The 109,133-nt window shown below is 70.9% G+C and carries 86 protein-coding genes, 1 tRNA gene and 12 pseudogenes (1 of these 99 only partly in view); 61 read left to right on the forward strand and 38 right to left on the reverse strand.

The window, feature by feature from the left end:
* From R2S09_RS18470 to R2S09_RS18510, 9 genes are all read left to right on the forward strand, one after another.
* Positions 1-659: the 3' portion of an ABC transporter permease gene (locus R2S09_RS18470; protein ID WP_306190910.1), read on the forward strand. It extends 385 nt beyond the left edge of the window; the window shows 659 of its 1,044 coding nt (coding positions 386-1,044); its start codon lies off the left edge, out of view; the stop codon is at positions 657-659.
* A gap of 85 nt (positions 660-744) precedes the next feature.
* A complete protein-coding gene (locus R2S09_RS18475) occupies positions 745-2,079 on the forward strand; it encodes an L-fuconate dehydratase (RefSeq protein WP_306190911.1) in 1,335 nt (444 codons plus the stop codon).
* A complete protein-coding gene (locus R2S09_RS18480; RefSeq protein ID WP_306190912.1) occupies positions 2,072-2,974 on the forward strand; it encodes an amidohydrolase in 903 nt (300 codons plus the stop codon). The genes R2S09_RS18475 and R2S09_RS18480 overlap by 8 nt, the downstream gene beginning before the upstream one ends.
* Positions 2,965-3,402, forward strand: coding sequence for an RbsD/FucU domain-containing protein (locus R2S09_RS18485; RefSeq protein WP_316742120.1), 438 nt, complete (start codon positions 2,965-2,967; stop codon positions 3,400-3,402). The genes R2S09_RS18480 and R2S09_RS18485 overlap by 10 nt, the downstream gene beginning before the upstream one ends.
* Positions 3,399-4,436 (forward strand): alcohol dehydrogenase catalytic domain-containing protein, encoded by a 1,038-nt coding sequence (locus R2S09_RS18490; RefSeq protein WP_316742121.1) that lies wholly within the window; start codon positions 3,399-3,401, stop codon positions 4,434-4,436. Before R2S09_RS18485 ends, R2S09_RS18490 begins: the two co-directional genes overlap by 4 nt.
* Position 4,437: 1 nt before the next feature.
* Positions 4,438-5,199 (forward strand): SDR family oxidoreductase, encoded by a 762-nt coding sequence (locus R2S09_RS18495; RefSeq protein WP_316742123.1) that lies wholly within the window; start codon positions 4,438-4,440, stop codon positions 5,197-5,199.
* A complete protein-coding gene (locus tag R2S09_RS18500) occupies positions 5,196-5,357 on the forward strand; it encodes a hypothetical protein (RefSeq protein ID WP_316742125.1) in 162 nt (53 codons plus the stop codon). The genes R2S09_RS18495 and R2S09_RS18500 overlap by 4 nt, the downstream gene beginning before the upstream one ends.
* A 41-nt stretch (positions 5,358-5,398) precedes the next feature.
* The gene (locus R2S09_RS18505; protein WP_316742127.1) at positions 5,399-6,445 is read left to right on the forward strand and encodes an aldo/keto reductase; all 1,047 of its coding nucleotides are present in this window, start codon (positions 5,399-5,401) and stop codon (positions 6,443-6,445) included.
* Positions 6,420-7,121: a FadR/GntR family transcriptional regulator gene (locus R2S09_RS18510; protein ID WP_316742129.1), complete on the forward strand. Its 702-nt coding sequence runs from the start codon at positions 6,420-6,422 to the stop codon at positions 7,119-7,121. Before R2S09_RS18505 ends, R2S09_RS18510 begins: the two co-directional genes overlap by 26 nt.
* Positions 7,122-7,140: 19 nt before the next feature.
* Here the strand turns inward: R2S09_RS18510 and R2S09_RS18515 are convergent, their stop codons facing one another.
* Together R2S09_RS18515 and R2S09_RS18520 are read right to left on the reverse strand one after the other, a co-directional pair.
* The gene (locus R2S09_RS18515; protein ID WP_306190920.1) at positions 7,141-7,416 is read right to left on the reverse strand and encodes a hypothetical protein; all 276 of its coding nucleotides are present in this window, start codon (positions 7,414-7,416) and stop codon (positions 7,141-7,143) included.
* A complete protein-coding gene (locus tag R2S09_RS18520) occupies positions 7,413-8,231 on the reverse strand; it encodes a phytanoyl-CoA dioxygenase family protein (protein WP_316742131.1) in 819 nt (272 codons plus the stop codon). The genes R2S09_RS18515 and R2S09_RS18520 overlap by 4 nt, the downstream gene beginning before the upstream one ends.
* Positions 8,232-8,304: 73 nt before the next feature.
* On the opposite strand from R2S09_RS18520, the gene R2S09_RS18525 reads away from it, so the two are divergent.
* Positions 8,305-9,099: an AraC family transcriptional regulator gene (locus R2S09_RS18525; protein ID WP_316742133.1), complete on the forward strand. Its 795-nt coding sequence runs from the start codon at positions 8,305-8,307 to the stop codon at positions 9,097-9,099.
* Positions 9,100-9,120: 21 nt separating this feature from the next.
* On the opposite strand, the gene R2S09_RS18530 is transcribed toward R2S09_RS18525, so the two are convergent.
* From R2S09_RS18530 to R2S09_RS18545, 4 genes are all read right to left on the reverse strand, one after another.
* Positions 9,121-9,879 carry a hypothetical protein gene (locus tag R2S09_RS18530; protein ID WP_316742135.1) on the reverse strand — a complete coding sequence of 253 codons (759 nt, stop codon included), beginning with the start codon at positions 9,877-9,879 and terminating at the stop codon, positions 9,121-9,123.
* A gap of 7 nt (positions 9,880-9,886) precedes the next feature.
* The gene (locus R2S09_RS18535; protein WP_316742137.1) at positions 9,887-10,504 is read right to left on the reverse strand and encodes a hypothetical protein; all 618 of its coding nucleotides are present in this window, start codon (positions 10,502-10,504) and stop codon (positions 9,887-9,889) included.
* A gap of 272 nt (positions 10,505-10,776) precedes the next feature.
* Positions 10,777-11,502 carry a fibronectin type III-like domain-contianing protein gene (locus R2S09_RS18540; protein ID WP_316742140.1) on the reverse strand — a complete coding sequence of 242 codons (726 nt, stop codon included), beginning with the start codon at positions 11,500-11,502 and terminating at the stop codon, positions 10,777-10,779.
* 2 nt (positions 11,503-11,504) lie between these two features.
* Positions 11,505-12,134 carry a glycoside hydrolase family 3 N-terminal domain-containing protein gene (locus R2S09_RS18545; RefSeq protein ID WP_316742141.1) on the reverse strand — a complete coding sequence of 210 codons (630 nt, stop codon included), beginning with the start codon at positions 12,132-12,134 and terminating at the stop codon, positions 11,505-11,507.
* Between the two features lie 623 nt (positions 12,135-12,757).
* Here R2S09_RS18545 and R2S09_RS18550 point away from each other — a divergent pair.
* The 4 genes and pseudogenes from R2S09_RS18550 to R2S09_RS40595 all read left to right on the forward strand — a co-directional run.
* A pseudogene (locus R2S09_RS18550) lies at positions 12,758-13,539 on the forward strand (WD40/YVTN/BNR-like repeat-containing protein); the annotation flags it as partial.
* A gap of 156 nt (positions 13,540-13,695) precedes the next feature.
* Positions 13,696-15,681 (forward strand): beta-galactosidase, encoded by a 1,986-nt coding sequence (locus R2S09_RS18555; RefSeq protein ID WP_316742142.1) that lies wholly within the window; start codon positions 13,696-13,698, stop codon positions 15,679-15,681.
* Positions 15,682-15,696: 15 nt separating this feature from the next.
* Positions 15,697-16,994, forward strand: a pseudogene (locus R2S09_RS18560) (alpha-galactosidase); the annotation flags it as partial.
* A gap of 33 nt (positions 16,995-17,027) precedes the next feature.
* Positions 17,028-17,129 (forward strand): hypothetical protein, encoded by a 102-nt coding sequence (locus R2S09_RS40595; RefSeq protein WP_399144145.1) that lies wholly within the window; start codon positions 17,028-17,030, stop codon positions 17,127-17,129.
* A gap of 10 nt (positions 17,130-17,139) precedes the next feature.
* Here the strand turns inward: R2S09_RS40595 and R2S09_RS18565 are convergent.
* A pseudogene (locus R2S09_RS18565) lies at positions 17,140-17,475 on the reverse strand (serine/threonine protein kinase); the annotation flags it as partial.
* Between the two features lie 378 nt (positions 17,476-17,853).
* On the opposite strand from R2S09_RS18565, the gene R2S09_RS18570 reads away from it, so the two are divergent.
* The 11 genes and pseudogenes from R2S09_RS18570 to R2S09_RS18620 all read left to right on the forward strand — a co-directional run bounded on the left by R2S09_RS18570 (position 17,854) and on the right by R2S09_RS18620 (position 28,943).
* Complete coding sequence (locus R2S09_RS18570; RefSeq protein ID WP_306190928.1) at positions 17,854-18,957, forward strand: mandelate racemase/muconate lactonizing enzyme family protein; 1,104 nt, start codon at positions 17,854-17,856, stop codon at positions 18,955-18,957.
* Between the two features lie 10 nt (positions 18,958-18,967).
* Positions 18,968-20,545, forward strand: a complete 1,578-nt coding sequence (locus R2S09_RS18575) for an ABC transporter substrate-binding protein (protein WP_316742146.1) — start codon at positions 18,968-18,970, stop codon at positions 20,543-20,545.
* Positions 20,546-20,665: 120 nt separating this feature from the next.
* Positions 20,666-20,797, forward strand: a pseudogene (locus R2S09_RS18580) (ABC transporter permease); the annotation flags it as partial.
* Positions 20,798-20,905: 108 nt separating this feature from the next.
* On the forward strand, positions 20,906-21,502 hold the full coding sequence (locus R2S09_RS18585; protein WP_316742147.1) for an ABC transporter permease: 597 nt from the start codon (positions 20,906-20,908) through the stop codon (positions 21,500-21,502).
* A complete protein-coding gene (locus R2S09_RS18590) occupies positions 21,502-22,368 on the forward strand; it encodes an ABC transporter permease (RefSeq protein WP_316742148.1) in 867 nt (288 codons plus the stop codon). The genes R2S09_RS18585 and R2S09_RS18590 overlap by 1 nt, the downstream gene beginning before the upstream one ends.
* Entirely contained in the window at positions 22,365-23,279 is a 915-nt protein-coding gene (locus R2S09_RS18595; RefSeq protein WP_316742149.1) for an SMP-30/gluconolactonase/LRE family protein, read from the forward strand. The genes R2S09_RS18590 and R2S09_RS18595 overlap by 4 nt, the downstream gene beginning before the upstream one ends.
* A gap of 2 nt (positions 23,280-23,281) precedes the next feature.
* Positions 23,282-24,025 carry an SDR family NAD(P)-dependent oxidoreductase gene (locus tag R2S09_RS18600; RefSeq protein ID WP_306190933.1) on the forward strand — a complete coding sequence of 248 codons (744 nt, stop codon included), beginning with the start codon at positions 23,282-23,284 and terminating at the stop codon, positions 24,023-24,025.
* Positions 24,022-26,121 carry an ABC transporter ATP-binding protein gene (locus tag R2S09_RS18605; RefSeq protein WP_316742150.1) on the forward strand — a complete coding sequence of 700 codons (2,100 nt, stop codon included), beginning with the start codon at positions 24,022-24,024 and terminating at the stop codon, positions 26,119-26,121. Before R2S09_RS18600 ends, R2S09_RS18605 begins: the two co-directional genes overlap by 4 nt.
* Positions 26,118-26,747, forward strand: coding sequence for a bifunctional 4-hydroxy-2-oxoglutarate aldolase/2-dehydro-3-deoxy-phosphogluconate aldolase (locus tag R2S09_RS18610; protein WP_316742152.1), 630 nt, complete (start codon positions 26,118-26,120; stop codon positions 26,745-26,747). Before R2S09_RS18605 ends, R2S09_RS18610 begins: the two co-directional genes overlap by 4 nt.
* Complete coding sequence (locus R2S09_RS18615) at positions 26,744-27,694, forward strand: sugar kinase (protein ID WP_306190935.1); 951 nt, start codon at positions 26,744-26,746, stop codon at positions 27,692-27,694. The genes R2S09_RS18610 and R2S09_RS18615 overlap by 4 nt, the downstream gene beginning before the upstream one ends.
* Positions 27,681-28,943, forward strand: a complete 1,263-nt coding sequence (locus tag R2S09_RS18620) for an ROK family protein (protein ID WP_306190936.1) — start codon at positions 27,681-27,683, stop codon at positions 28,941-28,943. The genes R2S09_RS18615 and R2S09_RS18620 overlap by 14 nt, the downstream gene beginning before the upstream one ends.
* 58 nt (positions 28,944-29,001) lie before the next feature.
* Here R2S09_RS18620 and bla read toward each other — a convergent pair whose 3' ends face one another.
* Both bla and R2S09_RS18630 read right to left on the reverse strand, forming a co-directional pair.
* Positions 29,002-29,811, reverse strand: a complete 810-nt coding sequence (gene bla, locus R2S09_RS18625) for a class A beta-lactamase (protein ID WP_316742155.1) — start codon at positions 29,809-29,811, stop codon at positions 29,002-29,004.
* Positions 29,812-29,965: 154 nt separating this feature from the next.
* Entirely contained in the window at positions 29,966-30,901 is a 936-nt protein-coding gene (locus tag R2S09_RS18630) for a helix-turn-helix transcriptional regulator (protein ID WP_316742157.1), read from the reverse strand.
* A 145-nt stretch (positions 30,902-31,046) separates the two neighbouring features.
* On the opposite strand from R2S09_RS18630, the gene R2S09_RS18635 reads away from it, so the two are divergent.
* From R2S09_RS18635 to R2S09_RS18640, 3 genes are all read left to right on the forward strand, one after another.
* Positions 31,047-31,958, forward strand: coding sequence for an alpha/beta hydrolase (locus R2S09_RS18635; RefSeq protein WP_316742240.1), 912 nt, complete (start codon positions 31,047-31,049; stop codon positions 31,956-31,958).
* Between the two features lie 440 nt (positions 31,959-32,398).
* Positions 32,399-33,052 carry an ROK family protein gene (locus tag R2S09_RS40600; RefSeq protein ID WP_399144147.1) on the forward strand — a complete coding sequence of 218 codons (654 nt, stop codon included), beginning with the start codon at positions 32,399-32,401 and terminating at the stop codon, positions 33,050-33,052.
* A 145-nt stretch (positions 33,053-33,197) separates the two neighbouring features.
* On the forward strand, positions 33,198-34,910 hold the full coding sequence (locus tag R2S09_RS18640) for an MFS transporter (protein WP_306191277.1): 1,713 nt from the start codon (positions 33,198-33,200) through the stop codon (positions 34,908-34,910).
* Between the two features lie 520 nt (positions 34,911-35,430).
* On the opposite strand, the gene R2S09_RS18645 is transcribed toward R2S09_RS18640, so the two are convergent.
* The 4 genes from R2S09_RS18645 to R2S09_RS18660 are packed head-to-tail and all read right to left on the reverse strand — an operon-like array spanning position 35,431 to position 39,938.
* Positions 35,431-36,447, reverse strand: a complete 1,017-nt coding sequence (locus tag R2S09_RS18645) for a ketoacyl-ACP synthase III family protein (protein ID WP_316742159.1) — start codon at positions 36,445-36,447, stop codon at positions 35,431-35,433.
* Positions 36,444-37,094, reverse strand: a complete 651-nt coding sequence (locus R2S09_RS18650; RefSeq protein WP_316742161.1) for an SRPBCC family protein — start codon at positions 37,092-37,094, stop codon at positions 36,444-36,446. Before R2S09_RS18650 ends, R2S09_RS18645 begins: the two co-directional genes overlap by 4 nt.
* Positions 37,069-38,925 carry a thiamine pyrophosphate-binding protein gene (locus R2S09_RS18655; protein ID WP_316742163.1) on the reverse strand — a complete coding sequence of 619 codons (1,857 nt, stop codon included), beginning with the start codon at positions 38,923-38,925 and terminating at the stop codon, positions 37,069-37,071. The genes R2S09_RS18650 and R2S09_RS18655 overlap by 26 nt, the downstream gene beginning before the upstream one ends.
* The gene (locus tag R2S09_RS18660) at positions 38,922-39,938 is read right to left on the reverse strand and encodes a GlxA family transcriptional regulator (RefSeq protein ID WP_316742164.1); all 1,017 of its coding nucleotides are present in this window, start codon (positions 39,936-39,938) and stop codon (positions 38,922-38,924) included. Before R2S09_RS18660 ends, R2S09_RS18655 begins: the two co-directional genes overlap by 4 nt.
* A 334-nt stretch (positions 39,939-40,272) precedes the next feature.
* Between R2S09_RS18660 and R2S09_RS18665 the strand changes: the two genes are divergently transcribed.
* The 3 genes from R2S09_RS18665 (at position 40,273) to R2S09_RS18675 (ending at position 42,310) form a co-directional block, all read left to right on the forward strand.
* A complete protein-coding gene (locus R2S09_RS18665) occupies positions 40,273-41,187 on the forward strand; it encodes an RNA repair domain-containing protein (RefSeq protein WP_316742166.1) in 915 nt (304 codons plus the stop codon).
* A gap of 232 nt (positions 41,188-41,419) precedes the next feature.
* Positions 41,420-41,695, forward strand: coding sequence for a hypothetical protein (locus R2S09_RS18670; protein ID WP_316742167.1), 276 nt, complete (start codon positions 41,420-41,422; stop codon positions 41,693-41,695).
* 93 nt (positions 41,696-41,788) lie between these two features.
* Positions 41,789-42,310, forward strand: coding sequence for a hypothetical protein (locus tag R2S09_RS18675; RefSeq protein ID WP_316742168.1), 522 nt, complete (start codon positions 41,789-41,791; stop codon positions 42,308-42,310).
* Between the two features lie 254 nt (positions 42,311-42,564).
* Here the strand turns inward: R2S09_RS18675 and R2S09_RS18680 are convergent, their stop codons facing one another.
* Positions 42,565-43,587, reverse strand: a complete 1,023-nt coding sequence (locus R2S09_RS18680) for an RNase H family protein (protein ID WP_316742170.1) — start codon at positions 43,585-43,587, stop codon at positions 42,565-42,567.
* Between the two features lie 663 nt (positions 43,588-44,250).
* Between R2S09_RS18680 and R2S09_RS18685 the strand changes: the two genes are divergently transcribed.
* From R2S09_RS18685 to R2S09_RS18715, 7 genes and pseudogenes are all read left to right on the forward strand, one after another.
* Positions 44,251-45,921, forward strand: coding sequence for a hypothetical protein (locus tag R2S09_RS18685; RefSeq protein WP_316742172.1), 1,671 nt, complete (start codon positions 44,251-44,253; stop codon positions 45,919-45,921).
* 472 nt (positions 45,922-46,393) lie between these two features.
* A complete protein-coding gene (locus R2S09_RS18690; protein WP_316742174.1) occupies positions 46,394-46,621 on the forward strand; it encodes a hypothetical protein in 228 nt (75 codons plus the stop codon).
* A gap of 309 nt (positions 46,622-46,930) precedes the next feature.
* Positions 46,931-48,448 (forward strand): annotated as a pseudogene (locus R2S09_RS18695) (N-6 DNA methylase); the annotation flags it as partial.
* A gap of 250 nt (positions 48,449-48,698) precedes the next feature.
* Positions 48,699-49,091 (forward strand): annotated as a pseudogene (locus R2S09_RS18700) (protein kinase); the annotation flags it as partial.
* A gap of 337 nt (positions 49,092-49,428) precedes the next feature.
* Positions 49,429-50,259, forward strand: a complete 831-nt coding sequence (locus R2S09_RS18705) for a tetratricopeptide repeat protein (RefSeq protein WP_316742176.1) — start codon at positions 49,429-49,431, stop codon at positions 50,257-50,259.
* A 331-nt stretch (positions 50,260-50,590) separates the two neighbouring features.
* Positions 50,591-51,745, forward strand: a complete 1,155-nt coding sequence (locus R2S09_RS18710; protein ID WP_316742177.1) for a hypothetical protein — start codon at positions 50,591-50,593, stop codon at positions 51,743-51,745.
* A gap of 122 nt (positions 51,746-51,867) precedes the next feature.
* Positions 51,868-52,338, forward strand: a complete 471-nt coding sequence (locus R2S09_RS18715) for an ATP-binding protein (protein ID WP_316742179.1) — start codon at positions 51,868-51,870, stop codon at positions 52,336-52,338.
* On the opposite strand, the gene R2S09_RS18720 is transcribed toward R2S09_RS18715, so the two are convergent.
* Positions 52,314-52,808, reverse strand: a complete 495-nt coding sequence (locus R2S09_RS18720) for a hypothetical protein (RefSeq protein WP_316742181.1) — start codon at positions 52,806-52,808, stop codon at positions 52,314-52,316. The two genes, R2S09_RS18715 and R2S09_RS18720, sit on opposite strands and share 25 nt — an antisense overlap.
* A gap of 29 nt (positions 52,809-52,837) precedes the next feature.
* On the reverse strand, positions 52,838-57,523 hold the full coding sequence (locus R2S09_RS18725; RefSeq protein WP_316742183.1) for a DUF6531 domain-containing protein: 4,686 nt from the start codon (positions 57,521-57,523) through the stop codon (positions 52,838-52,840).
* 105 nt (positions 57,524-57,628) lie between these two features.
* Here R2S09_RS18725 and R2S09_RS40605 point away from each other — a divergent pair.
* Both R2S09_RS40605 and R2S09_RS18735 read left to right on the forward strand, forming a co-directional pair.
* Positions 57,629-58,272 (forward strand): annotated as a pseudogene (locus R2S09_RS40605) (AAA family ATPase); the annotation flags it as partial.
* 130 nt (positions 58,273-58,402) lie between these two features.
* Positions 58,403-58,648: pseudogene (locus R2S09_RS18735) on the forward strand (hypothetical protein); the annotation flags it as partial.
* A gap of 300 nt (positions 58,649-58,948) precedes the next feature.
* Here R2S09_RS18735 and R2S09_RS18740 read toward each other — a convergent pair.
* From R2S09_RS18740 to R2S09_RS18750, 3 genes and pseudogenes are all read right to left on the reverse strand, one after another.
* The gene (locus tag R2S09_RS18740; protein ID WP_316742187.1) at positions 58,949-59,554 is read right to left on the reverse strand and encodes a methyltransferase domain-containing protein; all 606 of its coding nucleotides are present in this window, start codon (positions 59,552-59,554) and stop codon (positions 58,949-58,951) included.
* A gap of 274 nt (positions 59,555-59,828) precedes the next feature.
* Positions 59,829-60,112, reverse strand: a pseudogene (locus R2S09_RS18745) (metallophosphoesterase); the annotation flags it as partial.
* Positions 60,113-60,308: 196 nt separating this feature from the next.
* The gene (locus R2S09_RS18750; RefSeq protein ID WP_306191256.1) at positions 60,309-61,031 is read right to left on the reverse strand and encodes a hypothetical protein; all 723 of its coding nucleotides are present in this window, start codon (positions 61,029-61,031) and stop codon (positions 60,309-60,311) included.
* A 481-nt stretch (positions 61,032-61,512) separates the two neighbouring features.
* Here R2S09_RS18750 and R2S09_RS18755 point away from each other — a divergent pair, with 481 nt between their 5' ends.
* From R2S09_RS18755 to msrB, 3 genes are all read left to right on the forward strand, one after another.
* The gene (locus R2S09_RS18755; protein ID WP_316742191.1) at positions 61,513-61,875 is read left to right on the forward strand and encodes a hypothetical protein; all 363 of its coding nucleotides are present in this window, start codon (positions 61,513-61,515) and stop codon (positions 61,873-61,875) included.
* A 326-nt stretch (positions 61,876-62,201) separates the two neighbouring features.
* The gene (locus tag R2S09_RS18760) at positions 62,202-64,646 is read left to right on the forward strand and encodes a SpoIIE family protein phosphatase (protein ID WP_316742192.1); all 2,445 of its coding nucleotides are present in this window, start codon (positions 62,202-62,204) and stop codon (positions 64,644-64,646) included.
* Positions 64,647-64,779: 133 nt separating this feature from the next.
* On the forward strand, positions 64,780-65,181 hold the full coding sequence (gene msrB / locus R2S09_RS18765) for a peptide-methionine (R)-S-oxide reductase MsrB (protein WP_316742195.1): 402 nt from the start codon (positions 64,780-64,782) through the stop codon (positions 65,179-65,181).
* A 43-nt stretch (positions 65,182-65,224) separates the two neighbouring features.
* Here the strand turns inward: msrB and R2S09_RS18770 are convergent, their stop codons facing one another.
* From R2S09_RS18770 to R2S09_RS18795, 6 genes and pseudogenes are all read right to left on the reverse strand, one after another.
* On the reverse strand, positions 65,225-65,494 hold the full coding sequence (locus R2S09_RS18770; protein WP_316742196.1) for a hypothetical protein: 270 nt from the start codon (positions 65,492-65,494) through the stop codon (positions 65,225-65,227).
* A gap of 66 nt (positions 65,495-65,560) precedes the next feature.
* Positions 65,561-67,108 carry a PLP-dependent aminotransferase family protein gene (locus R2S09_RS18775; RefSeq protein WP_316742197.1) on the reverse strand — a complete coding sequence of 516 codons (1,548 nt, stop codon included), beginning with the start codon at positions 67,106-67,108 and terminating at the stop codon, positions 65,561-65,563.
* Between the two features lie 321 nt (positions 67,109-67,429).
* Positions 67,430-67,751: pseudogene (locus R2S09_RS18780) on the reverse strand (SAM-dependent methyltransferase); the annotation flags it as partial.
* Positions 67,752-67,844: 93 nt separating this feature from the next.
* Entirely contained in the window at positions 67,845-68,909 is a 1,065-nt protein-coding gene (locus R2S09_RS18785) for a cobalamin-dependent protein (protein ID WP_316742199.1), read from the reverse strand.
* A complete protein-coding gene (locus tag R2S09_RS18790) occupies positions 68,906-70,561 on the reverse strand; it encodes a PP2C family protein-serine/threonine phosphatase (protein WP_316742201.1) in 1,656 nt (551 codons plus the stop codon). Before R2S09_RS18790 ends, R2S09_RS18785 begins: the two co-directional genes overlap by 4 nt.
* Positions 70,562-71,388: 827 nt before the next feature.
* Positions 71,389-71,625, reverse strand: a pseudogene (locus R2S09_RS18795) (hypothetical protein); the annotation flags it as partial.
* Between the two features lie 298 nt (positions 71,626-71,923).
* Between R2S09_RS18795 and R2S09_RS18800 the strand changes: the two are divergent.
* Positions 71,924-73,180: an MFS transporter gene (locus R2S09_RS18800; RefSeq protein WP_306191247.1), complete on the forward strand. Its 1,257-nt coding sequence runs from the start codon at positions 71,924-71,926 to the stop codon at positions 73,178-73,180.
* Positions 73,181-73,264: 84 nt separating this feature from the next.
* Here the strand turns inward: R2S09_RS18800 and R2S09_RS18805 are convergent, their stop codons facing one another.
* A complete protein-coding gene (locus R2S09_RS18805; protein ID WP_316742204.1) occupies positions 73,265-74,098 on the reverse strand; it encodes an IS110 family transposase in 834 nt (277 codons plus the stop codon).
* Positions 74,099-74,336: 238 nt separating this feature from the next.
* On the opposite strand from R2S09_RS18805, the gene R2S09_RS18810 reads away from it, so the two are divergent.
* Positions 74,337-75,188 (forward strand): zinc ribbon domain-containing protein, encoded by an 852-nt coding sequence (locus R2S09_RS18810; protein WP_316742205.1) that lies wholly within the window; start codon positions 74,337-74,339, stop codon positions 75,186-75,188.
* Here R2S09_RS18810 and R2S09_RS18815 read toward each other — a convergent pair.
* The 4 genes from R2S09_RS18815 to sucC form a co-directional block, all read right to left on the reverse strand.
* A tRNA-Leu gene (locus R2S09_RS18815) sits at positions 75,153-75,237 on the reverse strand. The two genes, R2S09_RS18810 and R2S09_RS18815, sit on opposite strands and share 36 nt — an antisense overlap.
* A gap of 148 nt (positions 75,238-75,385) precedes the next feature.
* A complete protein-coding gene (locus R2S09_RS18820; protein ID WP_306191244.1) occupies positions 75,386-76,927 on the reverse strand; it encodes an aldehyde dehydrogenase family protein in 1,542 nt (513 codons plus the stop codon).
* Positions 76,928-76,959: 32 nt separating this feature from the next.
* Positions 76,960-77,877, reverse strand: coding sequence for a succinate--CoA ligase subunit alpha (sucD, locus tag R2S09_RS18825; RefSeq protein ID WP_316742207.1), 918 nt, complete (start codon positions 77,875-77,877; stop codon positions 76,960-76,962).
* A gap of 14 nt (positions 77,878-77,891) precedes the next feature.
* On the reverse strand, positions 77,892-79,022 hold the full coding sequence (gene sucC, locus R2S09_RS18830) for an ADP-forming succinate--CoA ligase subunit beta (RefSeq protein ID WP_316742209.1): 1,131 nt from the start codon (positions 79,020-79,022) through the stop codon (positions 77,892-77,894).
* A gap of 177 nt (positions 79,023-79,199) precedes the next feature.
* Here sucC and R2S09_RS18835 point away from each other — a divergent pair, with 177 nt between their 5' ends.
* The 5 genes from R2S09_RS18835 to R2S09_RS18855 all read left to right on the forward strand — a co-directional run bounded on the left by R2S09_RS18835 (position 79,200) and on the right by R2S09_RS18855 (position 87,397).
* A complete protein-coding gene (locus R2S09_RS18835; RefSeq protein WP_316742211.1) occupies positions 79,200-80,909 on the forward strand; it encodes a thiamine pyrophosphate-binding protein in 1,710 nt (569 codons plus the stop codon).
* An 11-nt stretch (positions 80,910-80,920) separates the two neighbouring features.
* Positions 80,921-82,153 (forward strand): formyl-CoA transferase, encoded by a 1,233-nt coding sequence (gene frc, locus R2S09_RS18840; RefSeq protein WP_306191238.1) that lies wholly within the window; start codon positions 80,921-80,923, stop codon positions 82,151-82,153.
* 3 nt (positions 82,154-82,156) lie between these two features.
* Positions 82,157-84,292 (forward strand): acetate--CoA ligase family protein, encoded by a 2,136-nt coding sequence (locus tag R2S09_RS18845; RefSeq protein WP_306191237.1) that lies wholly within the window; start codon positions 82,157-82,159, stop codon positions 84,290-84,292.
* Positions 84,293-84,618: 326 nt separating this feature from the next.
* A complete protein-coding gene (locus tag R2S09_RS18850; RefSeq protein WP_316742212.1) occupies positions 84,619-85,974 on the forward strand; it encodes an MFS transporter in 1,356 nt (451 codons plus the stop codon).
* 1 nt (position 85,975) lies between these two features.
* Complete coding sequence (locus R2S09_RS18855; protein ID WP_306191235.1) at positions 85,976-87,397, forward strand: OFA family MFS transporter; 1,422 nt, start codon at positions 85,976-85,978, stop codon at positions 87,395-87,397.
* A 76-nt stretch (positions 87,398-87,473) separates the two neighbouring features.
* Here the strand turns inward: R2S09_RS18855 and R2S09_RS18860 are convergent, their stop codons facing one another.
* The 3 genes from R2S09_RS18860 to R2S09_RS18870 form a co-directional block, all read right to left on the reverse strand.
* Positions 87,474-88,655 (reverse strand): ROK family transcriptional regulator, encoded by a 1,182-nt coding sequence (locus R2S09_RS18860; RefSeq protein WP_316742245.1) that lies wholly within the window; start codon positions 88,653-88,655, stop codon positions 87,474-87,476.
* 195 nt (positions 88,656-88,850) lie between these two features.
* Positions 88,851-89,528, reverse strand: a complete 678-nt coding sequence (locus tag R2S09_RS18865; RefSeq protein WP_306191234.1) for a GntR family transcriptional regulator — start codon at positions 89,526-89,528, stop codon at positions 88,851-88,853.
* 138 nt (positions 89,529-89,666) lie between these two features.
* Positions 89,667-90,614: a beta-ketoacyl-ACP synthase III gene (locus tag R2S09_RS18870; RefSeq protein ID WP_306191233.1), complete on the reverse strand. Its 948-nt coding sequence runs from the start codon at positions 90,612-90,614 to the stop codon at positions 89,667-89,669.
* Positions 90,615-90,915: 301 nt separating this feature from the next.
* Here R2S09_RS18870 and R2S09_RS18875 point away from each other — a divergent pair, with 301 nt between their 5' ends.
* Genes R2S09_RS18875 through fdhD form a run of 5 tightly spaced genes read left to right on the forward strand, consistent with a single transcriptional unit; the run spans position 90,916 to position 97,489 of the window.
* Entirely contained in the window at positions 90,916-91,887 is a 972-nt protein-coding gene (locus R2S09_RS18875) for a 2-dehydropantoate 2-reductase (RefSeq protein ID WP_316742215.1), read from the forward strand.
* Entirely contained in the window at positions 91,884-93,821 is a 1,938-nt protein-coding gene (locus R2S09_RS18880) for a molybdopterin-dependent oxidoreductase (RefSeq protein ID WP_316742217.1), read from the forward strand. Before R2S09_RS18875 ends, R2S09_RS18880 begins: the two co-directional genes overlap by 4 nt.
* A gap of 5 nt (positions 93,822-93,826) precedes the next feature.
* Complete coding sequence (locus R2S09_RS18885) at positions 93,827-95,800, forward strand: NAD(P)H-dependent oxidoreductase subunit E (RefSeq protein ID WP_316742246.1); 1,974 nt, start codon at positions 93,827-93,829, stop codon at positions 95,798-95,800.
* Positions 95,797-96,657, forward strand: coding sequence for a 2Fe-2S iron-sulfur cluster-binding protein (locus R2S09_RS18890; protein ID WP_316742219.1), 861 nt, complete (start codon positions 95,797-95,799; stop codon positions 96,655-96,657). Before R2S09_RS18885 ends, R2S09_RS18890 begins: the two co-directional genes overlap by 4 nt.
* A gap of 7 nt (positions 96,658-96,664) precedes the next feature.
* A complete protein-coding gene (fdhD, locus tag R2S09_RS18895; protein ID WP_306191229.1) occupies positions 96,665-97,489 on the forward strand; it encodes a formate dehydrogenase accessory sulfurtransferase FdhD in 825 nt (274 codons plus the stop codon).
* Positions 97,490-97,509: 20 nt separating this feature from the next.
* Here the strand turns inward: fdhD and R2S09_RS18900 are convergent, their stop codons facing one another.
* Positions 97,510-97,953 (reverse strand): MarR family transcriptional regulator, encoded by a 444-nt coding sequence (locus R2S09_RS18900; protein WP_316742220.1) that lies wholly within the window; start codon positions 97,951-97,953, stop codon positions 97,510-97,512.
* A 118-nt stretch (positions 97,954-98,071) separates the two neighbouring features.
* On the opposite strand from R2S09_RS18900, the gene R2S09_RS18905 reads away from it, so the two are divergent.
* Entirely contained in the window at positions 98,072-98,989 is a 918-nt protein-coding gene (locus R2S09_RS18905; protein ID WP_316742221.1) for a zinc-binding dehydrogenase, read from the forward strand.
* A 105-nt stretch (positions 98,990-99,094) separates the two neighbouring features.
* Here the strand turns inward: R2S09_RS18905 and R2S09_RS18910 are convergent, their stop codons facing one another.
* Complete coding sequence (locus R2S09_RS18910; protein WP_316742223.1) at positions 99,095-100,132, reverse strand: bile acid:sodium symporter family protein; 1,038 nt, start codon at positions 100,130-100,132, stop codon at positions 99,095-99,097.
* Between the two features lie 136 nt (positions 100,133-100,268).
* Here R2S09_RS18910 and R2S09_RS18915 point away from each other — a divergent pair, with 136 nt between their 5' ends.
* Positions 100,269-101,132, forward strand: a complete 864-nt coding sequence (locus R2S09_RS18915; RefSeq protein ID WP_316742225.1) for a LysR substrate-binding domain-containing protein — start codon at positions 100,269-100,271, stop codon at positions 101,130-101,132.
* A gap of 26 nt (positions 101,133-101,158) precedes the next feature.
* On the opposite strand, the pseudogene R2S09_RS18920 reads toward R2S09_RS18915, so the two are convergent.
* Positions 101,159-102,130 (reverse strand): annotated as a pseudogene (locus tag R2S09_RS18920) (Lrp/AsnC family transcriptional regulator); the annotation flags it as partial.
* Between the two features lie 491 nt (positions 102,131-102,621).
* On the opposite strand from R2S09_RS18920, the gene R2S09_RS18925 reads away from it, so the two are divergent.
* The 3 genes from R2S09_RS18925 (at position 102,622) to R2S09_RS18935 (ending at position 106,247) form a co-directional block, all read left to right on the forward strand.
* On the forward strand, positions 102,622-104,448 hold the full coding sequence (locus tag R2S09_RS18925; protein ID WP_306191223.1) for a long-chain fatty acid--CoA ligase: 1,827 nt from the start codon (positions 102,622-102,624) through the stop codon (positions 104,446-104,448).
* 100 nt (positions 104,449-104,548) lie between these two features.
* Positions 104,549-105,385, forward strand: a complete 837-nt coding sequence (locus R2S09_RS18930; RefSeq protein ID WP_306191222.1) for an aldo/keto reductase — start codon at positions 104,549-104,551, stop codon at positions 105,383-105,385.
* Between the two features lie 163 nt (positions 105,386-105,548).
* Positions 105,549-106,247 (forward strand): glycoside hydrolase family 75 protein, encoded by a 699-nt coding sequence (locus tag R2S09_RS18935; protein WP_306191221.1) that lies wholly within the window; start codon positions 105,549-105,551, stop codon positions 106,245-106,247.
* A gap of 68 nt (positions 106,248-106,315) precedes the next feature.
* Here the strand turns inward: R2S09_RS18935 and R2S09_RS18940 are convergent, their stop codons facing one another.
* Positions 106,316-107,017, reverse strand: a complete 702-nt coding sequence (locus tag R2S09_RS18940; RefSeq protein WP_316742227.1) for an SDR family NAD(P)-dependent oxidoreductase — start codon at positions 107,015-107,017, stop codon at positions 106,316-106,318.
* 119 nt (positions 107,018-107,136) lie between these two features.
* Positions 107,137-108,165, reverse strand: a complete 1,029-nt coding sequence (locus R2S09_RS18945) for a methyltransferase (protein ID WP_316742229.1) — start codon at positions 108,163-108,165, stop codon at positions 107,137-107,139.
* Positions 108,166-108,288: 123 nt separating this feature from the next.
* Here R2S09_RS18945 and R2S09_RS18950 point away from each other — a divergent pair, with 123 nt between their 5' ends.
* The gene (locus tag R2S09_RS18950) at positions 108,289-109,059 is read left to right on the forward strand and encodes a phytanoyl-CoA dioxygenase family protein (RefSeq protein WP_316742231.1); all 771 of its coding nucleotides are present in this window, start codon (positions 108,289-108,291) and stop codon (positions 109,057-109,059) included.
* Positions 109,060-109,133: the final 74 nt, after the last annotated feature.

Consider the following 109,133-nt stretch of genomic DNA (forward strand, 5'->3'; position numbering starts at 1 on the left):
CGCTCGCCGTGGGCCTGCTCGTCGGAGTGATCAACGCCCTGCTGATCATCCGTTTCGGCCTCAACGGCTTCATCGTCACCCTCGGCATGCTCATCGTGCTGCGCGGCGTCCTCACCGGCATCTCCGGTGGCCAGACGTTCTTCCAGCTGCCGAAGTCGATGCTCTACCCGGGCACCGCGGAATGGTTCGGGATGCCGGCCTCCATCTGGATATGCCTGGCGCTGTTCGCCGTCGCCATCGTCGTCCTGGGCTGGACCAGCTTCGGGCGCTCGCTGTACGCCATCGGCGGCAACGTCGACGCGGCGAAGGCGGCCGGCATCCGCACCGACCGGGTGCTGTGGATCGTCATCGTCACCGGCAGCGTGCTCGCCGCCCTCGCCGGACTGCTGCTGTCAGGTCGGCTGGCCTCCGTCGCCTCGGCGCAGGGCAACGGCTACATCTTCACCGTCTTCGCCGCCGCCGTCATCGGCGGGATCAGCCTGAACGGTGGCAGGGGCACCATGTTCGGCGCGTTCTGCGGCATCCTGCTGCTCTTCATGATCCAGAACGTGCTCACGCTGGCGGGCGTCCCCGCTCAGTGGATCGGCGCTCTCAACGGCCTGATCATCCTGGTCGCCCTCGCCATCTCCCGTATCACCGGCGGCAAGGTCCAGGAGTGAACCAGGCGGCCGTCGCCGCCGCACATCGCTCACCCTTCCGTCGCAGGGGCCCGTGTCCCCACCTGCTCTCACAGGAGTGTCCGTCATGTCCTCTGCCGTGTCCGCTCCATCGGCATCTGCCCGTATCACCGCCCTCGACGTCCTGGACGTGCGGTTCCCCACTTCCGAACATCTCGACGGCTCGGACGCAATGAACCCCGAGCCCGACTACTCCGCCGCCTATGTCGTCCTGCGCACCGACGCCGGCGACGGACTGGAGGGACACGCCCTGGCCTTCACCACCGGACGCGGCAATGACGTACAGGCCGCCGCCATCGCGGCCCTCGCACCCCATGTGGTCGGCCTCCGCGTCGACAAGATCTGCGACGACCTCGGCGGGTTCTCCCGCTCCCTCGTGCACGACCCCCAACTACGGTGGCTGGGCCCGGAGAAAGGCGCCATCCACATGGCCACCGGCGCGGTGGTCAACGCCGCCTGGGACCTGGCCGCCAAGCGCGCGGGCAAGCCCGTGTGGCGCCTTCTCAGCGAGATGCCGCCCGAGGAACTGGTCGCCCAGGTCGACTTCCGCTGGCTGAGCGACGCACTCACTCCCGAGGAGGCCCTGGACATCCTGCGCCGTGCCGAACCGGGCCGCCAGGAACGCGTCGCCCGCCTGCTGGAGCACGGCTACCCCGCCTACACCACCACCCCCGGCTGGCTCGGCTACTCCGACGAGAAGCTGGCCCGACTGGCCCGGGAGGCCGTCGCCGACGGCTTCACCCAGATCAAGCTGAAGGTCGGCGCGTCGCTGGAGGACGACGTACGGCGCATGCGCACCGCCCGCGAGACCGTCGGCGACGGCATCCGCATCGCCGTGGACGCCAACCAGAGATGGGACGTCGGACAGGCCGTCGACTGGATGCGCGCCCTGGCGCCCTACCAGCCGTACTGGATCGAGGAACCCACCTCCCCGGACGACATCCTCGGCCACGCCGCCGTCCGCGAGGCCGTCGGCCCCATCAAGGTCGCCACCGGCGAGCACGTCGCCAACCGGGTCGTCTTCAAGCAGCTTCTCCAGGCCGGCGCGGTGGACATCGTGCAGATCGACTCGGCACGGGTCGGCGGCGTCAACGAGAACGTCGCGATCCTGCTGCTCGCCGCGAAGTTCGGTGTGCCGGTCTGCCCGCACGCCGGCGGCGTCGGTCTGTGCGAGATGGTGCAGCACCTGTCGATGTTCGACTACGTCGCCGTCTCCGGCACCATGGAGGACCGGGTCATCGAGTACGTCGACCACCTCCACGAGCACTTCGTCGACCCGGTGCGCATCGCCGACGGCCACTACCTGGCGCCGACGCTGCCAGGACTGAGCGCACAGATGCACCCGGAGTCCCTCAAGGAGTTCGCCTACCCCGACGGCCCCGTCTGGACCGCCCGTGTCTGACGCCCAGCCCCTCGTCGACGCCCACCACCACGTCTGGGACCTTGACGTCCGGCCGCAGCCCTGGCTGGACGAACCCGGGCACGAGCCGCTCCGCCGCAACTTCGGTTCGCACGCCCTGCGCTCGGCCGCGACCCGGCCGATCGCCGGACGGCGACTGACGAGCACGGTGGTCGTCCAGTGCGTCACATCCGTCCCCGAGACACGTGACCTCCTCGCCCTGGCCGGCAGCGATCCGCTGATCGGCGCCGTCGTCGGCTGGGCGGACCTGACGTCCCCCGCGATCGGCGACGTACTCGACGACCTGCGGACAGGGCCCGCAGGCCGGTACCTGCGGGCCGTACGGCACATCGTGCAGGGCGAGTCCGACCCGCACTGGCTCGGGCGGCCGGATGCCGAGCGGGGCCTGCGGGCGGTCGCGGAGCGCGGACTCGGATACGACGTGCTGATCCGCAGCCACCAGTTCCCGCAGGCGATCCGTCTCGCGGAAAGGCTCCCGGAGCTGTCCCTCGTCCTGGACCATGCGGGCAAACCACCGCTCGCACGGCGGGAGCTGACCGACTGGGCACAGCAGGTGCGGACCCTGGCCGGGCACCCCCAGGTCCGCTGCAAGGTGTCCGGCCTCGTCACGGAGGCCGACCACGAAAGGTGGACGATCGACGACATCCGCCCGGCGTGGGACGTCCTGCTCTCCGCCTTCGGCCCCGACCGGCTGATGTTCGGCTCCGACTGGCCGGTCTGCGTCCTCGCCGGCGGCTGGAACCGCTGGGCCGCCACCGTCGAGGAACTCCTGGACGGCTGCTCGGGCGCCGAGATCCACGCGATCCTCGCCGGCACCGCGACGGACTTCTATCACCTGACCCCGGCCCCGAGGGAGGAGGGGACGACGTGCTCCTGACGGAACTGCTGCACCCCGGCATCCTCGAAGCCCTGGCCGGAGCCGGGCACGGCGCCCGCGTCCTGCTCGCGGACGGCCACTACCCCGCCAGTACGGCCACCGGCGAGCGGGCCAGAACCGTCCACCTCAATCTGAGGCCGGGCCTGCTGGACGTCACCACTGTGCTCGACGTCCTCCTCGGGGCGATCCCCGTGGAGTCGGCCCGGGTGATGGTGCCGCCCGAGGGCGAACCGGAGCCGCCGGCCATCGCCGGGTACCGCGCCCGGCTGGCGCCCGCCCCGGTGCAGACGCTGGACCGGTTCGCGTTCTACGACGCCGCACGCTCCCCCGACCTGGCGCTGGCGATCGTCACCGCCGACATCCGTACCTACGCCAACCTGCTGCTGACCATCGGCGTCCGCGCTGAAGGGACCCTGACCCCACGATGACACTCGCAGTCCGCTACAAGGCCGCTCGTACCCTGGACATGGCTCCCGCCCAGACGCGCTCCCCCGGCCCGGGCGAGGTGGAACTGGCGCCCGCCTACGTCGGCATCTGCGGCACCGACCTGCACATCTTCCACGGCGACATGGACGCCCGGGTCACCACGCCGGCCGTCCTCGGGCACGAGATGTCCGGCCGCGTCGTACGCGTCGGGCCGGACGTGGAGGGCTGGCAGTCCGGTGACCCGGTGACCGTGATGCCGCTGCGCTGGGACGGCACCTGCCCGGCGTGCGCCTCCGGGCACCGTCACGTCTGCCGACACCTCGACTTCATCGGCATCGACTCGCCGGGCGCGATGCAGCAACGCTGGACCGTCCCCGCCCACACCCTCGTCCGGCTGCCCGGCTCCCTCGCCCTGGACCGGGCCGCCCTCGTCGAGCCCACCGCAGTAGCCGTGCACGACGTCGGCCGGGCTCAGGTGCGGGAGGGCGAGCGGGTCGTCGTGGTCGGCGGCGGACCGGTCGGGGTGCTCATCGCGCTGGTGGCGCGGGCCACCGGTGCCGAAGTCCGCGTCGTGGAGCCGAGCACCCACCGGCGCCTGCTGGCCGAGAAGTTGGGCCTGACCGCCTGGGACCCGGCCGCCGACGACGTACCCGGGCTCGTCGGGCGGTGGACCGGGGACGCGGGCGCCGACGTCGCCTTCGAGGTCTCCGGCGCGGCGGGCGGAGTCGCCACCGCCGTAGACGTGCTGGGCGTGCGCGGCCGGCTGTGCCTGGTGGCCATCCACCCCCGGCCCCGCGAGGTGAACCTGCACCGCTTCTTCTGGCGGGAACTCACCCTCGTCGGTGCGCGGTTGTACGACCGCTCGGACTTCGAGCGGGCGGTGAAGCTGGTGGCGGACGGCACGATTCCCGCCGAACGGCTGATCAGCGAGGTCGTACCGCTCACCGAGGCACCCGCCGCCTTCGAGGCGCTGGAGGCGGGCGGGAACGTGATGAAGATCCTCGTGGACTGCGGCAACGACACGACGGGAGCCTGAGATGCCCCTTTTCGACCTGACCGGCCGGCTCGCCGTCGTCACCGGCGCCCGGCGCGGCATCGGGCGGGCCATGGCCCGTGCCCTCGCCGAAGCCGGCGCGGACGTCATCGGCGTCAGCGCCTCACTGGAGGAGTCCGGCAGCGCGGTGGAGAAGGACGTCGCCGCCGCGGGGCGCACCTTCGAGGCGATCCGGTGCGACTTCGCCGACCCGGACGCCGTACGGACCCTGGGCGCCGGCCTCGCGGACCGCCGGCGGCCGGTGGACATCCTGGTCAACAACGCGGGCACGATCCGCCGGACTCCTGCGGCCGAACACTCGGACGCCGACTGGGAGTTGGTCCTCCAGGTCAACCTCAGCGCCCAGTTCGCGCTCACTCGGGCCGTCGGGGCGGCGATGGTGGCCCGCGGCCAGGGGAGAATCATCTTCACGGCGTCGCTGCTCAGCTTCCAGGGCGGCATCACCGTGCCCGGCTACACCGCCGCCAAGCACGGCCTCGCCGGACTGACCAAGGCGCTGGCCAACGAGTGGGCCTCGCAGGGTGTCAATGTCAACGCCATCGCGCCGGGCTACATCGCCACCGACAACACCCAGGCGCTACGGGACGATCCGGTGCGCGGCAAGGCGATCCTGGACCGCATCCCGGCGGGGCGCTGGGGCACCGCCGACGACCTCGCGGGCGCCACCGTGTTCCTGGCCTCCGACGCCGCCGCCTACGTCCACGGCACCGTCCTGCCCGTCGACGGCGGATGGCTGGGCCGATGACCGCCGACGTCGCCTCCGTGCCGGCCGGCGCCCGGATCCTGCCGGCGCTCACGGCCGCGTCCGTCGCGAACGCCGGCCCGCTCGGCGACGTCGCCATGGCCTCGCCCGCCGAGGCCGAAGCGCTCGTGGCGGGCTGCTCGGCCGCCGTCAGGCGTTGACCGGCACCCCTGTCCCACTCGCAGGACCCGAGGAGCGTGTTGTGCGAACCCGGAAGATCACGAACACCACCGTCGAAGTCACCGAACTGGGCTTCGGGACCTCCGTCATCGGCAACCTCTACCGGGTCACACCGGTAAAGGACGCGGCAGCCGCGATCGAGGCGGCCTGGGGCAGCGGCATCCGCTACTTCGACACCGCGCCGCACTACGGGCTCGGCCTGTCCGAACAGCGGCTGGGGGCCGCCCTGCGCGACCGCCCCCGCGAGCAGTACGTCGTCTCCTCCAAGGTGGGCCGGCTGCTCGTGCCCAACGAGCGGCCGCGGGGCGTCGACAGCGAGGGTTTCGTCGTCCGCGACGACCTGCGTCGCCAGTGGGACTTCAGCCGGGACGGCGTGCTCCGCTCCATCGATGCCACTCTGGAGCGTACGGGTCTCGGCCGTCTCGACATCGTCTACGTGCACGACCCCGACGACCACTGGCGGCAGGCCGCCGAGGAGGCTCTGCCCACCCTCGCGGACCTGCGTGACCAGGGAGTGATCGGCGCGATCGGCGCCGGCATGAACCAGTCGGCCATGCTCGCCCGCTTCCTGCGCGAGACCGCGGCCGACGTGGTGATGCTGGCCGGACGCTACACGCTCCTGGACCAGTCGGCGCTGGACGACGTGCTGCCCGCCGCGCGGGAGCACGGCAAGAGCGTGGTCGCCGTCGGCGTGTTCAACTCGGGCCTGCTCTCCAGGGACCGCCCCGCGCCGGGCATGAAGTACGACTACAAGGACGCTCCTCCCGAGTTCGTGGCCCGTGCCCTGGCCATCGCCGAGGTCTGCGAACGTCACGGCACGACCCTGCCCGCCGCCGCGATCGCCTTCCCCTTCAGCCATCCCAGTATCATCAACGTCACCCTGGGAATGAGGGATCAGGAGCAGGTCAGGCGCAACGTGGAACTCCACCGTCGGCATGTGCCGGAAGCTCTCTGGTCCGACCTTCGCGCCCAGGGCCTGGTCAGGCCGGACGTACCCACGCGCAGCGGCGCGGAGAACACTCCGGAGTCGGAAGGGGTGCGCGTTGTCTCTGACGGACAAGGCCATTGAGCGGATCCGTGAACTCATCCGCACCGGGGCGCTGCCACCGGGCTCGAAGCTGCCGCCGGAGCCGGAGCTGGCGGCCCAGCTGGGCCTGTCCCGCAACCTGGCCCGCGAGGCGGTCAAAGCACTCGCGGTCGCCCGCGTGCTCGAGGTCCGCCGGGGCGACGGCACCTATGTGACCAGTCTGCAGCCCGGCCTGCTGCTCGAGGGCCTGGGCGGCGCGGTCGAGCTGCTGCAGAGCGACTCGGCGGCGCTGCTGGACCTGATGGAGGTTCGCCGGCTCCTCGAACCGGTGGCCACTGCCCTCGCCGCCACCCGGATCTCCGACGACCAGCTGGCAGAGGTCAAGCGGCACCTGGACGCCATGCGAGCCGCACGCGACGACGTCGAACAGCTCAACGCGCACGACGCGGCGTTCCACCGCGCCGTGGTCTCGGCCACGGGCAACGAAACGCTGCTCACCCTGCTGCAGGGCATCTCGGGCCGCACCTTGCGCGCCCGCATCTGGCGCGGCCTGGTCGACGACCAGGCCGCGGGCAGGACCCTCTCGGAACACGAGGCGATCTTCGATGCCCTGGCCGCCCGTGACGCCGTCCTCAGCCAGGCCGCCGCACTGATGCACGTGAGTCACACCGAGCAGTGGCTGCGGGAACATCTGAGGAGCACGGCCCCTGCGGGATGATCCCGCCCGCGCAACCGGGTCAAGGGCGGGAGCCGTCCTCCACCTTCTCGAAGAAGAACTCGTGTTTCGGGAAGGAGACGTCGTACTCGTGACCGGACTGAGGCGGCAGCAGTTGGGAGGCCTGGAACAGCCGCCACCCGTCGTGCAGCGCGGCGAGCCCTGTTGGGTAAGGCGGTTCGTCGCTGTCGCCGGTCGTCGGACGGGTCCGGCCGGTCCCGTCGTAGCGGGACCAGCCGACGACGTCGGAGTCCAGCGCCGACGTCGCGAGATAGAGGACCAGAACCTGCTGCCTCATGCGTGACTCCTCAGGGCCGGCCGGTTGCTGACGCGCGTGACCCAGTAGTCGACGTCGAACGAGTCGTCGCCGGTCAGGGCCCGCCAGAGCAGGACCCGGTTGTAGATCTCCAGTCGGCCCGTGGCCCACTCGTACCAGGGGAAGCGCGTGTTGAGCTCCGCGGTCACCGCGGGGTCGTGCAGGTCGGAGACGTCCCACAGACGCACCTGCGGCACGGTCGGGTTGAGGCGGAGTTTGTACATGTACCGACGGTCCGCGGTGTCGTTGCGGCGGCCACTGTGCCAGATGCCGTGGTGGACGAGCACGACCGTGCCCGCCGGGCAGGTCAGACGGGTCTGCCCCCTGAGGTTCTGGACGCGGCCGATGTCCGTCTCGTTGATCCTGCGCAGATGGCTTCCGGGCACGCTGAGGGTGCCGCCCATCTCGGCGGTCACCTCGTGCGGGTAGTACATGAGCTGGATGTCGAACGCGTCCGGCCGCACATCGATGATCGCATCTCCATGGAGCGGCTGTGCCTGTCCCCCGTGCGGCTCGCGCACATGAACCGCATGGTGGTCGACGGTCGGCTCGGGGCCGACCAGGCTCTCGACAGCGCCTGCGACGACCGGCAGGGTGAGCAGTTCGTGGACGAAGGTGTCCTGCGCGAACGCCCCGACCAGCGGGGTGCCGTAGGACACGTCGGGCAGGCCCTCGGCCAAAGCCGCGATGGCCCGTTCATTGATCTCCTGGGGCACCACACCGTCCAGGCGCAAAAATCCCTGCGCGACGAAGCGCGCCACCTGAATTGATGTCAGGAGTTGCTTGCTGGTTGACATGCGACGAACGTACGCGCCCTGTCCGGATCGGTCGTGGGCTGAAATCGTCCACTGCTGGTAATTTTCCATCCTCGTGAAACACGTAACGCTGCGGCTCGACGAGGCGCCCACCGTGGTCGATGCCGGCATCGCGGTGCACGGCGTCTCCACCGCCCACGACGTCTTCCGGCTGCCCGACCTGTGGCAGCTGCATCTCTACCACTACGAGGGTGCTCTCTCCCTCGGGCAGTCGGTCCACCCCATACGCCCCGGCCACGTCAGCCTGGTACCGCCGAACACGGAGGTGCACTTTCACTACCGGGGCAGGTCGGAGCACTTCTACGTCCATCTGCGGCTGCCCGACGGCGGAACCGCGCGGGTGGTGCCGGTGATGCAGGACGCCGCGGCCGAGAGCACACGCCTGGCCGATCTGCTCCGAAACGCAGTGACCGCGATGCCGACTTCTCCCCTGCGAGCCTCGGCCGAGGTCTGGACCGCGCTGTGGCGCATCGCCGAGTTGCCCAGGGGCGATGGAGCCGGGCGCCGCCACCCCCTCGTGGCAGCCGCCCAGGCCTATGTCGAGGAACACCTGGCCGGCCCGTTGTCCGTCCCGGACGTCGCTCGCGCCGTCGGAGTCTCCCACACACACCTGACGCGCGTGTTCCGCGCCGAAACCGGCCTCACTGTCGTTTCGTACATCCGGCGTCGCCGCCTTCAACGCGCCCGCCACCTCCTGTTGTCCTCCACGCTGTCCATCACCGCCATCGCCGCGTCCGTGGGCATCGACGATCTCCAGGCCTTCAACAAGGCCTGCCGCCGTGAACTCGGCGCGAGCCCGCGTGACGTACGTGCGGCGGCCCCTGCGAAGCTGGACAGCCCAGGAGCGTAAGGATGTCGGCAGGCAGACTGTCTACGCGCCGGCGAAGGAGCGGCTCCGTGCGGCATGACCGCCGATCGCGGCCCCGACGAGCCGCCTCTCGAAGGACCGCAGTATCTGTTCGAGATCCGTCGCGTCGAACGACGTCGCATCCGTCCCGAGACTGATCCCGGCCGTCTCGGACATACCCCACACATCGAAGGAGAGCCTTCCGGAGTACGCGTCGACGGGTTTGGGGAATCGTCTGTAACGGCTGGATGCCATGGCCCGCTCGAGGTCCTGCTGCGCCCTGTCCGCGCGCGCCCGGATCAGCGTGCGGGGCGCTATGGGGCGGACGTTGACCACGTACGGGTTGTGTGCGGAGCGGCCCAGTCCGGCGGAGACCTCGTCCAGGGATCTGGCGTAGCGGTCGGGCTCTCGCAGGCTGACGGAGGAGGATCTGACGAGTGCCGCGTCGACGGCCCGGCACAGCGCCGGGAACCGGTCGCCGCCCAGGGACGTGTCGACCGGAACGAGGGCCCGGCCGGCGACATGGGCCACCGCCTCACGGGCGACCGTGGTCTGCCGGTTGGCCATCACGGTATTGAACACGCAGTTGCCGATGCCGAGGTGCTCGGCGAGCGCGCACGCGTATGCGGCTTGCAGGACGGCGGCCACGGAGGTCCGGTACTGCTTCGCCAGACCGGCCGCCGCGAGTGCGACCGCCGCCGAGTCGAGGCATACGAAGTTGTAGACCGCGTCCCTGCGGCCGGCGGGCACCTGGAGTTCGGGCATGACGGACTGACGGAGCATCGCCCGGTCATAGGTGTCGACACGATGGGCGTGCCGCAGCCCCGAGGGACTGGCCTCGAAGCCGGCGATCTGCCGCGGCTGCCACCCCGAAACCCAGGTCAGCGCCCGGATCGGCGGCCAGTCGGGCTATGTGTCCGGCCACGATCCGGGCGGCCGTCGTGTCCGCCGAGAAGTGGTGCAACGACAGCACGACGTGGACGGGTCTGCCGTCCACAGTGACGACGGCGGCCCGCAACGGCAGGTCGTCCGGGCCGAATCCGGGCTCGGCCAGCCGGACGGTGAAGGCGCTCAGCTCGTCGTAGGTCGGCGGGGCGTCGGAGGCGTACTCGTCGACCTGGAGCACCCCGGAGGCCACGACGACCGCGCGCGGGTGTCCGTCCGCGTCACGTGGATACAGCGTGCGCAGCGCCTCGAAGTGGGCCGTGACCGCGGCGACGGCATGCAGCACCGCGGCCATGTCGGGTCGGCCGTCCAGTGCCCGCCCCATCCGCACGTTCCTGTTGCGGGGTCCGTGGAGACGGGGGTGGCATCCTTCGCGTTCATGGGCCTTCTGCGACCAGGTCAGTTCATGCTCTCCGGCGCTGCCGGAGACGAAGACGACGTCATGGCGTGCGATCTGTCGCATACCCGCCTCGGCTCTCTTCCGGTACGTCGGCGGTGCGCCACGTCTCGCGGATGGGGCGCGGCGAGTTCGCCGACCGGACGGCGTGCAGGCCCGCGATCCCCCACGCCGTACGGCGGTACGACAACGCGGCCGGAGCGCGGGCGCCCTGGTCTTCAGGCAGAGGATAGGTCCGCGCGGACCATGTGCGTCAATGCTCGGAAGGGGTGGGACGCGGCAGCGGCGGACCGTTTTCCCACCGCGTCCCGCCGGTGCTCACCGCCTCCCACCGGTGCTCACCGCGTCCCGCCGGCGATCGCCGCCAGGTGGACGCCGCCCCCAAGAACGAGATGCAGATCGTGTACGCCGGTCACCTCCGCGGGCATCGGTGCGCTGACCGTGCGCCAGTCGTACCGGCCGTCGGTGCCGGCGGGGACGTGGAGGCCGGCGAGCAGGGTGCCGGTACCGGGACCGCCGTCGGCGTAGATCTCGACGGTCGCGTCCTCCTCCGTCGCGCGGGACACCTCGGCCGTGATGACGCGCGGTCCGTCCGCCGGGCCGCCCAGGTCGACCGAGCGGTAGCGCAGTCGGCAGTGGATGTCACCGGTCGCCGGTGTGACCGCCTCCCCCTTCTCCCGGGTGGCGTCGACGAGCGTGCCGCCCACGCACTCGTCGAAGTCGGCGGCCTCCAGTCGTCCACCGATGAGACCGCGCGCGGGCAGGGCCGGCCCCGTCACGGCGAGGGGCGCCGTCAGGGCGACGGCTTCGGCCGAGTGCCCGATCAGGATCTCGTACTGTCCCGGCTCCACGGTGAAGGCGCCCGCTGAGACGGACCAATGGGCCAAGGCCGCGACGGGCACGCCGAGCTCCAGCCGCCGCCGTTCACCGGGGGCGAGGGAGACCTTGCGGAAGTCCGTCAGTCTGCGCCTGGGCGCGCGGTGGCGGGCGGCGAGCGCGCGGGTGTAGAGCTGCACGGTCTCGGTGCCCGGGCGCGTTCCGGTGCTGGTGAGCTCGACGCTCACGGTCAGGGTGTCGTCCTGCGCTGCTTCCCGGGCGGACAGCCGCAGGTCGGAGTAGGCGAAGCTGGTGTAGGACAGGCCGTGCCCGAAGGGGTACAGCGGTGCGGCGTCGTGGTACTGGTACGTCCAGCCGGCGCTGATGATGTCGTAGTCGAGGCGGCCGGGCAGCGGGTCGGCGCCGCGGTACCAGGTCTGCGGGAGCCCTCCGCGTACCCCTCCTCGTTGCGGCCCCAGCGGGGGTCGCGCAGCAGGTTCACCACGGGGGCCCAGATCTGGAGGCTGTGCCGGTGGCCGTCGACGGCGGGGCACTGGTGGAAGGCGTGGGCCTCGGTGCCGACGGCCGTGGCGACCTCGTGGAGCAGCTCCTCGTCCCAGGTGGCTCCCAGGCCTATCGCCTGCGGGAACACGGTGGCCGGCCCCAGCCAGGCCACACCGTGCAGTCCTTCGGTGCCGGTCTTGTAGGGGGCCAGTCCGAGGCGGGGGACTCCGGGTGAGTACTGGCAGAGCAGTTCGATGCGCTCGTCGAGTGTCAGCCGGGAGATCAGGTCGTCGACCCGCTGTGCGAGGGGTAGCGCGGGGTCACGGAACGGCAGGTCGGTGGTGGGCGGCTCGGGGGGTGTTGCGACGGTACTCACCTGAGATGTCCCTTGCAGGAGGTCGAAGGAGAAGGTGTGGGAAGCATGGGAAGCGTGGGCGACCGCGGGCTGCCCGGACGGCGTACGGCTTTCCTCGATCGCAGGGCCGCGTAGTCGAAGCGCTTCGACGTTCGCATGACGCTGTGTCGTGTAACAATCACAGGTCGCCCAGCCGTCGCAAGCCGTTTGGCCGGCGTCGGCGTTCCTCCGACGCTACGTCCGAATCCGCAGCTCATCTGGGGAGTGACCGCATGGAGGGCAGGTCGCACCGCCCTCCTCGGAGCCGCCTGTTACCGGAAAGTGACCTGTACGGCCCGTTGTCGTGTCCGGAAACACGGCCTTAGTGTCACCGAAACGTCGAAGCGCGTCGACTCGGATTTCTCCCGCCCTCCCGACACCAGGCCACCGGACGACGCAGCGTCGGCCCGCCCGCCGGTCGGATCCACGAAAACGAAGGGCCGCAACGACATGAGCATCGAGATGAACCGCCGAGCCGTCCTGCGAACGGCCGCCGGCGTAGCGGGCGCCGCCTGTCTCTCACCGCTGCTGGCCGCCTGCGGCGGCAGCGGCTCCGGCGCCGGCAAGGGCGGCACCAGCAGCAAGAAGGGCCTGGCCGCCGCGCTGCCCGACACACCATCGTGCGGGTCGGCAACCCCACCAGCGGCTGGACCCAGCACTTCGCCGTCTCCACCGACAGCGGCGACACCTGGAAGCCGTCGGGCAGTGAGCCGTCCGGAGTCACCGGGGCCGGGGTCGAGGACCAGGCCGTCGCCATCAGCGCCGACGGCAGACGGATCGTCTGGTCACCGGCCGGTGCGCCGGTCAGCTGGTCCGACGACCACGGAGGGACGTGGACGGCTTCGAAGAGGGTGCCGGCCGGGGCCCCGTACGCTCCGACCGGGTGAACCCCGCGAAGTTCTACGCCTACGACTCCGGCGTCTTCTACCTCAGCACGGACGGCGGCAAGACATTCAAGTCCACGGCGGCCACCGGTCTGCCCACCGCGGGGAACGTCCGGTTCAAGGCGGTACCGGGCCACGAGGGCCACATCTGGCTGGCGGGCGGCACCAGCAAGCCCACCACCCCCACACCGTACGGGCTGTGGCGGTCGACCGACTCGGGAACGTCCTTCAGCAGGCTCGAGGCGGTGGACGAGGGCGACGTCGTCGGATTCGGCAAGGCCGCGCCCGGTGCCACGTACCCCGCCGTCTACACCAGCTCCGAGATCAGCGGCGTGCGCGGCATCTTCCGCTCCGACGACGCGGGCCGGACGTGGGTCCGCATCAACGACGACCGGCACCAGTTCGCCTGGACCGGCCAGACCATGACCGGAGACCCCCGGGTCCACGGCCGGGTCTACTTCGGGACCAACGGACGCGGAGTCATCTACGGCGACCCGAAGTGAGATCGGGCTCCCGGTCACCGCGCTCCGCACCCGCCGCGCCGAAGGGGGGACCGCCGTGGCCCGGCCGCCAGGGCGGCACGACCGACTTCTGCGGACCGGTGACTGGCCGCCCTCTGCCCGAAAGCAGCACCCGACTCTCCGCGGGGAGACACCGTCATGACCACACGCAGCATCACCGACCGCCTGAACGGGCTCGCCTTCGGCGGGGACTACAACCCCGAGCAGTGGGACGAGCCGGTCTGGAAGGAGGACGACGAACTCATGCGCCTGGCCAGGGTCAACCTGGCCACGGTGGGTGTGTTCTCCTGGGCCCTGCTCGAGCCGGAGGAGGGACGCTACGACTTCGCCTGGCTCGACGCCCACATCGAACGCCTGCACGCGAACGGCGTGGCCGTCGACCTCGCCACCCCGACGGCCTCCCCGCCGCCCTGGTTCACCCTGGCCCACCCCGACGCGCTGCCGGTCACCCCGGACGGCACCCGCCTCACCCACGGCAGCCGCGACACCTACTGCCTCACCGCGCCCGCCTACCGCGGTGCGGCCCGGCGGATCGCCTCGGCCCTGGCCGATCGGTACGGCGACCACCCCGCCCTCGCGCTGTGGCACGTGCACAACGAGTACGGCACTGTCTGCTACTGCGACCACACGGCCGCGGCCTTCCGGGTGTGGCTGCGCGCCCGCCACCGCTCGCTGGACGCCCTCAACGACGCGTGGGGGACGGCCTTCTGGAGCCAGCGCTACACCTCCTGGGAACAGGTACTGCCGCCGCGTACGACGCAGTGGCACAGAAATCCCGGCCAGGCGCTGGACTTCCAGCGCTTCTGGTCCGACGAGATCATCGCCGCCTACCGCGAGCAGCGCGACGCGATCCGCGCGCACAGCGACCGGCCGGTGACGACCAACCTGATGCTCCCCGCCTACCAGAACGTCGACCTGTGGGCCCTCGCCCGCGAACTCGACATCGTCAGCTCCGACCAGTACCCCAGCTCACCCGGTCTGGACGCCGCCGCCGACGTAGCCTTCCACGCCGACCGCACCCGTTCCCTGGCCGGCGGCAGCCCCTGGCTGCTGATGGAGCAGGGCACCAATACCGTCTACGACCGCGGCCGGATCCTCGCCAAGGAGCCCGGGGACATCCTGCGCCACACCCTCGGGCACATCGCGCGCGGTTCGGAGGGAGCCCTGTTCTTCCAGTGGCGGCAGTCCAGGGCCGGCGCCGAGATGTGGCACTCGGCGATGGTCCCGCACGCGGGCCCCGACAGCCGTGTCTTCCGGGAGGTCACGCGGGTCGGCGAGGCGGTCGCCCGGCTCGGGGAGCTGGCGGGATCGACGGTCACCGCCCCGGTGGCCGTCCTCCATGACTCGGATGCCTGGTGGGCGCTGAACATGGACGGCCTGCCCTCCCCCGACCTCGGCTACCACTCGGAACTGGGCCGAGCGCACCGGGCGCTGTGGGACGCCGGTGTCACGGTCGACTTCGCCCAGCCCGAACACGAGTTGGGCCGCTACCGGCTGGTCATCGCGCCGGCCCTGTTCCTAATGTCCGACGCGGGCGCCGAGAACCTGCGCCGTTACGTCGAGGGTGGTGGGACGCTGCTCGTCCAGCACGCGAGCGGATGCGTCGACGAGCGTCTGCACGCCCGGCTGGGCGGTTGTCCCGCCGGGCCACTGCGCGAGGCGCTGGGCATCCGCGTCGAGGAGTACCGGCCGCTGCGGCAGCAGGCGCGGACCGCCCTGTCGGACGGGTCGTACGGCACCGTCTGGAGCGAGTCCCTGCGCGCCGAGGGCGCGGAGACGCTCGCCGCCTACACCGAGGGCATGCTCACGGACAGCCCCGCGCTCACCCGGCACCGCTACGGCACCGGGCAGGGCTGGTACCTCTCGACCCGCCTGGAGGAGACCGACTACGGCGCCCTGGTCCGCCGGCTGCTCGACGAGGCCGGCGTCGGACCCGGACTGCCGGGTCTGCCGCCCGGTGCCGAAGCCGTCACCCGGCACGCGCCCGACGGCCGCCGCTGGCACGTCCTGATCAACCACCGCACCGACACCCTGCACCTGCCGGAACCCGCCCACGACCTGCTCACCGGGGCCGTCGCGCACGAAGTCCCGCCCGGTGGCTGCGCGGTGCTGCGCAGGCCCTGACCTGGAAAGGCCACCATGCCCGAGGAACAACGCACCATCCGCTGGGGGCACGAGGCCCTCCAGCTGGAGATCCTCCTCGATGACGACGGCAGCCCGCGCCCGACACGCCTCGGGCCGCCCGGCGAGCCGGACAGCGGCCCTGGTACGCCCCTGCCCCTGGTGGAAGTGACGGCCGCGGCTGGTCGGGCAGCCGTCTGGTCGACACCGGCCTCGGCGGGCGGCTGCGCCACCGGGCCCACCACGCGACCCGCGACGGCGACTGGCACACGCTGACCGTCCGCCTCCACGCCCCGGAGACAGGGCTGGCCGCGGAGGTGACCTACCGGTCTCCGGACGGCGTGCCCGTGCTCCGCAGCGAGGTGACCCTGCGCAACGAGGGGCAGGCCACACTGCACCTGGAGTCGGTCAGCTCGCTCGTGGTGGGCTGCCTCACCCCGGACGGGCCTTCGGCCGTCGACGTCGCGGACCTGCTGTGGGCGGAGAACGACTGGCTCTCCGAATGCCGCTGGCAGCGGCAGCCGATGCGCCTGACCTCACCGGCCCACCGCGGACGCGTGAGAGATGTCCACGGCAAAGCCGGCTTGGCCCTGAACGGACAGGGCACCTGGTCCAGCTGTGGACACCTCCCCATGGGGGGCCTCACGGACCGCCGCTCCGGCCGCACCTGGGTATGGCAGATCGAGCACAACGGCGGCGGCTGGCGCTGGGAATGCCGCGAACGCGACAAGGTCGCCTACACGGCACTGTTCGGGCCCACCGACACCCATCACGGCTGGCGGCACCCCCTGGAACCCGGCTCCGTCTTCCGCACCGTACCCGCCGCCCTGTCCTTCAGCGCCGACGGCGGCCCCGACGCCGCGTTCGCCGCACTGACCCGCTACCGCCGCGCCCACCGCCGCCCGCACGACGACCATCAGCGCCTGCCCGTCATCTTCAACGACTACATGAACTGCCTGATGGGCGACCCCACCACCGACAAGCTGCTGCCGCTCATCGACGCCGCCGCCGACGCGGGCGCCGAATACTTCGTGATCGACGCCGGCTGGTACGACGACGACAACGGCGGCTGGTGGAGCACCGTCGGCGCCTGGGAGCCTGCCGCCTCCCGATTCCCCGGGGAGAAGGGGATCCACAAGGTGCTGGACCGCATACGGGAGCACGGCATGGTCCCCGGCCTGTGGCTGGAGCCGGAGGTGATCGGCGTACGCAGCCCCATGGCCGGATCCCTGCCCGACGAGGCGTTCTTCCGCCGCGACGGCGTCCGCATCTCGGAAGTGGACCGGCACCACCTGGATCTCCGCCACCCCGCCGCCTGGCTGCTCCGCCCGCGCGGAGCCGAAGGCCCGCTGCCCGTCGTCGTCACCTACATCGGCTACAGCGGCGGCCGCGGCCTGCCCACCGACCACCTCTTCTGGTCCGCCGCATGCTCCGTACCCTGGCGGGCTTGACGTCCCGGTGCAGGGTGCCGACCCTGTGGCCGGCGTCGAGCGCGTCGATCAGTTGCAGGCCGGCGGCGGTCTCCTGCGGTGCGAGCAGTCCGACCGCGGTGATCCGATGGGCCAGTGAGGGCCCCTCGACGAGTTCCATGCCGATCCACAGCCGGTCCTCGGACTCGACGAGGTCGTGGACTCCCACCACGTGGGGGTGCGGCACCCGGGCGACGGCGCGGGCTTCGCGGATGGTGCGGCGCATCCGTACGCGGTGCTCCTCGTCGACGGCGGTGAGGAGATGCAGTTCCTTGGCGGCGACCGGCCGGTCCAGGAGTTGGTCGTGGGCGCGCCAGACCGTTCCCATGCCGCCCCTGCCGGTCGTGCAACAGGTACCGTCCGGGGATCAGCCGTTCCGAACGCGTGACCGCCTCACGATCACCGTCTCGGGATATCACGCGCTCTCACGTCCCCTCTGCACGCCGACGCGGGTGCTGCGTGTTTCCGAGCCGAGGAGTGGCCGCGGCCCTCCCGCTCAAGGATTGCGTCGTACGCCATAGCTGGACAGTAGATCCGCAGGAAAAGTGGCAACAAGGCATCGAGGAGCGGATTAAATGCTCCCCCACCTGGACTGATTTCCCGGCAGTGCCCAGGGACCTCACCGACACCCAGCCGGCTCGCGCCACGACCGTTGACACCTCTCCACTTAATTTCTACTGTGTAGCAACCAAGGGAGGGGCGCCGGATGAGCCGCACGCTGGAACTGCTGGAGTCGCACGTCAGCGACCGGACGCAGTGGCATTTCGTGGTCCTCAGGGACGCGGATCACCTTGCGCTGGGTGAGTGCTCCGACTCCGGGCACCCCGCGAATCTGGTGACCGAACTCGAGCTCGCCGCAGGTGAGTTGCGTGGTCGGGACCTGCTGGCGGACCGCGCCGACATCGTCGACGCACTCGCCCGTCGGGCCGGCGAGCGGGCGCGCCCGGACGCCTTCGTGGGAGCGACGCTCATGGGCGGTCTGGAGCAGTTGCTGACCGATCACGCGGCACAGGCGGCGGGCGAGCCCGTCTGGAAGTGGCTCGGTGGTTCAGCACCCGCACCGGTGCGCCTCTACGCCAACATCAACCGGGTACCCGGAGGTCGTACGCCGGACGATGTGGCGGCGGCAGCGATGAAGGCGGTGACGGCCGGCTTCTCCGCGGTCAAGTGCGCGCCGTTCGACGTCCCGGACGGAGCCGGATCGCTCGCCGCCACCGGTTTGCGTCGGCTCCGTGCGATCCGCGAGGCCGTCGGCGACGACATCGAGTTGAGGGTGGACTGCCACGAGAGGCTTCCGGTCGAGCAGATCCACCGCCTCCTGCCGGCGCTCGAAGACCTGGGCATCGGCTGGCTGGAGGACGCGGTCGCCATGGACCAGACACGGAACCTGCGCGCCTTGCGTGCCGCCACGACGATCCCGCTGGCCGGCGGCGAGTTGATGTTCCACGCCGCGGAGGCCGACGCCGCTGTGTCCGAGGGCCTGATCGACGTCCTGATGCCCGATGTGAAGCACGCGGGCGGTATCGAACGTGTGCTGTCCATCGCGCGCGGCGTGCCGGAGCTCGCCGTCTCACCGCACAACCCGTCGGGTCCGGTGGCCACCGCGGCCGCCGCCCATCTTTTCGCCGTCTGTCCCAACGCCACTGATTTGGAGTACCAGTTCGGCGAAACACCCTGGCGATCCGATCTCGTCGGGAGTCTGGAACGCATAGCGGAGGGTCACCTTCACGCCGATGACCGTCCAGGTCTCGGTCTGACCCTCAACACAAGGCATCCGAGTCTTCGAGTCCTGTGGTCCACCACCCTTTAAGGGGAGCGCCATGCCCATACCCCAGCACCACCTTCAGCGCTTGCTCACACAACGCGGCGCGCTCATCGTGACGGCAGGCGTGACCTGCCTCGCCCTCGCCTCCTCCGGGTGCAAGTCGGCCGTCGACGAAGAGGGCTCATCCGGACGCAAGCAGGGAGGCACCCTGAACATCGTCCAGAGCGCCGACATCGCACCGAACACCTTCCTGTCGCAGAACAACCCGAACTTCTCGGTCATCAGGACCGTGTTCAACACCCTGACGGAGTACGACCACACCACCCTGAAGCCCCAGCCTCAGCTCGCAACCGGCTGGAAGTGGTCTCCCGACCACAAGTCGATCACCTTGCAGTTGCGGGACGGCGTGACCTTCCACTCCGGGCGCCCCTTCACCGCCGACGACGTCATCTTCACCATCAAGGCGATCACACGGCAGGACGTGCCCTCGCAGTTCAAGCATGTGGCACAGGCGATCACCGGCATGAAGGCCGACGGCGACCACACGCTCACCCTGCGCATGGACAAGCCGGTGTCGAACCTGTTCGACCTGTTCGAGGTCATGCCCATCGTGGACAAGGCCACCTTCGACGACCTCCTGGCGGGCAAGAAGTTCATCGGAACGGGACCGTTCAAGGTCGTCAAGTACACCCCTGGCTCCGGACTTCAGCTGAAAAGGTACGACCACTACTGGAAATCGGGGCGCCCGTACCTGGACCGGGTCAACATCAACGTCCAGAGCCAGTCGCAGTCGATGAAGGCTTCCCTCAGGTCCGGTCAGAGTCAGCTGGCCCTCGATCTCGCACCACTCGACACGGTGTCCCTCAAGGGCGATCCGAACTTCAAGGTCGTGGCCTCCGACGCCGCCGACGCCGCGTACTACATCGGGTCCAACGTGACGGTCGCGCCGCTGAACAAACCGCAGTTCCGTCAGGCCGTGGCCTGGGCCGTCGATCGGGACCGCATCCTCAAGCAGGTGCTCGCCGGCATCGGGCAGACCAGCTCACTGCCCTGGTCGCCCTCCTCCCCGGCGTTCGACAAGGACAAGGCCGCCACCTATCACCGCGACATCGGCAAGGCGAAACAGCTGATCGCCCAGGCCGGCGCCACCGGCGCGTCGGTCAACATCGTCTTCAACTCCGGACTGCCCACGAACCAGGCCATCGCCGAGATCGTGCAGTTCGACCTCAAGCAGGCCGGTCTGCGAGCCAAGCTCGTACCGCTGCAGGCAGCCGACTTCTTCGGCAAGCTGTCCGGCGGCGGCCTGCCCGGCCTGTTCGTCAACGTCCACGGCTTCGGCCAGCTGAACCCGGCGACCCTCGTCAAGGGCGCGTTCCCGTTCAACGCGGAGAAGAACGCCTCCAACTTCGACTCCGGCACGTACCGCACGCTCGCTCAGCAGCTCTGGACGACACCCGGCGGCAGCAAGGCGGATGCCGCCTACACCAAGATGAACGACTTCCTGCTGAAGCAGCAGTTCGTCAACGACCTGGTCGTCAGCTCGCACACGTTCACGATCTCCACCAAGCTCAAGGACCTGAAGTACAACATGTACGACTACCTCGATCTCGACGACGCGTACCTGACGAAGTGAGTACGCCGCCATGCTGCGATACGCCCTCAAACGACTGCCCTCGGCAGCTCTCGTGCTCGCTGTGGCCTCAGTGCTGGTCTCTGCGTCCCCCGGCTCGCGGAGGGCGACGCGGCGGACGTCCTGGCCGGGCCGGACGCCACTCCGGCCACCGTCGCGGCCGTACGCCACAACCTGGGCCTGGACCAGAGTGTCGTCTCCCAGTACCTGCAATGGATCCGCGGGATCCTCACCGGCGACCTGGGAGCCTCCTACGTCCGCCGGCAGCCCGCGACCGCGGCGATCGGTGACGCACTCGGCCAGACCGTCTCCCTGACGCTCGCAGCCCTCTTCGTCGCCATCCTGCTCGGAGGCACAGCCGGCGTGCTCCTCGGCGTCAGCCGCAGCCGGGTGCCGACCAAGGCGGTCGGTGCGCTGGTCTCGCTCGCCTTCGCGATCCCGCCGTACGTCAGCGGCGTACTCCTGGTCCTGCTCTTCGCCGTGACCTTCAGGGTGCTGCCCTCGGGCGGCTACATGTCCCTGGCCCAGGACCCGGAGATCGCCGTCCAGTACCTGCTCATGCCGGCCCTGTGCCTCGGTCTGCCCACCGCCGCGGTCCTCGCGCGGTTCCTGTCCGCGTCGGTCCGTCAGGTACAGGACGAGGAATTCGTCCGCACCGGCCTGGCGAAGGGGCTTCGCACCCGCCGCCTGGTGCGCGCCCACATCATTCCCAACGCCCTTCCCCCGGTCCTGACGGTGCTGGGCATCCAGGTCGGCCAGCTCCTCGGTGGCGCCATCGTGGTCGAGGCGATCTTCGGCTGGCACGGCATCGGGGACCTGCTGGTGGCCTCGGTACTCAACCGCGACTACGTCCTCGTCCAGGACCTGCTGCTGTTCACCGTCGCCGTGTTCGTCGTGATCCAGACCCTGACCGATCTGGGCCACGCCGCCGTCGACCCGCGCGTCCGCTTGGAGGCGTGATGACCGCCGTAACCGCACCCTCGACCGTCACCGTCCCGATGGAGGCCCAGCGCTCCCGCTGGAGCCGGGCCCTGCGCCATCCCGAGACGGTCGCCGGAATCACCATCGTCGCGGTGCTCTTCCTCCTCGGCGTCCTCGCCCCCTGGATAGCGCCGTACGGCGTCGACGCCCAGAGCAGCGACAGCTTCGCCGGGATCAGCCCGGCGCACCTGCTGGGCACCGACGAGTTCGGACGCGACGTCTTCAGCCGTGTGCTCTACGGCATCCGCCAGGACGTGCTGGTCACCGGCGTCGCGGTGCCCATCGGGGCCGTCGTGGGCACCGTGCTCGGCCTGGCGTGCGGGCTGCACCGCCTCCTGGACGCCGTCATCCAGCGGATCTTCGACGTCATGCTGGCCTTCACCGCCCTGGTCCTGGGGGTCGCCGTGGCCGCGACCGCCGTCGGCCCCGGCATCACGGCGATCATGGTCACGGTGGTCCTCGTCAACGTCCCGCTCTTCGGACGGCTGACCCGCTCGGCGCTGCAGTCCCAGCGCAGCCGCGACTACGTCGTCGCCGCCGAGGTCATCGGCGCCGGCCGGGCACGCGTGATCGTGCGGCACATCCTGCCCAATGCCGTCGACGCGCTGATCGTGCAGGCAGCTCTCAGCCTGTCCATGGCGGTGTTCATCGAAGGCGCCATGAGCTTCGTCGGCATCGGCATCCGCCCACCGGCACCCTCGCTCGGCGCGCTGCTGCGCACCAGCGTCAACTTCCTCACCCAGAACCAGTGGTACGCGCTGGGCCCGATCGTCGTGGTCACCGCACTGGTGCTGGGCTTCAACCTGATCGCCGACGGCCTGAACCGGGGGTTGCTGCGCCGATGAACGCACACACGAACCCGGCGGGTACCACGGCCACGACGGCCGGCCCGACCGCCATCAGCCCCGCCGGCGCCCTGCTCGGCGAGAGTCCGCTCTGGGACAAGGCGAACGGAGTCCTGCTGTGGGTGGACCTGTGGGGCGGCCGGCTGCACGCCACGGATCCGAGGGCCGCAACCACCTCGACCATCGAACTGGCACCACCCCTCTCGTCCGTCGCCCTGACCGAGCACGGCACACTCGTCCTGACGTCAGGGCTCTGTGTCTACGAGAAGACCGAGGACGGCACACGCCACCTCGCCGACGTACCGGACAGCCCGTGCCTGCGTATCAACGACACCGCTGTCGACCCGGCCGGCCGCCTCTGGCTCGGAACGATGCCACTGCCCCACCGGCCCGGCATGACAGGCGCGTTGTGGCGCCTGGACCCGGGCGCAGACGTCCCGGTCCGGATGCTCGGGGACGTGGCCCTGGCGAACGGAATCGCCTGGTCTCCCGCCGCGGACAGGATGTACTTCGTCGACTCGCTCCGGCAGACCATCACCGTGTTCCCCTACGACGTCCGCGACGGCTCCCTCGGTCCGGGTGACCCTTTCGTGCGGGTCGCCCTCGAAGACGGCATGCCCGACGGGATCGCCGTCGACGCCGACGGTGGCGTGTGGGTCGCGCTCGCCGGCGGCGGCGCCGTGGCCTGCTACTCCCCCACCGGCGAGCTGCGGGAACGCATCACTCTGCCCGTCAGGTACCCCACCAGCTGCGCCTTCGGCGGAGACCGCCTGTGCGACCTGTTCGTGACCTCCGGCTGCCGTCCCGAGAACCCCGACCTCCGCACGGCGGCGATCGCCCGGGGAGCCGGCTCGCTGTTCGGGCTCACCCCCGGCGGGCGCGGACTGCCGGCCAACAGGATGGTGATCTGAAGATGGCCACGCTCGACGGCACCACCAGCATCGTCACCGGCGCGGCACGCGGGATCGGCCGCGCCGTCGCCTCCTGCCTCCACGAACTCGGCAGCCAGGTCGTCGCCGTCGACATCGACGACGCGGTCGGCGCCGGCACGCCGTGGCACCGCGTGGTCGGAGACATCACCGACGCCGCGGTTCACGACGAGTGCCTGAAGGCCGCGGCATCCCTGCCCGGTGCGCTCGGCGTTCTGGTCAACTGTGCCTTCGCCGAGGAGCGCGCTCCGCTGCTCGAGAGCACCGACGAGGGCTGGGAGCACACCCTGTCCGTCTCCCTCCGCGCACCGGTCGCACTCAGCCGCCGCTTCGTGGCCGCCCTGGACTCGCGTCCCGGCTCCATCATCAACGTCACCTCCGTCCACGCGCACGGGGGCCTGACCGGCTTCGGCGCGTATGCCGCGGCCAAGGCGGGGCTCACGACGTTCACCCGCAACGCGGCAGTCGAGTGGGGCCCCCTCGGGGTACGGGTCAACGCCGTGGCGCCGGGTTTCGTCGCGGTGGAGCGCAACGCCCGCATATGGCGCGACCCCCAGCGGCTGGAGGAGGTGGTGGCGCACTATCCGCTGCGCCGGGCCGGCCGACCGGCGGAAGTCGCGCGCTGCGTCGCCTTCCTCGCCGGCCCCGATGCCTCGTTCGTCACCGGAGCGGTCCTCCCCGTGGACGGCGGACTGCTCGCCCGGCTTCCGGAGGAAGATCGCTCATGACCGAACCGGTCCTGCAAGTACGAGACCTCACCACCCACTTCAGCACCGAGCGCGGTGTCGTCCGGGCCGTCGGCGGCGTGACCTTCGACGTCCAGGCCGGCGAGACACTCGCTCTGGTCGGCGAGTCCGGCTCGGGCAAGTCCGTGACCGCCATGTCCTTGATGCGCATCGTCAGGTCGCCGGGACGCGTCGTGTCCGGCGAGGTGGTCTACCACGGACGCGACCTGCTCAAGCTCTCCGACAGAGAGATGCGCGAGGTACGCGGCGCCGGCATCAGTATGATCTTCCAGGATCCGATGTCGTCGCTGAATCCGGTGATGCGCGTGCGTGACCAGCTCCTCGAGGCGATGCTCGCGCACGGCAAGTTCACCGGTGCGCAGGCCCGCTCCCGCGCCCTGGAGCTCATGGAACGCGTGGGTATCCCCGATCCCGGGGCCAGGCTGTCGGACTATCCCCACGCCTTCTCCGGCGGCATGCGCCAGCGCGTGATGATCGCGATGGCCCTCGCCAACGAACCGGACGTCATCATCGCCGACGAACCGACGACGGCGCTCGACGTCACCATCCAGGCGCAGATCCTCGAACTGCTGGCCGAGCTGAATCGCGACCTGGGCACAGCCATCGTGCTCATCACCCACAATCTCGGAGTGGTGGCCCGTTCCTGCCAGCGGGTGGCGGTGATGTACGGCGGCCGGATCGTCGAACAGGCCGCGGTGGACGAGCTGTTCACCCAGCCCCGGCATCCCTACACCCGGGCCCTCCTTGCCGCGACACCGCATCTCGCCACGTCCCGGCAGCTGCCTCTGCTGCCCATCGAGGGCCGTCCGCCGAACCTCGTCGCGCCCATCACGGGCTGCGCCTTCGCCCCACGCTGTGATGCCGCGGTGGAGCGCTGCCACGCCGAGCAGCCTCCCTTCTTCCGCCTCGACGAAGGCCGTCGGGAATGGGCCTGCTGGGTCTCCGGCACGGACGGTGCGCTCCCGCCGCCGCCCCCGCCGGCACCGACCGGGGAGCCCGTCGCCGAGCACGACGGCCAGGAGCCGCTGTTGAGCGTGCGGGGTCTGGTGAAGACGTTCCCGGTGAAGCGGCGGACCGGATCACTGCGGCGCAGGACCGTCCAGGTCAGCGCGGTCGACGGAATCGACTTCTCGATCGCGCCCGGCGAGACACTCGGCCTGGTCGGCGAGTCGGGGTGCGGGAAGTCGACACTCGCCAAGGCCCTGTTGGGCATCCACCCGGCAACCTCAGGGGCCATCCGTTTCGACGGCCGCGATGTGGGGGTCCTGCGCGGCGGCGACCTGCGCTGGTACCGCGCCCAGACACAGTTGGTCTTCCAGGATCCGATGTCGTCGCTCAATCCGCGTCTGACCGTCGCGGATGCCGTGGGTGAACCTCTCCTCGTCCATGCGCTGGCCCGGGGCAGTGAGGTGAAGCGCCGCGTGGCGGAACTTCTGGAACTGGTGGGCCTGGACCCGCAGGTGGCGTCGCGTTACCCGCATGAGTTCTCCGGCGGTCAGCGGCAGCGCATCGTCATCGCCCGCGCTCTCGCGGTCAACCCCCGGTTGCTGGTGTGCGACGAGGCGGTGGCCGCCCTCGACGTGTCGCTGCAGGCGCAGATCGTGAACCTGCTCCAGGAGCTGCAGCGGCACCTTGGCCTCGCCTACCTCTTCATCGGCCATGACCTCGCCACCGTTCGGCACATCTCGGACCGGATCATGGTGATGTACCTGGGGCACATCGTCGAGTCGGGCCCCTCCGAAGAGATCACGTCCAAGCCGCAACACCCCTACACGGCAAGCCTGTTGTCCGCGGTGCCCGAGCCCGATCCGGCGCGTGAGCGGGCCCGCGAGCGCATCGTGCTGACCGGTGACGTCCCGAGTCCGATCAGTCCCCCGCCTGCCTGCCGCTTCCACACCCGCTGCCCGATCGGTCCCCGGGCCAACCCGGAACGGACCATCTGTGCCACCGAGCGCCCCCTCCTCACCGAAGTGGCGCCCGGCCGCTACGCCGCGTGTCACTTCCCCGGCGAGCTGAGCGGCAGCGGTCTCGGTCCGGCGCGGAATTCCGTTCTGGCCCCTTCAGGAGAGACGTCATGATGACGGCCACCACCCATCGGGCGATCCGGGACACCCGCCTCGTGGCGATCCTGCGGAGCCCCGACACCGACCGCTTGGCGGCCGCGGCGCACGTTCTTGTCGAAGAGGGCGTACGTGTACTGGAGTTTCCCCTCACCAGCCCGGGCGCACTCGACGCCCTGCGTCATACGGTCGAGGTCCTCGACGGGCGTGCGGTGGTGGGTGCCGGCACTGTACGCACGGTCGACGAAGCTCAACGGGCCCTCGACGCGGGCGCACGCTTCCTGGTGTCCCCGAGCCTGTCGGTGCCGGTCATCGAATACGCGCACGCCCATGACACCGCGGTGCTGCCGGGAACGTTCACTCCCACCGAGATCTGCACGGCGCTGGAGGCGGGAGCCGAACTCGTGAAGCTGTTTCCGGCGGCGTCGCACCAACCTGAATTCCTGCGCCAGCTGCGCGTACCACTGCCGGAGGCCGATGTCGTGCCCACGGGCGGTGTGGGACTCGCCGACGCCGCCGCATGGCTGGCCGCCGGCGCGGTCGCCCTGGGCGTCGGCTCACCCTTGACCGGCGACACTCTGGAAACCGGGGACTTCGCCCAGCTCCGGGTGCGGGCCCGTGCATGGAAGGCTGCTGTCTCATGACCGTCGACGTCATCACGTACGGCGAGACGATGGGGCTCTTCGAGAGCGAGCGGATCGGACCGCTGCGGATGGGGGGTCCGATGCGGCTGTCCATGGCCGGGGCCGAAACCACCGTCGCCATCGGCGTCAGCCGGCTGGGCGGCAGCGCGGCCTGGGTGGGCGTCGTCGGCGACGACGAGGTGGGCCGGCTCATCCTCAGAACCCTCCGCGCCGAGCAGGTGCACACCGACGGCGTCGTCATCGACACCGAGAGGCCGACCGGTCTTCTGCTCAAGGAGCGGCGCAGCGCCGACGTCTCCCGCGTGTGCTACTACCGCCGGCACAGCGCCGGTGCACGTCTCACTCCCGAGCACGTGCTGCCCGAGCACGTGACTCGGGCAAGGATCCTGCATCTGTCGGGCATCACTCCGGCGTTGTCGGAGAGCGCCCGGCAAGCGGTGTTCCGTGCACTGGAGTTGGCGGCTCAGGCCGGACGGACCACGTGTGTCGACGTCAACTACCGCTCGGCGCTTTGGACTGCGATGGAGGCCCGACCGATTCTCATGGAAGTGATCAAGCGAGCCGACATCGTGCTTGCCACCCAGAGAGAGGCCGCCCTCCTGACGAAGCATTCGATGGCCGACCCCTTCCAGGCGGCCGCATCACTCGGTCGACTCGGGCCTCGGCTTGTCGTCGTCAAGCGCGGCGCCGACGGTGCCGTGGCCTGGGACGACGGCCGCCTGCACGAGGTGCCGGCGCGCCCCGCGCAGACTTTCGACCCGGTGGGCGCGGGCGATTCCTTCGCCGCCGGTCTCCTGGCCGATCTGGCTCGTGGCCGCTCGGCTCAGGAGGCGCTCGAGACCGCCGCGGCGGTCGCCGCCGTCAACGTCGCCTGCCCGGGCGACTGGGAAGGGCTGCCGTCCCGCGCCGAGATCGACATGCTGCGGGGTGACGATGTACTCCGCTGACACCGACGGTCACGAGGCCGCGCGGCCCCGCGACGGCGGTCCGCTGCCCAGCACGGCGCAGCCGCACGGCAGCGGCCTGGAGAGCCTGCGGCGCCGCAACACGGCGCTCGTCGCCAGGACCCTTCTGCACCGCGGGCCTTCGGCGCGCTCCGAGATCGTCCAGGCGACCGGGCTCAGCGCCACGAGCATGACCAAGATCACCGCGCAGATGGCACGCGCCCGCATGCTGGTCGAACTCACCGCGGTGGCCGAAGGCAACATGGGGCGCCCGCGCGTCCCCGTAGCCCTCGACACCTCCTACTACCGCTTCGCCGGTATCCACATCGGGCTGCGCCGCACCACCGGAGGCCTCCTCGACCTGGTCGGCAACGTCGTCACGGAACACGCCATCACGCATCGTGGCCGAACGCAGAAGGCAGTCCTCAACGAAGCCCGGGAGCTTCGCGACCAGCTCGTGACTCTCGCCGGGGGGCCGGAGCGCATCCTGGGCATCGGGGTGGCCACCGGAGGCCGGGTCGATCCGCATACGGGCGTCGTCGTCGACCACCCCCTGCTCGGCTGGAAGAACGTCCGGCTCGCAGACGAGCTGAGCACCGGTGACAATCCTGTCTTTGTCGACAGCAGCGTGCGCGCGATGGCGCTGGCCGAGACCTACCTCGGTGCCGCGCGGCACGCCGACTCCTCGATCTTCCTTTTCATCGGCAACATCGTCGGCGCCGGCCTGATGATCGACGGACGCCTACGGCTCGGTCACGACGCCGCGGCTGGAACGCTTGACCACCTCCCGCTCGGCCACGCCGCGCAGGGAACACCGTGCCGCTGCGGGCGCACCGGCTGTCTCGCAGCGCTGGCCAGCGACGTCGCCGTGCTCGAACGGGCGCGCCAGACCGGCGTCGTGCCCTCACACGCCTCCTTCGAGTCACTCGTCACCAAGTCCCGCTCCGGCAACGCACGAGCCGCGGCACTGCTCAAAGAACGGGCGGAATACGTCGGCATCGCCGCCGGCATCCTGCTGGACCTGATCGACCCCGACCTGCTCGTCCTCGGTGGCGGCCTCCTGCAGACCCCAGAACATCTCGACGCCCTCCGTGCCACGGCCGCCGCCCGGCTCAGCCGCCCCGAGGCGGCCGAACGCATCGTCCCCACCGGCCTGGGAGAAGGCTCCCTCGTCCGAGGTTCAGGCAGCCTGCCTCTGCATGCCTTCTTCTCCGACCCCGTCCCAATGCTGAGGACTCCGGTCGGAGGTTGAGCCGGGTGGAGGGAGACCGACGGTCTCCCTCCACCCGGCCCGTGTCACGCACGTCGGGCTACGGCAGTGATTCGGCTGCCACCCGAGCGGCCTCGGCGACCAGCGCATCGTCGTAGGGGGCGTCCTGTGTGTGACGGGAGGACATCACCACCAGCACCAGGGGCGCCCGATTCGGCCGCCACGCCACGGCGATGTCATTGCGCGTTCCATAACTCCCGGCACCGGACTTGTCACCGACCGTCCAATCCCTGGGCAGCCCGGACCGAATCAAGGTCCCTCCCGTGGTGTTCCCCCGCAGCCACTGGTCGAGGACGTCCCGCCGGCTCTTCGTCAGAACGCCACCGACGGCGTACTTCTCCAAGTCGTTGCCAAGAGCTCGCGGGCTGGTGGTGTCGCGTACGTCGCCGGGCACCGCTGTATTCAGGTCGGGCTCATACCGGTTGACGTGGGTGGTGTGGTCACCGAGCCGAGCCAGCGCACGGCCCAGTCCTGCGGGCCCGCCCAGTTGCCGAAGGAGCAGGTTTCCGGCGGTGTTGTCGCTGTACCGCACCGCCGCGTCACAGAGCTCCCGCACCGTCATGCCGGTGTCGACGTGCTGACTGGTGATGGGCGAGTAGCTGACCAGGTCGTCCTCGGAGTACTGGACCACGTGGTTCAGCTGATCGGGCGACTCCTGCCGCAACGCCTCGGCCGCCGCGAGCGCCTTGTACGTGGAGGCGTAGGCGAACCGTTCTCCCGCATGGTTGACAGCCACCGGGGTGTGGGAGGGAACAGAGCTGGATGCAGAAGCGGTTGTTCCGGCCACCGTGGCGAGGGCGAGAGCGGTGGCGAGGATCGTGGGCGAGACGGTGCGATGGGCCAGAAGCACGGCATTCCTTTGCTCGTTCAATCGTGAAGCCCAGAAGTTCTTCTGCAGCTGCTGCTCCACAACAGTGGCTTCCACCAAGAAGAGCCGCAAGGACATCGGCTCGGACTAAATCAACGAATCCCGGAATAATTCACCGTAGCAGTCTACGAGGACTTCAACTGGTCGACTGCCCGCCGCGGATCAACAACTGGAGGCGGTTCAGGCGATCCATGGTCTGCGTGCCCGTCACGGGTTGAAGCATGAGAAGTCGTTGCCGGGACTGTGGGCTGGCGAGGACGACACAGTCCAGATCGAGGCGTCCCACATGCTGGCTGTACACGGATTTGGTCGAGCATCGTAGTGTCGACACCCGGTGCTGGTGCCACATCTGGGCGAACTCCGAACTGGCTTCACACAGATCGGAGACCAGTGTCGCGGCCGCGGAATCGTGGCCGCGCTGAGTGACTGTGGCCCTGAGATCGGCCACATACGACAGGCTGGTCGCCTCTTCCTCCTGCGGCGACGCCGAGCGCAGTACGCCACGCCAGTGCGCGGAGGTGAACCAGTGCCAGGTCAGGTTCTTCTCGTAACCGGGCCGGTCGGCGAACGCGCCGAACAGGGCCGTGTTCAAAGGGTTTTGTGCCACGACATTGGCGAGGTCGTCGGTGATGAGCGCGGGCGTCGTGGCCGCGAGCGCCTCCAGTGTGTACGACAGTCCCGGGTCGACGTAGTCCGGGGCCTCGGCGGGCGTCGGCGGTGCCTGACCGGCCAGCAGGTACAGATGATGCCGTTCGTCGGGTGTCAGTCGCAGCGCGTTCGCAAGGCTCGCGAGTATCGAGACTGACGGCTGACGACCGCGTGCCTGTTCGAGACTCTCGTAGTAGGCCGCGGACATGTTGGCCATCACCGCCACCTCGTCACGGCGCAGCCCGGGAGTGCGACGCCGGGCGCGGGGGGCAAGGCCCAGGTCCTCCGGACGCAAGGCCTCACGGCGGCGGCGCAGGAAGTCCCCGAGTTGGATCCGGTCCGTCACCTGGGTCCCCGGGGCGGACCTCCAGCCTGGGTCCGCACCGGCGATCGGATCGCGGGTCCCGTCGAGAGGGTGCTTCATGGGATGCATGGTCGCACCTGGGCTCCCACGTGTGCACATGGGTCGATCAGCGCGCGGGGCCGCGCCCGTTTTATCCACTGCTCGGCAGTACGTGGCTGAGCTGTTTCACCGCGAACGTCGCGCGTCTACGGTCCCGTTGGACCAGATGGTCGATGCGAGACGAAAAGAGGAAAGCATGCAAGACGCGACCCCCGTCGTCCTTGTTCACGGTTTCTGGCACGGAAGTTGGTGCTGGGGTCTGGTGAGTGAGCAACTCGCCGCCCGTGGTGTCGCCTCGGTCGCCGTGGATCTTGACGGACATGGGCTGAAGAGCCGCTCGCCCCGAGCCCGATGGCGGCGACCGTTCGACTCCGGTGCCTTCGCCGCGGAGCCCTCGCCGGTGTCCGGGATCACGGCGTCATCCGCGGCCGCGAGCCTGGTCGAGCAGGTGCGTCGGATCGGACATGGCCGGCCGTGCCTCGTCGTGGCGCACAGCATGGGCGGCACGGTGGCGACCGCCGCCGCCGAACAGGCGCCGGAGCTGTTCGGAGAGATCATGTACGTGGCGGCGTTCGCCCCCGTTGGCGGGCTGCCGACGGCGCAGTACATCAGCATGCCGGAGAACGCGGGAGAACTGGTGGCGAGCGGGCTCTCGGCGGACCCGGCCGCGGTCGGAGCGCTGCGCTACGACACGGGCGACACCGACCGGCGGGCCGCCATCCGCGAAGCGTTCTACAACGACGACATCGACGGGCCGACCGCCGAGGCGGCGATCTCGCTGCTGACCCCGGACGCGCCCGCCGGCATCGCCCTCGAACCGATCACCGTGACCGCCGAACGGTACGGTTCGATCCCGCACAGCTACGTCGTCTGCACCCGGGACAACGCCATACGGCCCAAGCTGCAGCGCCTCATGGTCCGAGAAATCGACGCCGTTTCCGCCCGGCCGACGACGGTCGTGGAAATCGATTCCTCGCACTCACCGTTCCTCTCGCAGCCGACCCGACTCGCGGATGTCATTCAGGTGGCACACACAGCGATACGCCAGTCCGACCGACTGCGGACAGCCAGGGTCTGACGCGGTTCGGGCACCCGTGGGCGCGCTGCCCGGAAACAGGATCGGGCGCCAGCCGAACTGGCCCGGGGCAGCCGAGGTCCGGCTCGGCGGCCCAGCGCACGCGAGGCCGCCCCGCGGAGGTGCTGGCTCTGCATCCGAACGGCCTGCATCCCGGCATCGAGTTCGCACGGCGGGCAGTGCGGGTGGCCACGACGGACTCCGCACACCAGCTCGCGGGCCCGGTGAGTGAGGCGCACAGCCCCGACGCCCCGTGGCAGGCCCTTGTCGACATCGCGTGGCGGCTGGCGGAGACCCTGACGAGCGGGGCGCTGGGAACCGGCGCGCCGAACGGCACCGGTGTCGGTGTGGTCGGACCGGTCGCCTCCCCGGACCTCGCCCCGCTGGCGGCGCCTGGGCATGACACGGTTTCGGCGCTGGTCCTCGACCGCTTCGGTGCGCGGGTGCTGATCGAAGACAACACCCGGCTGGCGGCTCTGACTGAGACGATTTGGGGCGCAGCCGTCGGCGAACAGGACCTGTTGTACCTGCGGTTGTCGCACGGGATCGGCGGCGGTCTCGTGGTGGCCGGTACGCTCCCCCGCGGTCCTCACGGCCGCTCCGGAGAGTTCGGCCACGTCACCGTGGAGCCGGACGGGAGACCTGCGGGTGCGGCGGGACCGGGTGCCTGGAGACGGTGGCCTCGATCGAGGCCGTACTCGACGCCTACCGTTCCAGGACTCGCGCGGCTTGTGGGCCCGTGGCCCCTTGCATGTCGGTGCCCCGCGCGGCCGTCGGAACGCCGGTGCAGGTCTTCAGCCGGGCCCGTACCAGCCACCCGTGCGCTCGGCTCGGCGCGACCGCGCGAGGCCGGGCGCCGTCCGGTCCCTCCGTCGGTCCGGCGGTCCTGCGGGACGGTGGGACGGCGTGGCCTGCTGCCGCCGGCCAGTGCCGACCGGCGTCCAGGTGCACGGACGCCCGCGGAAGGCCGCCGCATGATTCATCGGCACTCTCAGAGGTCCCGGCGTGACCGGGTGCCCCCGCATCTCCCCGGGCACCAGGTCACGTTTCGGCATCCCGGTGCACACCTCTATGTCGTACCGACTGGTCGGTACTAGCCTCTGCGCACACCGTCCCCGAACACAGAGACCCGGGATTCGGCCCACCAGGCCGAAAGAGCGCTCGCGCCTCGCCGCGCCGCAAGACATGCACTGCCCGCACCCACCACACCGGGCCCTCGGGCCCGAACCCAGGAGCCGCCGCATGACCGCCATGCCCGCTTCGCCCGACGACACGCAACTGGGACCGACCGACACCGGCACGCCGGAAACAGCCGGCCGCTTCGCCCGGCTGTGGCGTCGCGAGTTGAACCACTACCCCGTCACCTCACGCCGCCTGGCGTACCTGGCGATCGTGGTGTTGACCACCGTGGTCCTGTACTACGCCCTCTACGTGCAGTACGCGGTCGCCACGTCGATCATCACGCACTTCCACATGACCTACAGCTATTTCGTGTGGGTATCCGTCATCGGCAACGCGGTCGGCGCGTTCGCCTCGCTCGTGGCGGGCCTCGCCGACCGCTGGGGCCGGGCCAACATGGTGGTCTACGGTCTTCTCATCGCCGCCCTGCTCAGTCTCTTCGCCCTGCCCAACGCCCCGGACAAGGGCACCTACCTGGTGCTCTTCGCCTGCCTCAGCTTCATCGAGGGCATCGTGCTCGTGGCCACGCCGGCACTGATCCGGGACTTCTCCCCACAACTCGGCCGAGCCACCGCGATGGGCTACTGGACCATGGGTCCGGTCATCGGGAGCCTGGTCGTCACCGTCGTCACCAGCAGCACCCTGTCCTTCGCCGGCTGGCAGGACGAGCTGCGCTACTCCGGCTGGGCCGGGCTTGCCGTCTTCGTTCTGGCGCTGGTGGGGCTGCGCGAGCTGTCCCCCCGGCTGCGTGATCAGATCATGGTCAGCCTCCGCGACCGTGCGCTGGTCGAAGCGCGGGCCAAGGGCATGAATCCGAGGACGGCGGCAGAGGGCGGCCACTGGCGGCAGATGCTGCGGCTGGACGTCGTCGGCTCGGCCACCGCTGTCAGCCTCTTCCTCCTGCTCTACTTCGGCGCTGTCGGAAACTTCGTCGTCTATTTCGCCGCGACCTTCGGCTACAGCGAGCAGCGCACCAACGGGCTGGCCAACTGGTACTGGGCGGCCAACGCGGTGGCCCTGGTGGCGGCCGGGCTGCTCTCCGACAAGCTGAAGGTGCGCAAGCCGTTCATGATCGTCGGAGCCATCGGTTCGATCGCGGTCACCACGCTCTTCGCCCTGCACGCCACGGAGCCGCGCACCGGCTACTACACCTTTGCCGCACTGTTCGTCGCCATCGGTGTGCTCACCGGCATCACCTACGCACCCTGGATGGCGAGCTTCACCGAGACCGTCGAGAAGCACAACCCGGCCGCCACGGCGACCGGTCTGGCCGTGTGGGGATGGATCATCCGGGCGGTGGTCGCGATCTCCACGGCGTTCGTCCCGGTCGTGGTCACATCGGCCACGCCACTGGTCGAGCACGGCGCCCAGGTGAAGGCCGCGAGTGTCCAGGCCGCCCCCGCTCTGGCCATCATCGACGCGCACCCGCGGCTTTTCGCCGAACTCCAGGCGTACCCTCCGACCGCGGTACCACCGGCACTGGCGGCTCGGGCGGTGCGAGAGGTCGGGGCCGACAACCTGGCCACCGTACGCAAGGCCCAGCCGCAGTTGGCGCTGCTGCAACGCTACGGATCCCAGGTGAAGACCGCCGCCGCCCAGGGGCCGGCACAGTGGCGCACCTGGTGGCTGATCTGCGTGGCCGGACAGGTGTTCTTCCTGCCGTTCCTCTTCCTCATGGCCGGCCGTTGGAGCCCTCGGAAGGCACGCGAGGAGGCAGCGGAACACCAGCGCGCCGTGGAGCGTGAACTGGCGGCCCTCGCCGAAGAGGGCGACTGATTCCACGGCCACCCTCCAGCCTTGGTGGGCAGCCCTTGCGCTGCCCACCAAGGCCGTGCCTCGGCGATCGCGCCGTGCGCGCGCCGCTCGGCCGGAACCCGTACGAGCACGGACAGGGGTCCGCCTCGCCGACGGTCCCGGACGACGCCGGTGGTCGCGTCGATCGCCCGGCCAGGGCGGCCAGGTCCTGTCGCCCGTCGGGGAGCAGGGGTACGGGAACCGGCTCGGCGCCCGCCATGGTGGCCGGCATCGCACAGGCGGCGAACCCGGGCCAGGCGTACACCATGCGGTCGCCCGGCCGGATCACGGCCTGGAGCAGTTGCAGCGCCACGCCCATGAGCCGCTGCCGACCGCGACGGCGTCGCCGTCCACCCCGCACCAGCCGGCGATCCGCCGGGGTGGAACGGTGGGTACCGGTGGGCCCGGTCGGCGGTGTCCAGGATCGCCTTCCGCACGCACGGCGGCGGGGGGTAGGGGCTCTCGTTGAGTGCCGGCAGGCGCGGGGAGGGGGACACCGCGGTCACCATCGCTGCCCCCAGCGGATCGCGGCGGCGCCGGCATAGTCCCCGGCGTGGGCGAATCCGGCCAGCACCACCAGGTCGCCCTCCCTGATCCGCTGGGAGCGGATCGCGTCGTCGAGTGTGACGGGCATCGCGGCACCGAAGAGGTTGCCGTACCGGTCGAAGGTGTCGGGGTGACGCTCGGCGGGCAGGTCCAGGGCGTCACGCCAGTTGCGCAAGAAGGTGCGGTTGGGCTGGTTGGTGATCAGGGAATCGATCTCGGTGGTTTTCCTTTCCAGGCGGCGGAACAGGTCCCGCACGACCTGCGGCACCAGGCGGTTGCCCCGCTGAAGCACCTGAGTGACTCCGGTCTCGGTGAACCCGATGTGGACCTGGGCCTCCCCGGCCTCCCAGTACTTGCGCCCGTCCTCGCGCACCATGGTCATGTCGCCGGCATGGGCGGCGATGTGCCGGCTCTCGATCCCGAGGACAGGGGCGTGTGCGGAGGTCGTCACGTAGCCGACTCCGCAGCCGTCGCCCGGGATGGCTGCCTGGGACAGACCGCGCACCTGCGACTGGGTGAACAGCTGGCCCGCGGCGCTCTGTGCGTTGCAGATCAGGGCCGTGCGGGCCTCGCCGTCGAGCAGGATCCGCCGAGCCAGGTCGAGCATGTGCACGAAGGAGGCACAGCCGGCGTTGGCCACATCGATCAGCCACCGCGGCGCCAGGCCCAGTCGGCGCGCCACTTCGGTGCCGGCGCCCACGAAGGGCTGGTCCGGCAGTTGGCTGTGCACGAGCAGGACGTCGACGCGGCGGATCGCCGCGCGGCCGTGCCGTTCGACCAGCGGCTGGACGGCACGCTCGATCATGTCCGCGTTCGTCTCGCCGGGGGCGACGTGGTGGCGTGACGGGGGGATTTTGAACATCGGGCTGTCGCGCAGCTTGTCCTCCGCCGCCGGGTGCTCGGTGAAGAAGGCGGCGGGTACGGGATCGCCGGGGAGGTAGGCGGAGACGTCGGTCAGGCTCACCGTCGTCATCGGGCCACCTGCCTGGCCGGGGAGCCGCTGATGGGAAGACCGTTGCGGTGCCGGTGCTCGAGGATCGCCTTGAGATTGTGCATTTCGAGGGTGTGACCGGCGTAGAACAGGTCCCAGTACTCACCCACCCAGCGCCGGTCGGGGTGCGGTGCCAGGTCCGGGTGGGGGTTGCGCCGGTAGTACGGGTGGCGGCAGTTGGTCCAGGTGATCACCGATCCGGAGCGGCCGAGGACGAGGGCGGCCGGAACCACCCTCATCAGGTAGACCATCCACAGTTCGTCGCCCTGGTCCCAGGCGCAGTGGTAGTCGACGGTCATCGCACCGGGGTGCGCCTCGGTCCGGCAGTAGATCCGGGTGCCCTTCTCCAGCAGGTCGTGGCCCACCCACAGCCCCGGTGTGCCCGCGGGCTCGAACCCGCGCAGGCTGCACGTCCACTCCTCCAAGTGGTGACCGCGGCTGAGATAGTCGTACGTCGCCTCCGGCGGGCAGTCGACGTGCTCCTGGATGGTGCAGTACTCGCCGTAGACCTGCTGGTGCGGGTAGGCGTCCGGGGTCATCTCCAGGCAGCGGGCGGCCAGTTCCTCCGGGCTGGTGTTCTCCACCCGCACGAGGCCCGGGATGTCAGCCAACGTGGATCGGTCGGTCATGGGTGTGTTTCTCCTCATCGTGGACCGGCCGGTGCCCGGGCGCGACGGCGGCGCCCGCACCGGCTGCGGAGGTGGTCAGGAAGGGCTGGAACGGTGGTGTCTCGCGGTGATCGAGGTCCATGGCGACCAGGGCCGGCCCACCGCCGTCGTTGCTGTGCAGCAACGCGGATCGCAACTGTGCCGGGGTGCCGGCCGAGGTGACGCGCAGCCTCGGGAACATCGCCGACGCGCCGTCCGCTATCCGGGACGGGTGGAAGACGTTCTCGCGGCGGGCGCCGCCCTGGAAGAGCTCCTCACGCGTGACGCACATGGCGTGCGCGTTGTTGTTCAGGACGACGAAGGTGACCGGCGCGTCGTACTCGACGGCGGTGTGCATCTCCATGCCGTGCATGAAGAACGCCCCGTCACCGGCCACCACATAGGTCCGACGGCCGGTGGCCAACGCGGCGCCGATCCCGGCGCCGAAGGTGTAGCCCATGCCCCCCATACCCACCGCCACGACGAAGCGGCCGTCGCGGGGGGCCGGCAGAGCGTGGATGGCGGCAGCCCCCACGTTGCCGGCGTCCACGAAGACATGGGCGTCCGGTGGCAGCGCCTCGGCGATCGCGCCGGCCACCGAGGTGTGTCCGGGGGCCGGACCGGAATCCGGGGCAGCGGGCAGGAGGGACGGCGGGTGATGGGCCGCGCAGGCCGGTGGCCGCGGTGACAGGCGGCGCTCCAGCGTCCGCAGAGTATCGGCCACCGGCCCGAGCAGCGGGATTCCCGGAACGAACGGCGGCTCCGGATCCGCGCAGACCACGGGCATCCCGGTGAGCAGCGACTCCAGTCCTCCCCGCGCCAGGACGGGCAGGCGGGTACCCACCAGCAGGCAGGCATCGGCGCGGCGCAGGCAGTCCTCGACCTCGGGATGGCCCATGACCCCTGCCACGCCCACGAACCGGGGACTGCGGTTGTCGTAGACGTCCTTGGCGTCCGGGGACACGGCCACGCAGGCGCCCAGGTGCCGCACCAGACCGGCCAGTTCCTCGCGCGCCCTCGTCCCGGCCGCGCCTTCGCCGGCGATCACCATGACGTGGGAGGCTTCCTCCAGCACGCCGACCGCCTCGGTCAGACGGGCGGGATCCGGCTGCACGGCCGCGGGCGCGTGAGGCGCCCCTGCCCGCCGCGCCGCCCTGCCCGCTCCCCTCACCGCGAGCGGTGTGTGCGCCGCCATGCGAATTCCCGAGATTCGCGCGGCACTCGCGGATGCTCCGGTGTTCGCGAATGCCGCGGATCCCGTGACCGCCGGCACCTCGAAGCGTCCCTGCTGGGCGTCCTTGGGCAGGAGCAGCACGGCGGGGCCCCGGGGCTCGGTCTGTGCCATGCTGATGGCGCGAGCCAGCAGTCCGGGGATCGCTTCGGGTTCGGTCACTCGGGCGCAGAAGCGCGATACGGGTGCGAAGACGTCCAGAGCGTCGAAGGAGCCCGCCTTGCCGCTGGAGTCCTGGAAGGCGCCCCGGCCCTCCTGAAAGGTCGGTGGCTGTCCCACCAGGGCCAGGAGCGGGATGCGTGAGGCGTGGGCCTCCGCCAGTCCCGGAACCAGGTTCATCGCACCGCCCCCTGAGGTGGCCGCGACGACGCCGAGGCGTGCGGTGGTCCGGGCGTACCCGTCCGCCATGGTGACCGCGGAGAACTCGTGTTTGGCCACGATACCGCGGATGCGGCCGGGGGCACGGTGCACCGCTTCGTACAGGTCCTCGATGTTGGCTCCGCCCACGCCGAACACATACCGGACACCGATCCGCTCCAGTTCGGCGGCGACGTAGTCCACCAGACGCATCCGGCAGGTCATGCCGACCTCCGTTCCGCCCATGCCGGCTCGACGGCCGGACCGGAGTGGGCCCGCAACTGGAAGTGGTGCCGATACTGTGCGGGGGTGAGACCGACGACGGCGGCGAAGGCGCGCAGGAACGTCTCGATCGCGGTGAATCCGCAGCGGCTCGCGACCTGCCGCACCGACAGATCGGTCGCCTCCAGGAGTTGACGGGCCCGGGCGATACGTAATCGCCGCACGTACTGACCCGGTGTCATCCCCACCGTCTGCGCGAAGACACGGGCGAAGTGACGTGGACTCATGTTGGTGCGTTCGGCGAGTTCGGACACCGGCAGCGCGCGATGGAGGTTCTCCTGGATCCAGTCCTGAAGGGACCGGATCGGCTCCTGATCGGTCAGCTGTGTGTCGAGGATCATGCTGAACTGCGTCTGTCCACCGGGCCGTTTGAAGTACAGCACCAGGTACTTCGCCGCCTCCAGGGCGCATGCCGCCCCCAGGTCGTCCTCCACGAGGGCGAGGGCCATGTCGATACCGGTGGACACTCCCGCCGAGGTGATGTACGGGCCGTCCCGGACGTAGATCGGCTCGGGATCCACCGTCACCTCGGGGTAGCGACGCGCCATCTGCTCTCCGAACGCCCAGTGCGTGGTGGCCCGTCGTCCGTCGAGGAGACCGGCCTCCGCCAGCAGGAAGGCTCCGCCGCACACGGAGGCCACGCGTCGGGACCGTGCCGCGGCGTGCCTGATCCACGCGACGAAGGACGTGTCCGTCAAAGCCGCTTTGAGGCCCGGCCCACCGGGCACGACGAGGGTGTCGATCGCCCCCTCCGCGGCGTCCAGGGGGGCGGTCTGCACGACGAGGCCCGCGGACGTGGCCACTGACGGAGCATCAGGGGAGACGCACTGCAGACGGTAGGCGCTTGCCTGCTCGGCCATCAGTCGGTTCACCGTGTCGAAGACTTCGAGCGGTCCGCTGACGTCCAGGGTCTGGGCACCGGGGTAGACCACGATAACAACACGTCGTTGTCTCATGGTGACAGCCTGTTCCCAGCGGAGGACCGTCCACAATGACAGGCTGTTGACCATTCCTGCCACGCGCCGGGCTCACTGCGCTGACCGGGCAAAAGACGCCGGGCGAGCGCAGGGTGAGACACGTCACGGGAGATGCGGGACATACGAGCCGGCCGAAGGCCACGGCCGGCCGGGCGAGGCAGCGGCGGCCTGCGAGCCGCAGGCGGGCGGGGTTCCGACTGCGGCGCCTTCACACGTACCGCAGCCAATGGGTCGCGGTGGGTGAAGGCCGACCGTCGAGGACAGGGTGAGCGGCACCCTGGAAGAGAAGGCGTAGCACGGGAGAGGAGGCGTGATGCGGACCAGCGACGAGATCTATCACCGGGTCCGCTGGGACCCGCGGTTCGACCCGGCCCGGTTCGTGTTGGGGATCAGCCAGCGCGGGGAGGCCGTCAAACGCGTCCCGCTGCCTTCCTTCGTGCCCGGAGGCGACATCCCATGGCATCGAGTGGTGTTCATCGAGGCGGACGGCGAGGTGGTCTGGGACCGGGCCACGGGTGCGGACCGCATCGACGCGTCGGGCGCCGGCCGGGTACGCGACCCGCAAGGTGACCTGAGCTTCGACACGAGCGCCGGCAGGGGCGAGCCCGTCGGCGTCCTCGACGCACCCCCGACGGCCCGCACGGCGGTGGCCTGGATCCCGCCCGCGGAGCTGTGGCCGCCGATCCAGGACATCCGCCGGGACTACGATCCGCAGATCCACCGCTGGCCGCCGCACGTCAATGTCCTCTTCGGCTTCGTGCCGGAGTCCGACTTCGAGCGGGCCGCGCCGCTGCTCGCCGCGGCGACGGCCGAGACGCCCGTCTTCACCGCCCGGCTGGACGGGGTGCGCACCTTCCGGCACAGGGCGTACTTCACCGTGTGGCTCGACCCGGCGGCGGGCGGCAGGGCACCATGGTCGGACCTGCACGGCGTACTGCAGCGGCGGTTCCCGCGCTGTCGCGGGCCCGCCAAGGGCTTCACCCCCCATCTGTCCTTGGGCCGGACCCGGGATCCGCGGCGAGTGTGCGCCGACTGCGCCACCCGGCTCGACGCCATGACGGCGACGGTCTGGGACCTCGTCCTGCTCTCACGCAGAGGTGACGGGCCGATGCGGCCACGGGCCACGCTCGCCCTGCGCACGGGCGAGGTCCGCCGGCTGCCCGCACCCGGCCTCGAAGCGCCGGACCCGGAGGACACGGCCTGGCTCTCCGTGATCACCGACAGGTGAGGCCATGGCCAGGTGGGGCATGCGCCGCCGGGGTGTCCTTCATGTCGAACCTCGCCTGATCGCGGCGACAGCGTCGCGGACAGCGTGATCGACGCCGTTCGGATACTGACAGGGTCCCCCCGATAGCTCGGACCGTGTCCGCGCGCTGCGTGATCGCTCAGCGGCAGTCCGGATGCCGCGACTCCGCGTCGCGAGCGAATGTGGCTACCCCTCCGTGCCATCCGCTGGGAACGTGACTTGGTGCGGCCGGGCAAGTCACCGCGATCATGCCGGCCGCAGCCAGTTCGTCTTCGGCTGTCCCCTCGCCGCCTTCGCGCAGGCCGGGAACGAGCTCCGCGCGAAGGAGGTCCGCGAAATGCCGGGCACCGGCACCGAGCCGCGGCACACCGAGAGCAACCGCGCCAAGCCGAAGCGCCTGGTTGACCGCGACATACGTGCCGAGCCCGAGCCCGGCCCGTCCACCCTCACTCACCCCGCACCGGCCACCCCGGACACCAACTCGTCGTAAAACCCTGCGGACCATCGCAAGAGACCCACTCAGGAGCATCTCCCGCCTCCGGCGACCTGCGGCGATGCGTGCGGACCACGATAGGGTCCGCACATGTCAGACGCGATAGCGACCGCGATCACCGCGGCGGCGGGCCTCGGCGGGGCTCTCCTCGGCGCGGTGCTCCCGCAGCGCTTCAACGCCCGCCAACGCGCGACCGAGGCCGAACTCGCCGACCGCAGAAGGTCGTTCGAGGAGCGCCGAGAGGCGTACACGGCCATGAACCGCGCCTCCGAGCAGTTCCACACGCTCCTCAAGGACGCCCTGCACCGCATGCGCGACGGCGTCTACCTCGATGAGGACCGCACCCGTCTCGAGGATTCCCGCAGGGAGTATCGCGACCGCTACGCGGCAGCCCAGATGATCGTCCCGCTGCGGATCATGGAGGCGTCGCGGGAACTCAACAAGGTCCTCGCGGAGGTGGACGCGGCGGCCAAGCGCATCGACCGGGGCCTCGCGCGCGACGGGGAGACAGTCGAGCGCCTGCTCGTCGAGGTCAAGCAGGCGGAGCCCCGGTTGGTGGCGATGCGGACATTGATGCGGGAGGACCTGGGGATCCGGGACCGAACCACCTGAGGCGCGGTCAGCGCAACGAATGAGGCTGATGTCCAGCGCGCCTGGGAGTGTTGGGAGAGTGCCTCCCCGCCAGGCTCGCTCAGCGTCCCCCGGGAGCTCACCGCGAGCCGTCCCGATCAGATGGGCCATGAAGAGCGTCGCTCACTGTCGTCCGGGGACGGGGAGACCGGTTCTCAGGGTCGTAGGGCTGCCCGTAGAGGGAATGACGTGGGCTGCCCCGCGTCGGCTGCCGCTGTTCGCCACGGGTCAGCGGCTCAGGCAGCGACAGAGAGGGGGCCGCCCCCGGAGTCGAGCGAGCGCAGGATCCGCGCCTCCTCCTTCCGGGCGGCGGAGGGAGGGATTCGGCCGCCTGCGCGGCGGAGGGCGAGGGGGGCGAAGGCGTCGGCGGTTTCGTTGAGGTCGTGTCCGATGTGGCCTTTGAGCCAGCGGACCTGGACGCGGTGGCGGTGGCGCAGCAGGCGGTCCATCAGCTGCCGGCTCTCCGGGAAGAGGAGGGTGCGGTGGGCGGCTGACGGGTCGGCCAAGCGCAGGGCCGTGTCGACCGCGTCGACCGCCTCGGTGCTCTCGCACAGGACGACCACGGGTGCGTCCTCGTGGTGCTCGAGGAGGCTGAGGGCGGCCGCGCAGATACCGATGACTTCGGCTTCACCACTGCTGGAAGCCAGGGAGTCGCCGTATCCGATTGTCCCGTCCTCGGCGGCCCAGCCGTAGCCGCACAGTGCGGACTCGTCACCGACGGCGGCGTCGGCGACGGCCACGACGGCGGTGCCGGGAAGGTCGGCGAGCACGGCGTAGCGGTCCCCGTCAGCCGGAAGCGTTGCCGTCGGCTGTTCGCCGTCGCCGTCCTCGGCCGTGTCCGCACGATGGGCGTCGGTGAGGAGGGCGGCGAGAGCGCGGTGACAGTGCGGGCAGCCGTCGGCCCGTTCGGGGCAGTGCGCCTGGTGTCTCACGGTCAGCTCACGCACGCTGTGCCACGACTCGGGCTCGGCGTCGGCGAAGCGTGCCAGAGCCGCGGCGCGACACTGCGCGATGAGCTCCGCGACGGACCCCGTCGTCACGCAGGCCCGCATCCGGTCGTGGAGTTCCGTGAACCTGAGCAGGGCTTCGCGTGAGCGGGCCGCGAGAACCGCTGTGTCCTGGTAGGCGTCGTCCAGAGCGTCGAGCCGGGTGTGCCGTACGGAGAAGGAGCAGGCGAGTACGTCCCGTTCGGCCCGGGCTATCGCGTAGCGGCCCCAGGCCAGCGCGGCACGGGCATGGCGGATCCACCGTTCGGCCACCGCGTCGTGCGGGAGGTACGGGTTCTCCTCCTCGCGGGCGTCGCGCAGGAGGGCCTGAACGAAGGCGTCGTCGTCGCAGTCCCGCAGTTCGCGTACCGGTGCCGGAAGTTCGTCGCCTGCCGTTCTCCGGTCCCGGGCCCACTGGGCGAGGCCCGTCTCCGGCGCCTGCGGTGTGCCGTCCGGCAGTCCCCTGTCGCGGAGTTCCTGCCGGCAGGGCCTCGGCGAAGGCCACCGGGGATGCCCTGCGCGCCACCCTCAGCTCCAGCGTGTCCACCGGCCGGGAGCGGCCGGTGAGGCGGCGGGCCCGCTGCTCCTTGTTGCCTCGGCGCGGACAGCAGCCCGCTGCACGACTGGAGAAAGTCCCTGCGCGGCTCGTCTGGCACGGCGAGCGCACGGCGGGCCCGGGTCCGGGACCCGTACGTCTCACGGACCGACCTCGTCCTTGGGTTCAGCCTCCCGTTCGTTCAAGGTTCGGCAATGACTGGCGCGGCCGTTGAACCGCCCGTGAGCGCGGCACGTACCGCGGGTGGATCCGTCGTGCGGGGCGATCCGGTTGCTTGTCCCTCCGGCGCGCCCAGAAGGGTCCGCACTGTCATGACCGTCGTGCGCCCGCGCGCCCGTGGGGCACTCCCCACGGAGGGACGCACAGTGAGGAGCACCTCAGTGGCCCGCAAGAACCTGACACAGTCGTCGCGTACCGCGCGGCGGGAGCACGCCCGGCACCGGAAGCTGTCGAAGGTGTCACTCGCTCTGATCGGCGGCCCCGTGATTCTCGCCGTCGTCGCGGGGTCGGTGTTCGCGGCGGAAGTCCGTGCCCAGCACCGCCCGCAAAGGCACCGGGCAGCCCCCGCGCGGCCCGGCGCGGCGGCCCGCAAACCCGATCCGAACTGCACGCTGCTGGTGCCGGACAATCCGCTCACCGCCCGTGGCCTGGCCACGCCGTACAGACTCGTCGCGACCGATCCGGCACAGGGACCCTGTCACGAGGCCAACCCCGACCAGTCGGCGTTCGTGGAAGCCGCGATCCTCACCCCGAACGGCAAGCTGACCCTCTACAACCCTTTGGTGATCGACAAGGGAACGAGACCGGCGGCGCCCCCCGCCCGGCCCTCGGTGCCACGCGGCTCGACCGTGGGCATCTGGTTCGGTTTCAACAGCGCCGAACTGACCTTGCGGGCAAGCGGCCGTCGGGACGGTCCGGCTCGGGGCCACTGCGTCAACGGCCTGCCGGGATCGGTCTTCGGCCAGTTCGCGTACTGCAATGCGCCGGCCTTCTTCCGGGCCGCCAACGCCCAGATCGCCAAGGGGCACCTCAGGATTCCGGCGCTCGGGAGGGCCAAGGACGGCCTGCCCTGCCCGACCACGCGGGACTTCTCCGTCGTGGACCAGGACGGAAGCGACAACGTGGTGACCCACTACCTCGCCGACGCGCACGGCCGTATCGCCCAGAACAACGCCGCGAGCAGGGCCGCGCTCAGGAAGGCCGCCCGGCTGACCAACCGCGGCGACCGGCACCACCGGCACAACGGCAGGGCCAGGTGGGCGACCACCCGCGCCCCCAAGGACCTGGCCAACGGCAGCGACAACCTGCTGCTGACCCAGTTCGTGGACCCTGCCCTCGGCTGCAAGCCGTTCACCGCGCCCGACCAGTCCAGCGACGGCCGGGCCACGTCCGCCCTCGTGTTGGACGAACTGTCCGCCGCGGCGAACCAGAAGGCGCCGATCGCGCTGGTCCCGCGGAACGACCCGATGACGCTCGTCGACGGCCGTGGCAGCGTCGCGAAGACCAACGCCTACCGCACCGGAGTCGGCATGCCGGCGGTCGGTGCCGGCGCCGACGGTGACGGAGCGGCCTTCTGCACCACACTCTTCCGCGATCCGGCCGGCATCCGGCGCGTCTTCAAGGACAAGCCGCTCTTCGAGAAGGCGCCCTCGCCGGACCCGGCCATGGCGCCGAACCTCTTCGGTTTCCTCGCGGCACGGGCCAACCAGACGTTCACCAACCTGGGCTGCGATCATCTGCTCGGCGCCGCCGACCCGGTCGTCCTCACCACGAACGCGGACGGAAGGGTCACCGACGCGGTGTTGACAGCGCTCGGCCGGACGCCTTCCTCGGCCGCTCCCACGACCAGCGCCTCCCCGTCCGCGTCACCGAGCACCCCGCCGGCCGGCAGGGGCGCCGGTCCGACCGCCACCACCCAGGCCACCTCACCGGCCGGCGCCTCCGCCTCCCCCTCCCCGTCCCCCACGACACAGCAGCCGCATGGAGGCCACCGCTACGGCTCCCCGACAGCCACACCGGCCCTCGCGTCGCCCCGGCCGCACAGCTCTTGAAGGTGCTCCCCCCGCACCCAGCACTCCCGTACACCCGGCACCCGCTGCAGAGCATGCCGGTCACCAGCCACTACGGCGGCCCGCAGCCGGCCCCGCGCTTCGCGAGGGCATCCCACCTCGGCAGCCGATCTACCGTGGCGTCATGACGCCGAATCCGCTCCCTCACCTCACTCCGACCGCCACCTGCTGGTGCGGCCGCGCCAAGAAGGTCGGCCCGGGGTCCTTCTTCGCTCCCGGCCACGACAAGGTGGCGGAAGGCGGCCCTGCTCGCTGTCGAATACGGTTCCTCCGTCGCCCAGTTGCTGCACGGACACGGATACGGCCCGGGACATTCGGTGAGTGCACGTGCCGTGTCCGAGGGCGTATGACGGAAGTGCCCGGCATGTGACTGCGTCGGCGCACCGGCGAGCATCGCCAACCACTCGAAGCGGGCTCACACGACCACAGCCGACCAGTCCCAAGGAGCAGCACGATGGCCGAGCCGACCTCCAGTCAGCGCGCCGACCTGGAGAGGGCGGTGCGTAGGTACGGCGGCTACTGGGACACCGAACGCGGTCTGCGCACGCTGCGCGACGCCGGGCACGACCCACAGGACAAGCACACCCGCCGGATCCTCCGAGACCTCGCGAGCGAGGGTCTGCTGGTGAAGGTGGAGGACCGGCCCGTCAGGTATCGCCTGGCTGCTCGGCGGTCCCGGTGACGGTGACCGTGGGGCGGGGTGCGGCCTTGGTGTCGGCGGTTTCCTTGCCGGTTTCCGCCGAACCACCACTGGTGCCGACGCCGACGCCGACGAGCAGTGAACCAGAGCGACCGCCCCGCACTTCAGCCACTGCCTGCGGCTGCGAGCGGGCTGTCCGGGGCCGGTGGGTGTGCCGAGACCGAACGGACCGGCGCCCTGCGGGCTGTGGCCGGGCGGCGGGGGAGTCTGGTGGCGGGCCATGGCGTGCACCGCGCTCGCCGCCCTCGCGGCAAATGAAAGCGTCGTCAAACACGTGGACAGACTTGACGAGCCGCCGCCCGCCGGGGCGTGCGCGAGCTGTACGGCCAGGACACGCTTCCGGTGCAGGCCCGGCGCAGCGCCGTGAGCCTGATGCTGACGGCTCCGGAGGCGGAGGTCACCGTGCGCGCCGCCGACAGCCTCCGCGCGGACGCGTTCCCCGAGCTGCTCGCCGACGCGGTGCTGTGCAACCCGCCGTACGGCGTCCGGGACTGGGGCCACGACGAGCTGGCGTACGACCCCCGCTGGGCGTACGGCGTACCGGCCCGCGCCGAGTCGGAGCTGGCGTGGGTGCAGCATGCCCTCGCCCACCTGACGCCGGGCGGCTACGCGGCCCTGCTCCTGCCGCCGGCCACGGCCGGCCGCGCGTCGGGGCGCCGCGTACGCGCGGAACTGGTACGCAGCGGGGCGCTGCGCGCGGTGATCGCGCTGCCGGCGGGCGCTTCGGTGCCCTTGCACATCGGACTTCAGGTGTGGGTGCTGCAACGGCCCGAGCCGGGTGGGCCCGAGCGCAAGTCGGTGCTGTTCGTGGATACGGCGACGGATACGTCGGCGGCGGCCGGACACGGTGGGGCGGCGGTGACCGCGCGGACCAGGGGCGGGAGCCGGTCCGCGTCCGTGGACTGGGAGGGGATCACGGCGCGTGCCCTGGGTGCGTGGCGGGCCTTCGCGGAGAGCCCCGACACGTTCGAGGGCGAACCCGGTGTCGCGCACGCGGCCGGCGTGGTCGACCTGCTGGACGACGTGGTGGACCTGACCCCTGCGCGGCTCGTACGGGCGTCACGGGCCGACGTCGATCCGGCGGAACTGTCGGCCGAGGTCGACGCCGCACGCCGGAATCTCGTCAAGGCCGCGAAGTCGCTCGCGCGGGTGGCCGGGCAGGAGGGGTGGAGCGCCGCGGGCGCGGCGGCACGTGAGTGGCGTACGGCGACCGCGTCCGACCTCGCTCGCGGTGGGGCGCTGACGCTGCTGCGCACCGTGCCCGAGGCCGCGCATGGGCGCGCGGAAGGTGAGAGCGGGGGGCGGGCCGGTGCCCGCGCGGTGCTCACCGGCTCGGACATCGCGCGTGGGTCGGGGCCCACGGGCGATACGACGGAGCTGCGCAGCGATACGGCGCCTGTGATCGCCGTCGGAGATGTCCTCGTACGCGCGGTCGTGAGCGGCGACGGCTCGATGGCCCGGGTCGCGGGCGAGGAGGACACGGGCGCGCTGCTCGGCCTCCACGTCCACCTCTTCCGGCCGGACCCGGCCCGCCTGGACCCCTGGTTCCTCGCCGGTTTCCTGGGCGCGGAGGAGAACATCGCGGGCGCGTCGACGGGCAGTACGGTCCTGACGGTCAGCCCGGGCCGGCTGCGTGTGCCGCTGCTGTCGCTGGAGGAGCAGCGGCGGTACGGGGAGGCGTTCCGGCATGTGCACGAGCTGCGGGCGGAGGCCCGGCGGGCGACGCTGCTGGCGGAGGAGACGGCACGGTTGCTGGCGGGCGGGCTGACCGGGGGGCAGCTGCTCCCGTCCCGGGATGGAACATCGTAAAGGGCACTCCACCACCGACCGACCCCCTCCATGAGTTCTTCACGCGTAGAGGTTGACATCCCCATCCCGCAATCCGCGTTCCTGACCCCGACCGCATCCACTACGGTGTCTCCAGGCGCGCATCGCGGCTGGTCAGACGCGCGCCCATGACCGAGTTTCGAGGACACGCGTGCAGATCACGCCCCTGAACCCCGAGGACCCGCTCTCGCTGGGCGACTTCGAACTCCTCGGCCGGATCGGCCAAGGTGGCATGGGCCAGGTCTTCCTGGGTGAGTCGCCCGGCGGTGAGCCCGCCGCGGTGAAGGTGATCAAACCGTCGGTCGTGGACTCCGAGTCCCGACAGCGGTTCGCGCAGGAGATCGAGGTGCTCAAGGCCATCTGGGGTCCACGCATCGCGGCGTTCCTGGGAGCCGACGCGGAGGCGGAACAACCATGGCTGGCCACGGAGTACGTGGACGGCCCGGACCTCGCGCGGCACGTCAACACGCACGGACCGCTGCCATCCGTCCTCACCGCGGCGCTCGGCGCGATCCTCGCCGAGGCGCTGTCGGCCGTGCACACCCAGGGCCTGCTCCATCGTGACCTCAAGCCGGCCAACGTCCTGCTGGGACCGAACGGCCCGAAGATCATCGACTTCGGCCTGGCCGCGTTCACCGAGTCGACCATCTCCCTCACCACCCCCCATCAGGTCGTCGGCACCCCGAACACCCCCCTGTACACACCCACCACCCACACGGCTCACCACTCCAGGAACACCTTGCCGTTGCTCAAAGCCCCGTGGCGCCGGCCCGTCGCCGCCCACGATCCAGTCCCGTGGCGAAGCCCGGAACCCGCGCGGAACGGCATCGCGGCAAGCGCGGCAGGCGGCACTGGGCAAGCTGGAAGACCAGTTGGCCAAGCAGAAGGGGAAGAGGAGGTGCGGCCCGGGCACGGGAGCCTCTCCGCCGAGCAGCCTGCGCAGCATGCGTATGCTCCCGGTCATGAGACTTTTCCGGCCGCGCGGCAGAAGCGACGCCGAACGCATGACGGGAACCCCTGTGGGGGAGGCCAAAGCCCTGTACGAAGCCGGGCGTTACGCCGAGGCGGAGACCGAAGCCCGTGCCGTGGCCCGATCGCGGCCACGCGACGACGAGTACGCGGCCGTGGCGCTGAACATCGCCGCGCTCGCGACGGGCGCCCAGGGCCGCCACGCCGAGGCACTCGCCACCTACGACGAAGCGCTGTCTGCCTTCAGCAGGGTGTTCGGAGCCGATCACTGGCTGACCCTGAAGCTGCGCTCGGACCGCGCTCAGCAGATGATCTCGCTCGGTCAGCACGCCGAGTGCGAGGCTGAGTGTGCGGCCGTCGCCGAGGCCGCAGGCCGCGGTACCGGCCCGCAAATGTCACTCCTGGCAGCGGCCGCCCGCAATGGGCTGGTCTTCGCCCTCAATGCGCAGGGGCGCCACCAAGAGGCCGAGGCACTCGCCCACGAGGCCCTGGCCGCCCATCGTGCACGCGACCGGGCGTCCCTGGTCCTGCGACTCGGCCTGACTCGCAGCCTCAGCGGCCAATCCCGCCACGAAGACGCCCTCACCGAGGCGCAGCGCGCCAAGAAGCTGTACCGTGCTCTGCCCGATTACCAGCGCCATCCAGATACGGGCGCCGTCGAACTGGCCTTTGCCACCGCCCTGTTCGGGTTGGGCCGCGTTCCCGAAGCGCGTCGCCGCGCCGCAGCCGCTCACGACGCGTGCCTGGCCTCCTTCGGCCCGGACCACCGCCGCACCGCGGAAGCCCGAACGCTGCTCGAGCAGATCGACGGCACTCGACCGTAGGCGCAGCGCCCCCGCACGGGCGAGTCGCAGGCGCTCCCTGGGCATCTCATCCAACTGTCGCAACGCGCCGGACCAAGAGGGCGGCACGGCACTGTTCGCGGTGTCGCACCAACTCGGGGTTGTTTGGTGTGTGGCGCGGTCTGCCGCGGTGAAGGCGGTGATGACGGCGGTCGCAACGCCGGTACCACCCGCATGATGAGGCGCTAGAGTTGCAGCTCGAACGGGACGTCCGGCGGCCGATGCGCCGCTCGTCGAGTCACCGTGTTGAGACGTGAGCGGGGTTGGACCTCGCAACCTGGCTTTTCGCTGAGCCGCCTGGGGGGAACACGCCATGACAGACGCGCAGGCGCACGCCGCCGACACCGGCGCGGACGAAGCCGCCGAAGCCGCCGAAGCCGACGAGGCCGCCGACCGGAAGGCCGTCGAGCAGGAGCAGACCGAGATCAAGGACTTCGTCAAGGGCCTGAGCGCGGACGACATCAAGTCGGGCAACTGGTTCACGAAACTCGCGGCTCATGCCATGAACGCGTACACCGAGAAGGTCGACTGGCAGTACTTCCAGGACCGGTACTCGGGTGTGCCCGCGGATGCCATCGTGGATCAGCGGATCAAGATGGCGGCCCGGTACGCCGCGCTCGAAGGCGGGCTCTCCGCCGGGGCCTACACGGCGACCGTCGCCGCCACCATCGGGAGCCTCGGGGGTGCCTCACCGGCGACCGTCCCCGCCGCCGTGGCGACCATGATGGTCGACCTCGCGTTCATCTCCCGACTCCAGCTCCGCCTGGCCTACGACATCTCCGTGCTCTACCGGGTCCCGCTCGACGTGCACGACCCCGAGGACCTGTGGAAGCTCATCCGCGTGGCCTTCACGATCAAGAGCGGGGAAGCTGCCCGTGAAGGTGTCGCCAAGGCGGTTCCGGCCCTCGTGCGGCCGTTGATCAAGCGCTTCTACTCAGGATCGGTACTCAGTGCAGGGAAGGCGCTCCCCGTGGTCGGGAAGTACCTCCTGCGGCGCAACGTCATCAAGATCGGCATCCCCCTTGTCGGCGTCCCTCTCGCCGTACTGCTCAACCGCTACACCACGCTCCTCGCCGGCCGGCACGCGCGGGCCGTGTTCCGGAACGAGGCGCGGGTGATCGAGATCGCCGAGGGAATCAGCGAGCGCAGTCGCCACCCGCAGTTGATGCTGTGGGTCGCGTGGCTCGTGCTCAGGGCGAACGCGAAGGCCAAAATCGCGGACGACGAGGCGCTGCTGATGCGGCATCTGGTGAGGCTGGTCCGGGAGCGGCACGAGGTGGTCGACGAGAAGCTCGCGAACGTCGTCGACATCGACCCCGCAGAGGTGTGGAAGCGCGTGGACGCCGAGCCGGGCGATCTCGGCGACGTCCTCGACGCGGCGGAGCGCGTGGCCACCGTGGACGGTGACGTCAACTCCCGTGAGAAGGCGGTCCTCACGGAGCTTCGAAAACGGTGCCGCCGGGACTGACCCCGTCGTGCGGCACCGCTCCTACGCCACTCCCCCGCCGCAGCCCAACACCCGTGTACAGCGCACGGCCGTACAGGCGTCGCTCCTGGTGACACGCCCGCCGTGGCCGCAACGCTGGCCCCATGCACACGACGCTCTTCCCTTTCCCCGGCCCCACGGGGACCAGCGAGTTCGCGATGGCGTTCACGTCGACCCCGCGAGGCGCCCGCCTGGCCCGGCTCTTCGTCGCACACTGCCTGGACGCCTGGGGCCACCCCTACGACAGCGACGTCAACGAGACGCTGACCCTGATCACCGCCGAGCTGTGCGCCGAGGCCGACGGCAAGCAGCTCCGCCTGGAGGTATCCGACGACTGGGACGAACGCCGGCCCACCGTCGTCCCTCCCGCGGCCCCCGGCGCCGAATCGGGCCGCGGGCTGCTCCTCGTCACCGCCCTGGCCGACGACTGGGCGTCACCGACCACCGTAGCGGCCCCCGGCAAGACCGTGTGGGCATCCGTGAGAACCCCCCAGCCCCTGCCGGGTGAGCACGTCGAACGGCCCGCGCCGTCCAGCAGGTCGAGCCGCGGTCAGCCGCGTCCTTGGTACCGGTAGTTGTAATAGTCCTTACCGCCCACCAGCACCGACGTGACGTACCTCGGAAGGCCGTCGGCGTCCCGCTCGACCTCCTGGGAGGTCTGCCGGGTGAAGCCCAGGGACACGCCGGGGATCACCGGGTACTCGGGCTGCGACGTGTCGACCGTCCAGCCCCGCTCGGTCGCACGCCGGAAGAGGTCCTCGGCGGGGGTGGTGAACACCTCGTCCCCATCGAGCAGGACGCGGGTGCTGGACGTACGTCCTTCGCCGGGCCACCACAACTCGATCGCGGTGACCTGGTCTCCGCCCTCGGCCAGGGCCTGTACACCGACGTGGTCGAGGGTCCAGGATGCCTTCGCCGAGTTCCGGCTCGGGCGGCGCAGCACGCGGGGCTCGCCCCAGTCGGACGCCGCGGCGAGGGTCTCGTCGAGCGTCATGCCCAGCAGGATCGGCGCGACTCCGCGCGGCGGGTCGAGTACCAGATCCATTGCCTACCCCTCACTCCCTCACGACGGCGTCATTTCAGGATGTCGTAGTTTATCGTCCAGCCCTTCTTCTCCAGCATGGCCTGGAACTTCCTGTTGTTCTTCAGGCTGTCGACCATGTCCTTGATGTGGGTGTCGTACTTGTCGCCGTACAGCTCACGGATCTCGTCGATGTCCATCTTCATGGCCTGGTCCCAGCGCCCGGAGTCGATCAACTCCCGCTGCTTCGCACGCCACTCCTCGCTCTCCTTGCTGGAACCCGTGCTGGTCAGCTCTCGGTGGTCCGCCGCGTCCATGCGGATGGCGGGTCCCATGCCGGCGCCGCCGCCGTTCTGGTTCGTACGGAAGCCAGGCATGTCCAGGTGGGAGTAGGACGCTTTCGCCGGGATGTGGTTGATCTCCTGGTCGACGGGATTGACCCGCTCTCTCCTGTCGTTCAGAAGGTTCGCGGGCTTCAGGCCGCTGTACCAGCCGCCGTTCTCGGTGCACCCCTTGGCGATCAGGCCCTCGGGGTCCATCCGGGTGTGCGGGTTGGTGACGTACGCGACCGGGTTGGGCGCCGCTCCCAGGCCGAGTGGGTCGGGGCTGGTGTAGCGCGCCGTGTCCGGGTCGTAGTGGCGCTGGTAGTTGTAGTAGAAGCCGGTCTCGGGGTCGTCGTACTGACCGGGCAGACGCAAGGGTGTGAACGCCTCCGCGTCCCGGGTCCAGCCCATGACGCCCCAGGCGGTGGACCGGCCGCGCCAGGCGATCGCGCCCCGCTCGTCGACAAGTTCGCTGGGCGCTCCGACCAGGTCCGTGACGATCGCGAAGAAGCGGGCGTCGACATCGGCCTGCGGTTCCCGCGCGCGGTCGAGGCGGCGTTCGAGCTGGGTCAGGGGCCGGTGGCCCTCGTAGTCCCAGGTAGTGGTGACACGATGGGCCGTGTCCATCTGCTCCGCCAGGCGGGTGCCGTCCCAGGTGAAGTGGACGGACTGCACGACGGTACCGTCGTCGGCGAGGCGGTGCTTGGCCGTACGCCGTCCCATCGGGTCGTAGGAGTACGTCCACCGGGTGCCGTCGGGGGTGACGCAGGCGACGAGGCGGTTCTCCTCGTCCCAGGTGTAACGCCAGGTGTCCGGCTTCTTCGACAGTCGCCTCTTCTGGCGCAGGGTGGTGCGGCCCGCCGCGTCGTACTCGTAGCGGATCCGCCCGGCGGTCACGACCCGGGTGCCCTCGTAGGTGCGCTCCCCCCGGCCCTCCGCTCGTGCGGCCCGGTCGGGCCACTCGGCGCTGATCTCGTTCCCGGCGCTGTCGTACGCATAGGACTCCGACCAGTTCTCGGCCGTGACGCGCAAGGGGCGCCCGACCGGGTCGAGGTCGACGTGCCGGCTCGTACCATGCAGTTCGTCGGCGATCCGCTCCAGGCAGCCGTCGGACCGGTAACCATAGGCACGGGCGCGCAGGGTCCGACCGCCCGCGGACAGCTGTTGCGAGGTGAGCCGGCCCATGTCGTCCCACCCGGAAGTGAGCGTGACAGGTGCCTCGGCGGGTCCGAAATCACGGGCCAGTTCCTTGCCCCAGGCGTCGTGGGTGAAGGTCAGGGCATGGCCGTCGCTGAGCAGTGCCGTACGGTTGCCCGCCGCGTCATACCTGGACCGTGTCACGGCGCCGGTGGGGGTGGTGCGCATCGTGCGCCGTCCGGCGGCGTCGTAGGCGAACCGGGTGGTGCGTCCGTCGACGGTCTCGGCGACGACCCTGCCGACCGCGTCTCGCTCCAGGGTCAGCGTGGACGTGGGCGAGGTCACCGAGCTGACGCGACCGGCGGCGTCGTACGTGTAGACGGTGCGCCGGCCCGCCACGTTCTTGGCGATGACGCGGCTCATGGCGTCGTACTCATGCGTGACCCGTGCCCCGACGGGCGTCGTGCGCGCCACGGGCCGGCCCATCGGATCATGGTCGTAGGTGACCGTGCGTCCGTCGAAGTCGGACTCGGATGTCAGGTTGCCGTTCGCGTCGTATGTGTAGTTCCAGCTCAGCCCCTGCGGATTGAGGACTTCCGTCAGGCGGAGTTCGGTGTCGTACACGAAGCGGTACCGGGCACCGTCCGCGCCGGTGCGGGCGGCGAGCCGGTCGAAGTGGGTGTATTCGAAGCGGGTGACGGCGCCGGTGGGGCCGGTGTGCGACGTGCAGTTGCCCTCCGCGTCCCAGGTCCAGCGCTCCTCGGTGGCGTCCGGTGCCACACGCCGGGCCAGCCACCCCTGGGGACGCCACTGCAGCACAGTGGTGGCGCCACCGGGGGCGGTGGAGCGGACGGGCCTGCCGAAGGCGTCGCGCTCCACCGTCGCGGTGTGGCCGAGGGCGTCGGTGCGGGAGAGTACGAGACCTGCCGCGTCGTGGGTGAGGTGCTCCGTCGCGCCGGTCGGATCGGTCAGTGTGAGCAGCGCGCCCCGCGTGTCGTAGGTGAAGTGGGTCTCGGTGCCGTCCGGTGCCGTGATCCTCGTGCGGTTGCCGCGCTCGTCATAGGCCTGGCGCCAGGTCGCTCCGTCGGCCTCGGTGATCTCTTCCGGGAGGTTGAGTGCGTTATAGCGGGTCGTCGACTCGGTGCCGTCCGGGAAGACGATCCGGATCAGGTTCCCCCGCTCGTCCCAGGTGAAGCGGGCGGTGTTGCCGAGCTGGTCGGTGCGCTCCAGGAGGTTGTCGTAGCGGTCCCACAGGAAGTGGACGGTATGGCCGAGGGGGTCGGTCTCGGAGACGGTCTGCCCCAGTGCGTTGAACCGGGTGATGGTGACAGCGCCGGTCGAGTCGGTGAACCGGGTGACGCGCTCGGCGGTCTCGTACGCGAAGCGCGAGGACAGCGCGCCGTCGGGACCGATCGTCTCCACGACCCGGCCTTCCGCGTCGTACAGGTAGGCGTAGGTGTGGTCGTTGCGGTCGGTCCACGACGTCACCCGGTGCTCGTCGTCGTAGGTGAAGCGCAGCGGGACGGTGTCGGAGAAGGATGTGACCTCGCTCAGGTCGCCGTCGTCATAGCCGAAGGAGGCGACCCTGATGGAACCGTCCGCGGTACGCAACTCAAGGGTCGAGACGCGGCCGCTCGCCCGGTCGCAGGTGACGCGCACGTCGTAGCCGCCGTCGTGCAGGACGGCACTGGGCAGTCCCTCGTCGTCACGGAGGACTTGTACGGTGTTGCCGTTGCGGTCTTCGATCTCACTGAGCCAGTACAGGCCACCGGAGGAGTAGGGGCTGCCGACGAACCGGCGCACGTGGCCGGAGTACGGGTCCGTGGTGGCGTAGGTGACCTCGCCCAGCGCGTTCCGGTCGACGTGAGTGAGCGGAACACGCTCGCCTTCGACCGGCTCGACGGAATCGTCCGGGGATACGGGAACACGCGGGTAGACGAGCAGCGAGCCGTCCTCCCTTGCCCAGACCGCGCCGCCGCCTGTCAGTTCCAGCCGTTCGTCGAGCGTCGATGCCCAGCTCGGCCCGAAGCAGTGGCCGTGACCGTAGCCGGATACATGGGTGCGCCGCAGGATCAGGGGCAGGGTTCCGGGCAGGACGATGTCCGTCTGGGACATCACCATCTCGCCGCTCGCGACGTCGACCGGATCGGTCTTGCAGCGTCGCCGGGTCAGGGCGATGGATTTCGCGCGCGCGTCGGCCAGTGCGTCCTTGAGAGATCGGGGGCGGCGCTTGCCCGGGCCGTCCAGGCGGGCGCGTCCGCCGCCGTCACCGCCGCCTTTCCTGCCGCCGTCGATGGCGTCGAGCCTGCTGCGGATGTCGAGGTCCGTGCCCTTGTGCAGGCGTGAGGTGGCCCTCACGCGGTCCGGAACAGTCTCCGTGACGTGCTTGGCGATCTTCTTGAGGGCCTTTTCCGAGCCCTCGATCGCGCCGTGCAGCACACTGTCGAAGACCTGGGTGAAGGGGTCACGGCCCTTGCTCTGGCCGAACGCTGTCTTGGCCCGCCCCAGGGGTGACGATGCCGCGGTGTGCATCTCGCCGCCGTGCCGGGAGACCTTGCCGGCGCCATCCTCGAACTCGACGTGGTCGATAGTGGTGGTTTTTCCGCCACTGGACGACCCGGAGCCACCGGCCGAGGCGAGCTGCATCCCGCCGTGCCGGCCTTGCCCGTGCCCGCCGTCACCACCCCCGTCCCCTGGTGGCATGGAGAACGCGCCCTCGGCCAGGTCGAGGACCATGTCCTCGACCATTGCCTCCAATTTGGCGTTGACCGGCTCGGTGACCTTGGCGATCACCTCGTCGACGATCCGGTCCACGGCCTCGTCGAGGATGCGCTTGACCACCTGGCGCATCGCCGCGATCTCGGCCGCGCCGAGGACTGCCGACAAGCCACCGGTCACCCAGGCGAGCCCGAGGGACAGGCCCACCGACCCGGCCATGACGGCCAACTCGGCCTCGGCCTTTGTCTTCATCCAGAAGATGACTTCCGCGAGCACGTCACAGGCGTCCGCGAACAGGCGGGCGAGCTCGGGAAGTTTTTCCAGGTGGCCTGCCTTGACCTGGTTCCAGTGCTTCTCCATGGCGTCGACGGCCCACCCCTCGGAGGAGGACAGGACCCGGGAGAACGCCTGGTGGGCCTCGGCGCCGTGGCCCTCGAACTTCTCCGCGAACTCCCGCATGGCGCCGGCCATTTCGCGGTAGTCGTCCTCGTCCACGTTGGGGAATTTGATCCCAATGAAGTCGAGTATCTCGTCCAGCCAGTTGGGCAGCGTGTAGCCCATCCCCCGTTACCCTCCGTGCATTGCCGGAGCCATGACGTCGGCTCATTAATCAGGTCATCACCTTAATAAGTATCAGCAACGATGGCAGCCAGGGGGATTGCCCAGACCCGTCTGCGCGGTGCGGACTTCGCCACCCTCTCGCCACACGCCGAGAACCTGACCGGGTTCCTGATCCACCTCAGCGGGCGCGAGGAGACCTGGGACGATCTGGTCGCAGATGCCCGTACAGTCCTGCCCCAGCTGGAGAACATCGAGTTCGAGGAGGTCGGCGGGGCGACCGACCAGCTGACCGTCGTACTGCGCGAGCGCGGCCTGCGGCGTCTGCCCCCCCTCGCCGACGCTTCCTGCAGCACCGTCCGCCTGCTAGGGCTGCTCGCCCTGCTGTACGACCCGAACCCTCCACCTTCACCTGCATCGAGGAGATCGGCCACGGGCTGCATCCGCAGGCCCTGGAACTCGTCGTGCAGCGGCTACGCGAGGCGGCCGAGCGGACGCAGTTCATCGTGGCCACCCACTCGCCCGCGCTTGTCAACCGGCTGTATCCGGAGGAGTTCGTCGTGTGCGACCGCGACGAGACCGGCGCGTCGATCATCCCGGCTCTCACCGTCGACGAGGTGAAGGACATCGCCGAAGAGTCCGGTGAACAGCCGCTGGGGGAGTTGTGGTTCTCCGGGGTGCTGGGAGGCGACCTCACCGGGGTGAGCTGCTGCTCGTACCGGGCATGCGCGCGCCGCACGACCGGGCCCTGAATGTGCCGGGGCGGCTCCCGTTGTCAGAGGTGAGCGGTATTTTTGATGCTGATCGTCACGCCGCTTTCGCCGGCTGTCACGGGAGTGTGCGCCCGGCGGTCCCGCAAGCCGTTCTGCCCGAAAGGTCCTCGTGAAGCCCACCCTGGCCGCCGCGCAGCTCCGCGGCAGTCTGACGCAGTACCTCACGACGACGTACGCGCTGGCCGACGAGGACACGCGGCTCGCGCTGGAGCGGTTCCTCGGGGATCCGGAGACGGGGATCTTCCGGGGCCCGTATCTGCGGATCAGGACGCCGTTCCATCCCGCTGACGACGGGTGGCGGTCGGCGCTGGAGTGGCAGCCGTCGTTCACGCCGTGGCGGCACCAGGCGAGGGCGTAGGAGCGGCTGAGCACGTACAAGGGGGCGGCCGAGCCTAGGCCCTCGCCTCTTCAAGATCCCTCAGACGAGACCTGACTCACCCGTCCACAACCTCCCCGGACAGAACATCTAGCGGCACGTCGATGCGCGACAGCTTTCTGCGGTCACCGTGGACAGGCCGTACGGAGAAACGGGACGAGCCTCGCGCGCGCCGGACGATTCTCTCGAACGGAGCAGCCCGGCTCTCACGGGGGTGATGTGCGCACGGGAGCGGGCTCCGTGACCGGCGCCTCGGTGATCAAGATGCCCCTCACCGCCTCACCGCCGGTGGACACTCACGGCGTAGCCGCCGCCGCCGTAAGGGGCGGCGTCCCAGGTGGCGAAGCGGTCGACGAAGGTGAGGCCGGCCGCGGCACAGTACTCGTCGTACTCCGACAGGGTGATGCTGGGCGGCACGGGCAGATGGGATGCGTCCAGGCCGAAGCCGGCGATCATCAGTCCGCCCGGGCGCAGGGCCGCGGACAGGCGGTCGACCACCGTGGCCTCGGTGCCGGCGGCGAGCAACGGGAGAACGTTGCCCGCCGCGACCACGAGATCGAACCCCGCTGCGATACCCAGCAGGTCCGGCTCGAATTCGGCCAGGTCGACCTGGAACCAGGGCAGTCGCGGCGCCTGCTTCCGCGCCACGGCCAGCATCGATGCGTCAAGGTCCACACCGACGCAGTCGTATCCGAGTTCGGCGAGCCGGATCATGACCCTGCCGGTACCGCATCCGGCGTCCAGCACCCGCGCTCCGGCGGGCACGAGCGCCGCGCAGAACCGCGCCTCTCCGTGCACGTCCTTCCCGCTGCGGGCCAGGGCCGCGAACCGTGCGGCGTAGTCCTGTCCGGACGTCTCCCCGGTCAGCTCTTTCCATCGGCTCATGCGGCCTACTCTAGGCGGACCTTGTGACGTCCAGGACTGGCCCCGACGCCGGGATCCCGGCAGCCACAGCGTGATCGTCGCGACGTTCGACGGCGTGGGACGACGGCCGCCCCGTCCACGGCGCGGTGGGCCGGTGTGGGGAACGGAGGGTGAGGAGGGTGATCTCGCCGGGGGCGAAGACGCGGAACGGCGGGCCCCAGAAGCCGGTGCCGCGGCTGGTGCAGAGGAGCGTGCGGGTGCCGTGGTGGGCGAGGACGGCCAGGGCGGGCTGGTCGAGACGGGTGTCGCCGATGATCGCCGCCCGGTCCTGCTGGCGCCGGCCGTGGCCGCGGACCATCGCGAGCGGCATGCACACGAGGCCGAGGACGAACAGGGCGGTTCCGGCCGGCGTGACGGGCAGCGGCCAGTGCTGGCCGCCGTACAGGAGCACCCAGCAAGGCACGGCCCACAGCAGCACGGGGCGATCATGGGGATGTAGCGCATCAGGCGGTGCAGTCGCCTCTGCCGTGGTGCTTGCGCCTCACCCTCGGCGGGGCGGGTGCTGCTGGTGTCGGTCAACCTTGGCCTCCCTGACCGGGCTGCCGTCCCGCGCACTGTATCGGGTCGTGCTCGGGCCGCCGAGACCGGCGTTCGACCTCACCCGAGGCTCTGCACCACCACGGGCGGGTCATTCCCCGGCCGGCCGCCCTCACACGCACGTGATCATTCCGGAGTGATCGCGGGAGCGATGGAGCCCCGGGGTCCGCCCAGTGCTCTACGCCGGGACGAGGACGGTGAGCCATTCCGCTTCACGTGGCCGGTATCCGTAGCGGTCCCACAGCCTCGACACGATCGCCGGGACATGGCCGGCTCCGTAGACGACGGCCACCCGGATCGGCTCGGCGCCGCGCTCCGTGTGGATCTCGCCGAGCGCGTCGAGCAACCGCTGGTCGCGCCGGTCGGTCATCGCGTGCTCGACAGGACCGTCGGCCAGCATCTCCGCGCGCAGCGTCGACGGCAGGTCCTCGACGACCAGATCCTCGTCGAGGAAGGCGCGCGGACCGCGCAGCGCGAACACCAGGCCCATCACCGGGGCCCCGGCCATGAGCAGTACGTACCTCCACCGCGGCAGTGTCCTCAGATCCTCGATCGCCTCCGTCGCGGTCACATCCGGGTTGACGACCGGCACGTCGTCGGGAAGCAACAGATCGGCGCGCTGCTCCTGGAGGCCGTTGCGCCGCCGGCGGGGGGCGAACCGGTAGGCGAGCGTCAGGACACTCACGCCGACCGAACTCCCCCGGATTCCCTCCATGACGATCAGGTCGCATTCCCTGAGCCTGAGACGGACCTGGGAGTAGAACGTGGGCGAAGCGACGTGCAGCATCGGGAAGATCACGAACTCGAGTGGCGTCCCCGTCCGCCTCAGCGTGATCACAGCGGATCGGACGGCGTACCCGGTCACCTCGATGATCTGCATGATCCCCCCGGCGAGGCTCACCCGTTCACCTGTTCACCCGCTCCAGGAGACGATCCCGCCCGAGGCCATGGTTCCCATCCAGGCGCCGGCAGCCACCGCACTGAGCAGACCGCGGCACGACGGGGACTTGCCGGCGCGTTCAGTGCCGTGGCTCACCCCCCTGTCAGGGGGGTGGTTGCCGGCGTGCTGACGACCACCCAGTCGATTGGGCAGCGAAGGGATTGAGGAGTCGCCGGGAAATTTTCGGGAGCACGGAGCGCAATCCCTCGGACGGGCTCGCCCGTACAACCCCGTGACTCACCCGAACCGCCTTGTGAGAGAGGGACGGAGACGTCATGAACCGAGGACGCATCACCGTGACCGGGTTCGCGCCGGCGGCGATGCTCGCGCTGGCCGGCTGTGGCGAGGGCAGCGGTGACAGCGGCACCACGGCGCAGAGTGCGCCGTCGGCGCAGGCCACCGACGCCTCGACCCTGAAGACGAGCAGTTCGCCCTGGGCACCGTGCTGGTGGACGGCGGCGGACGGACGCTGTACCTGTTCACCGCCGACGGCAAGAACACCAACTCCATGAACTGCGACGCGGCCTGCCTCAAGCTCTGGCCGCCCCTGGAGGGCGAGCCGAAGGCGGGCGGCGGCGTCGACGCCGGTTTGATCGGCACGACGGTCGGCGGCAGCCGGGCCCAGGCGACGTACGCCGGGCATCCGCTGTACTACTACGCAGGCGACCAGGCTGCCGGCGACGTCGGGGGACAGGGTATCGACGGCATCTGGCACGTGCTGGACGCGCGGGGTTCCGCCATCAAGACGGCAGCCCCGGCCGCCTCCTCCACGCCGGGGAGCGGCGACGGGGGGTACGGCTACTGACCCCACCTGGTCTGCTTCGGATGACCTGACACGGTTCGCACCTGGCGAAGTCGCTTCCTCGACCGCGTCCGGGACGGCCTGGCCGACGAGCCCGGGCCGAGTGTCCGACCTGCTCCCTTCCCGAGCATGGTGTCCCGAACATGCGACGTGGCGCTTCGTGACGCAACCGGTCCGACGCGCGGCATCAGGGGCCGCCTGGCCGTTCGGCGCGAAGTGGTCCGGTCTTTTGCTCAGAAATGGTCCGCACATGTGGGGGGACGCGCGCATACGGTCGGGTCGCGACGCATGTGATGGGGACCACAATGATGAGTATTGACCAGGCCGCGATGAGCATTGACCAGGCCGCGCTCCTGGAGCCGCTGGAGCTCCGCGAGATATCCGACGCAGCGATAACGGTGATCGACGAGCAAGGGACGGTGGTCGCGTGGACGCGAGCCGCTCAGCACCTTGTGGGGTACTGCGCTGAGGACGTGGTCGGCCGATCCGCCACGCTCGTGCTGCCGTCATTCGAGGAGCTGGGTGCATCGGCGTTCGCCGAGCAGTGCCGTGCCCAAGGTGGCTGGTCGGGCACCGCGGCGGTCCGCCACCGCGACGGCCGCACGCTCAACCTGAGCGTGCGCCTCTCGCTGCTGTGGGGACAGGACGCGAACCACCGGTGGCTGGTGTCCCTGACCGGCATGGGCGCGTGCTCCCCAGGAATGGTGGACGGATCGGTGCGGAAGTCGCTGTTCGCCCGCGCGCCGGTCGGCATCGCCATTCGTGACCCGCAGCTGCGCTGTATCTGGACGAACGCCGAGATGGAGCATGACGGCATCTCCCGTGACCGCAGGGTCGGACGCCGCCTGAAGGATTCACTGCCCGGCTTCGAGGCCGAGGCCCTTGAAGCGGTGATGCGACAGGTGCTGGCGAGCGGCACTTCCGCGGTCCACGAGTACCGGGCATGGCCGCCGGAAGACCCACGCCGGGAACACGCGTTCTCGGTCTCGTTCTTCTGCCTCCTGGACGCGGACGGCCAGGCACTGGGGGTCTGCTCCCTGACCGTGGATGTCACCAGCAACCAGGGGGTGCGCGAGCGCCTTGCGATCCTCAGCCAGGCCGGCACACGGATCGGGAGCAGCCTGGACGTCATGCAGACCGCACAGGAACTGGCCGACGTCGCCGTGCCTCTGCTGGCCGACCACGTCACCGTCGACCTGGCCGAGCCGGTTCCACTCGGCGGAGAGCCGTCCGCCCGGATCGGCACCACGTGCGATCACTCCCGCGTGTTCCGACGTGCCGGTCTGGCCTCGATCCACCCAGGGGTCCCAGAGTCGGCGTTCGCTCGAGGGGAGACGATTTCCGTCCCCCCGAGCTCGCCACTCGCCGCCGCGCTGCGCACGGGAAAGTCCCGCCTGGAACCCGTACTGGACACCACCCCTGGGACATGGGTCGACCACGACCCGGCACGGGCGCAGAAGATCCGTGAGAACGGGATTCACTCCATGATGATCGTGCCCATCCGTGCCCGGCACTGCGTGTTGGGCGTGGCCTTGTTCGCGCGCACCGAGGACCCGACGCCGTTCCGGCAGGACGACCTGCTCCTGGCCGAGGAACTGGTCACCCGGGCCGCGCTGTCCTTGGACAACGCCCGTCAGTACACACGCGAACGCAGCACGGCCCTCGCCCTCCAGCGCAACCTGCTCCCACACCGTTTGAGGGGCGGCGTCGCCGTCGAGGCGGCCGGGCGCTACCTGCCGGCCGACACGGACGCCGGTGTCGGAGGCGACTGGTTCGACGTGATCCCGCTGCCTTGTGCCCGGGTGGCCCTCGTCGTCGGTGATGTGGTCGGACACGGCATCAACGCCGCGGTCACCATGGCCAGGCTGCGCACCGCCGTCCACACGCTCGCGGAGCTGGACCTGCCCCCCGACGAACTGCTGAGCCACCTCGACGACAGCGTCCGGCGGCTGGCCGGGGAGGATGACGACGCTCCGGATCAGATGCCCGAGATCCTGGGCGCGACCTGTGTGTACGCCGTCTACGACCCGGTCACCCGGCAGTGCACGATGGCACGGGCCGGGCACCCGCCGCCCGCGATAGTCGACGCACAGGGCAAGGTCACCTTCCCCGACCTGCCCACCGGGGCCCCACTCGGCCTGGGTCTCGGGCTGGTCCCCTTCGAGGCGGTGGAGGTGGAACTGCCCGAAGGAAGCCTGATCGCGTTCTACACCGACGGCCTGGTCGAATCCCATGACGACGACATCGATGCCGGCATGCACCGCCTCGCCACCGCACTGGCACAACCCGAACAGCCCTTGGAAGACCTGTGCTCCTCGGTGATGGAGACCGTGCCGGCTCAGGCGGCATCTGACGACGTCGCCTTGCTCCTTGCCCGGGTCGACGCGCTCAAGCCGACCCACACCGCCTCTTGGGAACTGCCGGCCGCGCCGGTCGTCGTCAGCGCCGCCCGGCACCTGGCCGCCCGTCAACTCCGCGCATGGGGACTGGAGCATCTCGTGCCCACAACGGAGCTGATCGTCAGCGAACTGGTCACCAACGCCATCCACCACGGCGCCGGCCCGATCCGGCTACGACTCATCAAGCACCAGGTTGTGACCTGCGAAGTCTTTGACCGCGGATCGTGTTACCCGCGCCTGCGCCATGCCCGTAACGTCGACGAGAACGGCCGGGGACTGTTCCTGATCGCCCAGTTGTCCAGCAAGTGGGGCTTCCGCTCCGCGACGGACGGCAAGCTCGTCTGGGTCGACCAAGAACTCCCGTCCACGCTGTGAGGTGGGGACCGACGAGGGCCTCCCTCTCGGTCCCCACGCCGGTACTCCCCTGCCGCCGCGGAGATCCCCCCTGAGCGGGTGCCGCTGTGCCTCTGAGTTGCCCGATTACCTGACAGAAAGCAAGGATGAAGTCATGGCGTACGAAATCGAGAAGTCAGACGCCGAGTGGCGCGCGGAGCTCAGCCCGGAGGAATACAGGGTGCTGCGCGGCGCCGCGGACGAGGCGGCGTTCACAGGAAAGTACACCGACACCAAGGAAAAGGGTGTCTACTCCTGCAGGGCCTGCGGTGCTGATCTTTTCACCTCCGAGGAAAAGTTCGACTCTCGCTGTGGCTGGCCCGCGTTCTACGACCCCAAGGATCTCGAGTCGGTCGAAGTGCAGCAGGACGCGTCCCCTTATCCTGTGGTTCGGTGCGCTCGTTGCGGGTCGTATCTTGGAGAATTGTTCGAGGGTGAGGGATTCGCGACACCGACGGACAAGCGATACTGCATCAACAGCCTCTCGCTGCGGCTGAAGCCCGGCAATTCCGACTGATCTGCAGCGTCGACGAACGACCGGCAGGCGGGGCCGCTGGAAGTCAGCGGCCCCGCCTGCCCTTGTCCCGGAGCCTGGCGTTACTGTACTGGAAGCGGCCGTCGAAACAGGTACCGCTCTTCAGGTCGGAGAACCGAAGGCCGACGACGGCGTTCTTCTCCACCACCCAGCGCAGATCGTAGGAGGCTGGGTACGAGGGCGGCCAGAAGGGACAGAAGCGCCCATTCTCGTCGACGGACCAGGTGCCCTCCGTCTGGCGTCCCGCCTCGAAGAAGAGGCGAATGACAGGAGCGGCAGCAGCGGTCCGGTCCATTTTTCGTGGCGAGTCTCTGTCCACTGCGCTCGCTCATCGCCCGCGGACCGACCGGCGTCCAGTTCGTCAGCTCCGACGCCGTGGGTGACCATGCAGCTGCGGACCGTGTTCGGTGAGCTCGGCGCGGTCGCGGTGAAGCCCTGATCCGGCACGTCCGCTCGGCCCTTGGGACCCCTGCTGGGACAGCACCGTGCACAGTGCGTCCAGTGCGCCTGCCCACGCGCTGTCCGAGGGTGCCGCGTAGTTGAACACCAGGGCCTCCCGCTCGGGCAGCTGCCGTCCGCGGTCCGCCACTTCGTACCGGAACTGCGCCAACCCTCTCACCGGCAGATGATGCCGGGCCGCGGCCTGGACCACCGAGTCTTCGGTGCCCCGCGGGAGTTCGAGCACCGTCTGCAGTCCCGCGTCCATCCCGGTCACACGTATGCCGGGAGCCCGCCGGCGCAGGACCTCGACCAGCTGAGCGCGGCGACGCCGGTAGCGCAGCCGCATCGAGCGCACATGGCGGTCGTACGCACCCGAGGCGATGAACTCCGCCAGTGTCAGTTGCTCCAGGGCGCTCGTCATGTAGTCGCCGTGGCTTTTGGCGGTCGCGATCTCCGCGATGAGTTCCTCCGGCAGCACCATCCATCCGAGCCGTACCCCCGGCGCCAGGGACTTGCTCACGGAACCGAAGTACACGACCCGCTCCGGATCGAGTCCTTGCAGGGCCCCCACCGGCTGACGGTCGTATCGGAACTCCCCGTCGTAGTCGTCCTCCAGGATCAGGCCGTCCGTGGCACGTGCCCACTCGACGGCGGCCATGCGCCGGTCCGGGCAGAGCGCGACCCCCGTCGGGTACTGGTGAGCCGGGGTCATCAGCACCGCCCCCACTTCGCGCAGCCGCGCGAGGTCGTCGATGCGTGCGCCATGGTCGTCGACGTAGAGAGGCGGGGTGTGCAGACCGGCGTCTGCCAGCACATCGCGAAACACGTCGAGTCCGTAGGCCTCGACCGCCACCCCTCGCACCCGCCGGCCCCTGAGCGCCTGCGCCATCAGCCCCAGACCGTGGTGGAAACCGGAACAGACGACGATCCGGTCCGGCTCGGCGAACACCCCGCGGGTCCGCCCCAGGTAGTCGGCGAGTGCGGTGCGCAACTCCGACCGGCCTCGGGCGTCCCCGTAGCCGAGGGCGTCGCGTGGCGCGGCGGCCAAAGCCCGCCGGGCAACGGTGAGCCACTGCGTGCGCGGAAAGGTGGCGAGATCCGGTGCGCCGGTCCACAGGCCGTACCGGGGACGGGGCTCGTCAGGCCTCGCGCGAGGAGGGCCGGGCGCGGCCCTGTGCGGCTCGACCCGCGTGGCCACCCGGGTCCCGGAGCCCTGCCGGGCGGTGAGCCAGCCCTCGGCGGTCAGCTCGGCGTAGGCCTCGACCACGGTGTGACGCGAGACGCCGAGGTCCGCGGCGAGTGAGCGGGAGGACGGCAGCCGACTGCCGGGCGCCAGACGTCCCGTGCGCACGGCCTCCCTCAAGGCGTCCGCGAGCCCCGCGCGCAGCCCCGGTCCTGACAGCTCCAGATGCAGGTCGGCACCGAACGCGAGGGGCGGCCCGGCCGAACTGGTCCGATGACGTGCCACGTAGATGAACCATACTCCCGGACCATCGACCGGCCGGTGGTCGTGAGGCCGCGCCGCCGGCCGTCCCTCGCCGCGGTGACGGCCGGTCCCCGTCTCGTTCTGCGAGCGTGTTCGCCACAGGCGGGAGGGGCCTCCTCCACGAAACCCGCGGACATCGCCGTCGTCCATGCACATACGACGAGGACCCCGACTGTCAGGTCGAGGCCCTCGTCATGCTGATGTCACTGTTCGTGTCCGAGGGGGGAATCGGCCGCTGACGATACGGTCGTGGTGGCGCAGGGACACCTCGTGGTGCAAGAACCGCGGTGGCGCCGTACCACCTCACCGGCGGTGGACGCCGACGGCATACCCGCCGCCGTCGTAAGGGCCGGCGTCCCAAGTGGCGAAGCGGTCGGACAGGGTGAGGCCGGCCCCGAGGCAGCAGTCGCCGTACTCGCCCAGGGTGATGCTGGGGCGGCACGGGCAGGTGGGTTTGGGCCAGACCGAAGCCGGCAACCATCAGACCGCCCGGGCTCAAGGCTGCGGCCAGGTGCTTCACCACCACGACCACGGTCCCGGCGGCCGGCAACGGCCAAACATCGCCCGCAGCGACCACGAGATCGAAGTCCGCCGCGATGCCGAGCAACTCCGGCTCGAACTCGGCCTCCTGGGACGCCTGTCCTTGGGTCACGTCCACGCCCACGACGCTCGTCTCGGTCACAACCACGCGACGCCGGGCGTCAGCCGGGCCTCGCCGTCAGGCCGGCGGGACCGCGTGGGCCGCGGCCGTGAGCCAGCGCCGCCCGGCGTCGAGGTGCGCGGCCGCCCGCGGAAGGCCGCCGAGAGGCCCGGACAGCGTCGCCAGGGCCACGCCCAGAGCGGCGGTGGGCACGCCGCGGGCGCGGAGGAATTCCGCGCCGAAGGAGAGATAGTCGGTGAGGACCTTCGGATCGTCGACGTAGTTCGCCGCGGCTACGACGTCCGGGAGACGGCCGAGGTCCTCCAGAACGGCCTCGGCGTGCTCCGCACCCGGGTCGCGCAGCCGCGGGTACCGCTCCAGCAGATGGGCGAGCAGCCGCCGCAGCAACTCGGCCCGCTGCCGGACGATCCGGAAGTACTCTTCGTCGGCGAGGTGTCCCAGGGGCGCCGCTTCCCGTGGGGTCTGGGGCCACCGCACGGCGAGCGTCTCGGCGGCGGCGGCCGGGTCGGGCGCGTACAGGTCGGCTCCGAGCGTGCGGGCCCAGACGCCTCCGGGTCCAAAGCCGGAGCCGCCCACGAGCACCGGCGTCCCGGCGCGCTGGCAGCACTCGACGAGGTGGTGTGCGGCAGGCAAGCGCACCGGGATCATGCATGACAGGCCCACCAGGTCGGGCCCGTGCCGGTGCATGTGGGACACCAGGCGCGGGGCGGGGACGTTGGCGCCCAGGAACGTCACGTCGAAGCCGCGCAGCCGCAGCACCTCGGCGGCGATCCGTGCGGGCAGGGTGTGGCACTCCCCCTCGACGCACGCGAACACGACTCGGCGGGCCGGTGCGGAGTCCCGGGGCCGCGGCCTGGCGGCCGCGGCGGCCACGCCGCTCACCACGCGCTCGCTCACATGGGTGGCGGCGTGCTCCTGCGCCACGCTCCACTCCGTGGACACCCATCGAGCGCCGACAGCGGCCTGTGCCGGGGCGATCAGACGGAGCAGAACGTCCTCCGCCGCGACGCCGGCCCGCAGCAGGCCCAGGGCGAGCGCGGTGGCCCCGGTCTCGTCGGCGTGGGCGAGGTGGTCGTCGAAGGCGGCACGGATCCCCGGCGCGACGGCGGACGCGCCGGTCACCGCGAGGCTCCGGCGGCGCCGGACGAACCGGGCGAGGGGGGCGACGACTGGAGCGCCAGCACCGCGATGTCGTCGTGGGCACGTCCAGCCAGCCACTCGGCGACGCGCAGGTCGATCCGCTCGGCGACCGCGCCGGCGGGCATCCCCGCGCAGCCCGCCAGGTCGTGCGCGAGCCGCTCCGCCCCGTACTCCTCGGCACCGGTGGGGCCGCCCCGTGCCTCGGTGACCCCGTCGCTGTACAGCAGGATCAGCTCATCGCGCGCCAGGCGGACCCCGGCCTGGCCGAATTCAGCGCCGGGCAGGGCCCCGACCAGCATCCCGCCCACGTCCACAGCCTCCACGATGCCACCACGGCGCAGCACCAGCGGCGGCAGATGCCCGCCCCCGGCGAGTAGGACGTCCAGGGTCCCCTGGGCGCCCGGGCGGGCCACGCCCGTGACCAGGCTGGTGAACCGGCCCGAGTCCGCCTCGAGCAGCGACTGGTTGAGCACGTCGAGCACACGGAGTGGCCGGGACTCGACGAGGGCAAGGGTCCGCAGGCTCTGACGGACGTGACCGGTGAGCACGGCCGCCTCGACGCCCTTGCCACAGACGTCCCCCAGGGCGAACTCCACGCCCCCGCCGCCGTCCCGCGCAGGCTGCACCTGGTAGAAGTCGCCGCCGAAGCCCAGTGCATCCGGGGCGGGACGGTAGGCGGCGCCCAGCCGCACCCCCGGCGCCTCGGGCAGCGGCGCCGGATCGAGGCCCGACTGGAGCACGGCCGCGGTATGGGCCTGCTGGGCGTAGAGGGCGGCGGTCGACAGTGCCATACCGGCCCGGAAGGCGAAATCGCACACCAGGGCGGCGTCCGCGGCGGGCCGGCGCCGGCCTCCGGCCGAACGGACGAGAACCAGAGCCCCCGCCGGGGCCCCGCTACCCGGCAGTGCCGTCACGAGCGACTCCCCTCCCCTGCCCGGGTCCGGCGGCGCCGCCCCGCCGAGCGCACCGAGCATGCCCGGCCGGCAGGGGGCGGGCCGCGGCGACAGGCCCGCCAGGGCCCTCGCCAGTTGCGGCATACGCTCGAGGGAGGACGCCGGCAAGGTGCCCGATTCCACCGCGGCGCCCGGCGCGGTGCAACGGTGCCAGTCCGCGTGGCCCCCGCGCGGCGGCAGTACGAGCAGCGCAGCGTCCGCCAAGGTCGGCGCGGCGAGTTCCACCACGCTCCGGGCGGTGCGGCCGTGGTGCAGGGAGGCCCCCAGCCGTCGGCTCGCCTCGCTCAGGAACGCCGCCCGGAACCGCTCGGCTCGTAGCTCGGCCCTGCACCGGCGGACCCCGGTCTCGTCACTGACGAGCCACACCGAGCAGTCCTGCACCGTGCTCCTGCGGCCGGTCAGCCGCCGACCGAGGAATTCGGCATCGAAGCGCGCCGCAGAGGCGACGACCGCCTGCCCCAGGGGTCCGGCTGCCGCGGGGTCCGGCGTCATCCCCGGCCGCAGGTCCGGAAAGTAGACGCCGGTCGGGCTGTTGCACCAGCGGACCACGCCGGAGGCGTCGCAGACCACGACCGCCTGGTCAACGAGGTCGAGCAGGGTATCCAACAGCTTGCGCCCGGGGCGGCCCCGCGCTTGCCCGCCGCCGTTCGACGCCGGGTTCCGGGCCTGCGTGCCCGTCACCGGTCTCGTACCTCGCCAAGACGGGCCCCGGCACAAAGCGGAACACCACCGCCGCCGACCGCGCCGGCCGGCGCAGGAGACATACGCACCGCCGCTTCACACTCCGACACCCGAGAAATCCCTTAAGTCTGTTTTCTACCTTACAGCCCGAACTTGCCGGGCCGCCGATTGCAGAACACCCGTGGCCGGCCGCGAACCGGGGTCGCGGCGGCGCGGTACGCAGGCAGGACCGGATCCCTCCGGCGGGCACAGTCGTACGCGGGCTCGTGCAGACCACCGGGTCGACATCGTCCTGCACAGCACGTAGGCGCCGCGGTCGTACATCCTGCTGGAGCAGAGCACTCCGCCCGTGCTGAGGCCGCCTCGGCGGTGGACGACGAGGCTTCCGTCGCCCCGCACGGTCGCGTAGGCGGCGGGATGCCCCGGGGTCCTGGTGGACCCGATGGCCGCTCCCCTTCGCGTGCGGTGCAGGACGAGGCTGCCGTCGGGCCGCAGCACCAAGGAACGCGCGCTGCCCCTGCATGACCCACAACCCGCCCGATGAGTGGATCCACTCCAACGCACCCGCCCACGAAGCGATCATCAGCCCCGCTCTCTTCGATGCCGCCCGCACCGTGCGCACCCAGCGCGCCCGCAACCAGGGGCGGCAGGAGCGCGCCGGCAAGCGGGGCGCGCTCCCCTACGCCCTGCGCGGCCGGATCCGCTGCAGCCTGTGCGGGCGCAAGATGCAGCCCGCCACCATCCGCAGCCACGTCTACTACCGCTGCGAGTTCAAAGAGGAAGAAGCCGCCCTCTACCCCGATCTCACCCACCCACGCACCGTCTACCATGTCCGCGCGGGCCATGACGGTGGGTCCGTCGCCGTCGGCCAGTACGCCGATCACTCCCGTGCCGCCGATGCCGCCGGTGACCTCGTAACCGAGATCCCGCAAAGCATCGGACACCTTCTTGGCCGTGCGGTGCTCCCGCAGGCCGAGTTCAGGATGCTGGTGAAGATCACGGTAGAGATCCTCGAGTTCGGAGCGGAAACCAGCGGCGGCGGTGCCGCCCCGGCCAGAAGGCATGGATGGGTACAGGCCGGATGTCCGCGGCTTCATCGCCGGAACCCAGCCGGACGTGTTCACCGAGCACATCCAGAAGTTCGTGCAGTTCTCCGACCTCGCTACTGCGCCGAGGGCCGGAGCGGGCTGCAGGACCGCAGCAGCAGTCCGCACCGGCACGCCACACGATACCGCAGAGTGGGCTTGACAGCCCAGTCTCTACGCTATTAACTCTGCGAAGTGGGCTGTCAAGCCCACAAGAGTGCCTCGGCCCGACCTGGGCTCGGCGACTACTCGCACAGCTACCGGAGGTTGATCCGTTATGTCGCGGCTGAACGCGCCCCCTCTCGACGACGCAGACGTGTCACCAGTGATCAACCGGCCTCGCCAGGGCAGAACGCTCCGGCTGGCATTCTCATCTGCGATCGTCTCCCTGGTGGCCTCGTTCGCCGCGTCGGCCGCACCGATCCCCCTGTTCAACACCTACCGGGCCGAGGACGGGTTCACCAACGCCGGCATCTCGCTGGCCTTCGTCACCTACTCCGTCGGCATTATCGCGGCGCTGTTGGTGCTGGGACGGCTGTCCAATCATCTGGGCCGACGGCGCACCGCGATCGCCAGCCTCGGCCTGCTCCTGCTGGGGTGTCTGCTGCTGCTGAACGTGCACGACATCGGCACTCTGCTGGCCGGTCGGCTCCTGATGGGCGTCGGTACGGGGTTGGCCAGCAGCAGCCTCACCTCCTACATCGTCGACGCCGCGCCAGCCAGGCCGGCCTGGCTGGCCTCCGTCGCGTCCAGCCAGGGACCCATGCTCGGCCTCACCCTCGGTGCCATCGCCGCCGGCGCCCTGGTCCAGTTCGCCCCCTGGCCACGCGAGCTCATCTACCTGGTGTGCGCCGGTCTCCTCGTACTGTCTGCCGCACTCATCGTCGTCAGCCCGGAAACCGCGAAGCCGACGCCGGGCGCTTGGCGGTCGCTGCTACCCCAGGTCCGCGTACCGGCGCGGGTCAGGCGTCTGCTCCCTGTCGCGGCCACGGTGTTCGTGGCCGCCTATGCGTCCGGGGCCTTCTACCAGTCCTTCATGCCCGCGCTGGTCGAGGATCAACTTCACACCCACAGCCCGCTCATCCTCGGACTGGCGTTCGCCGCCTACATGGCCCCCAGCGTTCTCGGTGCTCCGATCGGGGGCCGGTTCACACCAGCGGCGGCCCAACGCATCGGCATGATCGTCTTCCTGGCCGGGTGGATCGGCATCATTACAGCCATCGCCATCGGCACACTGCCGTTGTTCATCACTGCAACCATCGTCACCGGCGTCGGTCAAGGCATCGCCGTCAGCGCCGCCACTCGCGGCCTGCTCCACGGAAGCACCCTGGCCGACCGGGCGCCGATCTTCAGCGCGATCTACCTCCTCTGCTACAGCGGTGCCGCCTTCATCAGCCTCCTTTTCGGCCAGCTCTCGAACGCCTTCTCGCTACCACAGATCGCGCTCGGATACGGCGCCCTTGCCGTTATCGCCACCCTGTTCACAGTCCTCGCTGCACGCAACCCGCACATGGAGCCGGCCAGCCAACGGTGAGTAATCACATGACGGACCTCGCCGGCAGAGCATTGCCGACGTGCCGTGCCATAGGGACTGACACGAAAATGACTCGTTGGTGAGTCAGTCGGTCACCAAACGGCCGCTCCCGGGGATGGTGACGAGGCTCGCCAGGTCCTGCTCGCGGTTGGCCAGCAGCCGGGCGATCCGGTCATCGAAACCGGCGATGACCCGCTTCCAGCGGTCGATCTCGTCCAGGTAGTGCCGGACCATGAACGCGTGGTGGTCGGTGAACTCGCCGTCCAGTGCCTCGATGAGAGCGGGGATCTTGTTGCGGGCCCGGCCGACCGCAAGGTCGGCCAGGCGACCGGGATCACGCTCCCCGGCGATGAGGGCTTCCAAGATGGCCCGGCCACTGGTGCCTGCGATGTCGCTGAGGACCGCCGAGAGCTTCATTCCAGTGTCCTCGAGTTCCTTCTCCAGCCGCTGTGCCTCCCACCCGGCCGCCCGGACGAGTTCGGTGCGGCGTCGGGTCAGATCACGTAATTCTCGGATGTCCCACTGCGGCACGAAGGAGGCCATCACCATGCCCGCGTCCCCGGCCCGGGCGAGGAAGGCCGCGTCGTTGGGATCGGTCTTGCGACCCCGGATGCCCTTCAGGTGGGCGGGGTTGACCAGCATCAGGTTCAGGTGCGGTTGCAGCCGGTAGTAGACACCTCGCCAGTAGTCCGAGGTCGCCTCCATCACCACCACATCGACCTGGCGGTCCACCAGCCAGGACAGCAGGCGCCGTATCTCGCCGGTGGTGGTACCGAACCGTTCGGTCTCCAGCGACCAGCTGCCGGCCCGCTTCGCAGACGGGGTACGTACGCAGGCGAGCAGGAGCCGCTTGCCCAAGTCCACCCCCGCCGAGCGCAGATGGATGATGTCGTCCTTCACGTCTTGATGGCGGGGCATCCTCGTCTCCCTCCCGATGTGTCCGTGCTCGCGGACGTCCCGGAGGGGCCAAGGGAGGAGGCGGAGTCTGACACGCGTGCTCCCGGCAGCGGATACCGATGCCCTGGCAACAGTCCGTGGTCCCCTGGTCGGCCCCCATCGCCATCCTGTAAAACGAGCTCGCTCGCATCGCAGGCCCATCGGCTGACCGGGGCACCCGCTCCCATTTTCTCGTATCACCCTCGGCCACCGCACCCACATGACCCACAACCCGCCCGATGAGTGGATCCACTCCAACGCACCCGCCCACGAAGCGATCATCAGCCCCGCTCTCTTCGATGCCGCCCGCACCGTGCGCACCCAGCGCGCCCGCAACCAGGGACGGCAGGAGCGCGCCGGCAAGCGGGGCGCGCTCCCCTACGCCCTGCGCGGCCGGATCCGCTGCAGCCTGTGCGGGCGCAAGATGCAGCCCCCCACCATCCGCAGCCACGTCTACTACCGCTGCGAGTTCAAAGAGGAAGAAGCCGCCCTCTACCCCGATCTCACCCACCCACGCACCGTCTACCTGCGCGAAGACATCGTGTGCCAGGCCCTGGACCGGTGGATCGCCCGGGCCTTCGCCCCCGACCGGCTCCCCGCCACCATCGAAGCGCTCACCCACGCAAGCGCCGCAGCCAGCACCGCAGAGACCCAGACACCCGAGCAGGCCCAAGCACGCCAGGCGATCAAGGAGTGCGAGCGGCGGCTCGCCCGCTACCGAGCAGCCCTCGACGCCGGAGCCGACCCCACCGTCGTCACCCAGTGGATCAACGAGGCCCAGCGGGACAAGGTCGCAGCGCAGAAGAAGCTCGACGCGCAGCCCGCCGGTACTCGCAAGAAGCAATCCCCGCTCGACGCGCGACAGATCCGGCAGATCACTGAGAGTCTTGGAGATATTGCACAGCGCATCCAGATCGCCGCCGTCGAGAAGAAAGGTCCGCTCTACGAGGCCCTGGGCATCACTATCAGCTACGAACACGCAACGAGGACCGCGACCGTAAAGTCGAGGCCCTCGTCACCGTATCGTCAAGCATTGTGTCCGAGGGGGGACTTGAACCCCCACGCCCGATAAAGGGCACTAGCACCTCAAGCTAGCGCGTCTGCCATTCCGCCACCCGGACCAGGTGTCTGCCGCTCGGCGGGGTGATCCCCGCAGCGACACGGACAACAATACCAAGGTTTCGGAGTGGCTTTCACCTGCGTATCCGTCCGGTACGCAGGGGTGTGACGCGGCTTTGCCGGGCTACCGACGGTCACCCGGCGGTCACGTCATGGCGTCAGTCGGTACTCCGGGAAGTTCCCCGGCAGCCGCTCCCCCGGTGCACCCTGGGTCACCGCGCGGACCAGAAGGTCGCCGCCGACGAAGGCGCCGCGCCACGCAGCGCCGAAGCCGCCGAAGAGCTCGTCCCGGTCGCCTCGGGAGCGGGGCGTGCCGTGGCCCACCTTGAAGGCGCGGATCTGGGGGGCCAGGCGGTCGAAGGTGGCCCTGTCGTCGGTCGACAGGGTGGCGACCAGCGCGCCGTTCGAGGCGTTCATCGCCGCCAGCAGTTCCGCCTCGGTGTCGACCAGGACGATTGTGTCGACAGGACCGAACGGTTCGGCGTGGTGGAGCGGGGAGGACGGTGGCGGGTTCAGCAGGGTGACCGGGTGGACGTACGCCGATGTGTCCTGGCCCGGGAGGAAGCGGGCGTCCTCCGGCCGGCCCCGGTGCAGGGGGATCGCGCCGCGGTCGACGGCCTCGGTCACCTGGTCCGTGAGTTCCTTCGCCTTGGCGGCGTTGATCAGGGGGCCGTAGTCGAGCTCGGGGAACGGGGCGTCCGGCCGCTCCACGGCCAGGGGGTGGCCGACCCGTACGGCGCGCACCGCAGGAAGGTACGCCGCCAGGAACTCGTCGAACAGTGCGCGCTGGACGACGAAGCGCGGGTAGGCGGTGCAGCGCTGCTTGCCGTAGTCGAACAGTTTGGGGACGACGGCCGCGAAGGTCTCCCAGTCGCTGTGGTTCCAGATGCCCCAGGTGTTCAGGCCCTCCTGCTCGAGGATGTGCCGTTTGCCGAGGTCGGCGACCGCCGTGGCCACCGCCGCGCCGGTGTCCCGGCCGCCGACGAAGGACACGCAGCCGATCTCCGGCGCCCGCACCAGCGCCTCGGACAGTTCGCGTCCGCTGCCGCTGACCAGGGTGACGGGTACGCCCTCGCGGGCGGCCAGCGCACAGGCCAGGGTGAGACAGGCCACACCGCCGTCGGTGGGGGTCTTGGCGATGACCGCGTTGCCCGCCAGGGATTGGACCAGCATCGCGTGGACGAGGACGCTCATCGGGTAGTTCCAGCTGGCGATGTTCGAGACCGGGCCGTCCAGGGGGGAACGGTTCGCGATCATCGGCTCTATGCCGTCGACGTACCAGCGCACTCCGTCGATGGCCCGGTCGACGTCCGCCTGTGCCAGCCGCCACGGCTTGCCGATCTCCCAGACCAGCAGCAGCGCCAGGAGCGCGCGGTGCTCGGTGAGGGCGTCGAGGGTGGCCGCGATCCGGGCGCGGCGTTCGGGCAGGGGGACGTGGCGCCAGGCGCGGTGCTGGTCCAGGGCCGCCCGTACGGCCCGTTCGGCGGTGACCGCGTCCAGGCGGGGCGGGCCCGCCGTGGGACGGGCGTCGACCGGGCTGGTCGCCGGAAGCGGCCGGCCGTCCGCCCGCCAGGCGGCGTTCCAGAGGTTCAGGACGCGGTCGTCCCGGAACGCCTCGGGGGCGACGGCGAGGCAGCGCTGCCATGCGTCGCCCCAGGAGGTGTGGGATTTGAGGGTGAGGGTGGATGCCATCGGATTGCTCCGCTCTCGGTGCGTCGGTGCGCTCACGCGCGCGCTCCCAGCGCCGCCAGTACGAGGCGCGCCGTCTGAGTCGGTGTGCTGCCCACCGCCACCCCGGCCGCCTCCAGCGCCGCCTTCTTCGCCTGCGCCGTGCCCGTGGAGCCGGAGACGATGGCGCCCGCGTGGCCCATGGTCCTGCCCTCGGGGGCGGTGAAGCCCGCGATGTAGCCGACGACCGGTTTGGTGACGTGGTCGCGGATGTGGGCGGCGGCGCGTTCCTCGGCGTCGCCGCCGATCTCGCCGATCATCACGATCAGTTCGGTGTCGGGGTCGGCCTCGAAGGCGGCCAGGCAGTCGATGTGGCTGGTGCCGGTGACCGGGTCGCCGCCGATGCCCACGCAGGTGGAGAAGCCGATGTCGCGCAGTTCGTACATGAGCTGGTAGGTGAGCGTGCCGGACTTCGAGACCAGCCCGATGGGGCCCGGCTTGGTGATGTCGGCCGGGATGATGCCCGCGTTGGACTGGCCGGGGGTGATCAGTCCCGGGCAGTTGGGGCCGATCACCCGGGTCCCCGTCCGTTGCGCGTACGCGGTGAAGGCGATCGTGTCGTGCACGGGGATGCCTTCGGTGATGACGACGACGAGGCCGATGCCCGCGTCGGCGGCCTCCAGGACCGCCGCCTTGGCGAAAGCCGGGGGGACGAACACCACGCTCACGTCCGCGCCGGTCGTCTCCCTTCCTTCCCGCACCGTGCCGTAGACGGGGACCGCGCTGGGGGCACCTCCCAGGCCGTCAAGGCACTGGGGGACGTCGAAGTCGACGGTCCGGCCCGCCTTGCGCGGGTTGACGCCGCCGACGACGTCCGTGCCGGCCGCGAGCATGCGGCGGGTGTGCTTCATGCCCTCGCCGCCGGTCATGCCCTGGACGAGGACCTTGCTGTCCTTGGTGAGGTGGATGGCCATGGCGTGCCGTCTCCTTAGGCTGTGGTGGCGAGTTCGGCGGCACGGCGGGCGGCGCCGTCCATGGTGGTGGCCTGGTGGACCAGGGGGTGCGCGCGTGCGTCGAGGACGGCCCGGCCGCGGGCGGCGTTGTTGCCGTCGAGGCGTACGACCAGCGGGCGGGTCAGCCGGACCGTGTCCAGGGCCCGCACGATGCCCTCGGCGACCGCGTCGCAGGCGGTGATGCCGCCGAAGACGTTGACGAGGACCGACCTGACCTCCGGGTCGGAGAGGATGACGGCCAGTCCGTCGGCCATGACCTGCGCCGACGCCCCGCCGCCGATGTCGAGGAAGTTGGCGGGACGGGCTCCGCAGCCGGCCACCACGTCCAGCGTCGACATGACCAGCCCGGCGCCGTTGCCGATGACGCCGACCTCTCCGTCGAGCCTGACGTATCCCAGGCCCTTGGCGGCGGCCGCCGCCTCCAGCGGGTCGTCGTGCGGGGACTCGTCGGCGCCCCAGCGGGCCTGCCGGAAGCGGGCGTTGTCGTCAAGGGTGACCTTTCCGTCGAGGGCGAGGATCTGTCCCTGCCGGGTGCGCACGAGCGGGTTGACCTCGACGAGGACGGCGTCCTCGCGGACCAGCACCTCCCACAGCCGCACCAGGACGTCGACGGTCTGCGGTGGGAGCCCGGCCGCCTCGGCGATCTCGCTCGCCCGCGCCGAGGTGACGCCCTGGGCCGGATCGATGTGCACACGGGCGACCGCCTCCGGCCGGCGGGCGGCGACCTCCTCGATGTCCATGCCGCCCTCGGCCGAGGCGATCGCGAGGAAGCGGCCCGCGGCGCGGTCGAGGACGTAGGAGACGTAGAACTCCTTCTCGATGTCCACCGGCTGGGCCAGCATGACCGTGTTCACGGTGTGGCCCTTGATGTCCATGCCGAGGATCTGACGCGCCGTCCGTTCCGCGGCGGCGGGGTCCTCGGCGAGCCTGACACCGCCGGCCTTGCCCCGCCCGCCGGTCTTCACCTGGGCCTTGACCACCGCGCGGCCGCCGAGCCTGCGGGCGATCTCCCGGGCCTGCTGGGGTGAGCCGGTCACCTCGGCACTCGGCACCAAGATGCCGTGCTCTGCGAAGAGTTCCCTTGCCTGGTGTTCGTACAGGTCCATCTCGGCTCCTGTCTGCGAAGCCATCGCGAGGCCGAACTGGCGATGACTGAAAAGTGCCGCGCACCCCCTGGACACCTTCCACCGGATGCGGGATAACAAGGTTCATACAGTATTCGTCGACTGTATGCAATGTACCGCGAGAGCAGTTCCACCCCTACGAAGGGACAGGACTTCGCCATGCCCGACGACACCCAGGACGCCCAGCAGGCCCGGCCCGCCGAGGACGTGATCTCCGGCGGCCATCTCGTCGCCAAGGCCCTCAAGGCAGAGGGAGTCGACCGCATCTACACCCTGTGCGGTGGCCACATCATCGACATCTACGACGGCTGCGTCGACGAGGGCATCGAGGTCGTCGACGTGCGACACGAGCAGGTCGCCGCCCACGCGGCCGACGGCTACGCGCGCCTGACCGGCAAGCCCGGCTGCGCGGTCGTCACCGCCGGTCCCGGTACGACGGACGCCGTCACCGGTGTCGCCAACGCCTTCCGCGCGGAGTCCCCCATGCTGCTGATCGGCGGTCAGGGCGCCCACACCCAGCACAAGATGGGGTCCCTCCAGGACCTCCCGCACGTCGACATGATGACGCCCATCACCAAGTTCGCGGCGACGGTGCCGGACACCGCACGCGCGGCGGACATGGTGTCGATGGCGTTCCGCGAGTGCTACCACGGGGCACCCGGGCCGTCCTTCCTGGAGATCCCACGGGACGTGCTCGACGCCAAGGTCCCGCGCGAGAAGGCCCGTGTCCCGGCCGCCGGTCACTACCGGGCCTCCACCCGCTCGCCCGGCGACCCCGAGGCGGTCGAGACCCTCGCCGACCTCCTGGTCCACGCCGAGAAGCCGGCCATCCTGCTGGGCAGCCAGGTCTGGACGACCCGCGGCACCGAGGCCGCCATCGAGCTCGTACGGACCCTGAACATCCCCGCGTACATGAACGGCGCCGGACGCGGCACCCTCCCGCCCGGCGACCCGCACCACTTCCAGCTCTCCCGCCGGTACGCCTTCTCGAACGCCGACGTCATCGTGATCGTCGGCACGCCCTTCGACTTCCGCATGGGCTACGGCAAACGCCTCTCCCCCGCGGCGACGGTCGTGCAGATCGACCTGGACTACCGGACCGTCGGCAAGAACCGCGACATCGACCTCGGGATCGTCGGTGACGCGGGGCTGGTGCTGAAGTCCGTCACCGAGGCCGCCTCCGGACGCCTCAACGGCGGCGCCGCCAGGCGCAAGGAGTGGCTCGACGAGCTGCGCGCCGCCGAGCAGACCGCGATCGACAAGCGGCTGCCGCAGCTGAGGTCCGACGCCTCCCCCATCCACCCCTATCGGCTGGTCAGCGAGATCAACGACTTCCTCACCGAGGACTCGATCTACATCGGCGACGGCGGCGACATCGTCACCTTCTCCGGGCAGGTCGTCCAGCCCAAGTCGCCGGGCCACTGGATGGACCCGGGCCCGCTCGGCACCCTCGGCGTCGGCATCCCCTTCGTGCTCGCCGCCAAGCAGGCCCGCCCCGACAAGGAGGTCGTCGCCCTCTTCGGTGACGGGGCGTTCTCCCTCACCGGCTGGGACTTCGAGACGCTGGTCCGCTACGACCTGCCCTTCGTCGGGATCGTCGGCAACAACTCCTCGATGAACCAGATCCGCTACGGCCAGGCCGCCAAGTACGGCAAGGAGCGCGAGCGGGTCGGCAACACCCTCGGCGACGTCCACTACGACAAGTTCGCTCAGATGCTCGGCGGCCACGGCGAGGAGGTCCGCGACCCCGCCGACATCGGCCCCGCCCTGCGGCGCGCCCGCGAGTCGGGCAAGCCCTCGCTGATCAACGTCTGGGTGGACCCGGACGCCTACGCCCCCGGAACGATGAACCAGACGATGTACAAGTGAGGAGAGTGTCCATGACGGGCAAGGCACTTGAAGGCATCCGAGTCCTGGACATGACCCACGTCCAGTCCGGCCCCTCCGCCACCCAGCTGCTGGCCTGGCTCGGTGCGGACGTCGTCAAGCTGGAGGCGCCGACCGGCGACATCACGCGCAAGCAGCTGCGCGACCTCCCTGACGTCGACTCCCTCTACTTCACGATGCTCAACTGCAACAAGCGCAGCATCACCCTCAACACCAAGACCGAGCGCGGCAAGGAACTCCTGACCGAGCTGATCCGGCGCTCGGACGTCATGGTGGAGAACTTCGGTCCGGGAGCCGTCGACCGGATGGGCTTCACCTGGGACCGGATCAAGGAGATCAACCCGCGGCTCGTCTACGCCTCCATCAAGGGGTTCGGCGAGGGCCCGTACACGAACTTCAAGGCCTACGAGGTCGTCGCGCAGGCCATGGGCGGGTCGATGTCGACCACCGGCTTCGAGGACGGGCCGCCGACCGCGACCGGCGCACAGATCGGTGACTCCGGGACCGGGGTGCACCTGGTCGCCGGGGTGCTCGCAGCGCTGTTCCAGCGGGAGCGGACCGGGCGCGGGCAGCGGGTCAACGTGGCCATGCAGCACGCGGTGCTCAACCTGTGCCGGGTGAAGCTGCGCGACCAGCAGCGCCTGGCCCACGGCCCGCTCGCCGAGTACCCCAACGACGACTTCGGCGACGAGGTCCCCCGCTCCGGGAACGCCTCCGGCGGCGGTCAGCCCGGCTGGGCGGTCAAGTGCGCCCCGGGCGGGCCCAACGACTACGTGTACGTGATCGTGCAGCCGGTCGGCTGGAAGCCCATCAGCGAGCTGATCGGCCGGCCCGAGCTGGCCGGCGACCCCGACTGGGCCACCCCGGAGGCAAGGCTGCCGCGCCTGAACAAGATGTTCCAGCTGATCGAGGAGTGGTCCTCCACCCTGCCCAAGTGGGAGGTGCTGGAGAAGCTCAACGCCCACAACATCCCGTGCGGGCCGATCCTGTCCACCAAGGAGATCATCGAGGACGAGTCGCTGGTCGCCAACGAGATGGTGGTGCGCGTTCCCCACCCCCAGCGCGGCGAGTTCGTCACCGTCGGCAGCCCGCTGAAGCTGTCCGACTCCCCCGTCGACGTCAGCGGTTCACCGCTGCTCGGCGAGCACAACGAAGAGGTCTACGTCGGCGAGCTGGGCCTCGGCGACGAGGAGCTGCGCCTGCTGAAGTCGAACGGGGTGATCTGAGTGATGGCCGAGGACCGGGTGCTGAGGGTGCGCGCCCTGCTCGACTCGGTGCGGGCGGAGGGCCGCGGCGCCCTCACCGCGCCCGAGGGCAAGGTGATCGCCGACGCCTACGGGATCGCCGTACCGGGCGAGGAGCTGGCGCGGGACGTGGACGAGGCCGTGGCGTGCGCGGCACGGTTCGGCGGGCCGGTGGTGATGAAGATCGTCTCGCCGGACATCCTGCACAAGACCGACGCCGGCGGGGTCGTGGTCGGCGTGGAGGGCGCGGCGGACGTACGGGCGGCCTTCCACCGGATCGTCGAGAACGCCCGGGCGTACGACGCCGACGCCCGTATCGACGGTGTGCAGGTGCAGGAGCTGCTGCCCGAGGGGCAGGAGGTCATCGTCGGCGCGGTGACCGACCCGACGTTCGGGAAGGTGGTGGCCTTCGGGCTGGGCGGGGTGCTCGTCGAGGTGCTGAAGGACGTGACGTTCCGCCTGGCACCCGTGGACGCCGACGAGGCGCTGTCCATGCTCGACTCGATCCGTGCGGCGGACGTCCTGCGCGGGGTGCGCGGGCAGGCGGGGGTGGACCGGTGGGCGCTCGCCGAGCAGATCCGGCGGGTGTCCCAACTGGTGGCGGACTTCCCGGAGATCGCCGAGGTGGACCTCAACCCGGTGGTCGCGACATCGGAGGGTGCGGTCGCGGCCGACATCCGGGTGATCCTCGCCGACCAGCAGCCACCGGCGCGCAGGAAATACACCCGCGACGAGATCCTCACCTCCATGCGGCGGCTGATGCAGCCGGCCTCGGTGGCCGTCATCGGCGCCTCCAACGAGCCGGGGAAGATCGGCAACTCGGTGATGCGCAACCTCGTCGACGGAGGTTTCTCCGGGGAGATCCACCCGGTGAACCCCAAGGCCGATGACATTCTGGGCCGCAAGGCGTACAAGAGTGTCACGGACGTTCCCGGTGAGGTGGATGTGGCGGTCTTCGCTATCCCCGCCAAGTTCGTGGCCTCGGCCCTGGAGGAGGTGGGACGGAAGAAGATCCCCAACGCGGTGCTGATCCCCTCCGGCTTCGCCGAGACCGGTGAACACGAACTCCAGGCGGAGATCGTGGCGATCGCCGAGCGGTACGGGATCCGGCTCCTCGGGCCGAACATCTACGGCTACTACTCCACCTGGCAGGACCTGTGCGCCACGTTCTGCACGCCGTACGACGTCAAGGGCGGGGTGGCGCTGACCAGCCAGTCCGGCGGGATCGGGATGGCCATCCTGGGCTTCGCCCGCACCACGAAGACGGGCGTGTCGGCGATCGTGGGCCTGGGCAACAAGTCGGACCTGGACGAGGACGACCTGCTGACCTGGTTCGGTGAGGACCCGCACACCGAGTGCATCGCTATGCACCTGGAGGACCTGAAGGACGGCCGCGCCTTCGTGGAGGCCGCGCGGGCGACCGTGCCGAAGAAGCCGGTCGTGGTGCTGAAGGCGGGCCGTACGGCGGCGGGCGCGAAGGCCGCCGGGTCGCACACCGGCGCCCTGGCGGGCGACGACGCCGTGTACGACGACATCCTGCGGCAGGCGGGCGTCATCCGGGCGCCCGGTCTGAACGACATGCTGGAGTACGCCCGCGCGCTGCCCGTGCTGCCCACCCCGCAGGGCGACAACGTGGTCATCATCACCGGCGCCGGCGGCAGCGGAGTGCTGCTGTCCGACGCGGTGACCGACAACGGGCTGTCGCTGATGGAGATCCCGCCGGACCTGGACGAGGCGTTCCGCCGCTTCATCCCGCCGTTCGGCGCCGCGGGCAACCCGGTGGACATCACCGGGGGCGAGCCGCCGTCGACGTACGAGGCGACGATCCGGCTGGGACTGGAGGATCCGCGCATCCACGCGCTCGTCCTCGGCTACTGGCACACCATCGTCACCCCTCCCATGGTGTTCGCCGAGCTGACCGCCCGTGTGGTGGCCGAGTTCCGCGAACGCGGCGTCCAGAAGCCGGTGGTGGCCTCGCTCGCCGGCGACGTGGAGGTGGAGGAGGCCTGCCAGTACCTCTTCGAGCGGGGCGTCGTGGCGTACCCGTACACGACGGAGAAGCCGGTGGCCGTGCTCGGTGCGAAGTACCGGTGGGCCCGGGCGGCCGGGCTCCTCTCATGACACCGCCACACACAAGACCGGCCGGGGGTCCGGGGGTTGCCCCCCGCGCGAAACACAGCCCGGTGGGCCCGGGCGGCCGGGCTCCTCTCATGACACCGCCACACACAAGACCGGCCAGGGCTCCGGGGGCTGCCCCCCGGGCGAAACACAGCCCGGCGGGCCCGGGCTTCCGAGTTGCTGGGGGGCGGTTGATGAGCTGAGTGAGCGTGGGGGCGGCCGGCGGTGCGCGTCGGCCGCCCCCGGGACCCGTGCGCGCACGAAAGGCAATGGACGGGGGGACCGGCCAGAACTTTCGACGCAAGGGGTGCTACCGCGAGATGGAAACCATGGATCCACCCGCCTCCCCGGTCTGCCGGGAGGTGCGTGACCGCAGGGGCCGTGTGTACCGGGTCGGCGAGAGCGACGTCGATCTGCTGGGCCGTGGCCGGATCTGGATGGTCGTCCTGCCCTGGGTGGGCATGGCGGGCATCAGTTGCGCCGCCTACGCGTTTCTCGCGGCGCAGTCGGGTCTCCGGGCCGCCCACCGGTGGGGCGGGGACCTCGGGTGGCCGACCGGCTTGTGGGCGTTGTGCCAGGCGGCCGTGGTCCTGTCGGCCGGGCGGCTGCGGGAGAGCGGCCGGCTGTCCGCCCGCGCGGCCATGACGACGGGAGCGCTCGGCACCCTGGCCGGGTACCTGGCGCTCGCCCTCGCCCCCGGTCTCACCGTCGCCCGGGTGGGGTTCGCCGTGTGCGCCGGTGCCGGTGCCGGACTGGTCCAGGCGACCTGTCTGACGCTGCCGGGCATGTGGTGGCCCGAACGCCGGGGCGGCCCCACGGCAGTCGTGGCGAGCGGGCTCGCCCTGGGGGCCGTACCGCTTCTTCTCCGCCCGGTCGCGGACGCCGGCCCGCGGGTCCTGCTCGCGGTCACCGGTGCCGCGGCGGCCCTGGCCGTGGCCGGTGCCGGCCGGTTCCTCCGGGACCCGCCGCGCAACTGGTGGCCGCCGCGTCCCGGCCCGCTGTCCGTGCCGGCGGACCCCGGCGCCCGGCGCACCCGGGAGAAGAACCCGCCCGCCGTGCGCCACCACACCCTGCGGCAGGCCGCCCGCACCCCGGCACTGTGGCTGATGTGGCTCTGCCTGCTGGGCGCGGCCGGTGTCACCGTGCTCGGCGTCTGCCTGCTCACCGTGTACGGCGGGGAGTTCGGGCCGGGCGGCCGGACGGTGCGGGCGGTGGCCGTCGCGGGTGGCGCCGCGGCGGCCGCGGCCGGCGCGCTGTCGGACCGCTGGGGGCGGCGCGCCACACTGATCGCGGCCTGTCTGCTGCTGGGCGCCGCCCAGTTCGGTGTCGCGGTCGCGGCCCGTGCGGGCAGCGGTGCGCTCCTTCTCGGCTGTGCCGCCGCCACCGGCGCGGCCGGTGTGGCGGTACCGGCGCTGGTGTGCGCGCTGGCCGCGGACCACTTCGGTGAGAACCACAGCGCGAGCGTCCACGGGCTGCTCGCCGGCGCCTGGCTGCTGCCGGTCGCCGCCGCCTGCGGCACGGGTGCCGTCGCGTACGCCGCGCGGGACCCGCACGCAGCGTTCCTCCTGGCGGGCTGCACCGGGCTCGCCTGCGCCGCAATGGCGCTGTTCCTCAAGGCGCCGGGCAGGCTCAGCGCCCGGCGCATCGTCCCCAATCCCCACCCCCTCGGCGAGGAGATGGCCTGACATGACGGCTGATCCGATGGCAACAAGGAACACGCCGGCCGATCCCGGCACGGCGAAGGGCGCGTACCGCGAAGTCACCGACTCCCGGGGGCGGGTCTACCGCGTCGGCGAGACGGACCGCGACATACTCGGCCACTCACGCAAGTTCATGGTGTATCTGCCGTGGATATCCATGATGGCCATCAGTGTCTCGGAGTACGCCTACGGCTCCGCGGAGGACACCCTCTCGGAGGCGCACGGCTGGACGCAGAGCAACACCTTCTGGATCCTCAGCGTCTGGGTGTTCTTCCAGGCCGGGATCGCCTTCCCGGCCGGCTGGCTGCGCGAGCGCGGCGTCCTCACCGCGCGCCGGGCGATGTACGTGGGTGCGGCGATGTGCCTGCTGGGCTTCCTCGCCCTGTCCCACCTCGACAACGTGCTGCTGGCCATCTGCGGCTTCGGTGTGGTGGGCGGTGTCGGCTCCGGGCTGATCTACGCCACCTGCATCAACATGGTCGGCAAGTGGTTCCCGGAACGTCGCGGCGCGAGGACCGGCTTCGTCAACGGCGGCTTCGCCTACGGCTCGCTGCCGTTCATCTTCATCTTCAACTACGCCTTCGACACCGGCAACTACAACGAGGTGCTGGACCTGATCGGCGTCTACGTGCTGATCGTGGTCGCCGTCTGCGCCTTCTTCTTCAAGGACCCGCCGAAGAACTGGTGGCCGGCCGACATCGACCCGCTCTCGCACTCCGGGAACACCAAGAGCAGCGCGAGCCTGGCCAAGAACCCTCCGGCGGTGCGGCAGTTCACGCCCAAGGAGGCCATCAGGACGGGCATGCTGCCGCTGATGTGGATCACCGTGGTGATGACCGCGGGGGTGTCGATCTTCGGGATCTCCTTCCAGGTCGACTTCGCCAAGGAGGTGGGGTTCGGCCCGCTGGTCGCGGCCTCGTCGATGGGGGTCATGGCCGTGATCAACGGTGTCGGCCGGGCCGTGGTCGGCTGGCTGTCGGACCTGTGGGGACGCAAGACGACGCTGGTGTTCGTCATCGTGGTCCTGGGTCTCGCCCAGTTCGGTGTCATCTGGGCCGGTGACATCAAGAACGAGTGGCTGTTCCTGTTCTTCGCCTTCCTCTCCGGCTTCGGCGGCGGCGCGTTCTACCCGATGTTCGCCGCGCTGACCCCGGACTACTTCGGCGAGAACTACAACGCCACCAACTACGGGCTGGTGTACAGCGGCAAGCTGGTCAGCGGTCTGTTCGGCGGCGGCCTGGGCTCCATGGTGGTGGGCGCCTGGGGCTACAACGGCGCCTATGCGCTGGCCGGCGGGGTGTCGATGGCGGCGGCGGCGATCGCGCTGCTGCTGCGGCAGCCGGGGCGCGGCGGGCGGGACGGCGCGCCGGTCTCCGCGGCTGCCGAGCCGCGGACCGCGGCGGGCTGAGCACGCCCGGTACGGCGCCAGGGTGCCCTTCCCGCCGCTGCGGGAGGGGCACCCTCCTGTCACGGCCGGCGCGGCCTCACGCCGGTGAGAACAGGTGGTCGCTGATGAGCCGGGCCGCGCCGGTCACGCCGGCCTTCGGTCCCAGCTCACCGAGGACGATGGGGAGGTTGCCGGTCGCCAGCGGCAGCGACTGGCGGTAGACCTGGGTGCGGATCGCGGCGAGCAGGGTGTGTCCGAGTCCGGTGACCCCGCCGCCGATCACCACCAGGCCGGGGTTGAAGAAGGAGACGAGTCCGGCGATGACCTGACCGGTGCGGGTGCCGCCCTCCCTGATGAGGTCGAGCGAGGCGGCGTCGCCCGCGGCGGCAGCGGCGGCGACGTCGACGGAGGTGAGGGTGCCGTTCGCCGACAGCCGGGAGGCGAGTTCCGCCGACAGTCCTTGCGTGGCCGCTTCCTGTGCGTCGCGGGCGAGGGCCGCGCCGCTGAAGTGGGCCTCCAGGCAGCCCCGGTTGCCGCAGGCGCAGGGGCGGCCGTCGGGCACGGCCTGGATGTGCCCGATGTCGCCGGCGCTGCCCGTCGCGCCGCGGTGGACCTCACCGCCGACGACGATGCCGCAGCCGATGCCGGTGCCGATCTTGACGCAGAGGAAGTCGTCCACGGACCGGGCGACGCCCGCGTGCTGCTCGCCCAACGCCATGAGGTTCACGTCGTTGTCGACCATGACCGGGCAGCCGAGGTCCTGGCTGAGCGCCTCCCGTACGGGAAAGCCGTCCCAGCCGGGCATGATCGGCGGTGCCACGGGGACGCCCTCGGGGAAGCGGACGGGCCCGGGGACGCCGATGCCGGCGCCGTCGAAGCCGTCCGCGAGTCCGGTCGCCCGCAGCTTGGCCGCCATGGCGAGGACCTGCTCGAAGACCGCGACGGGGCCCTCGCGCACGTCCATCGGCTGGTTGAGGTGTCCCAGCACCTCCAGTTCGGCGTTGGTGACCGCGACGTCGACGGAGGTGGCGCCGATGTCGACGCCCAGGAAGCGCAGGGTGGGCGCGAGCCGGACGTTGTGGGAACGGCGGCCGCCGCGCGAGGCGGCGAGCCCGTCGGCGACGACCAGTCCGGTCTCCAGGAGGCGTTCGACCTCCACGGCCAGTTTCGACCGGGACAGGTCGACCAGGTCGCCGAGCTGTGCGCGGGAGTTCGGACCGGAGTCGCGCAACAGCTTCAGCAGCCGCGCCTGGTGTGCGTTGGCGGGTCGTGCCGTCATGCGTCTCACGTGCCCCCCTCCCTGTCTCAATTCAGCCGGTCCACCGGGTTTTGAGGCGAACGTAGCAGTGACCGGCGGGCCTGAGAACCAGTCGTGGCACTAATCACCGCACCTTTTGCCATCGGCAGGACAAAGCGGTGCGAGGCGATCCTCGGCCGTCCTCCACGGCTCTCCGCCGCCGCGTGGCGCGCGAGGTCAGGACTGCGCGCGCTCGTGGTACGACCTGCGGGTGTGCTCGGTGTGTTCGCGCATCAGCCGGGTGGCGCGCTGCTCGTCGTGGTCGGTGACGGCCGCGATGAGTTCGCGGTGCTCGACCCAGGACTGGCCGCCGCGCTGCCGGGCCACCGGCGTGTAGTACCAGCGCACCCGGCGGTCGACCTGCGCGGCGAGTTCGGCCAGGACCGCGTTGCCGGCCAGGTCCATGATCGTGGCGTGGAAGCGGGCGTTGAGGGTGACGGCGGCGTCCACGTCGTCGTCGGCGACGGCCCGCTCGCCCTGGGCGCACAGCTCCTCCAGCGCCGCGACACCGGCCTCGTCCGCGTTGACGGCGGCCAGCCGGGCGGCCTCCGCCTCCAGCAGCGTACGGACCGTCAGCAGCTGGTCGGCCTCCTCCTCGGTGGGCTCGTGCACGAACGCGCCCTGCGCGGGCCGCAGATCGACCCAGCCCTCGGTGTTCAGCCGCTGGAGCGCCTCCCGCACCGGCTGCCGGGAGACGCCGAGATGCCCGGCGAGTTCGCTCTCGACCAGATGCTGGCCGGGCTGGAGGGCGCGGGTGGTGATGAGTTCGAGCAGTGCCTCGTAGACGCGGTCCCGCAGCGGCCCGGGCCTCTCGAGCCTGGGCACCGCCCCCTGCGGCAGTCCTGTCGACAACATCGCGGTCCCTCCACGGCAACGAGCGGATCACCGGCAGCCGGTATCGATTGGCTTTCGTCTACAGTCTACGGCGCACAATGGTCATGGAGAGCCGGAATCAGTCACTCGCGCCCCGGGCGTGAGGGTGGTGCGCGCCGCTCACGGACAGCGCACGACCTGGCCCGCGTACGAGAGGTTGCCGCCGAAGCCGAACAGCAGCACCGGGTCGCCCGCGCCGACCGCGCCCTGTTCCAGCAGCTTGGACAGGGCCATCGGGATGCTCGCCGCCGAGGTGTTGCCCGACTCGGAGACATCGCGGGCGACCACCGCGCCCAGGGCACCGAGCTTCTCCGCCAGCGGCTCGATGATGCGCAGGTTGGCCTGGTGCAGGACGACCCCGGCGAGGTCCTCGGGCGCCACCCCCGCCCGCTCGCAGGTCTGCCGGGCCAGCGGCGGCAGTTGCCGGGTGGCCCACCGGTAGACGCTCTGCCCCTCCTGCGCGAACCGCGGGGGCGTGCCCTCGATCCGTACCGCGTGCCCCATCTCGGGCACCGAACCCCACAGCACCGGCCCGATCCCGGAGGCCTCCCCCGGCGCGCAGGCCTCGACCACGGCGGCGCCCGCGCCGTCGCCGACGAGCACACAGGTCGTCCGGTCGCTCCAGTCGGTCACGTCGGACATCTTGTCGGCGCCGATGACCAGGGCGCGCGTCGCGGCCCCCGCCCGCACGGTGTGGTCGGCGGTGGCCAGGGCGTGGGTGAAGCCGGCGCACACGACGTTGACGTCCATCGCGGCCGGCCGCGGGATGCCGAGGCGGGCCGCGACGCGCGCGGCGGTGTTCGGGGAGCGGTCCACGGCCGTGGAGGTGGCCACCAGGACCAGGTCGATCTCGTCGGGGGCGAGTCCGGCCGCCGCGAGCGCCTTGGCGGCGGCGTGCGCGGCGAGTTCGTCGACCGGCTCGTCGGGGGCGGCGATGTGCCGGGTCCGGATGCCCACCCGGCTCCTGATCCACTCGTCGCTGGTGTCCACCAGGGCCGCCAGGTCCTCGTTGGTGAGCACCTTGGCGGGCTGGTAGTGGCCGACGGCGCGGATGCGCGAGCCGTTCATCGGATGGTCCCCCTCGTTGCCGTGGGTAGCGGATCTCCCAGTCTGATCAGTGACCCACGGGTAGGGCGGCAGGCGAGGCCACAGGAAACGGAGGCCCGACTTGTCGGCTTCGGTCAGACACTCGGACGACCGGGCATCGGCGGAAGGGCCGGGGATCCGTGGAAATCGGCCGCTGCGCGAACCCTTGCCGCGCCTTCGCCCATACTGTAGACAATATTCCGTCGACATCATGCGGCCGCCGTCCGGCAGCCGCCTCTCCTCACCACCTCCGCGGTATCCCTCAAACCGAACGGAGTGTCCCGTGAAAGTCGCAGTCCTCGGCGCCGGTGCGATCGGCGCCTACGTCGGCGCCGCGCTCCACCGCGCGGGCGCCGATGTGCACCTCATCGCCCGTGGACCGCATCTGGCGGCCATGAGGCGGTACGGAGTACGGGTGCGCAGCCCGCGCGGCGACTTCACCGCCCGCGCCCACGCCACCGACGACCCGGCCGAGATCGGCCCGGTCGACTACGTCTTCCTGGGTCTGAAGGCCAACTCGTACGCGGCGTGCGGGCCGCTGATCGAGCCGCTGCTGCACGAGACCACGGCGGTCGTCGCCGCCCAGAACGGCATCCCCTGGTGGTACTTCCACCGGCACGGCGGCCCCTACGACGGCCACCGCCTCGAGAGCGTGGACCGCGGCGGCGCGGTCAGCGCGGTGCTCGCGCCCGAACGGGCCGTCGGATGCGTCGTCTACGCGGCCACCGAACTCGAGGCCCCGGGTGTCGTGCGCCATCTGGAAGGGACCCGGTTCTCCATCGGCGAGCCCGACCGCAGCGTCTCGGCGCGCTGCGCACAGTTCAGCGAGGCGATGCGGGCCGGCGGCCTGAAGTGCCCGGTCGAGCCGGACCTCAGGGACGACATCTGGGTCAAGCTGCTCGGCAACATCTCCTTCAACCCGATCAGCGCGCTGGCCCGCGCGACCATGCGGCAGATGTGTCTGCACGGCGGCACGCGCCGCGTCATCGAGACCATGATGCGCGAGACGCTCGCGGTCGCCGAGGCCCTCGGCTGCACGGTCGGCGTCTCCGTCGAGCGGCGCCTGGCCGGCGCCGAGCGCGTCGGCGACCACCGCACCTCCACGCTCCAGGACCTGGAGCGCGGCAAGCCGCTCGAACTCGACGTACTCCCCGCCGCCGTCGTCGAGTTGGCGGAGATCACCGGCGTGGAGGTGCCCACTCTGCGCACCGTGCACGCCATCTCGGACCTGCTCGCGCTGAGGAGCGCCGCATGAGGAACCGCGACCGGACCCCGAAGACGTACACCCGGCTCACCCACCCGCTGGTGCGGGACTCCCGCGAGGAGCCGTTCCGGCGGGCGAGCTGGGACGAGGCCCTGGACCGGGTCGCGCGCGGCCTGGAGCGCAACCGGGGCGCGTTCGGCATGTTCTCCTGCTCCCGCGCCACCAACGAGATGAACTACGTGGCGCAGAAGTTCGCCCGCGTGGTCATGGGCACCCACAACGTCGACTCCTGCAACCGCACCTGCCACGCGCCGAGCGTCGCCGGCCTGTCGGCCGCGTTCGGCTCCGGCGGCGGCACCTCCTCCTACGAGGAGGTCGAGCACACCGACGTCATCGTGATGTGGGGCTCCAACGCCCGCTTCGCGCACCCCATCTTCTTCCAGCACGCACTCAAGGGGGTCAGGAACGGCGCCCGGATGTACGCGGTCGATCCGCGCCGCACCTCCACCGCCGAGTGGGCGGAGAGCTGGCTGGGCCTGAACGTGGGCACCGACATCGCGATGGCGCACGCGATCGGCCGCGAGATCATCCACGCGGGGCTGGTCAACGAGGCGTTCGTGGAGCGGGCGACGACCGGGTTCGCCGAGTACCGGGCACTGGTCGAGCCGTGGTCGCTGTCGCTGGCCGAGAAGGTCACGGGCGTACCGGCCCGCGCCATCCGGGAGCTGGCCCACGCCTACGCACGCGCCGAACGCGCCCAGCTGTGCTGGACCCTCGGCATCACCGAGCACCACAACGGCACCGACAACGTCCGCGCGCTGATCAACCTGGCGCTGCTCACCGGCCACGTCGGCCGCTACGGCAGCGGACTGCAGCCCCTGCGCGGCCAGAACAACGTGCAGGGCGGCGGCGACATGGGCGCCATCCCCAACCGTCTGCCCGGCTTCCAGGACATCCTGGACGCGGACGTCCGGCGCAAGTTCGAGTCGGCCTGGGACACCGTCATCGCACCGCACCACGGCCTGAACCTCACCGAGATGTTCGAGGCGATGGAGGACGGCTCGCTGCGGGCGGTGTACTGCGTCGGCGAGAACCCGGCCCAGTCGGAGGCCGACAGCGAACAGGCCGTACGCCGGCTGAAGGGGCTGGACTTCCTCGTCGTGCAGGACATCTTCCTGACCAGGACGGCGGAGCTGGCGGACGTGGTGCTGCCCGCGACCGCGGGCTGGGCCGAGACCGAGGGCACCACGACCAGCAGCGAACGCCGGGTGCAGCGGGTGCGGCGCGCCGTCACCCCGCCCGGCGAGGCCCGCGAGGACATCGACATCCTCTGCGACCTCGCGGGCCGGCTCGGCCACGACTGGAAGTACGCCGGCGCCGAGGCCGTCTGGAACGAGCTGCGGTCCCTGTCGCCGGACCACCACGGGATGACATACGCGCGCCTGGAGGAGCACCAGGGCATCCAGTGGCCGTGCCCCAGCACCGACCGGCTGGAACCGACGTATCTGCACGGCCGGTTGTGGGAGCCGGACCCGGCGCGGCGCGGCAGGCCCGCACCGTTCGGGATCGTGTCCCACGACCCGCCCGTCGACCTCACCGACGAGGCGTACCCGATCCGGCTGACCACGGGCCGGCGGCTGGACTCCTACAACACCGGTGTCCAGAGCGGGGGTTTCGCCTCCCCGCTCCGCCGCGGCGAGTACGTCGAACTGTGCCCGGAGGACGCCGAGCGCTACGGCGTCGTGGTGGGCGAGGACGTACGGGTGACCTCGCGGCGCGGATCGGTGGTGGCCCCGGTGTGGATCGACACCGGGCTGCGTCCCGGCCTCGCCTTCATGACCATGCACTTCCCCGACGAGGTGGACACCAACCGGCTGACGATCGAGGCCAACTGCCCGATCGCGGGCACGGCGGAGTTCAAGGCGTCGGCGATCCGGATCGAGAAGCTGACCGAGCGGCTGACCGCCCCGACGGACGTGAGGTGACACACGTGGACCTGCGCTTCGGCGACAGCAAGCCGACGGACGAGGAACGGGCGGCGCTCGACGCGCTGCTCGGCCCTCCCGAGTCCAGCTGGGAGGGCGCCGCCCGCGACGAGACGGACGCCGCCGACCTGCGGTGGGCACGGGGCGGCCGCGCGGCCCGCGACCGCCGCGACCTGCTGCTGCCGGGGCTGCACGCCCTCAACGACCGAATCGGCTGGATCAGCGAGGGCGCACTGGACTACCTGTGCCGCCGGCTCACGATCCCACCGGCCGAGGCATACGGCGTGGCCACCTTCTACGCCATGTTCTCCCTCCGTCCACGTCCCGCGACGGTCCTGCACATCTGCACCGACCTGGCATGCACGGCGGCGGGCGCGGAGCAGTTGTGCACGGGCACGGAGTCCCGGCTCGGCCCGGACAGCGGCGTGCACATCGAACGCGGCCCGTGCCTGGGGTTGTGCGAGCGGGCACCGGCGGCGCTGGTGGTGCGGGCGGGGGTGCGAGAAGCGTGTCCGGCGCTTGAGGGAAATCCAGCCCCTTCGGCGTTCGAGGAGCGGGGGTCCAGGGGGCAGAGCCCCCTGGCGGGGTCCGGGGCAGAGCCCCGGGGTCGGGACGGGCAGGGGCGGCGGGGGCGAAATCCGCTGGGCACCACCGCCGTAGTCGCCCCCGCCACCGTCGACACCGCCGTAGCCGCCGCAACGACCCCCGAGACCGCCCCCGCGGAACCCGAACCCGCAACAGCCACCCCCCAGGCAGGCGACCCCACCCTCACCCTCCTGAACCGCATCGGCACCACAGACCCCACCTCCCTCGACGACTACCGCGCCCACGGCGGCTACACCGCCCTCCGCCGCGCCTTCGCCCTCGGACCCGCCGCCGTCATCCGCGAGATCACCGACTCCGGCCTCCTCGGCCGTGGCGGCGCCGCCTTCCCCACCGGCCGCAAGTGGCAGGCCACGGCCTCCCAGCCCGACCACCCCCACTACCTGGTCTGCAACGCCGACGAATCCGAACCCGGCACCTTCAAGGACCGCGTCCTGATGGAGGGCGACCCCTTCGCGCTCGTCGAGGCCATGACCATCGCGGGCTACGCGATCGGCGCCCACCGGGGCTACCTCTACCTGCGCGGCGAGTACCCGAGAGCGCTGCGCCGCATGGAGCACGCGATCGCCCGGGCCCGCGCCCGCGGCCTGCTCGGCGAGGACGTCCTCGGCCAGGGGTACGCCTTCGACATCGAGATCCGGCGCGGGGCGGGCGCGTACATCTGCGGCGAGGAGACCGCGCTGTTCAACTCCATCGAGGGCTACCGGGGCGAGCCGCGCTCGAAGCCGCCGTTCCCCGTGGAGAAGGGCCTGTTCGGCAAGCCGACGGTGGCCAACAACGTCGAGACCCTGGTGAACGTCCTGCCGATCCTCACCATGGGCGCGCAGGCGTACGCCGCGATCGGCACCGACCGCTCCACGGGGCCGAAACTCTTCTGTGTCTCGGGCAGTGTCGACCGCCCGGGCGTCTACGAACTGCCGTTCGGCGCCACGCTCGGCGAACTGCTGGAGCTGGCCGGGGTGCGGGACGGACTGCGTGCCGTACTGCTGGGCGGCGCGGCGGGCGGCTTCGTCCGCCCGGACGAGCTGGACATCCCGCTCACCTTCGAAGGCACCCGCGCCGCGGGCACCACGCTGGGGTCGGGGGTCGTCATGGCCTTCGACGACACCGTGCCGCTCCCCCGGCTGCTGCTGCGCATCGCCCGGTTCTTCCGGGAGGAGTCGTGCGGCCAGTGCGTGCCCTGCCGGGTGGGGACCGTGCGGCAGGAGGAGGCGCTGCACCGCATCCTGGAGCGCGCCGGCACGGCGGCCGCCGACGACATCGCGCTGCTGCGAGAGGTCGGCCGCGCGATGCGGGACGCCTCGATCTGCGGTCTGGGGCAGACCGCGTGGAACGCCGTGGAATCCGCCATCGACCGTCTGGGGGCGTACGCATGACCGTCACTTCGCTGGGGATCCCGCGCCGGCTGCTGGAGTTCACGCTCGACGGTCAGGAGGTCAGGGTCCCCGAAGGCGCGACGATCCTGGACGCCTGCCGGGCGGCCGGGAAGGACCTGCCGACCCTGTGCCACGGCGACACGCTCACGCCGAAGAACGCCTGCCGGGTCTGTGTGGTGGAGGTCGAGGGATCGCGCACCCTGGTCCCGGCGTGCTCGCGCAGGGCGGAGGCGGGCATGGAGGTCCACACCGACACCGAGCGCGCCCGGCACAGCCGCAAGGTCGTCCTGGAGCTGCTCGCCTCCTCTGTCGATCTGTCGACAACACCACAAGCCGCCGGGTGGCTCAAGGAGTACGAGGCGAAACCCGGCCGCTTCGGCCCGGACGCGGCCCGGCTGAACGAGCAGCCGAGGATCGACAACGAGCTCTACGTGCGCGACTACGCCAAGTGCGTCCTGTGCTACAAGTGCGTCGACGCGTGCGGCGAGCAGTGGCAGAACACCTTCGCGATCTCGGTCGTGGGCCGTGGCTTCGACGCCCGGATCGCCGTGGAGCACGACGCACCGCTGACCGACTCGGCGTGCGTGTACTGCGGCAACTGCGTCGAGGTGTGCCCCACCGGGGCGCTGTCCTTCCGGTCGGAGTTCGAGATGCGCCGGGCGGGTACGTGGGACGAGTCGGCGCAGACCGAGACGACGACGGTGTGCGCCTACTGCGGAGTGGGCTGCAACCTCACCCTGCACGTCCAGGACAACGAGATCGTCAAGGTCACCTCACCGCACGACAACCCGGTGACCCATGGCAACCTCTGCATCAAGGGCCGTTTCGGCTACCAGCACGTACAGAACCGGGGCTGATCAGGACATGGGACGAGTGACGGAACGACGCAAGGTCATCCGCATCCGGGACGGTGCGGTGTCCACCCGCCCGGACACACTCGTCGCCGAGGAACCCCTGGAGATCCGGCTGAACGGCAAGCCGCTCGCCATCACCATGCGCACGCCGGGCGACGACTTCGCGCTGGCCGCCGGCTTCCTGGTCAGCGAGGGTGTGCTGGGTGCTGCCTCGGACCTGCTGAACATCGTGTACTGCGCGGGCGCGACGGCCGACGGCTCCAACACCTACAACGTGGTGGACGTCAAGACCGCCCCGGACGTCGCCCTGCCGGACATCACCCTCGAACGCAACGTCTACACCACCTCCTCCTGCGGCCTGTGCGGCAAGGCCAGCCTGGACGCCGTGCGTACGACGGCCCGCTGGCCGATCGCCGACACTCCCCCGGTCCGGGTCGCGCCCGAACTGCTGGCCGGGCTCCCCGACCGGCTGCGCGCGGCCCAGCGGGTCTTCGACCGCACCGGCGGCCTGCACGCGGCGGCGCTGTTCTCCGAGGACGGCGAACTGCTGGACACGAGGGAGGACGTGGGCCGGCACAACGCGGTCGACAAGCTGGTCGGCCGCGCCCTGCAGAAGGGCGACCTGCCCCTGTCCCGGACGATCCTGATGGTGTCCGGCCGAGCCTCCTTCGAGCTGGCGCAGAAGGCGGTGATGGCGGGCATTCCGGTGCTGGCGGCGGTCTCGGCACCCTCGTCGCTGGCGGTGGACCTGGCCACGGAGACGGGACTGACACTGGTGGGGTTCCTGCGGGGCAGCTCGATGAACGTGTACGCGGGCGAGCAGCGGGTTCTCTGAACTCCGCGCGGCCGGCGCCGTCAGGTCCGCGTGCCGGAGACCCGGATCAGCAGGGCCATGAACCGGTCCCGTTCGGCTGGTGACAGCGGGGCGAGGAGTTCGTCGTCGGCCTCGCGGGCCGCCTTCTCGCAGCGGGCCAGCAGCCGGGCGCCCTCGTCGGTGAGGGAGACCGCGTTCTTGCGCCGGTCCCTCGGGTCGGGCTCACGCAGGACGAGGCCCGCGGACTGGAGGTCGTTGAGGACGCCGACCAGGTCCTTGGGGTCGAGACCGACACCGCGGCCCAGGTCGGCCTGGGCGACGGGGGCGAGATCACGGACGGCGGAGAGCACCACGTGGTGCCACATCTTCATGCCCTCGGCGGCCAGCGCCTCGGCGACCAGGGCCCGGCCCCGGGCGGCGGCGCGGCCCAGGAGCCAGCTGGGCAGGGAGCGGATCGCGGCGAGGGGGGCTTCGGCGTCGGCCATGGGGCCAGCCTAGCCACAAGTCGTTGGACTTCCCAATGAACCAGCGCTACGGTTCGGATCGTCGAAGTCGTTGGGAATCCCAATGACCTGACGCCCGAGACCCGACCCTGGAGGCGCGATGCGACGCGTTCGACACGAGCCCGCCGGTGGCCCGCTGTTCCTGGAGGAGGCCCCCGTTCCCCAACCGGGTCCCGGTGAGCTTCTGGTGCGCTGCGAGGCCGTCGGTGTCACCCTGCCCGTCGTCCGCAAGGTCACCGAGGCCGCCGAGCCGATCCCGCTCGGTGGTGAGCTCGCGGGCGAGGTGGTGGCCGTCGGCGACGGCGTCACCCGCTTCCGGTCCGGCGACCGGGTGACCGGGCTCTGCTTCGGACACGGGTACGCGGACTTCGCGCTGCTGCACGAGGCCATGGCCTCACCCGTCCCCGACGGCGCCTCGGCCGTCGAGGCGGTCGCCCTGGTCCGCAGCGGTCTCGTCGCTTTGGGCGCGCTGGAGGCCGCACGGCCCGAGCGGGGCGAGGCGGTGCTGGTGACGGCGGCGGCGAGCGGCGTGGGGCATCTCGCGGTGCGGCTCGCGCGGATCCGTGGCGCTGCCCGGGTGGTGGGCGCGGTCTCCGATCCGGCCAAGGCGGACTTCGTGCGCTCCCTGGGCGCCGACGAGGTGATCGTCTACGGCGACGACGGCTGGGGGGAGCCGGTCGACTGCGTCCTGGACGCGGTGGGGGGCGAAGTCCTCACTCCGGCGATCGCCGCGCTCGCCCCGGGCGGGCGGCTGGTGGCGTACAGCTCGGGCGGCGGGACCATCCAGGCGTACGACCTGCTCGTGGGCGCCAGGTCGGTGATCGGCTTCCAGATGGCCCGGATCGCCCGGGAGAAGCCGGAGCTGTACGAGCGGTGGCGGCAGGAACTGTGGCGGCTGTTCGGGCAGGGGCGGCTGCGGCCCCACGTGCACGCCGAGTTCGCACTGGAGGACGCGGCGAAGGCGCACGAGGCGATCGAGTCGCGCGGCAACCTGGGCAAGGTGGTACTGCGCCCGTGACCGGCGTCGCTCACGCCGGCGACGGCAGCCGTCAGCACGCGCGCCGACAGCCGTGAGCGGGGCGCCGGCGGCGGTAGCCGTCAGCACGCGCGCCGGCGGCAGCCCTCAGCGGGGGTGGCTCGCCGCGGCGACGGTCGGGCGTGAGGCGGAGGCGGGTGCCGGGAGTCCTTCCCGGGCCTCCGGGTCGTGCGCACGGCGCTTGGCGATCACCGCGCAGACCATGAGCTGCATCTGGTGGAAGAGCATCAGCGGCAGCACCGCCAGCGAGGCATGGGCGCCGAACAGGACGCTCGCCATGGGCAGCCCGGAGGCCAGGGACTTCTTCGAGCCGGCGAACTGGATGGCGATGCGGTCCTCGCGGCCGAAGCGCAGCGCCTTGGCACCGTACCAGCTCAGGGTCAGCATCACGGCGAGCAGCACGGCCTCCACGGCGAGCAGCCCACCCAGCCGGGCGGGGCTGACCTGGTACCAGATGCCCCGCACCATGCCCTCGCTGAACGCGGTGTAGACGACAAGGAGGATCGAGCCCCGGTCGACGAGCCCGAGGACCTTCTTGTGCCGGGCGACGAACCGGCCGATCCAGGGGCGCAGCACCTGCCCGGCCACGAACGGCACCAGCAGCTGCAGCACGATCGTGACCAGCGAGTGCGCGGAGAAGCCGCCCGCGCCGCCGAGGAACGCGGCGGCGAGCAGCGGGGTGAGGACGATCCCGACGAGGGAGGAGAAGGAGCCGGCGCAGATCGCGGCGGGCACGTTGCCGCGGGCGATGGAGGTGAAGGCGATCGACGACTGGATGGTCGACGGAACGAGCGTCAGGAACAGCAGGCCCTGGTAGAGCGGCTGGGTCAGCAGGACCGGGACCAGGCCGCGGGCGGCCAGGCCGAGCAGCGGGAAGACCACGAAGGTACAGGCCAGGACCGTGACGTGGAGCCGCCAGTGCTTCAGTCCGTCCAGCGCCTCGCGGGTGGACAGGCGGGCTCCGTAGAGGAAGAACAGAAGGGCGATCGCGGCGGTCGAGGCACCGGAGACCGCATGGGCGGCGCCCCCGCGGGCCGGCAGGAGTGCGGCGAGGCCCACCGTGCCGACCAGCAGCACGATGTAGGGGTCGATCGGCAGCCGGCTCGGCCAGCGCAGGCGTTTCACTGTGCTCCACTTGCTCGTCGTGCTCGTCGGGACCGACGGGTCCCCGCTCCATCCTGCTCCTCCGCGCAGCGATCGGGAATCCGGCATACAGCTCTGACTGTCATCGCGTTCCGTGATGAGCGGCTAGCCTGGGGGCATGTACGACCCCGCGCAGTTGCGCACCTTCCTGGCGGTGGCCCAGACGCTGAGCTTCACCGGGGCCGCGCGGCGGCTGGGACTGCGCCAGTCGACGGTCAGCCAGCATGTGCGCCGCCTGGAGGACGCCACCGGGCGGCTGCTGTTCACCCGGGACACGCACTCGGTGGAGCTGACCGAGGACGGCGAGGCCATGCTGGGCTTCGCGCGGCGGATCCTCGAGGTGCACGAGCAGGCGACGGCGTTCTTCACCGGCACCCGGGTGCGCGGCCGGCTCAGGTTCGGCGCGTCCGAGGACTTCGTGCTGACCCGGCTGCCGGAGATCCTGGAGGGCTTCCGCTACCAGCATCCGGAGGTCGATCTGGAGCTGACCGTGGAGCTGTCGGGCACCCTGCACGAGCAGCTGGCGGCCGGAGAGCTGGACCTGGTGCTCGCCAAGCGGCGCCCGCAGGACCCGAGCGGCGACCCGGTGTGGCACGACCGGCTGGTGTGGATCGGCGCGGAGCGGCTCCGCCTGGACCCGGACCGTCCGGTGCCGCTGATCGTCTACCCGCCGCCGGGGATCACCCGGGCGCTCGCGTTCGAGGCCCTCCAGCGGCAGGGGCGGCCGTGGCGCATCGCGTGCACCAGCGGCAGCCTGAACGGTCTGATCGCCGCCGCCCGCGCGGGTCTGGGCGTGATGGCCCACTCGCGCGGGCTGATCCCGCCGGGTCTGGTGCGGGTCCCGGAACGGGCCGGGCTGCCGGAGCTCGGCAAGGTCGACTTCGTCCTGGTCCACGGCCGCCACCGGCCCTCCGCCCAGCACGCGGCCGACGCCCTGGCCAAGGCGATCCTCGCGGGCGGCGAGCGCCTGCACCGGCGCTGAAAAGCGTCTCGCCGCCCGGCGGGTCGCCGCGGTGGCCGCTGGTAGGTGAGCTGTTTGACCCGGCGCAGGTACGGCGTCGCCTCGACGTGCCGCACGCCCGGCAGGGCGCCGAGGGGGCCGCTGAGGTAGGCGTACAGACCGGCGGTGTTCCGGACGACGGCCGTCGCCATGATGTTCGACGGGCCGGCCGTGGCCGCGACGTAGGCGATCTCGGCGTGACCGGAGAGGGCCTGGCCGACGGAGTGCAGGGCGGACGGGGCGGTGGTGATCCACAGGGCCGCGCCGACCCGGTGGCCGAGGGTCTCGGGCTGGTACTCGCCGTCGAGGTACACCGCTCCCGAGGCCAGGAGCGCGGACAGACGGCGCTTGACGGCGGACTCGGAGCGGCCGGTGGCCCGCTGAAGCTCGTGCAGGCCCGCGCGGCCGTCGCGTTCGAGGGCGGCGACCAGCGGTTCGTCCTCCGGGTCGATGCGGGCCGGGGCGGAGTCGGACCGTGCTTCGGTGCGCAGCGCGTCGATCTCGTCGTCGGTGAGCGCCCGGAACTTGCGCACCCACCCGTCCGGGCCGCCGAAGAAGCGGTGGAGCAGCTGGTGGGCGCGGATCTCCGCCACGCTGGGGGTGCGTGGCAGCTTGCCGAGCAGCAGGTCGTCGCGGTCGCCCGGGCTGCGCGGCCAGGTACCGCAGATCACCTCGGTGCCGCCGGAGGCAAGGGCGGTCCAGTTGGTGTCCCGACGCCTGGCGAGCGCCTCGGCGATGGTCAGGGCGGTGTCCGGGACACAGCGCAGCCGCAGCATCCACTGGTCCTGGCCGAGCCGCTCCGGGTCGCGGACGGCGACCACCCGCAGGCCGCCCGCGGCGCACAGCCTGCGGAAGCGGCGGGCGACGGTCTGGTCGGAGACGCCGAGCACGGCGCCGATCCGGCTGAAGGAGGCCCGCCCGTCGACCTCCAGGGCGGAGAGGATCCGCAGATCCAGCGTGTCGAAGGTGTCGGACGCCATCACCGGCACCTGGACATGGGATTCCGTCACCGTACGCCTCCCCCGTGTCGGATTGCGGCGAGCAACGACTGCCTTCCGCCGCGATCCACCGCATGGCGCCCATCGTAGGGACCGCCCGCATACGGCGACGCACATGCGGTGACGAAATCCGGTGTGCGCACGCTGTCTTGAGGGAAGGCTGCGTGGTGGTCCGTGGACGATGGACGGACGCGGTCGGCCGGGCACCGCGGCTGTCAGAGGGTCGTACAGATTCGGTGGAGATTACGCCACCGAAACTTACTGAACCGTAAGGATTCTGTCCGACCCTTCCCCTTGTGAGCGCATTTTCCGGCGCTGACCTGTGCGGTTATGAGCACTGCTCGCTTTTGACCCCCCTCCCGCCCCGCCGTCCCGTGGGGTAGCTTTCACGGCGCTGTGCGGAGCGTCACAGGTGAGCCGGAAGGGCCGGAGCGCCCGCCGGCACACCCGAGACTGAGGAGCGGGAGCGGGGTTTGCGCGAGTTCACCAGCCCTCCGTCGACGTCGGCGCCGCCAGTGGGCGGCCTGGCCGACGTCGTGTTCCAGCATGCTCAGGACGACCCGCTGCACGTCGCGCTCGGCCGCAAGGACGAGAGCGGGGCATGGCGGGACGTGACCGCCGCCGAGTTCCGCGACGAAATCCTCGCCCTCGCCAAGGGCCTGCTCGCCCAGGGCGTCCGCTTCGGCGACCGGGTCGCGATCATGTCCCGCACCCGCTACGAGTGGACCCTGTTCGACTTCGCCCTGTGGACGATCGGCGCCCAGGTGGTGCCGATCTACCCCACCTCCTCGGCCGAGCAGTGCTTCTGGATGCTCTACGACGCGGAGGTGTCGGCGGCGGTCGTGGAGCACGAGGACCACGCGATGACGATCGCCACGGTCATCGACCGGCTCCCGCGGATGCGCCGGCTGTGGCAGCTGGACGCGGGTGCCGTGCAGGAGCTGTACGACGCGGGCACGCCCATCGAGGACGAGGTGGTGCACCGGCACCGGGAGGCGGTCACCCCCGACTCGGTCGCCACCGTCATCTACACCTCCGGCACCACCGGCCGCCCCAAGGGCTGTGTCCTCACCCACGGCAACTTCATGTACGAGGCGGACACGGTCGTCCGGCGCTGGGAGCCGGTCTTCCACTCCAAGAAGGGCGACGAGGCCTCGACGCTGCTGTTCCTGCCGCTCGCGCACGTCTTCGGGCGGATGGTGGAGGTGGCCACGATCCGCGGCAAGGTCCGCCTGGGCCACCAGCCGCAGATGAACGCCGCGGCCCTGCTGCCCGACCTTCAGGCGTTCAGACCGACGTTCATCCTCGCGGTGCCGTACATCTTCGAGAAGGTGTTCAACGCGGCCCGCCGCAAGGCCGAGAAGGAGGGCCGGGACGGGCCCTTCGAGAAGGCCGTCGACATCGCCGTGAAGTACGCCGACGCGGTCGAGGCCAAGGCCTGGGGCATCGGCCCCGGCCCGTCGGCGGCGCTGCGCATGCAGCACCAGCTCTTCGACAAGCTCGTGTACTCCAAGGTGCGCGCGGCGATGGGCGGCAGGATCCGCAACGCGATGTCCGGCGGCTCGGGGATGGACCGCCGGCTCGGCCTGTTCTTCGCGGGCGCGGGCGTGCAGATCTACGAGGGCTACGGCCTGACCGAGTCCACGGCGGCGGCCACCGCCAACCCGCCCGAGCGCACCCGCTACGGCACCGTCGGACAGCCCATCCCGGGTGTCACCGTGCACATCGCCGACGACGGCGAGGTGTGGCTGCACGGCGGCAACGTCTTCCACGGCTACCTCAACAACCAGAAGGCCACCGACGCCACCCTGCACGACGGCTGGCTGGCCACCGGCGACCTCGGCTCCCTCGACGAGGACGGCTACCTCACCATCACCGGCCGCAAGAAGGAGATCCTGGTGACCTCCGGCGGCAAGAGCGTGGCACCGGGTGTGCTGGAGGAACGGGTGCGCGACCACCCGCTGGTCTCCCAGTGCATCGTCGTCGGCAACGACCGCCCGTACGTCGCCGCCCTGGTCACCCTGGACCAAGAGGCGGTCGAGCACTGGCTCCAGATGCGCGGCAAACCGCAGATGTCCCCGGCCCAGCTGGTGCACGACCACGACCTGGAGACCGAGGTGCGGCGCGCGGTGGTCGCCGCCAACACCCTGGTCTCCCAGGCCGAGTCCATCCGCACCTTCCGCGTCCTCGCCCAGCCCTTCACCGAGGAGCACGGGCTGCTGACCCCGTCGCTGAAACTGAAGCGCAAGGCCATCGAGAACGCGTACGCGAACGAGGTGGAGGCGCTGTACCGGGCTTGAGGGCCGGATTGAGGCGATCGGCCGGTCAGGAATGCGTCATGGCTCGTGATCGTTGACGATGTGAGGCAAGACCTGACGACAACCGAAGGATCACAGGCTCGTGAGCAGCAAGGTCCCCCCGATCATCCTCAACAACGGCGTCGAGATGCCCCAGCTGGGCTTCGGCGTCTGGCAGGTGCCGGACGACGAGGCGGAGCGAGCGGTCGCCGCCGCCCTGGAGGCCGGGTACCGCAGCATCGACACAGCGGCGATCTACGGCAACGAGGAGGGCACCGGCAGGGGCATCGCCGCCTCCGGCATCCCCCGTGAGGAGCTCTTCGTCACCACCAAGCTCTGGAACAGCGACCAGGGCTACGACGCCACACTGCGCGCCTTCGACGCCTCGCTGGCCAAGCTCGGCCTGGAGTACCTGGACCTGTACCTGATCCACTGGCCGCTGCCGTCCAGGGGCCGCTACGCCGACTCCTACAAGGCGTTCGAGAAGCTGCTCGCCGACGGCCGCGTCCGGGCGATCGGGGTCTCGAACTTCCTTCCGGAGCATCTGGAGCACCTGATCGCCGAGACCTCGGTGATCCCGGCCGTCAACCAGATCGAACTGCACCCGCACATGCAGCAGCACGCCTCCCGTGCCTTCCACGCGGAGCAGGGCATCGCGACCGAGGCGTGGTCGCCGCTCGGCCAGGGCAAGGGCCTGCTGGAGGTGCCGGCGCTCGTGGCGATCGCACAGAAGCACAACCGCACCCCGGCCCAGGTCGTGCTGCGCTGGCACGTCCAGCTCGGCAACATCGCGATCCCGAAGTCGGTGACGCCCGCCCGGATCCGGGAGAACATCGACGTCTTCGACTTCAGCCTGGACGAGGAGGACCTCGCGGCGATCAGCGCCCTGAACGAGGACCGCCGGCTGGGCCCGGACCCGGCGACGTTCGACATGGGCTGACGGACGGCACGGCGGCGCGCCCCGGAGCGCTCACCGAGGCGGCGATCCCGGGCACGCCGCCTCCACCGTGAGTCCCCACGACCACTGTCTTGACGCGAGCATGCCCAGAAGCCACTTTGGAGAAGCCAGTAAGGAAACTTTCCTAACAGAAGGGACCCCCACCGTGCGCATACGCATACTCACCCTCGCAGCGGCCGGCGGTGCCGCCCTGCTCACCGCCGGGGTCCTCCCCGCGAACGCCGCCTCCGGCCCCACCACACCGAAGTCCGCCCAGGAGGGCTCGGTCGGCGCCGCCGACCTGCTCGCCAAGGTGACGTCCTGTCAGCAGATCTCCAACGGCAAGTACAAGACCGACAACGGGACCTCGGCCACCGTGCCCGTGTGCGGCAAGAACGGCGCGGTGTTCTGGAAGGCCGACATGGACATCGACTGCGACGGCCAGCGCACCACCGACTGCAACGAGACCCGCGACCCCTGGTTCCAGAACGACACGGCCTTCCACCAGTCCGACGGCCGGCCCCTCAAGGCCGAGTCGCTGCCGTTCGTCGTGGTCCCCGGCACCAGCACCATCTGGAACTACACGAGCTCCGGCATCAAGGGCGGCGGCGTGGTCGCCGTCGTCTACAACAACAAGGTCGAGTACGCCGTCGTCGGCGACACCGGCCCCTCGAAGATCATCGGCGAGGCCTCCTACGCCACCGCCAAGGCCCTCGGCATCGACCCCGACCCGGCGAAGGGCGGCGCGGACTCCGGCGTGACGTACATCCTCTTCAAGAACTCCCAGGTCTCCCCCATCGAGAGCCACAGCGCGGCGGTAGAGCTGGGTGAGCAGCTGGCGAAGCAGTTCCTCAGGAGCAACTGAGCCCGAAGGGCGGGCGGGCCCGGCGCCGCCACACCCGCGGCACCGGGCCCGTCACCGTCGTACGGCCGTCAGTTGGGCTGGCCCATCGGCCGTACGACGAGGGTGTTGACGTCCACGCCCGCCGGCTGCCGGATCGCCCACACCACCGAGTCGGCGATCTGGTCGGCAGTCAGCAGGTCGCCCGGCGGCAGGCCGCCCAGGCCGTCCCAGAACGGGGTCTCCACGCGTCCGGGGGCGACCAGGGTGACGCCCACGCCCCACTGGGTGACCTCGCGCCGGGTGTTCTCGGCGAGCCCGGTGACCGCCCACTTGGTCGCCCCGTAGATGTTGCCGGGCGTGTTCACGAAGCCGGCCACGCTGCCCACCAGCACGATCCGCCCGCGGCTCTCCTTCAGGGCGTCGATGGAGGCACGGACGAGCAGGGCCGGCCCGAGGACGTTGGTGAGCACCATCTCCGTCCAGCCGGCCGGGTCGCCCTCGGCGACCGTGTCATGCGTGGCGAACCCGGCGTTGGCGACGACCGTGTCCAGCCGTCCGAACTCCTTGAGCGTGCGCTCCACCGCCGAGCGCACCTCGTCGTACTCGGCGGCGCTGCCGGTGATCGTCAGCAGACCGTCCGGATCGCCGAGCTCACGGGCGAAGCCGCGCAGCCGCTCCTCGCCCCGCCCGGTGACGGCCACCCGGTGCCCGGCGTGCAGCAGCCGCCGGGCGATCGCCGCGCCGATGCCGCTGCCGCCGCCGGTGATGAGCGTGACCGGAGAGTCGGTCATGGTGTGTCCCCCTGGTTGTCGGAAAACATCGAAGACAACGGGAGTTCACCACTTGAAGTGCGCTCCACGTCAAGCGGCTGCGGTGAGTCGCCCGGGCGGACCTGCTCAGGACGTCCGGGTCAGCCGGTGCGGACCGCCGTGTGCACGGTGTGTGCCTTGAGGACGAAGACGTCCTTCCTGCGGTGCACGCTCGCCTCGTCCTCGGGGTCGAGGAGCCGGTCCAGGGTGGCGCGGTCCTCCGCGGTCAGGTCGTCCGCCAGTCCCTCGCGCAGCCGGGCGAGGGACGCGGCGACATAGGCGCGGGCCGGTTCGGGGACCGGGGCGGGCAGGTCCAGCAGGAAGCTGCGGGTGCCTGCGGGCTTCAGGCCGGCGGCGGCCAGCAGCGCCGGCCAGTCCTCGGTCTCGGCGACCGAGTCCGGAAGGTCCTCGCGCATCCGGGTGAACCAGTCGGCCTCGACCGCGTCCAGACGGGCCTGGAGGCCGGGGCGGCCGATGCCGATGTCCCGGGGCAGGAAGCGGGCGGGCAGGCCGCCCTCCAGCAGGGCGAGGGTGCCGCCGGGGGCCAGGTGCTCGGCGAACGCGGCGAGGGCGGCGCGTTGGTCGCCCAGGTGGTGCAGGCTGTTGCTGGCCCACAGCAGTTCGGCCGAGTAGGCGAGTTCGGCGAGGGCGTCCGGGAGTTCGCCGGTGACGGTGGTGAAGCGGTCGGCGAAACCGAGGCGGCCGGCGCGGGCACGGGCCCGCTCGAGCAGCGGCCCGGAGCCGTCCACCGCGGCGACCCGGGCGCCCGGGAAGGCCTCGGCGAACAGGCACGACACCACCCCCGGCCCGCTGCCGGCGTCGACGATCAGGCCGGGCCCGGTCACCTGAGCGCCCAGCCAGGCCATGACCTGCTCGTACAGGGGCGTGAACAGCTCCGCCTGGGCCTCCAGCAGCGGCGCCATCACGGCCCAGTCGATGTCGGTGTCACCGTGGTGATGTCCCTGGTGTCCCCCGTGTCCTCCGTGTCCCCCGTGTCCCTGGTTGCCTTGGTGCCCCGTACGGCCCTCGTCGCGCCGGTGGCCGTGGTCGTGCGAGCCGTGGTCGGGCGTGCCCGGGTCGTGCGTGCCCGGGTCGTCCGTGCCGGCGTGGTCCGCGTGGTTGTGCGCCATGGTCGTCAGCCTCTCCTCTCGGTGCGGTCAGCCTGCGCCGACGTGCCGGGGCCGGGCCAGTTCCGTTGCCGGGACGGCAAAAACCAGGTGCGGATCTTCCGGGGGCCGCTCCACGATGGGCCCATGGACGACACGCTGGTGGAACGCTTTCTCGAGGACGGCTTCGTGAAGATCGAGGCCGCCTTCCCGCCGCGTGTCGCGGAGGACTGCGCGCGGCTGCTCTGGCAGGAGACGGGTTACGACCCGGAGGACCCCGCCACCTGGAAGGATCCCGTAGTCTGGGTGGGCGGCATGGCGCAGGGCCCGTTCGCGGCCGCCGCCAACAGTCCGGCACTGCACGAGGCGTTCGATCTGCTCGTGGGCGAGGGCCGCTGGGAGCCGCGGTACTCGCTGGGCTCCTTCCCGCTGCGCTTCCCGCACAGCGAGGAGCCGGACGACGCCGGCTGGCACATCGAAGGCAGCTATCTCCCCGAGGGCGCCAAGTGGTACTACACCAATCTGCGCTCCCGGGACCGCGCCCTGCTGATGCTGTTCCTGTTCTCGGAGGTGACCGAGGAGGACGCCCCGACCCGAATCCGGGTCGGCTCTCACCTGGACGTCCCCTCGCTGCTCGAACCGTACGGCGAAGCGGGCGTGTCCGGGCTCAGGATCGCCCCCAAGCTGGTCGAGGCCTCGGCACACCGCCCGCTCGCCCACGCCACCGGCCGGCCCGGTGACGTCTATCTCTGTCACCCCTTCCTGGTGCACGCCGCCCGGCCGCATCACGGCACACGGCCCCGCTTCATGGCACAGCCGCCGCTGCACCCGGCGGTGCCGTTCGAACTGGACCGGCCGGACGGGAACTACTCGGCCGTGGAGTTCTCGATCCGCCGGGGCCTGACCCGGGAGAGGTGACCGGGGAGAAGAGGAACGGGTCCGACCCCGGGCCGGCCCCGGCGGATCACCTACGCGCCGAAGCTCACGACAGC

Origin of the sequence: Streptomyces sp. MK7, assembly GCF_032658145.1 — a bacterium.
Lineage (GTDB): Bacteria > Actinomycetota > Actinomycetes > Streptomycetales > Streptomycetaceae > Streptomyces > Streptomyces spiralis.

Bases quoted from the DNA above. Each gene is read 5' to 3' on its own strand.
- R2S09_RS18475 (WP_306190911.1), top strand. From the start codon at position 745: ATGTCCTCTGCCGTGTCCGCTCCATCGGCATCTGCCCGTATCACCGCC.
- R2S09_RS18490 (WP_316742121.1), top strand. From the start codon at position 3,399: ATGACACTCGCAGTCCGCTACAAGGCCGCTCGTACCCTGGACATGGCT.
- R2S09_RS18495 (WP_316742123.1), top strand. From the start codon at position 4,438: ATGCCCCTTTTCGACCTGACCGGCCGGCTCGCCGTCGTCACCGGCGCC.
- R2S09_RS18500 (WP_316742125.1), top strand. From the start codon at position 5,196: ATGACCGCCGACGTCGCCTCCGTGCCGGCCGGCGCCCGGATCCTGCCG.
- R2S09_RS18515 (WP_306190920.1), bottom strand. From the start codon at position 7,416: ATGAGGCAGCAGGTTCTGGTCCTCTATCTCGCGACGTCGGCGCTGGAC.
- R2S09_RS18520 (WP_316742131.1), bottom strand. From the start codon at position 8,231: ATGTCAACCAGCAAGCAACTCCTGACATCAATTCAGGTGGCGCGCTTC.
- R2S09_RS18530 (WP_316742135.1), bottom strand. From the start codon at position 9,879: ATGCTCCGTCAGTCCGTCATGCCCGAACTCCAGGTGCCCGCCGGCCGC.
- R2S09_RS18535 (WP_316742137.1), bottom strand. From the start codon at position 10,504: ATGCGACAGATCGCACGCCATGACGTCGTCTTCGTCTCCGGCAGCGCC.
- R2S09_RS18555 (WP_316742142.1), top strand. From the start codon at position 13,696: ATGACCACACGCAGCATCACCGACCGCCTGAACGGGCTCGCCTTCGGC.
- R2S09_RS18570 (WP_306190928.1), top strand. From the start codon at position 17,854: ATGAGCCGCACGCTGGAACTGCTGGAGTCGCACGTCAGCGACCGGACG.
- R2S09_RS18575 (WP_316742146.1), top strand. From the start codon at position 18,968: ATGCCCATACCCCAGCACCACCTTCAGCGCTTGCTCACACAACGCGGC.
- R2S09_RS18590 (WP_316742148.1), top strand. From the start codon at position 21,502: ATGACCGCCGTAACCGCACCCTCGACCGTCACCGTCCCGATGGAGGCC.
- R2S09_RS18595 (WP_316742149.1), top strand. From the start codon at position 22,365: ATGAACGCACACACGAACCCGGCGGGTACCACGGCCACGACGGCCGGC.
- R2S09_RS18600 (WP_306190933.1), top strand. From the start codon at position 23,282: ATGGCCACGCTCGACGGCACCACCAGCATCGTCACCGGCGCGGCACGC.
- R2S09_RS18605 (WP_316742150.1), top strand. From the start codon at position 24,022: ATGACCGAACCGGTCCTGCAAGTACGAGACCTCACCACCCACTTCAGC.
- R2S09_RS18610 (WP_316742152.1), top strand. From the start codon at position 26,118: ATGATGACGGCCACCACCCATCGGGCGATCCGGGACACCCGCCTCGTG.
- R2S09_RS18615 (WP_306190935.1), top strand. From the start codon at position 26,744: ATGACCGTCGACGTCATCACGTACGGCGAGACGATGGGGCTCTTCGAG.
- R2S09_RS18620 (WP_306190936.1), top strand. From the start codon at position 27,681: ATGTACTCCGCTGACACCGACGGTCACGAGGCCGCGCGGCCCCGCGAC.
- R2S09_RS18630 (WP_316742157.1), bottom strand. From the start codon at position 30,901: ATGAAGCACCCTCTCGACGGGACCCGCGATCCGATCGCCGGTGCGGAC.
- R2S09_RS18635 (WP_316742240.1), top strand. From the start codon at position 31,047: ATGGTCGATGCGAGACGAAAAGAGGAAAGCATGCAAGACGCGACCCCC.
- R2S09_RS18640 (WP_306191277.1), top strand. From the start codon at position 33,198: ATGACCGCCATGCCCGCTTCGCCCGACGACACGCAACTGGGACCGACC.
- R2S09_RS18645 (WP_316742159.1), bottom strand. From the start codon at position 36,447: ATGACGACGGTGAGCCTGACCGACGTCTCCGCCTACCTCCCCGGCGAT.
- R2S09_RS18650 (WP_316742161.1), bottom strand. From the start codon at position 37,094: ATGACCGACCGATCCACGTTGGCTGACATCCCGGGCCTCGTGCGGGTG.
- R2S09_RS18655 (WP_316742163.1), bottom strand. From the start codon at position 38,925: ATGACCTGCCGGATGCGTCTGGTGGACTACGTCGCCGCCGAACTGGAG.
- R2S09_RS18660 (WP_316742164.1), bottom strand. From the start codon at position 39,938: ATGAGACAACGACGTGTTGTTATCGTGGTCTACCCCGGTGCCCAGACC.
- R2S09_RS18665 (WP_316742166.1), top strand. From the start codon at position 40,273: ATGCGGACCAGCGACGAGATCTATCACCGGGTCCGCTGGGACCCGCGG.
- R2S09_RS18675 (WP_316742168.1), top strand. From the start codon at position 41,789: ATGTCAGACGCGATAGCGACCGCGATCACCGCGGCGGCGGGCCTCGGC.
- R2S09_RS18690 (WP_316742174.1), top strand. From the start codon at position 46,394: ATGGCCGAGCCGACCTCCAGTCAGCGCGCCGACCTGGAGAGGGCGGTG.
- R2S09_RS18705 (WP_316742176.1), top strand. From the start codon at position 49,429: ATGAGACTTTTCCGGCCGCGCGGCAGAAGCGACGCCGAACGCATGACG.
- R2S09_RS18710 (WP_316742177.1), top strand. From the start codon at position 50,591: ATGACAGACGCGCAGGCGCACGCCGCCGACACCGGCGCGGACGAAGCC.
- R2S09_RS18715 (WP_316742179.1), top strand. From the start codon at position 51,868: ATGCACACGACGCTCTTCCCTTTCCCCGGCCCCACGGGGACCAGCGAG.
- R2S09_RS18720 (WP_316742181.1), bottom strand. From the start codon at position 52,808: ATGGATCTGGTACTCGACCCGCCGCGCGGAGTCGCGCCGATCCTGCTG.
- R2S09_RS18725 (WP_316742183.1), bottom strand. From the start codon at position 57,523: ATGGGCTACACGCTGCCCAACTGGCTGGACGAGATACTCGACTTCATT.
- R2S09_RS18740 (WP_316742187.1), bottom strand. From the start codon at position 59,554: ATGAGCCGATGGAAAGAGCTGACCGGGGAGACGTCCGGACAGGACTAC.
- R2S09_RS18760 (WP_316742192.1), top strand. From the start codon at position 62,202: ATGAGCATTGACCAGGCCGCGCTCCTGGAGCCGCTGGAGCTCCGCGAG.
- msrB (WP_316742195.1), top strand. From the start codon at position 64,780: ATGGCGTACGAAATCGAGAAGTCAGACGCCGAGTGGCGCGCGGAGCTC.
- R2S09_RS18770 (WP_316742196.1), bottom strand. From the start codon at position 65,494: ATGGACCGGACCGCTGCTGCCGCTCCTGTCATTCGCCTCTTCTTCGAG.
- R2S09_RS18800 (WP_306191247.1), top strand. From the start codon at position 71,924: ATGTCGCGGCTGAACGCGCCCCCTCTCGACGACGCAGACGTGTCACCA.
- R2S09_RS18805 (WP_316742204.1), bottom strand. From the start codon at position 74,098: ATGCCCCGCCATCAAGACGTGAAGGACGACATCATCCATCTGCGCTCG.
- R2S09_RS18810 (WP_316742205.1), top strand. From the start codon at position 74,337: ATGACCCACAACCCGCCCGATGAGTGGATCCACTCCAACGCACCCGCC.
- R2S09_RS18820 (WP_306191244.1), bottom strand. From the start codon at position 76,927: ATGGCATCCACCCTCACCCTCAAATCCCACACCTCCTGGGGCGACGCA.
- sucD (WP_316742207.1), bottom strand. From the start codon at position 77,877: ATGGCCATCCACCTCACCAAGGACAGCAAGGTCCTCGTCCAGGGCATG.
- sucC (WP_316742209.1), bottom strand. From the start codon at position 79,022: ATGGACCTGTACGAACACCAGGCAAGGGAACTCTTCGCAGAGCACGGC.
- R2S09_RS18835 (WP_316742211.1), top strand. From the start codon at position 79,200: ATGCCCGACGACACCCAGGACGCCCAGCAGGCCCGGCCCGCCGAGGAC.
- frc (WP_306191238.1), top strand. From the start codon at position 80,921: ATGACGGGCAAGGCACTTGAAGGCATCCGAGTCCTGGACATGACCCAC.
- R2S09_RS18845 (WP_306191237.1), top strand. From the start codon at position 82,157: ATGGCCGAGGACCGGGTGCTGAGGGTGCGCGCCCTGCTCGACTCGGTG.
- R2S09_RS18850 (WP_316742212.1), top strand. From the start codon at position 84,619: ATGGATCCACCCGCCTCCCCGGTCTGCCGGGAGGTGCGTGACCGCAGG.
- R2S09_RS18855 (WP_306191235.1), top strand. From the start codon at position 85,976: ATGACGGCTGATCCGATGGCAACAAGGAACACGCCGGCCGATCCCGGC.
- R2S09_RS18860 (WP_316742245.1), bottom strand. From the start codon at position 88,655: ATGACGGCACGACCCGCCAACGCACACCAGGCGCGGCTGCTGAAGCTG.
- R2S09_RS18865 (WP_306191234.1), bottom strand. From the start codon at position 89,528: ATGTTGTCGACAGGACTGCCGCAGGGGGCGGTGCCCAGGCTCGAGAGG.
- R2S09_RS18870 (WP_306191233.1), bottom strand. From the start codon at position 90,614: ATGAACGGCTCGCGCATCCGCGCCGTCGGCCACTACCAGCCCGCCAAG.
- R2S09_RS18880 (WP_316742217.1), top strand. From the start codon at position 91,884: ATGAGGAACCGCGACCGGACCCCGAAGACGTACACCCGGCTCACCCAC.
- R2S09_RS18890 (WP_316742219.1), top strand. From the start codon at position 95,797: ATGACCGTCACTTCGCTGGGGATCCCGCGCCGGCTGCTGGAGTTCACG.
- fdhD (WP_306191229.1), top strand. From the start codon at position 96,665: ATGGGACGAGTGACGGAACGACGCAAGGTCATCCGCATCCGGGACGGT.
- R2S09_RS18900 (WP_316742220.1), bottom strand. From the start codon at position 97,953: ATGGCCGACGCCGAAGCCCCCCTCGCCGCGATCCGCTCCCTGCCCAGC.
- R2S09_RS18905 (WP_316742221.1), top strand. From the start codon at position 98,072: ATGCGACGCGTTCGACACGAGCCCGCCGGTGGCCCGCTGTTCCTGGAG.
- R2S09_RS18915 (WP_316742225.1), top strand. From the start codon at position 100,269: ATGTACGACCCCGCGCAGTTGCGCACCTTCCTGGCGGTGGCCCAGACG.
- R2S09_RS18940 (WP_316742227.1), bottom strand. From the start codon at position 107,017: ATGACCGACTCTCCGGTCACGCTCATCACCGGCGGCGGCAGCGGCATC.
- R2S09_RS18945 (WP_316742229.1), bottom strand. From the start codon at position 108,165: ATGGCGCACAACCACGCGGACCACGCCGGCACGGACGACCCGGGCACG.
- R2S09_RS18950 (WP_316742231.1), top strand. From the start codon at position 108,289: ATGGACGACACGCTGGTGGAACGCTTTCTCGAGGACGGCTTCGTGAAG.